The organism is Limosilactobacillus rudii, from assembly GCF_014145455.1.
Lineage (GTDB): Bacteria > Bacillota > Bacilli > Lactobacillales > Lactobacillaceae > Limosilactobacillus > Limosilactobacillus rudii.
The window spans coordinates 57,672-173,014 of the sequence record NZ_JACIVB010000017.1; the positions used below are offsets into that span (position 1 = coordinate 57,672).

Consider the following 115,343-nt stretch of genomic DNA (forward strand, 5'->3'; position numbering starts at 1 on the left):
AACTGCGCGCCACGACAGATCCCCAACACCGGCTTATGTTGCTTCTCTGCTTCTTTTAATAACAACATATCAAAGTAGTCACGATCCGGCCATATTTCGCCAATCTTAGGTAATGATTCTTCATTATATAATCGCGGATCAACATCATGACCGCCTGATAAAATCAACCCGTCAACATTAGCAATCTGGGCAATTGTCACGTCAGGTTGTTCATTAAATGGAATAATATACGGGATACCACCATTTTGAATTACCGAATCAACATAATCTTCGTTTACATAACTTCGGTAGTACCCAGGAAAGGGTCCTTGTTGGTCAATAATCCGAGAGCCAGATATTCCAATAATTGGTTTTCCCATTTGATTTATTCACCTCTTAAATTTTACGTAAGTTCTATCATAACATTTACAAAAGATAAGTAAATATAATTTGTAATTTTCTTCAGATATTTTACGTTGATTTACGAGACACCAGCTCATATGGTATACTCACTTAAACAAATGTTCGATTAGGTGATAGGAGAAATATAATGCGTAACGTAATCTTAAATCCGACCAAGCAAATCGCACAGAAAATCAATAGGACGATCGAGCAACATTATCAACCCGGTATCAAACAAGCCCTCTTTGTTTTTACAACTAACATTGGTGACCACCCGATCTATAAGATGAGCTTAGATACCTTTCCCGCTATTGGCTCAAGTATCTCTACCATGATGGTTAGCGAGATTCCTACCCAAGATATCACTAAGCAACAATATGTCCTTATGTTATTTGAAATCTACAAGCGCTGGCCACGATTACCGTTCGTCCTCCGCGGCTATACGCCAAAGCAAGTCCGCTGGTTTCGGCAAAAATTCGGGAAGCGTGTTTTTAACGAGCACACAACCGTTAATTGGTGGAAAGATATAATATAGAAAGCAATTCCCTATTTTATTAGCCAACGAAAATAAGCGACCCACACCGACTTAACCGCCGATATGGGTCGCTTGTTTAAACGTGCTTAATTTTAGTTATGTTCAATCGTCACATCTTCATGACCATCATATTCTTCAACAGCCACGTGAACCGTCTCGTTCATTGCTGTTGGGATGTTTTTACCTACAAAGTCAGGGCGAATTGGCAACTCGCGATGACCACGATCAACCAAAACAGCAAGTGAAATGCGCTTAGGACGGCCAAGGTCCATCAATGCATCCAATGCTGCTCGAACAGTACGTCCCGTAAAGAGTACATCATCCACTAAAATAACATGCTTATCAGTAATATCAATATTTAATTGATCAGTCTTTACTGTAGGTTCCTGGTGATTATCCGGTGCATGACGATCATCACGATAAAGAGAGATGTCAAGCGCTGCTACCGGAACTTCTACATCTTCTAGTTGATTAAGCCGCTTTGCTAAGCGTTTTGCTAAATACACACCTCGTGTCTTAATTCCAACAAATACTAAGTTATCGACACCTTTATTTTGTTCGATAATCTCATAAGTAATCCGGGTCAATGCGCGTTGCATACTTGAACCGTCTAAGATCTCATGAGCCATCATGTCACTTCCTTAATCTAAAATAATAAAATCCTCCGCTCGCTATAAGGAAGGATCCAGAGATTTGACTGAGTCTTCACATTCACCAAAAACCGATGTTTACGGGAATTGTCGTTATAATTATTACTATTTTAAGGGTCTATCGTGTCCCTGTCAATTGACCTTAGTTACTAAATTCGTTCAACCATTTCTGTACCTGCTGACTAACACTGCTCCAAATCGCGCTAAAGTCCCCCTGATCTTTCAGTCTATTGACAATTTGCGTCCCCTTATCAGGATTTTGCCGAACTTCATTAACCGTATTATCAACTTGCGTTAAATCTTGTTTAACACTATTATCTTGCACTTGCTTTTGCAATTGCTGATTTTGATTTTCAATCTTATCAAGTCGGTTTTGCAAAGCTTGCTGGTCATGATCTTGTTGATATTGCTGCGTTGCCCCTTTTAATTGGGCCACCTGGTTAGCCAGTCGTTGATTGTCTTTTGTTAGCTTGTTAATACTACTAGAATTATTGCTAATTTGACTACTTTGTTGGTTATCAGTGGCGGCTTGATTAGCCATTCGCTGGTCATGGGCTCTCACACCCCACCATATACCAATAATAATGATTACTGCAATAATCAGCCATAGCCACCATTTACTATGCTTTGTTGAACCAGCAGGAGCATCTTTCCTTTCTTGTTCGCGCTGAGGCTGGACATTTAACATGATACTTATCTGGGTGCTCTGACCAGTGCGGTCCATCACACTAAGCATTACTGGGTATTCCCCTACTTGGTCAACGTCTACCTGCGTTAAGTTCATCACGACCTTATCCGTTAAATTCTGACCTTGATCATCGGTTGCATGAACACCTAAACGCTCCAACAAAACCGTCTGATCAATTGGCTGATTAAGCGGCCATATTAATGAATGCTGTTCGACAGTAAGTATTGGCTGACCCATAACTTTTCCTCCGTAACTACTAGTTTTATTTTAGTATAACGCAAAAGAGACCATGAAAATTGCTTTTCACCGTCTCTTAATTTATTATTTATTTTCCAATTTCCATGGGTCTTTGACAATAATTGTTTGAATCCGGTCAGCACCAACTGATACCGTTGCTAACGGTGATTCTGACAATTCACTTACCCGCTTTAAGTAATTTTGGGCATTGATTGGTAAATCTTCAAACCGCTTTGCACCAGTAATATCCTCGTCCCAGCCAGGAAGTTCTTCATATACTGGTTCGCACCGTTCAAGTTCCTTTAAACTTGCTGGATAATAATCAATCTGCTTGCCATCTAGCTTGTATGACGTACAAATCTTAACCGTCTTCAAGCCAGTCAATACATCAAGCAAGTTGAGACTAAGGCAACTAATTCCTGATACCCGTCGTGCATGACGCATTGCCACACTATCAAACCAGCCTACCCGCCGTGGTCGACCCGTTACCGTCCCGTATTCATGACCGGTTTCACGGATTTGGTCACCAATCTCATCAGTTAACTCTGTTGGGAACGGACCAGCACCAACACGAGTAGAATATGCTTTACAAATTCCAACAACCGTTTCAATCTTGTTAGGACCAACACCGACACCAGTACATACCCCACCAGCAATTGGGTTTGATGCCGTAACGTATGGATAGGTTCCTTGGTCGACATCCAGCATTACCCCTTGGGCACCTTCAAAAAGAACCTTTTTACCTTGGTCAAGGGCATCGTTAACAATTTGGGCCGTATCAGTAACATACTGTTTTAATTCTTGACCATATTCGTAATAACTCTCAAAAATGTCATCAAACTTAATTGGATCAACATGGTAAAGTTTGGTAAATAGCTCATTTTTCTCTGCCAAGTTCCGTTCGAGCTTTACCTTAAATGTGTCTTTTTCAAGCAAGTCACACATCCGAATACCAACCCGTGATACCTTATCCATGTAAGTTGGACCAATTCCATTTTTAGTGGTACCAACCTTGTGATCACCCTTCGCTTCTTCTTGACACTTATCAAGTAAGATGTGGTATGGGAAAGTAATGTGCGACCGACTTGAGATCCGTAGTCCAGAAATATCAATCCCGTTTTCTTGAAGGTAATGCAATTCTTTTAATAAGGCAGGCGGGTTAATAACAACACCATTACCAATTACCGCTAACTTATCCTTGGCAAAAATTCCTGATGGAACAAGGCGTAAAGCAAACTTCTTACCATCAAAGGCAATGGTATGACCAGCATTATTCCCACCTTGCGAACGAACAACAACGTCCGCTTCTTGGCTCAGGTAATCGGTCATCTTTCCCTTTCCTTCATCGCCCCATTGACTACCAACAATCACAACTGATGACATTTATTTTCACCTCATGTTTATTTTCTAAAATTAACGTTTTTACTTCGTTATTTTACCGAATTCGATTTCAATCGTCAATGTTTTTTCGAACTATTTTCTGAAACGCTTTGAAAAATGTACGCGATTTTGTTGACGCTCATATTATTTCAGTGCATAATAATTAACGGTAAATTTGATAAAAGGAGCAGTTTCAATGCAAACATTCGACTATGATGATATTCAACTAGTCCCTAATAAATGCGTAATCAAAAGTAGAAAAGAGGCCGATACCAGCATTAAATTTGGCCCGAACACATTCAAAATTCCAGTGGTCCCCGCCAACATGGAGAGCGTTATTGATGAAAAATTAGCCATCTGGTTAGCGCAAAACGGCTACTACTATGTAATGCACCGGTTTAAGCCACAAACACGAGCCGCATTCATCAAACAGATGCACGAACTTGGGTTATTTGCTTCTATTTCAGTTGGAATTAAGGATAGCGAGTATAAGTTCATTGATCAGCTAAAATCCGAACAATTGATTCCTGAATACATTACAATCGATGTAGCTCATGGTCATTCGGACTTTGTTATCAAAATGATTGAATATATCAAGGATAAGCTACCTAGTACTTTTGTCACAGCGGGTAATGTTGCAACTCCCGAAGCCGTTCGTGACCTAGAAAATGCTGGTGCGGATGCTACTAAAGTCGGCGTAGGTCCGGGTAAAGCATGTATCACTAAGTTAAAAACCGGTTTTGGAACTGGCGGTTGGCAACTTTCAGCGATCCGCTGGTGCGCCAAAGCTGCCCGAAAGCCAATCATTGCAGACGGTGGTATTCGGCACAATGGCGATATTGCCAAGTCTGTCCGTTTCGGCGCGTCAATGGTAATGATTGGCTCAATGCTTGCTGGTCACCTTGAATCCCCAGGACACGTAATTACGATTGATGGCAAACGCTACAAGCAATACTGGGGATCTGCATCAGAAGTTCAAAAGGGTGCTTACCGGAATGTCGAGGGTAAGCAAATGCTGGTACCATTCCGCGGCTCAATTAAAGACACGCTCATTGAAATGCAAGAAGACCTGCAATCATCTATTTCTTATGCTGGTGGACGCGACTTGGAAGCAATCCGTAAGGTTGATTATATGATCGTCAAAGACTCAATTATGAATGGCGACTATTAACCACTAAAGGCACCATATTATTGATATAAAAATGAATAGTACGGTACGCAAACAGGCATCTAAAGTCAGTAAACTCTAGATGCCTGTTTTTATTATGCTTGTGGTGACGTGATATCGGGAGGATATAGGCTAGTTTATCCTCCTAGCTACTGTTACGTCGCCACTTATATTCTTATTTACTTAGTTCTGCCTGCTTTTGTACAGCAGCTTGACCAAGAATATTCACATAGTTGAACGGACGATCAAAGTGTGGTTGGAAAAGCATATCAACAAATGCTAAGTAGTCAATCGTATGTTTATCTTGAATACACAATGAGACAATATTAGCGGATTGTGAGACATCATGCTTACTCATAAATTGACCACCAAGAATTTGACGAGTTTTTTTATCCCATACCAATGTCATTAGAACTGGGGTAGTCGTTGGCATAAACTCTGGACGATAATTATCCTCGACTGTTACAGATGCAGCATCAAATCCAGCTTCTTTAGCATTTTCGAGAGTTAATCCTGATGAAACCATCGTTGTTCCATACAAGTTAAGGCCAGAACTAGATTGTGTTCCCATATCCTTCATTGTATTGCCAAAGACATTGACTCCCACAATCGTTCCTTGGCGAATAGCATTGGTGGCAAGCGGAATATAGGCGTCTTTACCGGTTGGGTTATAGTGGACCGCCGTTGAATCACCTGCTGCATAAATATCCGGATCAGATGATTGCATGTATTCATTGGTAATGATTGCTCCATTATCATGCATCTTGACCTTTCCTTTTAAGAGGTCAGTGTTTGGACGGAAGCCAACACATAAAATCGCAATATCTGCCTCATAGCTTCCCTTATTAGTCTCAACAGTCACACCATTTTCATGATTCTTGAACCCGGTTACCCGTTGATCGAATGCGAAATGCGCACCATGTTCAACGAACTGTTGCTGAATTCGGTCAGTGTATTCCTTGTCAAAGTACTTGTGTAACATTCGTGGTGAACCATCAATTAAAGTTACATCTTTATTTTGGCGGGTGTAAGCTTCAACTAATTCAACACCAATGTAACCCCCACCAATTACTACGATTCGTTGCGCATCTTTTGCAACATTGAATAGTTCTTTAGCGTGGTGGTAGTTCTTACACAAATAAACATGCGGGCCATCTACACCCTCAATTGGTGGAATTACCGGCCATGAACCAGTTGTATCGACTAATTTATCATAGTGGTCCGTCTTTGTTTCACCGGTCACTAGGTCTGTAACAGTCACCGTCTTTGTCTGCGGGTCAATTTCTGTTACATTGTGCTGCATTTTAACATTAGCACCCATTTCAGCTAACTGCTTTGGACTCGAGTAGAACATTGCATCAGGATCACCAACATCCCCACTCAAATATACAGCAATCCCACATGATAAGAATGAAACATTATCATTCCGCTCATAAATCGTCACTTCTGCCTCTGGATGATTCTGTAAGATCTGGGTGGCCGTAATCGTCCCTGCATGTGTACAACCAACAATAATAACCTTCATCTTTTCCGCACCTCAAATCATGTTCTAATTTTCACAATTTATTATACATGGAATATTACTTTTATCAATATATAAAATCGGAATATAATTTATCAAGGTAAAATCAACTATCGCCTTTATTACAATTTTTAAATGTTAAATTCTATTAACACCAAGCTTTAAATAAATAGTTTGGAATAGCGGTAGATAAATAATCAATCAAAATTTTATCTAAAAAATTTTATTAATTATTGTAAAATTACTCATAACTCATAAAAAGGAGTCTTAATATGGAATCAACTTTTCAATTGCGGCGATCGATCATTGGCGCAATGCTTCTTGCACTTACAATTGTCCTAGGACGGTTCTTTCTTTTTCCAATTCCTTGGACTCATGGCAACGTCAATTTATGTGACGCGGGAGTGTTTATTGCTGCGATGCTTCTTGGTCCGGGAGCAGGAACTATTGTTGGCGGATTTGGCGGGATGTTTCTCGATCTTATTTCAGGCTTCCCGCAAGATGCCCTATTTTCTTTTGCAGCCCATGGTTTAGAAGGATTTATTAGCGGTTGGATATATAAGAAATATGGTGACACTGTTTGGGAGAAGTGGGTAGCGATTTTAACTGGAACAATCATTATGATTGCCGTTTACTTCATCTGCAATACTGTCATGTACCATGTAATTACTGGTTTCTTGAGTTTAGGTTCAAACTTTATTCAAGGAATGATTGGCGGCCTCGTTGCCCTAGTGATTATAAGACAACTCAAAAAACATAATTTAAGATAAACAAGAAGCTTCCACCATCGACTTAAAAGTCAACGACGGAAGCTTTTTACGGTTCAATCCCACTAGTTGTCGGAAGGATAATAATATAATTTAAGATTCTATTAGCATAACTCTGCTTACCGGCAAAATCTTTAATTGCGGCATTTAATTCACCCAAATTATCGGTAATAATCCCATCAGCGCGATTATAAATCATCTGCTTCATAATGCTATCATCATTGACGGTCCACGCATAAACTGGCTCGTGTTTCCAATGCGCCTGGTTTATAAAGTCTTGGTTTAACGTTGAGTATTCCATTGAGTAGCCATCCGCGGCCCCCTGGGGATTACCAAAATTATATGGCTGAATATAAAGGACCTTTAAGCGGGGATTGATTTTCTTTAGCCCAGTTACAACGCTATAATCAAGCGAATGCACTTGGTCATGATCCTTTATTATCCGTTTACCATAGCGACGGTTAAAGTTTTGCAACATTTCCTTAGAATCATGTGGGGTTGTTTTTATTTCGATCAATAGCTTTTGGTGATGCTTCTCTGCTGCCGCAAGATACTGGTCAAAACTAGCGATTTTAGCATGATGACCATTTTCGCAGACCGTTAATTTAGTTAATTGCTTTAGTGTTAGCTCATGTGGGGCTTTATTTATACCAGCAAGCTCTGTAAGATTTTCATCATGCATTACTACAAACTGATGGTCCTTCGTTTCGTGTAGGTCCATTTCAACATAGTCCGGTTTTAACTTAGTCGTTTTTTCCATTGCTGGGATCGTATTTTGTACACCATTTTCTTCCGCAACTCCTCGGTGAGAAATTGTTATCGGCCGCTGAACCCCATTTCCCATTAGATATAATGTATTGTTTACAATCGTTGCAAACCCAATAGCAATAAAAATTAAGGAAAACAAGGTAATTAGCTCCCGTGACGGGTGTATTTGCTGTCCTAACGACGAGTCAGTTGTTATTAATGGTTCTACCACAATCAATAAAATGATCGTTCCAGCCCATATTGCTAAAAACTCGCTTCCCATTTGTAACAACGACAAATTAATAACTGCTGTAATTAACGGAAATTTCCCGGGTAATAAATCTAACCCCAATTGCAAAAGATAGATAGCAATATAGAACACTCCCGTTACAATCCCCACTAACACTGTCGTCAAAATAAGCCGAATAAGTAACGATAACCACTTATAGTTTTTCGTCAATCGCCAGCTCTTCTTCATTGCTGGTAACAATTTTTCTTGTCGGTACGCCATTAATGGCATTGTCAGAATCAGTCGGAGTCCTAATACTGTGATCACAACGTAAAATAACACTAAGGCACTTACTAACCATCCATTTCGCGTTAGATAGTCCACAATAAATTGGGGAATTTGAATCTTCGCTAATAATGGCGTCCGAAAAATCACATCAGCAAAAGGGATTACCAGCAAGAAGTACCCGAATAATAGTACTAGTGAACCGAAGCTCAACAGGTGCCGTGTTTGCCACGTTCGCTGAAACAAATGGTGCCAGGTAAACTTAACCGTTCTAATCTCTTGCAGGCCGGTTAATATTAGCATAAATTCCCCGTAAATCAGCATTAACAAGCACAATAACTCTAATAGCAAACTAAAAACTACTACCGGGTGGTGCGTCAAAATGAGAACAACATTTTGATACGAAACAAACGGTATTTCTCCTGCTTGCAAAACAAAAGTAGTAATCCAGCGAAAAAAGGGAATTATTAAAAATTGATTGACCAGGTCTAATCCACCGAAAAGGATTAGGTACTCTAGCCAATTTTGCCTAAACTGTCGTGAGTATTGTCGTAAAGTAAGAACAATTGCTTTCATTTCAAGGCTCCTCAAATAAGTACTTATCAAAAGTATAACGTATCATAATAAAAAAAAGGAACCACAAAAGTCTTGCTCTTGTGCTTCCATTTTCCTTAAAAATCAACATTATCAGGATCAGCACATTGGCCACCTAGATTAGATAACAAGCTGATCTTCTTCATATCTTCATCTGCTAACTCAAAATCAAAAATATCTTGGTTTGCTAACATCCGATCCTTGTGAACCGATTTAGGTAATGGCAAAACACCCTGTTGGATAATCCACCGTAGGCATATTTGTGCGGGCGTCTTTTGATATTTATCGGCAATTTGAATAATCGTTGGGTTAGTCATTACCTTCGCTCCTTGCCCACCTAACGGAGCCCATGCTTCAACCAAAATATTATGAGCTTGCAAGTACTTTACTTCTTCCGTATGCGGCCAGCCGGGGTGAACCTCAATTTGGTCAACAGCAGGTGCTACTTTGGCAGTCTTCATTAATTCGACAATGTGATGAGGCATAAAATTACTTACCCCAATTGCCCTAATCTTACCATCATGATATAAGTCTTCCATTGCTCGCCATGTTTCCGCGTTGATTTTGGCAGCATCATCACCAAATTGCTTTCGGTTTGCTGGCCAGTGAATTAGGTAAAGATCAAGGTAATCCATTTGTAGCCGGTCAAGTGTGGCTTGAAAGGCCTTTTTAGTTTCATCATAGCCCCGATTAGTATTCCACAACTTGCTGGTAACAAAAAGATCTTGCCGGTCAATTCCAGAATCCTTAATTCCTTTACCAACTGCTTCCTCATTTTCGTAAACTGCTGCTGTATCGATATGCCGGTAACCAACTTCAATGGCATCCTTAACTGCTTTTTCAGCTACATCTGCTGGTGTCCTAAAAGTTCCATACCCAACGCACGGAATTTTTACACCGTTATTCAAATTCATTGTTGAGTTAATATTAGTTAATTCAAGCATTATATCCCTTCTTTCCCTCTTAATTATAACGCTTGATATTAAGTGTTTTCTCAATATTCTTAAACTTGCAGGCAATCAGACTAAGACAAAGAAAGATTTCCCTAAATAACACATAATAAATTGATAACCGTCAATTTACTATGCGCTATTCTTTTTTATAATCATGACATAAGGAGGTTCGACTAGTGATTAAAATTCAACAGTTTTTTTCGCAAAATAAAAGGGCAATTGTCCTCTTGACTACATTTCTCTTGCTAACTGCAGAGTTCTTCCACTTTGTTATGCCAATTCCGCTAGGCTACCAACTAATCATGGCAGCCGTAGGAATTATTGGGATCATTCCAATCTTGCTAACCGCAATTTCTTCACTCCAAATTAAGGCCATTTCGATTGATGTTTTGGTTACTATTGCAGTTATCGGGGCATTTATCATTGGTGAATTTAATGAAGCTGCCATTGTTACCTGGCTGTTTATGCTCGGTGAAGTTCTGGAAGAAATCACCCTAAGTAAAACACGGTCAGCTGTAAATGATTTAGCAAAGATTGCCCCACAAACTGCGCTAATAATTAATGAGAATAATGAAGTAACTGAAGAAGATGTCGATATGGTCGATCCCGGTGACCATATCTTGGTTAGGACCGGTAGTCAGGTTCCGGTAGACGGAAAAATTTTAACAGGCCGCGCAATCTTAAATGAGGCCACAATTACCGGTGAATCAAAGCTAGTTACTAAAACAGCTGGTGCGAAAGTCTTTGCCGGAACACTGCTTGAAAATGGAACAATTACGGTTGAAACCACGGCGGCTGGTGAAGAAACGACATTCGGGCGAATCGTTGAATTAGTCGAAGAAGCCCAGGATTCACAGACAAAGACCCAGCGCTTTATTGATAAATTTGCGCAGTACTATACACCAGCAATCTTAGTCATTGCAATTCTGGTCGGCCTAATTAGTCAAAACTTTAGATTAGCTATTACCGTTATGGTTCTTGGGTGTCCCGGCGCCCTAGTAATTGGCGTTCCCGCATCAACAGTTGCCGGAATTGGTAATGGCGCCCAACAAGGAATTTTATTTAAAGGATCCGACGTTATGGACCGGATGCGTCATGTTGACACAATCGCTTTTGATAAGACGGGAACCCTAACTGTCGGCCAACCAGCAGTAACAACGATTAGCGTCCTACAAGGAGATCGGCAAGAGATTATCAACGCTGCCGTTGCAATTGAAAAGCAATCAAGCCATCCCCTCGCGAAGGCAATCGCTAAGCTCAAAACAACTGTTGCCATGACACCCCATGAGATAGAAACGGTTAAAGGCAAGGGTGTTTGCGCAACAATAGGTAATCACCGGTACCTGATTGGTAATTTTGCCATGGTTCAAAATATCAACCTTCACTTACCACAATTGAAGGCCACGATAGAAAAATTGTCACGGCAGGGAAATTCTGTTGTTATTATTGCAAGCGATGACGGTTTGCAAATAGCGGTCATGGGCATTAAAGATCAGCTTCGTCCTAATGCTAAAGCTGTATTAACCCAACTGAAGTCACTTGGAATTAGCCAACTAGTAATGTTAACAGGAGATAATGAAGTAACTGCCAAAGAAATTGCAACTGACTTGCCATTAACCAAAGTAGTAGCAGGAATGTTACCAGGAGATAAGGCCCAGTTTATTAAAGAACAGCAAGAGCAAGGACGAAAAATTGCCTTTGTTGGTGACGGAATTAATGATAGTCCAGCCCTTTCGCAAGCTGATGTCGCAATCGCAATGGGGTCGGGAACAGATGTCGCAATGGACGTGTCAGACCTTGTCCTCGTTAAATCTAATCTCAAGAGTTTAGTCGCTGGATTTAAGCTTGCTAGAGCAACGATGAACAACATGAAGGAAAATATTATTATTTCACTTTTAACAGTTCTACTGCTTTTTGGCGGATTATTTGCCGGATATATCGAAATGGCTTCTGGAATGTTAATTCACGAATTAAGCATCCTATTAGTAATCCTGAATGCGATGCGATTAATCACTTTCTCAAGAAAAGTTGATCGTCATCAATTTAATTCACCCGAAGTGCCAGTAGAATAGAATCGAAAAGGCGGTGTTATAGATGGAAAAAGTAATGATGAAGTTGGGCGGTTTAACTTGCCCGTCATGTCTAACTAAAATTCAAAAAAGTGTTGAAAGTGCAGCCGGAACAAATGATGTTAAAGTTCTGTTTAATGCTGGAAAGGTCAAGTTTACCCTTGATGACCAGTTATCATCGGTTGACAACATCAAGGACGGAATTGAAAAAATCGGTTATGAAGTTAAGGCGGTTAAAACAAAGGAGATTAATAATGGATAGTCAAGAGTTATATGCCCAAGAACTTAAGCAAAGTGATATTGACCACCATACGCCTACTGCTGGTGCAATGACAGGTCATATTATTTCAAATCTTTTAATTCATACTCTCAAAATTTCACAGGCAAAACTTTTTGCAAAAGGGAATGCATCTCTATTTCTAGACCAATACGCACCAGTTTGGTTAAAATACGAGATAAACGAGTTTAGTGAATTAAATCGCCTGCTTACTAACAACGGGGAGGCAATTCCAACAACAACTGATCAGTTTAAGGAATTTGCAATGCTTGAAGAAGATGGTGCCAGTAAATATGAGCGTGGTGAAGATCAGCTTTTCGCCCTTATTAAGGATTTTGATACCCAAATTCTCTTTATTACTAAGGCAATCTCGCTAGCACAAAATGAGGGTCTACTCGAGCTTGCAGCCAACCTGACTACCCTTCTTAGCTGGATTAAGGAACAAATCGCAATCACTCAACGTTTCTTAGGGCACGACATTCGCGAAGGGCTGTATAATGAAGAAGATGACGACGACTTCTAGGAGGATCTGCTGATGGCTGAAGAATTATGCGTTCAATTAGTTCCATTATTTCAAAAATTAGATTTAGAAAAGCAACAACAAGTTGAACAATTAGTCCATCACCAGCATACCAAGATGCACGAATTAATCATTACTCCAGATAGTCAGAACCAATTAGTAATTATTGCCCATGGCTCTGTAAAAATGTATAGTCTGGATTCAAATGGTAACGAAAAAGTGGTCCGGGCACTAAGTAGTGGTGACTTTGTTGGCGAAACGTGGCTTTTAGGAATCAATAACCAAAATTACTTTATCGAAGCAGTTGAGGATAGTGATATCTGTATCATCAACCAAGCAGATTTCCTCGCACTTCTCAAAAATAGCCCGGAGATTACAGCCACTTTGCTTAAGGAACAGGCTGAACGAATCACTTCATTGCGAAAGCAAACCCAGCTCTTAAGCATTGTTAATATCAGTACACGAATTACTACTTACCTATCTCAATTACAGCAATCCCAGGGAAAAGCATCGATTGAATTACCATTTGCCTTAAAGGATGTTGCATCATATCTTGGTACAACCCCTGAAACATTAACACGAAAACTGAAATTATTAGAGAAGCAAGGGAAAATAGAATACCATCTCAGAAAAATTAAAATAAAAGATAAGTTATAACAAAAGAGTTCCAGCCGATACTGGAACTCTTTTGTTGTCTATACCTTCTGCTTGCTTTCCTTTAAAGTCACTAAAAACGCTAACTTTCCATCTGTATACTTTACCGCAATCTTACCATTAAACATCTTTACGATATACTGGGCCATCGACAAGCCAATTCCAAAGCCTGCTTTTTTCCCTTTTGTATGTGACTCATCAGCCCGGTAAAAACGATTGAAAAAGCGGTTATAATCTACATCTTTTCCCTCCGCATAACTATTAGCAACTTTAATAGTCACATTCTTACTGTGACTGGCCCGACCAACAGTAAAATCTACTTCACCATTAGGGTCACAATATTTATTTGCATTATCAAGGAGGATATTGAGTAATTCCTGTAGGTAATTTTCATCCCCGTTAACAAATAATTCCTTTTCAATTTGAACATTAAATTGTTTATCATCAGTTTTTACAACGCTCTTAAAACTCGTTGCTACCCTAGTTGCTACCTGACTAATATCAACCGGGACTAAGGTTAGTGTCGGTTGTTCCTGCATTCTCGCCAGCGATACTAGATTATTAATTAGCTTTGTCAACCGGCTAACTTGTTGTTTTGTACTTGTGGTCCATTCATTTTCCCCATTTAGGATTTCTTGCATTTCAGTATTAGCAGCGATTACGGTTAGTGGCGTCTTTAACTCATGACTGGCGTTAGTAATAAACTCTTTTTGTCGTTGTTCTGCTTGAATAATAGGTCGAATTGCCCGGCGTGAATATAGTACCAACACAATTGTGTATAACACTAATGTAACCAACCCGAGCATCAATCCTGTGTTCATTACTTCTCTTGATCTTGTCATTAAAATTGATTCGTCAAGAATGACAATCGTTTTTTCACCCTGGGACTTTTGCCATTGGTAAGCATAGGTAACCCCATGATAGTAAACCCTGCCATTATCTTCTTTATGCCGCAATATTCGGCGCGTTATTGCACGGGCATCTTGCGAAGTTACTGTTGTAATATGATCATCTTGAATTTCGTTAACTCTCCCCTGATTATCTGTTACAACAGTAAAGTAGCGATATTGGTGCAGACTTTCACGGGTAAATTGTTGGGGCTGATAATTTCCTACCTGAATGTTTCGCTGGGGGATCTGACCATCATTTTTCACTAAAATAGTCAATACGTTTTTAACTTCCTGGTGTGTTCGGTAAGTAGTCAGGGCACTAATACTTCCAATAATTGTTAAAATAACAAAAATCAATGCAGTCGTAGACAAAGCAATAAATTTATAACGAAACCGTTGAATCATTTCTACTCCTCCTAGTGAGCAATCATAAATGGTCCCTCTTTTTCACCTGTAATTACAACTTTTGATTGGATTGCATGTAATTTTTGACGTAGGTAGCAAATATTAATCCACAAATCCTCTTGGTCGGCCTGCTCTTCTTCATCCCACACATGGTTTAAAAGTTCATTTACAGGAAGCTCCTTATTAGCATTCAAAATAAAATACTGTAACAATCGGCTTTCCTTATTCGTCAAGCTAATTGAATTATGGCTTTGCAACGACTGATCATTACCATCAAGCGTCAGGTCACCAAATTCAATAATATCGGTCCCATAATCGTCATTACGGCGCTGCCGGGATCGTAACCGTGCTAATAATTCTTTGAGTGAAAACGGCTTAGTCAAGTAATCATCCGCGCCGGCATCTAGTCCAGTCACGCGGTCATCTTCTTCACCCATTGCCGTTAGCATCATAATGTATGTACGATTACCGGTTGCACGAATTTCTTTAAGTGCTTCCAGTCCCGTTTTTACTGGCATCATAATATCCATGATAATAACGTCATAAGCATTCTTTTGGGCAGCAGCAACGGCTTCTTGCCCGTTATTTACAACCTCAACTTGATAGCCGCTTGCTGTCATCGCTGTTGATAATACGTGGGCTAGTTGTTGTTCATCTTCAGCAATTAGGATCTTCATCAGCCTACTCCTCCTTATCTGCGGAATTGATCAACTGGCGAATTGTTTGCATCTGAACGTCACAAGATGCCAATTGATCAGCACAGCGTTTTAATTCACGCCCAATCCGCTCTGCATCAGTAATATTGTGTTTATATTTCATTTCATGTTCAAGACTTGCCCACGAATCCATTGCAATCGTTCGTAGTTGGATTTCAACATAAAAGCTTCCGGGTTTATTACCGTCAACATCACGATACGGTACAGTTTCATTGATAATTATATGATAGCTACGGTAACCATTAGGCTTCGCATTTGTTATATAATCCTTTTCCTTAATAATCTGACACCAATCAGCCTGTCGTAATTGGACTAAGCAACGTTCAATATCATCAATAAAGTTACATACAATCCGAATACCAACTGCATCACGGCATTTACGTAATGCTGATTCAGTCGTGACTGGATAACCCTTCCGCGTACATTTTTCTGCCATACTTTCCGGTGTCTTTACCCGTGCAATTAAATGTTCGTATAACTTAGGCTGGTTATTATCGACTACTTGTTGGTTTAGTCGCTTAATTCGTTCAGTTGTCAGCGATAGAATTTCTGGCAAAATCTGATCATATGGACCATAGATTGTCATCGCGTTTTCCTCCTTTAATTTGAATATTATAACAGGCGATCGTTCTTTAGAAAATGTGCCTTTATTCTTTCTTAAATTCCCTTATTCAGTTCGTAATAAACTAACGTCATTATTTACCTGCTTTTTTTGGATGGTGGTTTTGTAGAATTTTTGAATAAGCTCGCTTTCTGTAACTACCTTAACATGAAGCTGACCGCCTTCATGATCGGCATACTTAATAGTAACCGTTTGATTGCTATTTGCGCAAAAAAAGATCATCGGCGACGTTGATTTGTCCGTTGCTACTAGATAACTATAATTCTCAACACCATTGGGGACCGTATCGGCCGGCTTTACAATACCATAAACCAAGTTATCACTCCCTATTTCATACCAAAAAAGCCCGCCTAGATATTTCTAAGCGAGCCTTTCACTAGTTAATTACAAAACTAGAATTTATTAATTCATTTGCGCTTTAATAGCAGCCAAGGATACGTCACCAGTCTTATCAAACTTAACATCAGCATCCTTTAGATCAGCACCAAAGCCAATTGACAATTCACCAGCACGGTTAATTGATTCAATTCCGGCTTGGGCATCTTCAAGTCCAGCTACTTGGTCTGCTGGCAAGTCTAACAACTTAGCAGCTGCCAAGTAAATTTCTGGGTCTGGCTTACCGTGACTAAGGTCAGCAGGGTTAACGATCCCTTCAAAGTAGTCTGTTAATTGTAAGTACTTTAGAACCTTAGGCGCATTCTTGGAAGCCGATGCTAAAACAATGTGGTAGCCATTGTCTTTTAATTCATCCAAGAAGTCCTTCATCCCTGGCAAGATATCAGCAGGAGTCAATGTTTCAACGAGCTTAATGTAGTTGTCATTTTTCTCCGTTGCCAATGCAACCTTTTCTTCTTGAGTGTAGTCATTTTCATGACCGCCAGCCTTTAAGATCAGCTCCAATGAGTCCATCCGACTAACACCTTTTAAAGCGTCAGCTAATTCAGAGGTCCATTCAGTACCAACCTTATCAGCTAATTGGTGCCATGCTTGACCGTGAAAACGAGCCGTATCAGCAATAACACCATCAAGGTCAAATGCAAAACCCTTCAAATCTTCAAACTTCATCTCAAATGCCTCCAGTAATTACTTTAATTCAAGCTTCTTACCGTCAAGATCGATGGTAATTGGGTCACCAGATACTAAGTCGATCTTAGTACCGTGCTTATCAACCTTAACCTTCAAAATCCGACCACGGAACATTTGACGGAATTGGTATGAATCCCACTTCTTAGGAAGGAATGGTGCATAGTGTAATTCATCATTACGTACACGCATACCAGCAAATCCTTGAACAATATCAAGCCAACTACCAGTCATTGAAGTGATGTGTAATCCATCAGAAGTATCATTGTTGTAGTTATCAAGATCAAGACGTGCTGAACGTTCATATAATTCAACGGCCTTGTCTTCGTAACCAATATCAGCAGCGATAATTGAGTAAACTGAAGCAGAAAGACTTGATTCGTGAACAGTAAATTGTTCATAGAAGTCAAAGTTGTTCTTCTTTTGTTCCTTAGTAAAGTCATCGATGAAGTCCCAGAGACCTTGGATAACGTCACCTTGCTTTACGTATGGCGAACGTAAGATCCGATCCCATGACCAGTGTTGGTTAATTGGCAATTGATCACTTGGAATATCAGCAACTGGCTTAAGATCCTTGTCCATAAAGCCATCGTTTTCTGGGAAGATGTCACGATCCTTGTCGTATGGTAAGTACATGTTATCAACAATTGACTTCCATTGACGCTTTTCATCTTCAGAAACATTAAGCTTCTTAGCAACATCACTGTCTACTTCGTCTAAGATTTCTAGGGTGTACTTAAGTGTCCAACGACAAAGCAAGTTAGTGTACCAGTCGTTGTTTACGTTGTTATCGTATTCGTCAGGACCAGTTACTGCATGAAGCATGTACTTGTTCTTACGTTGTGAGTAATGAACCCGGTCAGCCCAGAAACGAGAAATTTCAGTAAGCACTTCTGCACCTTCATTAAGAACATATGACTTGTCGCCAGTGTACTTAGTGTAAAGGTAAATAGCAAAGGCAATGTCCCCGTTACGGTGAATTTCTTCAAAAGTAATTTCCCATTCGTTGTGACATTCAATACCATTGAAAGTAACCATTGGGAATAATGCACCCTTCAAGTGTTGTTCCTTAGCGTTAACAAAGGCACCATCTAGTTGCTTGTAACGGTACATTAATAAGTTACGGGCAACTTCTGGGTTGGCAACACCAAGGTAGACAGGAATACAGTAAGCTTCAGTATCCCAGTAAGTAGCACCACCGTACTTTTCACCAGTGAATCCCTTAGGACTGATGTTAAGACGGTAATCGTTACCGTAGTAAGTTGAGAATAATTGGAAGAGGTTGAACCGGATACCTTGTTGTGCTCCTTCATCACCTTCAATTTCAACATCAGACTTAACCCAACGGTCAGCCCATTCGTTAATGTGGGGATCAAGTAAGTCATCAAAGCTTTGAATATCAAGTTTTGCACTTAATTCGTCAAGGTTCTTTTCAATTTCTTCTTGGGTATCGTAATCGCGAGAAGTCATTACGATACTCCGCTTTTCAAAGTTTACTTCCTTACCAGCAGCAACTGTTCCGGCAAAAGTATTGTAAGCATGCTTTTCGTCCGTACCGTCACTAACATGGTCAAGGTTAGTCTTAGAAGTCGTCTTCATACCAACAATAAATTGTGGCGTACCGAAGTCGTTCTTCTTTGTCATAGAAGTCAATTCGGCATGTTCGCCATTAGCAGACTTACCTAAAACATTCCAGAATTGTTCGTCGTAGTTAGCGTCCTCGTTGTAAACATCCGCATCAATCATGCTGGTAATTTCAACCTTAGCATCATCGTTACCACGGTTCTTAATGTGAAGGCGTTGACCAACTAATTCCTTTTGGGTAGCACTTACGAAACGTTCAAAGTTAAAGTACATTTCAGTGCCACCAATTTCCACAGTAAATTCACGTTCGAGAACTCCACGCTTCATGTCAAGATCAAGCTTGAAGTCTTTAGGAGTTTGCTTAGCTAAATCTAGTTGTTCACCATTAACCTTAATGATTAACTTCATGAAGTTAACAGCATTGATCATCTTACCAAAGTACTTTGGATAACCAATCTTCCACCAACCAACACGAGTCTTGTCAGGGAACCAAACACCACCAAGGTATACACCTTCCATGTGGTCACCACTGTAACCTTCTTCAAAGAAGCCACGCATACCAAGGTTTTCGTTTGCTAAACTAGTCATTGATTCTTGCAAACGCTTATCTTGTGGGTCCCACTTGCGAGTGGCTACATGCCAAGGGGCAATATCAAATGTACGTTTCATGAGATTGTCAATTCCTTTCTTTAATACAGGTAAGTTGCGACCTACCAATATTCACAACTTACGTTACCTAAATTTTAAATAATTACAATCGTAGTAGTCAAATTATTCGGCGTATGTTTCCTTAATTGTACCAACTGAAAGGGCACCAAGAACTAACACAATACCAGCAACGATAAACATGTTAACTTGAGAGTGACCAAAGAGTGGGAACAATCCGAAACTAAGCACTGATGCAACGATTTGTGGCAAACAGATTGATCCGTTGAAAAGACCAAGGTAAGTACCCATGTGCTTACCAGACAATGCATTAGTAACAATTGTCAATGGGTAAGTGTTCATACCAGCCCAAGCAATTCCGACAAGAATGTATGAAACAATTAATGTCCATTGATCGTGAATAAAGAAGATTGAAATAAAGCCAATTGCACCAAGAAGTAAACTACCGGCGTAACCAAGCTTGTGGTACTTGTTAGGAACCTTAGCTAAGACGTATGACCAAACAACGGCAGCGATTGATTGAACAGCGGCTAACACACCGTACCAGTTACCAGCGTCTTGGTAACCTGCTGAAGTAGCATTAGTTGTGTTCCAAACGTTTTGGGCAATAGCACCGGCTGAATATGTCCAGAGGTATTGGAATGCGAACCAGCAGAAGAATTGGACAAGGGTAACCGTCCAGAATGCCTTTGGTGCGTGCTTTAAGAGTGTGAACCAGTTTCCACCCTCTTTATTATCTTCTTCAGAAATCCCATGATACTTGGCATATGTTGCAGGATCATATTCGTGAACCCGGAAAACAGTAAACAAACTAGTAATAACTAGTAAGGCAGCACCAACATAGAAAGCAACCTTAACTGAATCAGGAACAACACCCTTAGGAGCAATGTTCTTAACCCCAAACCAAGTGAAGAGGAATGGGAAGATGGCAGCTAAAACGGCACCAGTGTTTGATAAGAAACTTTGAATACCGTATGCGTAACTCTTCTGATCATCATTAACCATATCACCGACCATCATCTTAAATGGCTGCATAGCAACATTTGATGATAAATCAAGGAAGGCAACAGTAATCGCACCAAACCATAAGGCTGCAAGTGAACCATACCCAAAACCAAAACTACCAGAGTTTGGTAAAAGCAACATAACAATAACAGCAACAATCATTCCTAATAGAAGATATGGTAACCGGCGACCACCAAGTTTTGGTGCCCAAGTACGATCTGAGTAGTAACCAACGATTGGTTGAACAACTAACCCCATTAATGGCGGAAGGATGAAGAACCATCCTAAATTGTTAGGGTCGGCCCCAATAGTTTGGAAGATCCGACTCATTTGAGAACTCTGTAGAGTAAATGCTGTCTGAACACCAAGGAATCCAAAGTTGATCATCCAGATTGTACTCTTTGAAAGAGTAGGTAATCCAGCCCCAGCGGACTTTTCTTGACTCATTGCTAACAACTCCTTAACTTCTAAAAATACTTATAAGTATTGTAAGCGCTTAATACTATTTTGCAATATTAATAATATCAAATAAAAAAATATTGTGCAACCGTTTGCGCAATATTTTTTATAAACGTTTTCTTTTTTATAATATAAAGCAATGCTTAACTATTGATTCTACTTCGTTAGCTTAAATTTAAAAAGTAAGCCTGATCATACATTTTTGATTAGCACTGCTTCACCCATTCCGCCGCCAACACATAAGGAAGCAACTCCTAGATCATGATTATCATGTTTCATCTCATCGATCATCGTCACAATAATACGAGCTCCTGAACAGCCCACTGGATGACCTAACGCAAGCGCCCCACCCCATGGATTTAATGTTTCCGGATCAATATGAAGCAAATCCTGACATACAAGCGCCTGGGTCGCAAAAGCTTCATTGATTTCATAAGTTGCAACATCATCAACCGCTAACTGCTGATCTGTCAAAAGTTTTTTTATTGCATAGTAAGGTCCAAGGCCCATCAATGCAGGATCAAGGCCAACAATAGATGAAGCACACCATTCTGCTAACGGGGTTAATCCAAGGCGATCAACCGCACTCGCTGATGCAAGGACAAGGGCAGCCCCACCATCATTAATTCCTGAGGCGTTTCCAGCGGTAACACTTCCATCAGCTTTGAAAGACGGTTTAAGTTTACTCAAGGCCTCCAGCGATGTGTCTGGCCGTGGTGCTTCATCTGTATCAACTGTAATCGTTGCTCGTTTCTTTTTTACTTCTATCGGAACAATTTCTGGTTCAAAATAACCAGCTGTTTGTGCCTTTACCGCTCGCCGATGACTAATGAGGGCAAACTCATCTTGTTGTTGCCGTGTTATATGATACTTGTCATTAATATTTTCAGCAGTAATTCCCATCGGATAATTACCATAAACATCATTTAGTGCATCGCTTTGCATCGCATCAAGGAGAGTACCATTACCAAAACGATAACCGTTTCGCGCTTTAGGAAGGACATAAGGAGCTTGTGACATACTCTCCATTCCTCCGGCAACAATTACTTCCGCTTGGCCAGCCCGAATCAAACTCGCTGCTAGATCTACACTTGACATTCCTGAGGCACAAACATCATTAATTGTAATTGCTGGAACTTTTTCGCCTAATCCAGCAGCCATCGATGCCTGTCGGGCGGGATTTTGCCCCGTTCCTGCTTGAATGACATTTCCCATCAATACTTGGTCAATATCGTCTCCGGTTAACGCAGCCTTTTCAACAGCGGCTTTAATTGCAATTGCTCCTAATTCTACTGCTGATTTTGATGCTAACTGCCCATTAAACTTACCAATTGGTGTCCGCTGAGCAGCGACAATATAAACCTTCTCCATTAACGATTCCCTCCATTACAAAATAGGAGAGGACCCGGATATTTGCTTCCCTGGTCCTACCTAAAAATTAACCATTAATTTTAAAATCAACAATCCGATATCTTTCTTGCGGGTGAAAAAGTAATTCAACCGCTTGCTGACCTAATTTTCGTGGTTGCAGGTCAACTTTATCTTCCTGATTAATTAGCATCCCCATCAAGCGACTATTATTAAAACAAATCGTGGGTAAATTAAATTTTTGGAGTTGCCTTACTAATCGTACCAGCAACAGATCATCAGCACAAACAATCGAATCTACTTGAGGATGCTGGGTAATAAACTCTGTAATCGTTGTCCCATCAACCATAAACCGCCAAGTCAGCGGCGTAACGTGACGATTGGCCATGCTCTGTTGGTAACCATGATTTCGATCTTGCTCATAAACCCAACTACTAGCCGACTGTAGAAATGCTGGACATTCTACATGATGATGCTCCATTAAGTAATCAGTCGCGGCTTTCCCGGCAGCAACATTATCATTATCAACAAACCGGTCTTGGTGATGGTCAGGATGCCCGATAACAACAAAGTTTAAACCTTGTTCCCGCAAATAGTTCGTAACCGGGTCATCTTTTTCAGTATAAAACACCAAAAAATTATGAACCTTCGACTGCTCAACCATTGACTTAACGCTTTGAAGCAAATCGGCCGCAGTTGGCGCGATGGCTACAACCATTTCGTAATGAATTGGTTTTAAAGCGACACTGATTCCCCGCATCAAATCGATATGAAACGGGTTGGCCGGTGCAGTATCCTGTGTTACAGGAAAGACGATCCCGACCATGTTTGATTCCCCACGAGTAAGATTTTGCGCATTATAGTTTGGTTGATAGCCCAACTGTTCTGCAATTTTTTCTATTCGTTGACGTGTTTTATCACTAATTCGCGGATTATGATTCAGCGCCCGCGAGGCAGTTGAAACCGAAACCCCCGCTTGCTGTGCAATATCCTTAATGGTTGCCAACTAATCACCTTCTTTTGTAAATAACACAAACTCACCTAATTCTAACAGGTAGAGACCCATTTGGACAACCGGAACCCCTTCCATTATATTAAGAGCCTCTTTATATAGCTCAAGCTGACCGCGATAACGGTCTTTTATTCGTGCTAAGTCAAATTCTTGGTAATTAGTATTAATATGGTCAGTCTTATAATCGACAAGGATGATGCCCTTGTCTGTCTTTAGATAACCATCGATAATTCCGTGAATCAATATTCGTTCATCGTCACTAGCGTTTACTCCTTTGAATAACTCATGACCATTCATAATCATTGAAAATGGAACTTCACGATGATAGGCGGTTGGATGTTTTATTATCTCTTTTCCCACTGAAGTACGATAAAAGCCTACGATTCCCTGCCGGTTTATCTGTCCTGCGACTTGAGGATTAATCAATCTTTCAGCAACTAACTGTTGAATTTTGCTATCAACCTGTTGAATATCGGGCATTCCCTCCTCCAATGATAATTTTTGGAAAACAAGGTGGGTTGCCGTTCCAATATCCGTTGGCGCTGGCTGACTATTATCCTGCTGAATAAATGGCGGTACATCAAACTTGTTATTTAAGTACATCCCCTGCGTCTTAATCTTGCGCTGCTGGTCATAATCCCACCGCGCCATATCACGCGTGTCGGGATCTTCAAAGACCCGCTTAACGTCTGTAACAGACTGGTAAGCTGTCGTCTGGGTTGCCACAATATTGGGATAACGATAGCGGATAATCTTAGCAATTTTCTCACGAGATGCATCATCAACCGGAATATTATTGGTTGCAACTGTGTCTTCACTGGCATCCTGACCAATTGTAGCTAATCCATCGGTTACTTTCGTGAACGTATATGTCTTAGCAATAAAGTCCGGAATTGTATTTAGGATCGTCGTTTTGGAACCTGCAAGGGCACTCTCCTCTAAGGTGACATCACCGGCACTTAGTTGCTTTGCGTTAAATTCGGGGTAACGAGCTAATGCCAACCCAATCCAATCCATAAAAGAATTTGCACTAATTCGTGGTTGGGGGCCTATTAATAGGTGGTTACTCTGAAATGCCTTTTGCCACCGTTGCCACGATCCCGTGAGACTTTGCGTGCGCATTTCTTCGTTAAATGACCCCGTAATTACCAAACGTTGCTCAGCACGTGTAAGCGCAACATAAAGTACCCGCAGATCTTCAGCACGCTCACCTCGTTGAACTTCTTCAATTACCGCTTGCCGTTGGGGAGTATCATACACTACCCGCTCTTTATCCATATAACGGATACCAACACCAGCCATCGCATCAACAACGGCATTTTCACGTGCGGCACCCTTATTAAATCCATGGGTCGCATCGATTAGAAAAACAACCGGGAACTGTAATCCCTTGCTACCATGAATCGTCATAACATTAACCGTATTAGCAGTTAATTGTGTTGGCGCTACCCCTAAGTCTTTATCATGTTCCTGCATTTTTTCAATAAACCGAATGAATTGATATAACCCCTTAAAGCTGCTCTGTTCATATGTGTGAGCTCGTTGGTATAACGCGTGCAGATTCGCTTGCCGCTGGTGTCCCCCTGGCATTGCACCCACATAATCCAGATAGCCGGTTTGATCATAAATTTGCCAAATTAAATCAACAAGGGTCTGCTGTTGAGCAGTCTGCCGAAATGTCTTTAGCATCTCCAAAAAATGGGTTATTTTTTCATAAAGTTGTGTAGCTTGTTCTGCAGTAAAAAGCGACTGGTGATGGAGTGTCTTTTGGTCATAATTACGGACAAACGACTGCAGGGCAGTATAGTAATCAGCCGACCGATTTTGTAACCTAATAAATGCCAATTCTTGGTTGGTTAAGCCTACTATTGGCGACCTTAAAACTGCCGCTAATGGAATATCCTGTTGGGGATTATCAATCAGTTTAAGGATTGCCATCATTACCCGGACTTCAGTTGCCTGGAAATAACTCTCAACGTCATGAACAGTTAGCGGAATGTTAAGTTTGTTAAACTCCTCCATCAGAGTGTTATTGATCGCCTTTGTTCGTTCAAGTAATACAATATCTCCATACTGAATTGGATGCATCTGACCATCATCAGGATGAAAAATCATTTCTTGACCTTCAACCATTTGCTTAATCCGCATCCCAATCATCCGAAATTCGCCGGCAAGCTTATCATCTTCATGATCCACGTCCTGCTTATCATTACTTGTTGCATTGGCATCATATAATAACACTTCTGTCGGTTTTGCATGATTATCCTTGTTATCCTCATAGTATGTTGCAGCATACTTTAAGTGCGCATCTTCATCATAATCGATCTCCCCGACCTCTTTATCCATTAACTGTTCAAATAAGGTGTTAGTAAAACTTGTCACGTTGGTCATCGAACGGAAATTTTCACCTAGAACAATTGCCTCGCCATTTTCGCCATTACGATAATCCTGATATTTCCCGAGAAATAATGTTGGGTCTGCTTCACGGAAACGATAGATTGACTGCTTCACATCACCAACCATAAATAGATTTTTACGATCAGGCGATGTTAACTTCATCAAGATACTTTCCTGCAGGCGGTTTGTATCTTGATATTCGTCAATCATAATTTCTTGGTAGTGCTTCTGCAGGTCTTGCACGAGCGCCTGCCAATTTGGCTGGTCAGCAGGGGGCGTTAAAATTGCATAGGCATAGTGTTCAAGGTCACTAAACTCTAAAACATGTCGATTTATTTTTGTCTGTTGGTATTGTTGACAAAATTTAATCGTGACTACACTCAACTCTTTTAATAGTTCTTGAGCATGGGTTGAAATTGTGCGGAATTGTTTTTCTGAATAAGTAAAGAAGTGTTCGACTAATTGGTCAAATTGTTTTTTGATTCCCGTTCGTGTCTTGCCGATGGACTTATACGTTTCTTCTGCTAAATCATCATCCTTGGGCTTGCCACTTAGCCGGGCAAATTTAGCATTCACAAATAAATCCCTAACCATATCCCATGTTGGCGGTTGAAGTAAATCTAAAATATCCTGCATCATTTGGCGATCTTTTTGTAATGAGGTAACCGTTTTTTCATCTAAACCACTGGCATCAGCTTTTTCTATTAATTCAACAAAGGCATCTCGCAATCTAGTAACATTAGTTAATACTTTTTCTTTAACTGCTTCTGTATCCTTAACTATTCCCAATGAGTCACTTACAGTTTGTTCCCATTGCTTTTTCAAACCGTTTCGCTGTTTTTGAATATTCTTAAATACGTCGATCCGCGGGTCATCCGCTGCTGGCCGTCCACGAAAACTGCCAAACTTTTGCTGCGCCATTATTTGACAAACATTTTCCATTTTTATTCCCGACAAAGCTGATGATAACTGACTAATTACTTCTTGGTCGGTTTTAAGAATTTCTTCTGTTTTATCCAATCCATTATCTGCTGCCCGCATCGCCAGTTCACGGTAATCTTGAACAAATTGCTGTAGTTTTTCTATCACTAGTGGTTTTAATTGGTCCTGATAAAATGCTGACTGTAAAATTTCACCATCACCAAGGTCATAATTATCAGGTAACTTTTGTAACCACCCTTCAGGATCAGGTTGCGCATTTGCAATGTCATATAGCCGTAAAACCAGGTCATCCAGCCCCTGGTCATCACGATCATTGGAGAAATTGAGAACCAGCTCACCAAACGAAGCTCTTCCTGCTACTTTCTCTGTTGATGTTCTATATAATTGCTCGCTAACTTCATGCCAAACATCTTCTTGTAATAATAATCGTTCCGTATCGTCAGTTAGAAGACGGAATTGCGGATCAAGGTCAATTAGATAATAGTACCGTTTTATTAATTTTAAGCAGAAAGCATGAATTGTACTAATATCAGCAGCTGCTAGTCGATTTATTTGGCTTCCCATTCGATCGCGCAATGCTTTTGGCTTAGTCGAGTCTTGCACTATTTTTTGCAAAGCTGTCCTAATCTTGTCGCGCATATTTTTTGCCGCCGCGTCTGTAAAAGTTACAAGAAGCATGCGATCGATACTCTGACCTTCTTTAATCAGTTCGATCGTGCGGTTAACCAATACCGCAGTCTTACCTGAACCTGCCGAAGCTGACACAAGAATATTCGTATTGCGATCACTAATTGCTTTGTGTTGCGCAGGTGTTGGTTTAAATCCTGCCATTAATCTTCGTCCTCCTCACCTTCTCGGCTTACGTTTTCAAATGCCTCTTTCGCTAAATTAGGATTAAGGTCTCGGTAATTTTGTTGGTCTAACATATTATCAAACTGAAATACATCCAAAAAGTCACTAAAATCAAGCCCCGTTCGCCGACTAGTCCCATTAAGCAAGCGATACGGATTCAACTTTAGCTCTCCGCTTAATATTTGATTACCAGCGTTAATTACAAGGCTTTTATTCATTTCTTGTAACCACTCCAATTGCTGCGGTGTTACTAATAGTGCTTCTTTATTTGCCTTAATTTTGCCATTTTTAAATTCTTTAAGCGGATATAAGAATGCCTGCTTATCAAGACTCTTATCTAGTTCGCGGAGTAATTTAGGATCATTAAGCAGAATTCCCTTATATTGGTGTTCTTTTAGCTTTAGGTTGTCCAATGAGTCCTTTTTTAGCTGGGCAGCTTTGACCGTTGGGTTATTTAAGCGAAGATATAGCGCACCAGCCAGTTGCGGATTATTTGTACCAAATTCTCCTAAGTTTGCTTGAAGGCCATTTAGATAGGTCAACAGTTGCAGTGAAATCCCATAATAGGCAGATGTAAGGTCAAAGAGGTGGTTACTAGACTTGTAGTCCACAACTGTTAAGAAGTCTTGATTATCCCGTTTAAAGTTATCAATACGGTCGATACGTCCCCGAAGATAGATATGGTGGCGATCTTTTAATGGATAGTCAAGTGATCCCAAATCATTAGGTTGCCGACTCCCAATCCGCCCAAATTGCACTTCTGTCTTTAGCGGTTGAGAACCTGTATATTCAGCTTGACGACAAAGCGTGATCAGCATTGTTTTTACAATTGACGTCAACTGTTGATATTGAAATTGTGCTTGTGCTGATGAATTAATTAACCGTAGGAGCATCGGTTGATTTTCTTGCGCTGTAACTAATGCATGATCGATTAGTTGGTCGCGTTGAAGCTGGTTGTTTGCTTTTGCTAAGGCCGCAAAAGAGAGACCTGTCTTTCGAACTGCTGTAACAAAGCTTTCCATTGCTTTATGGAAAAATGTTCCAATCCGATCAGTTGACAATGTCAGTTCATCACGCTTCTGTAGGCGTAATCCATATTTAAGGAAATACTCGTACTGATTAATATAGAAGTCTTGAAGCTGGGAAATAGAAGCATACAAGACACGTCCCTCATTTTTATCAGGAGCAGTTCGTAAGTAGAGGGCCTGGGCTAATTTATTTCCCAGGGAATCAACTTTATTTTGATAATGGAAGCCTGCTGCGACCAATGCTAACCGCTGTCCTAACGCTATTCCTTCTGCCTGCAATCGTAAATCAGGGCTTGCTTGCCACTGTTTTGCTGTCTTAACCAATATCTCAACTACATCTTGCCAGCCGATCGGCAGTACTGGTTGACGGTCAATTCCTACACCCTGATCGTCACGAACTTGGCGACCTACCTCAACTAACCGGTTTATCGTTGCAAACGGCGCACTAACAAACGCACTCGCATGTTCCTGCCCTTCCTTGCTTGTGACAAGTGGATACTCGTGACATGGTTGAGCAAAATAATGTGCCATATCTCGCATATATGGAGAGAGCCCTAATTCTTTATCATCACTGTCAGTACGTGGGGCGGAAAAGATTAATCGCTCTTTGGCATTCATAAAGCCGGTGTAATGAACAAAAGGCTCATCAATTAATTGGTCAATTGCTGTCCCTGGCAAGTACTGAAAATCCTGGTCAAGATAGGCACTCAGAATATCCTTATCCTGATCTGTCAGCAAACTCTCGCTTTCCTGCATTTCGGGCATCACATCATCCGTTGCCCCAATCATAAAGACTATTTTGCGACTTTGACTCTGGACAATCCCCGTTTCTGAAATAACAACCTGGTCAAGTGTTGCTGGAATTTGCGAGTATTGTGCAGCAGCGAATCCAGCCTGTAATAATTCGCTAAACATTAACGCACTATTATTATCGTCACGAATTTCTTGTTGACCAAGAATTTCAACGTATTCTTGAAGGATTTGACAGAACGTTGTCCAGACCTGCTGTGGCTGGCGAGCTAAGTCAAGGTTACGGTTACTTTGATACTGTTGCCAAGCATATAAACGCTCTGTAACGCCACTCTCTGACAAAAACTGATAGAGTGTAGTAGCAAGGTCTTTACCTGTTTGTGCTTGCTTAAGCTGCTCGAAAAACGGCATTATTTTTCGTGCTACATAGTTTTTAACCAATGCCAATTGATCATTTAATTTTTTCAGGCGGGACTGCGCGTACTTAGGATTATCGAGTTCGGTTCCTGGTGCCTGCCATAATTGCTTAATCTTTTCTTGATCGCTTGTGATCCACGCATTTTTGCCTTCAATTGCTTGTTTTAGACACCAGTTTTCAGTTGTAAAAACAGCCGCTTGAAACTGATTGATACTCATTAAATCACCAGTACTACTACGCGGAACAAGTAACCACGTCTTTAGGAGCTGGATAATATCTGCCGTCCGGTAGCCACGTTGCGGAATTTCAATCAAGGTTGTTAAAAGAGTCACTAAAGGATGATTATCCATCTGTCGTTCATGATCGTTAAAGATTGGAATCTTATGTGCTGCAAATACAGAATCAATCATTGTCTGATAACCAGCAAGATGCCGACTTAAAATCAAGAAATCGCGGTAACGATACTTTCCACTAGCTACTAATTGATGAATCTGCGTTGCAATATTGTTTAGCTCTGTCATCCGATTTGTCGTCAACATAAATTGCAAGTCTTGTGGATGAATAAGTTCTTGTTGATCATTTGGACTAATTGGCTCACGGGCATAACGCTTAAAGTAAGTATCTACTTGCTGAAGAGTAGGACTTACACGTGGATTGGTGGCAAATGTAACATTATTAAGAACCTTTACATCTTGCGGATGCGCCTGGGCAAACTTCCATAAGCGATGAAATTGCATTGCTGATGAATAAAAGAGGTCATTTTTCGGCGGAAGCTCACTTGGACTAGGGTGATTTTGATCTGGATAACCACGATCCAATGTCAGGGAAATCGTAGTCGAAGCAGCATTAGTAATCAATGCATCAACCACCTGCTGTTCATTTGCCGTAAATTTAGCAAAACGGTCAATAAAAAAATGCATCTTTGTCGTTGCTGGAGACTTTCGCAGATAGGCGACTAATTGCTGATATAGTTCGCTATTGCCTAAGAAACGATCTTTTAACCGGTCTTCATAGACATGATATATTATTTCTACATCATGCATTTTAGCAAGCCATGCTTGATTTACCGCCGGATCGCTTGCTGATTTCACCCGGGAAATAATCGCGGTTAGGTCATCAGCTGTGATGTTGGCGCTCTTTAATTCTTCTAGTTGAGCGGTCATTTTTTGAATAAATCCGGGCTGTCTAACCTCGCTCGCATATAAGCGTAAATCATTTACCTGTTCTTGAACCACCTGTGACGTCAGCATCGCCATCCCAATTTTGGAAATCCGCGGTGTCTGAAATGCAGCTGTATCGCGTAATAGGTACCACGCCAGACGACTAAATGACAAAACCTGAACACGTGAGGACGCAAAACGATCCGTTCCAGTTAATCCTTGCCGTTTACGGAGACCTGCCAAAACATTAATTTCAGTTTCAAACTTAATGTGGTTAGGAACTAAATAATAAAAAGTATCCTCAAGCGGCGCCGTCTTTATCTGGTCTGCTAATTGGTCGACTAATACCTGTTCATGATCCATCGCTGCTGTTCCCAAGACAAAACCCAGTGTTCCCATATGCTTAAACCCTTTCTATCCGTAATAATTGCTTTTATTATTCTATCATAAAACGAACGTATATTCTCCTTTAAAATAATAAATGGATTCCGGCGTTTTTTATCCGCAATCCACTATAAAATCGGTGACAGCAAACGAGATGCTGTCTGTTTAAACCGTAGCCACCAAGATTGATCAGCAAACATTTGCGGCGTTATCACCCGCGAATTTCTAATATCATTTACAAATATCTTTTCTAGATCATCGACCGTGGTCTGGCTATATATAAAAGCATTAATTTCGAAATTTAACTTAAAACTACGAAAATCAAGGTTAGCTGACCCCACAGAAGCCATCCGTCCATCGATCATCATTGTCTTTGAATGAAGAAATCCTTTTTCGTAGTAATAAATAGTAACGCCGTGATTAGCAAGATCCCGAGCATAGTATTGCGTTGCCCGATAAACAAACGCGTGATCAGGCATGGATGGGATCATAATTCGGACATCTATGCCTGAATGGGCTGCTACCCGCAAAGCGTCGAGAATACTATCGTCAGGAATCAGGTAAGGTGTTTGAATCCAAATATGATCTTGCGCTGCGTTAATTAAGCGTAAATATCCCATTTTTATCTTTTCTAATGGCGCTTCTGGACCACTTGAAACGGTTTGTAACGCTACGTTACCCCGTACCCTGACTGGCTGAAAATACGGATGGTAGTGAAAAATTTTATCAGCTTGCTTTTTCATCGATGCATTCCAATCGCCAATAAAGCGTCGTTGTAAACTATACACTCCGCCACCTACAATGCGAAGGTGGGTATCACGCCACGGTCCAAATTTAGGCAACCGTCCAAGATACTGATCCCCGATATTAAAGCCACCAACATAACCAATTTCACCATCAATTACTACTATTTTTCGGTGATCACGATAGTTTATTCGAAAGTCAAAAAAATTACTTCGTGCCATTAAGAATGGCGCTGCATATCCGCCTACTTCACGTAAATGATCATAGAAACTAGGACGAACGCCCATTGACCCCCATGAATCATACAGCACCCGGACTTCGACTCCTTCTGCAGCTTTTTGTTCTAATAATGTCCGTAATTCATTGCCAATTTTGTCATTATAAATCGTATAAAATTCAATATGGATACTTCTTTTGGCTGCCGCAATATCATTGAACATTTTTTTGAATAAAGCGTTACCTTCTGTAAAAATATCCACATTATTGTGACGGGTTAAGAATGAATCATCAATACTCTGGAAGAGCATAATTGTTCGCCGATAAACCTGAACTGTTTGGTCCTTAGGTTTAGGCATATTAATAAATTGTAGCTTTTGTTCTTCGAGCGCCTGCTTTAACTTAAGACGTGTCTGTGACTTAATCAGTTCTAATCGCTTATGGGGCAATTTACGACCAAAAAAAGCATATAAAATAAAACCAAACACCGGAATTAAAGTTAAAACCAAAAGCCAAGCCCACGTTGCAGCTATATCCCGTTTCTCACGAAAAACCGTAAAAATAGCGGCAATTTCATTAACGAAGATAACCAGTAGCAAAATCCATCGAATAATCGTCCATGTTAATGCCATTGCTTACCCTCCCTTAAATTACTGATTTTCATTCTAACGCAATTAAGCTTTTTCTGAAATACCATTATTACTAATTTCTCTTATGGCTGAACTACAAGGATTGCTTTACAATAGAGTTATTACTTAAAGGAGGCTAATTAGAAATGGCCGAAGTATACTTACGCCGATCACAGACACAAGATTTAGATGCAATTATGAAGATTATCGACAACGCAAAAGCACTACTTAAAAAGAACGGTAGTCCCCAATGGCAAAATGGCTATCCTAATCGGGAAACATTCGCCAAGGATATTGCAACCCAAACTAACTGGGTGCTAATAAACGATGGGCAAATTTACGCAACTGCTACTCTTCAACTAACTCCTGAGCCGACTTACCGTGTGATTACCCATGGTCAATGGAATCAGCCAAATGCCCCATATGCTACTATTCATCGTGTTGCAATCAGTATTGAGCATCAAGGACAAGGATTAAGTAAAATACTATTTTCTAATTTATTAACTGTTGGCCAAATGCAAGGAATTAAAAATTTCCGCATTGATACACACCGGAGCAATAAAGCCATGCAACACATTGCTGAAAGTTTTAATTTTCGTAAACGGGGGATTATTCAAGTTAATGAAAAAAATGATCCCGAACGGATTGCGTATGAACTAAACTTAGGTAGCCACCATCAATTTACTCATATTAACAATGATTTTATGCAACCATTAATTGATAACCTATAAAAAAAGAGATTGGAAAATTTCCAATCTCTTTTTTTATATCATTTAATCGATTCGGATTAGTTGTGGCGCTTCTTTGAGCTGTAAGTAATACCAATAGTACCAAGCAATGCAGTGGCAGCTAAAGCAACAATTGACATAGAAGATTGATTTACCTTTTGTGATGATTCATTCTTCTTTGTAGGTGATTGTTTCTTTGCAACAGTTACATCAGCCTTTGTAGCTGACTTCTTACTGTCATCCGCCTTAGTGGCTTTGTTAGCGGTGGCAGTAGCAGCAACAGCAGATGTCTGATTTACTACTGGTGCTTGTTGTAAGGTGTTAGTTGCAACACTATTGTTGCCAGCTACCCGGTTCATTGCTGCGGTTGCAACAACTGGAGCAGCAGTAACTGGTGTTTGAGTTGCCGTTTGAACAATTGATGGTGTTGAAACGGTTTGAACATGACCAGTTGTAGCAGCTTGTGGACGACTAGCAACTGGGAATGTAACAGCAGTGGCATTGTTAGTAGTAGTTTGTTTTTGAGTTGGAAGTACTACTGTATTATTGCCAAGTTGAACTTTATTAGCATTCTTAGCAGCATCGCGCTTTTGAATTGCAGCTAATTGAACATTAAATTGATTTTCAAGTTTAGCATATGCGGCCTTATTAGCAGCCTTCAATTCAGCAAGAACTTCGTCACCATGAGCAACAACGGCTTGATGTTGAGCTTGTAATTGTTGAATTTGTGGTTCAACACTTGGTACTAATTCAGCAATCTTAGCATTAAGTTTAGTATTTTCACTTGTCTTAATGTCTGCAATTTTAGCATCACGATTAGCAGCAAACTTTTGAGCAGCTACTTGGTCAGCCTTAACTAAGTTTTGGTAAGCTTCATCTAATTGTGCTTTGTAAGCTTGAAGATCAACTAAATTGTTACTCTTAAGGGCAGCATCTCGAACACTGGCAGCCTTAGCAACAGCATTGTTATAGTTTGCCTTTACTTGTGCCTTAGCATCATTATATTGTTGAGTAAGCTTATTTAAGCTAGCTTGATGATCATTAGCTAATGCTGTAAGAGCTTGTTGGGCTTGAGCTTTTGCATTAGTTACATTTTGCCGTGCAGTGGCAGTAGCCTTTTGAACATCAGCAGCTGTTGGCGTTACCGTGTTGTGGGTCTTTTCAGTTGTTGTGTAGTGTTGAGCGCTCTTAATTGCGTTAGTTTGTGCATCAACTGTTGAGTTTCCCCAAACATTGCGGCTTTGAAGATCCTTAGTCCAGTTAACATTGTGGGCAATGTTGAAGCCAGCGTGGTCAAATGTTACGGCGTACGAAGGATTTGTCTGATCAGCAATACCTGAAGTTTCCTTAGTAACCATTGCATTAGTTAACTTTTGGAAGCCAATACCAACAAGGTGTGCGTCAGCCCGAAGAAGGTTCTTAGCATGTCCACCGATATGGGTAGGGTTTACTAATTCACCATAGTACATACCCTGCATTGAGTTATAAAGGTTAACAGCATAGTTAAGAAGAGTTGGGTTAGCAGCTTGCATAGTAGTAAGGTTTTCATTAGTAATATTGTAAATTTCCTTACCCGCAAATTTATTTGTTATACTATTTTCGATGTTCTTAGTGGCATTGCCAATGTAAGCACCATAAGTAGCATTATTAGGCATTCCGCTATCAGTGATAGTGTGGCTATTGTTATCAACATTGTACTTAGCCCGACTAGCAGCCACTTGGTCGGCAATACTATCAGAAATATTAGTATTTACCAAGTCAGTCGGTGCAACGTTAGCAAAGCCATTTTGGTTATTAACCGCATTGTAAAATTCACGATAGTTATTAAATACATTATTACGGAAACCATTTTCCCATGAAAGTGCTAATGCTCGTAATACCTGAATCTGTGCAGCGGATAATCCACTTGCAGAAACTTTTTCAGAATGATCATTCTTAGCATCATAGTTTAATAATCCCGGTTGAAAATCTAATGGTAGTTCATTAATACTATGTGGTGTAGAATCTTCTGCTTTATTATTAATTACTGAAGCGTCAGGATATTCGCCATAGTAAGTGTTAGCAAATTCTTTATGCGTATAAGCTGAAACTGGAATAGTAGTGTTGTAATAACCTGGCACCTCTAATCTAATTCCAGCCTTTTGAACATAGTCATCAACTTTAATGTCAGATTGTGATTTGGCAACCCGACCTTCCTTAGCTACTTCTTGGGTTCCTTCTACTACATATGGCTTTTTAGCATTGGCCGTAGCAGTAGCAAGAGCAGTCTCAGCAACCTTTATATTAGATGCATTAGTTGCTTGTTGTGCATTAACCTTACCTTGGTAAGCGTCATTTTCCTTAGCAACAGCTGCATTATAATCCTTAGTAGCGTTTTGGTTTTGAGCATTTTGAGTATTAGCAGCATCGCTCAATGACTTTTGATATTGTGCTTGAATATTAGCGACTACTTGTTGCTTAGCAGCGGCTTGACTAACAGCTTGTGCATACTGTTGATCATTAGCTGCGCGTTGAGTGGCTTCATTTTGTTGTTGTGCGTCAATCTGTTGTTGATATTCAGCATTGGCAGCTGAAGTTTGTGCTTCAATTGAAGCAGCTGTAGAAGCTTGTGCCTGTGCAATTGCACCTGCTTGTTGTTGTTCTAAGGCAGCATGACTAGCATTTAATTGTTCAATCTTTGCGTTGACTTGTGCAAGGTCAGCAGCATTGGACTGCTCATTAGCCGTAGCTTGTTGAGCTTCTTTACTATCATTAGCTGATTGCAATTGTGCAAGTTGCTCATCAGCGGTTGCCCGAACTTGATTGTAAGTAACTTGGTTATTACTTACTTGTGCATTATTTTGGTTGTTATCGGCGTGTGCATTAGTCGTTGAAGTGGTGGTAACGACACCTGCTGTTAAAATTGCCCCCGCAATCAAAGCAGTTGAACGCCAATTATTTGTATTCGAATTTCTCATTTTAATAAACCCCCGTTTATGAAAAAATATTCAAAAGAACATAAATTATTCATGCAAGGTTTATTGCTTAATGACTTAACAACTCTTACTATATCAAGGTTTGCGGCGATTACAAGTGCTTCAAATTTCTGAATGATTGTTTTCACATTTTAACTATTCACCCGTTAAGTTATATATTTTATCAGCGAAATATTCGTTCACTAATCACCTGAACAAAAGTATTATTATACTTAAAAAGTTATTATATCAGCGTTTATTGCCTGAACAAGTGATTAGTCAATTTGGAATATTATACAATGATTTTTTTATTTCCTCATGTACCTTGAACAACCTAAAAAACTTAAAAAAATTTAAAACCGTTCTCGTGATAATTATAGGTGGTTAAATAGACAATCTAAGAGTCTAATTTAGGCTTATTTTAGCCCACTTTCATCGTCGACATTTATCAATCATTGTCTTTTAGAAGGACAAATATTTACTTTTGAAATTGCTATTTCAATTTACTAAAACAGTTTTCTGTGGGTATTATTTAACGCTTGGTAAGTTCCGTAATCGTTGATATCAATAGCTTTCATCTCTATCATCTAAATAAGAACCATTTTAATCTAGTCGATTTTCACCACTAAAAAGATGTACTGATAAGTCAAGTGCCATAAAGCGCGATTTTTCAGCCTTATTTTGCCTATTTTTCGTCCCTTTTTAGACATTTTTCCTTTAAATTAGCCAACCTTATTTTATGCATTTATCGCACTTTATTCATTAATGCCATTTACATTTAGTCATTATCCACTCACACTATGGGTAATGACTAATATAAGGAAGGACCTTCAAATGAAAATAGTTTCTATAAGGCTTTATAAAATTAGCTTACCGCTACGATTTTTTTTTACTACCAGTACCGGACAATTAACTACTAAGGACTTCATCCTCCTTTCCCTAACAGATGAGGATGGGCATACCGGATACGGAGAATGTTCTGCGTTTCCAACTCCCTTTTACACTGAAGAGTTTAGAGATAGCGCCTTTTTACTTCTAAAAGACCAACTACTCCCCGCACTACTCAATCAGTCAATCAAATCTCCTCAGCAGTTACAGGACCTTTTCCGCCCGATTAGAAGGAATAACATGGCAAAAGCCGCGGTTGATACTGCTATTTGGGACCTCTTTGCTAAACAAAATCACCAATCACTCGCAAAAGCAATTGGTGGAAATAAAAGCCTTGTTACGGCGGGGATAAGTATCGGTATCCAGCCCTCGCCTAATAAGCTGGTTGAAAAAGTCCGAAACTATCTTCAGGCTGGTTACCAACGAATTAAGGTTAAAATAAAACCTGGTGCCGATTACCAATACTTAAAAGCAGTTCGGAATGAATTCCCTGATATCATGTTAATGGCCGATGCTAACTCAGCTTATCGTTTAGCAGATACTGACAAGCTAAAGCAATTGGATGAACTACACCTCCTAATGATTGAACAACCTCTTGAAGCGGACGATTTACTGCACCATGCCCAGCTTCAACAACAACTAGCTACGCCGCTTTGCTTAGACGAAAGTATTAATAGTCTTGCCGATGCCCAGGCAATGTACCAGCTAGGGAGCGGAAAAATAATCAACATCAAAGTAAGTAAAGTAGGCGGTCTAACAACTGCTAATAAGATTCAAGAATTTGCTCAAACCCATCAACTAAATTGTTGGTGTGGCGGAATGCTTGGCTCAGGAGTAGCTCGAGCAGCTGATATTGCGGTAGCTACTCTACCCGGATTTACTCTTCCTAATGATATTTCTGCCTCGCAACGATATTTTAATCACGATATTATTAAACCTGAAATCGACCTAACCAACGGTAAAATTAAAGTTCCAACGGCTCCTGGTATTGGCTACGACCTAAATTGGGATATTATTCGGCGTTATACAACAGAAAAAGTTACCCTTTAAAATACAAAACGCAAGAACTAACCCATCTGAGTTAATTCTTGCGTTTTTACTTTCCCAAAGGAAGATTACTTTTCATCTTTCTTTTCTTCGTCAGATTTAGTATCTTCTTCCTTCTTATCGTCTGTCTTTTCGTCCTTAGGTGTGTATTCCTTGCTGTCGTCTTTAGCAGCATCCTTAGCATCGACGATTACTAACTTACCATCTTGCATTTCAGCAACCAAGTGCTTTACATCAAGGTGATCAAGGTAGTAGTCGGTTACCTTATCACGAATTTCTCGTTCAATAACCCGACGGAGCGGACGAGCACCCATTGATTCATCGTAACCTTCATCAATCAGATATTGCTTAGCAGCGTCAGTGACTTTAACATCCATGCCCTTCTTAGCTAACGTCCGGTTAACTTCAGCTAACATTAAGTCAACAATCTTCTTCAAGTCTTCCTTAGTTAAGCTGTGGAATTCAACAATGGCGTTAAACCGGTTCAAGAATTCAGGACGGAAGTAATTAGTCAACTTCTTGATTAAGTCTTCTTCGTCTTCATTTTTACCCATCTTAACCGGTGCATCATTGGAGTATCCAGCATTGGAAGTTGCGATGATTACGGTGTTCTTAAAGTCAATTGTGTTACCTTGACCATCAGTTAACCGACCATCATCAAGCACTTGTAGCAAGAGCGTAATGACTTGTGGGTTAGCCTTTTCAATTTCATCTAAGAGAATGATGGAGTAAGGGTGACGACGAACCTTTTCAGTCAAGGTATTACCATTATCTTCATAACCGACATACCCAGCAGTGGCACCGATCATCTTAGATACAGCAGTCCGATCTGAATATTCAGACATATCTAACCGAATAATGTCATTCTTGCTACCAAACATGTCAAGAGCCAATTGCTTAGCAAGTTCAGTCTTACCAACACCAGTAGGACCAACAAAGAGGAAACTACCAATTGGTGAGTCGCCTTCATCAAATCCTGCCCGGTTACGACGAATAGCACGAGCAACTGCTTCAACAGCTTCATCTTGGCCAATAACCTTGCCTTCTAGCCGCTTGTCCATGTCCTTAAGCCGTTCAACATCACTTGCACCGATCTTAGAAACCGGAATACCAGTCATTTGTTCAACTGCCTTAGCAACATCTTCTGGAGTAGCAGTAACCTTATCAGATTCAGAATTTTCACTCAATTGCTTCTTCAAATCAGCAATCTTTTCCTTGGCTTCTTGAGCTGCCTTGTAATCTTCTTTCTTAGCAGCAGCTTTTTGCTTCTTTTCTTCTGCTTCAATGTCTTTTTCAATTGCCTTAGCATCACGAGCTGGATGTTTAGCAGCTAGATGAGCAGCAGTCATATCAATTAAATCAATTGCCTTATCAGGTAATGCTCGTTGTGGCATGTATTGAACAGAGTAGTCTACAGCTGCTTGAAGAACGTCATCTGGTAATTTTACATTGTGGTGACGTTCATACAAGTCACGAATTCCCTTCAAAATAGCGACCGTGTCAGCCTTACTTGGGGCATTAACCGTAACTGGATTGAACCGCCGATCAAGGGCTGCATCCTTCATAATCGTATTACGGTATTCGTCTTGAGTAGTTGCACCGATAACTGTGATTTCGCCTCGAGATAATGCTGGCTTAATAATGTCAGACATTCCCTTAGAACCACTAGAATCACCAGTTGATCCAGCACCAATAATTTGATGAATTTCATCGAAGAAGAGGATAATATTTCCTGCTTTCTTAACTTCATCAATTAATTTTTGCATGTTTTCTTCAAAACTACCACGGTATTGAGTACCTGCTTCAAGGCCAGAAATATCAATACTAATAATTTCCTTATCCTTAATTGCAGCTGGTACGTCACCAGAAACAATTGCTTGTGCTAGTCCTTCTACAACAGCAGTCTTACCAACACCAGCATCACCGACTAATACGGGGTTGTTCTTAGTACGCCGACTAAGAATTTCAGCAGTTTCTTGAATTTCTTTATTACGACCAATAACGGGGTCCAGTTCGTGTTGCCGAGCTTCTTCGGTTAAATTACGACCTAACTTGTGTAAAATACTGTCTTTACCTTCGCTTGGTTGAGGTCCTGGACCTTGTTGAGGATTTGCACCGCCAGGCAATTGACCGGTCTTACGATATTCAGCAAATTCTTCTGGTGTTACTTCACGACCATTGATTAGGTAACGCCGATTATCAGAATTGAAACCATTCATTCCACCCATTAATTGGTTGAAAATGTCGTTCATGTCATTGTCAAATGGATTCATTGGGTTTTGAGCCATATGCAATCCCTCCTCATTAGTTAATATACATTTCTAAAAAATAAATCGCAGTCTAAATAATCTTGAAAGTCAGAAGTTAACGCATCCAACCTTCTGTGGCTACAGCAATGCCACAACCTCATTCGAGATAGTTCTCTTCTAGTTCTTTTAGAACCTCCCACATGCTCTTATCCTGGGCTTGCGCCAAAGCATCAAGATCACGTAGGTTAAGCGAGGTCGAACTAGACTGTGGCTTGTTAAACGATTTGTGTAAAGTCGTGTAGCCGTAACCGGAACGTTTGGAAACCTGATAGATCGTCAAGTGGTTAACTTCCAAATAATGTTTGATGTCGATCCGCATTGCCACCCACTTCCTTTACGTTTATAATTATATCACATTTGTGAAATAGTACAATAAAAATGCCGGTAAAAAATAAAAAAATTTGTATAATATAAATACAAAATCGATTAAACTGTGATTAAACAATAAGTGATTATAACTCGTTGATATATCTACATTTGTAGTCGAATTATGAATTTTCTCAAATAAAGTGTTGACAAAAATTAAAAATAGATTAGAATTATTAATAATCAGTTAATCAAAGGAGGACATAATGATGATCACTGTAACACTACACTTACATCAAGCGTATGCCTTCTGGTTTAGCGACAAGCTCGTCCGCTGACCAGCAGTGATTTCGTCATTGTGACGTTTCCGGATGCACCCCAAACATCCGGAATCCTCTTTTATACTCATTCCAATCTGATCGAGGAACTTCGGATGCTAGTAAGTATTCGGAGTTCCTTTTTTAGTTAAGTCTACCTATTATAAGGAGGAAAAAACTATGCCAACAACTAAGCCTGAATTATTAACTAACCTCAATAGCAATTTTGCCAAACTCACCCCTGGGGGAATCCGCGAATTTGACTACAAGGCTAGCAAGATTTCTGGAATCATTAAATTAACCCTTGGTGAACCTGATTTTAATGTTCCTGCTGCGATGAAAGAAGCCGCAATCAAAAGCATTAACGACAACGATTCCCACTACGCTCCAGGAACCGGAACGCCAGCCCTGCGCCAAGCAATCAGTCATTTTATGCGTGATCGTTACAGTCTTGACTATGACCCTAATAGCGAAATTGCCGTAACCGTTGGTGCAACTGAAGGAATCTATGCCTCACTTTCAGCAATTATTAATCCTGGTGATGAGATTTTAATTACCACCCCAACTTTTCCACTATATATGGCAGTGACTAAGATTTTAGGCGGAGTCCCAGTTGAAATTGACACTAGTACTGATAATTTTGTCCTCACCCCTGCAAAACTCCAAGAAGCACTTGCGAACCATCCGCACGCAAAGGGAATTATCTTAAACTACCCATCCAACCCTACTGGCGTAACCTACACTGAATCACAGATTAAATCCCTAGCTGAAGCAATCAAAGCAACAAACCTGATTGTAATTGCTGATGAAATCTACTCTGAACTGGTATACGATGGTCAACACACATCAATCGCTAACTTCATCCCCGAACAAACCCTCATCCTCAACGGCGCATCAAAATCACATGCAATGACCGGTTACCGAATCGGCTTTATCGCTGGTCCCCAAGAACTAATGAAATCAGTTAGCGCAATTCACGCCATGATGGTCACTGCCGCATCAGATCCGGCCATGGCCGCTGCGGTTGCCGCCTTTGATACTGCCGAGGGAAAAACGGCTACTCTTAAGATGAAGAAAGCATATAAACAACGTCGTGACTTTATAGTTGATGCTTTGAAGCACCTAGGTTTTGATATTACTACCCCTAATGGTGCCTTCTACGTATTCGCTAAAATTCCAGCTAAGTTTGGCAAAGATGATATTAAGTTTGCAACCGACCTTGCTAATCAGGGAAAAGTAGCCGTAATTCCTGGCTCTTTCTTTGGTGCTGGTGGACAAGGATATGTTCGAGTTAGTTACGCCACAAGTATGGATAACTTAAAAGCAGCGGTTAAATTGATTGCTGATTTTGTAAAGGAGGATAACTAAGATGACTAAAATTCTAATGACCAGCGTTCGTGATGACGAGCAAGCAGCGATTAAGGACTACGCTAAACAACATAATATTGATATTATTACTACTCCCAAGTTAATCGACGATGCCATTGACCTAACTAATGATGTTGATGGGCTCGTCATTCAACAGCGGAGCAAACTTCCTGATGATATTTACGAAAAGCTCCACGCTAACGGGCTAAAACAAATTGCTACGCGGACAGCTGGCTTTGATATGGTCGATATTAAAAAGGCCAATGCAAATGGATTAACAGTGACGAATGTTCCTGCTTATTCCCCGCGGAGTGTTGCTGAGTTCGCATTAATGCAAATTTTTCGTCTATTACGGAAAACCTACCGTTTCGATCAACAAGTAGCTAATAATGATTACCGATGGTTCAGTGACGAACAGTCAATGGAAATTCACACGGCCACAATTGGCATCATTGGCGTTGGCCGAATTGGCGGAACCCTTGCTAAACTCCTCCATGCTCTTGGTGCAACTGTTTTAGGTTACGACACAAACCCACGAACTGATTTTGATGGGATTGTGCAATTTGTCCCTAAAGATGAACTATTAAAACGTGCAGATGTCGTAAGCCTACACGTAGACTTAAATCCCACTTCTAAAGGGCTAATTACCGCTAACGATTTTGCCTTAATGAAACCGTCTGCCGGATTAGTCAACGCGAGCCGGGGCCCCGTTGTAAATACGCAAGACCTTATTAATGCGTTGAAGAATGGCGAAATTGCCGCGGCTGCTCTTGATACTTTTGAAGGCGAAGAAACAGTCGCTGCCGCGGATCGTCGAGAAAAGGGACTCGACGACCAACCACTTGTAAAAGAGTTACATGCCATGGACAATGTTATCCTTACTCCTCATATCGCCTTCTTTACAAACCTCGCTGTCCAAAACATGGTCGATTTTGCCCTTGATGATACTCTTGCTATTCTCAACGGTAAATCCTCAGCACATGAAATTAAATTATAAAAATAATACCTGTCGTTTCTGAAATATTATGCAATCATTGCATTTTTTCAGTGTATTGTCGGGTATGTTTATAGGCAATTAGGTTGAACTATCACAAGGGAAACCGTAAACTATGGTTAATTAGATGAGGAGGGACTATCAATGACGAAATATAAAGTAACTGCGACTAAAACAACGACCGGAATGCAGGTGTCAGCCGGGACACGCGGCTTTGAGATTACCTTTGATGAGCCAGGAAGTACTAATACGGGAATGAATCCGGTTGAAATTCTCTTAACTTCATTTGGGGCCTGTCAAGCAATTACCGCCCATGCATTAGCTAATAAGCGTCACTTTGACTTACAAGCCTTCTGGGTAACAATCGAAGGTGACCTCGACCGCGAAAATGTCGCCGATGGTAAAAACGTTCGCAAGTTCACTGAAATCCACTATCAACCCCATCTCCGTAGCAGCGAATCCGACGAAGACATCAAAAAGTTCCTCACAGATGTAGCTGAGAAATGTCCTGTTGAAAATACCCTCACATACGGAACAAAATTTGTTCAAGATGGTTTTGTAAAAGTTGATTAATAAAAAGCGCCTCGGATTTTCTTTCTGAGACGTTTTTTTGCATGCATTGCATTACGAATAATGCAGAAAAGCTAACGAATTCTGCAACTTGCCCCATCATCTGCCCATTCACGTATTATTAAAGATAAATATGAGTGAATACGAGGGGTATTGATATGAAAATTCATTTTAATCGTAATTTTTTGCATAATGGCGAGTTCTACATCGACCTATTTCTAGCATTCTTGTGTAGTTTACCGTTCGCCGATTCGTTTCCAAACTACATCAACCTTTTCCTCTGGGTCTTTATCCTATACTTTCTCATTTCGGCGCTTACCATTATGTTTAAATTTGAATAATCAAAAAGCCTAGATCATTTTTTCGTGACTTAGGCTTTTTAAATATTCCATAATTGATAATATTCTTGATGATTGGCTAGCAAATCCTGATGGTTCCCACTTTCTGTAATCCGGCCATTGTTCATTACTACAATATTATTTACCCTCTTAGCAATCGACAAGCGATGAGCGATGAAAATAATTGTTTTATCTTGAACTTGTAAGAGATTATCAACAATTCCCTTTTCCGTGATTGGATCAAGGTTGCTTGTCGACTCATCAAAAATTAACACGTGAGCAGGCGATAATAAGGTCCTCGCAATCGCTAACCGTTGTTTTTGTCCACCCGATAGAGCAGTTGCTCCTTCATCTAGTTTTGTTTCATAACGCAATGGCATTTTTTGAATATCATCATATATTAAAGCTTTCTTACATGCATTATTAATTTCTTCTTCTGAAACCGATTGGTCAATTCCCATTACTAAATTTTCTCGAATTGTTCCCGAGAAAAGTTGTGGAGATTGCGGAAGATAGTGGACATACTGACGAATACTTGAAAGACTAAGCTCATTCAATGGCTGATAATTAAAATTTATTTCTCCTTGAGTTGGCGCATAAAATCGTACTAATAATTTAGCGAGCGTTGACTTTCCGGAACCACTTAAGCCAACGATTGCCAACTTAGAATTATTTTTGATTGTTAAATTAATACTCTGCAAGATTGGCTTACTATATTCATACGAATAATCAACATTCTTTATTACAATATCTCCTATAAAATTCTTGTTCTTAGAAGTGCCGACCTCTTCCATATCCACCTGTAAGACCTCATTTAGACGATTATTAGCAACTTTTGCTTCCTGTAATTTTACCTGCAAACTAATAATGCTCTGCAATGGACTGAGAAAAAAAGCTAACAAAGCATTGAAAGCCATTAACACTCCTAAACTTAGTTCACTATGAATTACCAAACTAGCCCCTTGATATAACACAATTGTAACTAAACCATATTGTAGCCATAGTTTAATAGCGTCCTGAAAAGATCTTGTTTTTACATAAGATAAATTCTTATTAAGGAAATCATGAAACTGTTTCTCAACATTTCTGTATCTTTTTTTCTCAAGCTGGAGTACTTTCAGCGTTTCAATTCCCTTTAAATCTTCAATAATTAAGGAGTTCAGCAATGCATTACTCTCCATCTGTTCTTGGTCTAACTTAGCAAAACGTTTGTTAAAAAGATAAATGACAATAATATAAATTGGAATAACAAATAAAGTGGTCAAAAATAAGCGTGAACTGTAAAAATAAAGAACAGCTCCTGTAATCACCATTACTCCAACATCGAGAAACATTGAAATAACCGTACTTGATAAGGCATCAATTATTTTATTAATGTCGCTAAATCGTGATGTAATTTCACCAGTCTTCCGCGTTGAGAAGAAATGCATTGGTAACTTATAGACATGCTGAATGTACCGAAGACTGATTTTCGATGATAATTGCTGATCAAGCTTAGTCAAAAAGAAATCGCGTAAATAATTAAATACAGAATTAAACAGGTAAATAATTACTAAACTCACTGCCAAAATACCTAACCCACTAGTATCTTTTGTAGGGATGAAGCGATCAACTATTACCTGTAAGTAATACGAACCTAAAATACTAATAAGTGTAATCACCGTTGCTGCGGAAACAACACCTAAAATATACTTTTTATAGTTAGCAAGATCCCGAAACATACTTAATAGCCCTGCTAGCGGTTCTTTTTTAGGTGTATAGTTTGACGCTGGTGTGAATAATAGGCAAATGCCAGACCATATTTGGTCAAACTCTTTACGAGACATCTTCTTCACTTTCGCTACCGGGTCAGAATCGGCTACATATATGTATTCTTTATCTGCTTTAAAAACAACACAGTAATGAAGTAAATCTTCTTTAACAACATGGGCAATTAATGGATACTTAACTTCTTCATCATCAAAAAGCTCAAGGTCAGCTTGAATTGCAGTTACATCTAAACCTAGCTTTTTAGCAGCCTTTACCAACCCTAATGCTGTTGTTCCCTGCTTCGTTGTTCGCGCCAAGTCACGAAGTTTAGCAAGCGGATATACAGAACCATAATTTCGTAAAATCATTGCTAGCGATGCTACTCCACAATCAGTTTCATCAACTTGCGCAACATAATATGAATAATTCACTATTCTCACCTTACTTTCCCATAAAAGAAACAAAGTCCAAAATATCAAAAATTCTGGGCTTTGGTTAAATATCTATAAATCTATTGTTTCTTAAACATAATTCGTAATGCAGCAAATATACCAATGGCCGTACAAGCAATACAGATTACTTCTTCATAGATATTACTTGCTTTGGGAATCGCAATAATCCAAAATATCGTTACTATCGTGTAAATATAAAAATCACCATTCTTGTAGAACGCTTGATTAAATCCCCTATCACTTTCAGGTACTCTAAACATAACCCACAAAACTGCAATAATAGCACCAATAAGAAATGCTGAACAAAAGATCATTTCAAAAATATTTTCTGCTTCTAATACTGGCTTAATCCACAGCACAATAAAAAGAAAGTAAAAATAAAAATTGAAATCCTTATAGAATTGTTTATTGACCTTCATTTCAGTAGCCTCCTATATAGTTAGTATATCTGTAAAATACTACCTTGATTCAATTTGCATTAATCGTATTGTTTTTTGCAGAATTCGTAATCGCTAACATAAAAAGTGACAAATTACCTTATAAGTTAAACGAATATTGCAAATTTAAAAATAGCGCTTACATTCTTTTATAATAAATACCAAGGAGGAGAAAAACAAGGAGATATTTAAAATGGTTAAATCACTAAACGAAAAAACATTAGCTAAAACTATCGGCGGTTATGGTAACTTTGCATTTGATGCTATTCAGGCAGTTGCAGTTAAAGGAAGTACATGGCATCATCGTCGTGACATCCAAAACGGATATTATGCATCTTCTTTCCATGAATAAAAGAAGATGACATAAAATGATACCATTCAAAAAAGCCAGAGTCCTTTAGCGGCTCTGGCTTTTAGTCATTCATCAATAAAATAATATTATGATTTTTCGCTTTTAAGAAAATCACTCAACATTTTCACCCTTCGAAAACTCACGGTTACTTTTAGTTCATGGTCATCATCAAAATAAATCATGCGCTTTTTTCTATTAAATTCTTGGATTGCGTGTGGATTTATTAAGGTACCCTGATTTACACGCAACAATCGATCATCTGCTATTTTTCCTAATTCACCATGATATTCAATTCGGATGTTTTTACCAACTATTCGTAAACGGCGGTTCTCATTTTTAACCGATTCAATATAATACAAGTCTTCAAAATTAACCTGTCGCTTTACCCCGCGCATTGGCTCATAAGTAAATTTTTCTTGTTGCTGCTGTTCACTATTTGAATAAAGTTTATAGCGTGCATAAGCCTCATCAATATCTTGCCTTAGTCGGTCAGTAACTGATGAAATATCCTTGCCTTTAGAGATATAATCAAACGGCTCAATTCGTCTTGAAACAGTATACGGTAAATATTCTGGATAAGCTGTCACAAAAATAATTGCAGCAAATTCAGCTTTCTTCCGAATTGCTTCTGCAACATCCATTCCCGTAACCTTACCATCTAGTTCAATATCTAAGATTGCTAGATAATCTTCTTTGCCAACCTTTTCAATTACCTCTTGCGGATCAGCAGTCTGCAACCAGACTTTCATATCATAGCTATGGGGCGTCTCATTAATCATTCGTCGCTGAGTTACTAACTTCTCAATATAGTCAGATTGATAATTATTATTCTCTAAAATAATTACTTTTAACATTTTATTCTCACTTTCCTTGAATAAAACAAGTCATAATAATTACCTTTTCTTTAATTTCTGCAGAAAACGAATAACGATCATCATCATCTACAAGTTGCGTAATATTAGATAAACCGATACCTTGGTGATTCTCCTTTTCTGAGTGTTCAAACTTCATCGCTTTATTAAGATCAACTGATTTTTCAAGTGAATTAGCAATAACAAGCTCGTAATTCTCATCATCATGCTTTATCAAGGCAAATTGAATATACGGCTTTTTTTGTTTAGCGGTAGCTTCTATTGCATTATCTAATAGGATACCGATAATCCGCGCTGTTTTTATTTCAGATCCCGGCAAACTATCTATTTCCGTATTTACTTCAATTGCAAGCGGAATTTCATTTTCAACTATCTTATAAGCTTTTTCTTTGATCAGATTACGTAATCCTGAAATATTTAACCTGCTTAATGAATTATCAATTCCTTCATAATTCTTACTATCAATATTAGTTTGTAAAAACGTCGATAACAACTGATTTGCCTTTTCATCATCGTGATCACGAATATAACCCTGAATACTAAGCAATACGTTTTTTATATCATGCCGTTCACGACGAACTTCCTCATATTGAGCATTAACTTTTTGGGCAACTGTAATCTGATTTCGATAGGTGTCTATTAACTGCTGTTGACGTTGGTTTTGTTCATTACTGCGAACAAAACCAATAAATCCTGTTCCACCAACAAAAATAATTATGAAATACACTACTAATAGTAACGAAGCATACTCATTAGCTATACCGTCTTTTTCTGCAAAAGAAGTTAAGCAAATATAAAGAAAAAAAAGGATAGCTGTTATCCTCCATAAGCGAATTGGGCGCGGAAAATTAACTATAAACCATGTTAATCTCGGTCTAATTAATTTTATAACAATTACTCCAAATATAATTGTAACTAATAAATCATTAAATGGAATTAACCATCCTAAAATAAATATATTTGTCTTTCCTTGCAAAAATAAAACATAAGTATAATGATTGACCAAGTCAAATAGCGAAGACATTATAATACTAGTAATCATGGCAAGAATATTATTTATAATTATATTAGTTTTATCTTTCACTCTATCAAACAACCATAATATTATTACTAAAAGCAATGGGTATAAGGACCCTACAGTCAGAGGAATAGATACAATTACAAAAGCTGTTAATCCAATTACTAGTATTTTCTTGAGAGATAATAAGTACAGCAGAAGATAGTAAATTATTAACGTTTCAAATATCTGCAAAAACTCAGAGATAAATGATTGGGCTATACCTAAAGTGATCATTATCTAAAATGTCTTTTTAAAACTGAAAACCAACTTCTATAAAAGTTAAGAGCACGTCCTCCACCATTAATCTTTGCTAGCTTTTCTTCTGAAATCTTTTTATATTTTTTTAGCATAATAAAATCACTTCTCCTTTTTTATCTAATTAAAATTCCACTTACATTCGCAACAATCAACATCCCTATAAATACCACTAAATTCAATGGTCCAGCGTGCAAAATACAATACAGTAAAATTAATCCAATATAAAATAGATTAATAATTACCAAATTTTTCTTCGTTTCTAAGTTCATTAAAATACCCCTATTTTACAAACCCCTGAGATAAAGCAAAAGAAAGAATAATTGTTATTACAAAACAAATTACCGCAATTAATATTGCGCGTTCAGCACTTGGACGCATGAATAAATTCTCCTTTAGTAGATAATTACAGGTTCATTTTTCTGTAAATCATGGAATGCTTCTCCAGCAACGTCTGGATGCATGTTGATACATCCATGTGATCCGCCACCTTTAGCCATATATGCATGCTTCGACCAGTCATGTCGCCAGCTTGCATCGTGAAAACCACACCCACTATCGGTAAACGGTGACCAGTACTGTACCTTGCTGGCATATTTTGAGCCATCATCATTTAACCCTCGAAGAACAGACGGTGTCTGTTGATACATGATATACCAAACACCCTTAGGCGTTTCATTGTCTTTATTATTTGTTCCACTAACAATGTCAGTACTAAGAACACATTTACCATCTTTATAAAACCATGCATGTTGATCAGCTATCGAAACTTCAGCATATGTATCACCAATCCCGTTATTAGACGTGATATCATATCCTGTTCCATGCTGGTTGTAGCCTTTACCGTATATGTCACTTTTTGCATTTACCGTCTTCTTATTATCAACCAGTGCATTAGCAAGGGTTTTGCCAGCTTGCTTTTTACTAATCTTCCATCCATATGAGCCTGCATCTGTTGTCTTAATCACCGACCCATCATGGGTTTTAAACTCAAAGGATTTACCAAGAGTTGCCTGCTTATTATTGATTTCATCAACCTTAGAATCAGCTGCAGATGTATCAAAATGATATTTGCCATTTTGGTACGTTGCACGACTAATAATATCAGCACATGAATACGTATATTTTTTGTTTTGAACTTGATAAATTACCTTTTTAGTAGCTAACTTATCTAAATTTTTCTTTTCATTTTGTACCGTCTTACTATTAGCAGATAGCGGAGACTTATACTCTGGAGTTAATTTAACCGTCCCGTTGACAATATCTTTATCTAACTCACTATCCAGGCCATCCAAGCTGTACTGAGTACCACCAACTGCCGGTTTTATATCCACTTTGCCATTCTCATATACGGCATAAGCATCAACTGGCGCTTTGCGTCCATTATTCAAATCAGTTACTTTTTGAGCAACTGCTTGTTTTGCTAATGGTAACTGATTACTATCAAAGTTATGTGGCTTAATCAAAATATTTCTCTTCTTATTTGATGGGAAAAACGTATATTGATCATGTAACGCAGTCGCTACTTTCTGACTATCCGCACCACTAAATCTAGCAATCGGTTTTTCTGAAGAATAAACTAAATCGTCATTTACGTAAACTTTAGTCGTTTGTGGATTCCTTTGTAGCTTAGCCAATGCTTGCTTAGCAGTTAATCCACCAACCGCAACTTCATTAATTCGAGTATTTTTATTAAAATGATTTTGCTGATGAATTGTCATGAATAATATTACTAGCACTAATAAACCACACATAATCATTATCAGTTGCTTAATAGTCAATTCCTTCATAAATTAGTACTCCAACTTGATTATTTAAACATCGAAACACCCTACGCACTACGTATTATAGCAGTAGGGGTTTCGATATTAAACTAGTGATAACATTATTTTATTATTTATAGAACGCGACGCGCAAAATTACTTAGTAACACGATAATTGTTAGTGCCATTCACCTTTGCGTAGTGGATAGTTTGACCGTTATAGGTTACCGAATTATTACCTTCCTTAGCATTCTTATAGAATTCTTCAGCCGTGGTATTACTATCAATCATCCCCGCCTTTTGAGCAGCACGGTAACTAAAGTTCATCCCATCAGCTACAGTTACAGCCTGTTGCGCATTCGTTGTCCGACTAGCGTTACTGTGACGAACTGCCCGCTGATTATTCGCTCTTACCGTAGCGGTCCGTGTATTTTGGCGATGACTTGGCTGAATATTATTATTTGTAACCTGACTATTATTTGCCGTTACCTGTTGAGCAGGCGCGTTATTATTTTGTGTTGGTGTATTTTCACTTACGTTGGCGTTTGTATCAGCAGTACTACTCTCATCTGCAACAGAACTATCATCAGTTGTTGCTGATTCATCAGATGAACTGTCCTTTTTTACATCTCGATGGTGCTTTTTTGCCGAACTGCTAACCGTTTCTGTCTTAACCGGTTTATCCTCAGCTACTTTCTTTGCAGACGATGACGGCCGCATTAGCATGTAGCCACCGCATACAAGAATAATTACAACGAGTAGTGAAATAATAGTTACTTTTCCCTTGTTTTTCATATTTGATCCCTTCACTTCTGTCTTCTGCTTTATATCTATCTTTTTAGTATACAAATATTTACTAAAGATGGTTCATTATGCATTATTCGTAGCGTTTTTTGCAGAATTCGTTAATAAACCGCTCATATTTTACTAAAAAGTAAAGAAATAGTAAAGAAGCGTTTTCATCATAAAAATTGAGCGTATAATGACGATGATTAAATTTTTGGAGGGGTTTAACATGAGAAAAGTTAAACTATTTAGCACTGCACTTGCCGTTATTGCCGGCTTATCACTCGCCGAAGCAAACGCTAATGCGGCCCAAAGAAGTAACAATAATACTAATGATGTTAATGAAGTCGGTTCACTAATTTACGCTAATGCTTACGGACAAGATTACGTTAATGACGCGCATAATATCAGCGTTTTCAAAGATAGTAATGGTCGTTATGGAATTGGTCAAGGAACTGCTGACAGCACAGCATTCTTTAAGATTAACAATGACGGTACTGTTACTATCTGGCAAATTAAAGGTGACCAGAATACCCCAACATACAAGCAAGGCTATACAAAGAAGACTGTTTCAATCGCTAGTCTGCAAAAATCTGAAAATCAAACAAGCGCTCAAAAATCAACAATCAATCACGCTGTTTCCGCAATCAAGAGTAACCCATCTGCAACCCCAACCAATGGCAACAATAATGGAACAACTCGTAACCGGCAGCAATTATTACAAGACGGTCAAGTAATTGACGATCTCGGTCTAAAACTATATAACCGCTACTATGGCACTGCCTACCAAAACCCAAACCTAGATGTCTTCAAGGATAGTAATGGACGAATGGGTATTGGTCGTGGGGGCTTCAATAACACCATCTACTACAAGATTAATAGCGACGGCAAGACAATGACCGTTTGGCGTCCTGTCTCCAACGCTAACACCCCCGCTGCCAAACAACAGTACACTACTTCCACTGTTTCATTGAGCTCTCTTGGCTTCAATCCAGATGGTCAAGCTAGTTCGAATTCCCAATCAAGTAACAGTAGTACACAAAGCCAGGCTAGTGCTAGCTCCACTTCAGCAACAAGCCAATCAACTCAGACTAGTTCAGCCAACAAGACATCAACAGCTGATCCGGCAATTACAAGTGCCCGTCCTACTGCCAATGAAGCACAACAAGTCGTTAAAAAAGCCAGTCAAAAGATCACCGTTCCTTCATCTCAAGGTAAGCAAACTCTTTCTTACTACAAGATTGCTGCATTAGTTTATGCCAAGGCGTACGGTGCCGACCGTCTCGGTAGCGACCAAGGATTACAATTAACAATGAACAAGAATCACTCTCGTTTTATCCTTGGTGAGGGAACTACCGATAGCACCCTCCTCTTCCGGGTAAATCAAGGAAAGAAGACTGTTACAGTATGGACACTGAATGACAGCGACCGAACAACTAATAAGAATACTTACGAAATTAGTTCATTAATCAACGAGTTCTATGCTACCAGTAGCCAACAAAATTTGATTAATACTACTGCCCAATCGTTAAAGAAATAAGGGATAAGAAATAGCGAGGCCGAGAAAAAACAAAATGTTTTTTCTCGGCCTCAACCTATTACTAATAGTATCCAAACTTATAGAGCCTGGTTAATTCCCAGCTTATTTATTATTTATCTTAAAATATCGATTAAATTTTTATTTGCTGCCTGGCGAGCAGGCAAAATTCCAAAAATTAATCCAACTGCTGCCGATGTCCCAAATGCTAATAAGAACGCGTTCAGTGAAACATGAGCATGGATATGAATTCCGCTGCCACCACCAATTGCATTCGATAACAGCGGTGCTAGTAAGTGCGCAAGGCCTGCACCGCCAAGGAAGCCTAGTAATCCACCCGTTAGCGTTAAAATTACCGCTTCAACGAGGAACTGCATCATGATGTTAAAGGGTGTTGCTCCCACTGCCAGTCGAATTCCAATTTCTTGCGTTCGTTCTGAAACCGAAATATACATCATATTCATTACCCCGATACCAGCAATGAATAACGAGATTGCCGCGATAAAACTAATGAAAGTCGTGATAATACTCATTTGTGATGAGAATTGTTTTAAGGCTTTTTCCATATCAAGATACTGATAAGTTCCTTGTGTCGCTGCCGGACTATTTTTCTTTAGGTACTTAGCAACTTTACGTGAAATCGCACTAGCATTAGCGCCCTGACTAAACGTCAATTTCAGCGTATCGCCCTCTTTTACACTATTTTCTTGGTAATATAGGGCCTTAGGTAAAAGCAGATTTACCCCGTATGAATTTTGATCACCATCAGCGGTAAACTGAGCCTGCGTTTTGTACACTCCCGTAACTTTATAGGTGACATTATTGACTGTTACTGTTGTCCCAAGAGCGTTTTGAGCAGTTCCATATTGCTTTTTTGCCATCGACTCACTCATTAACGCATTTGCTTGCCCCGTTGCAAGGTCTTGCTTAGTAAAGTTTTTTCCAGCAATTAACTTAATTGCATGTGTTGGCTTTTTTAGTAAACTCAAGCTTACCTTAGTCGTTGTATCACCAACATCTGCCTGCGTTGACAAATTATCAGTCTCTTGTTCAATTTCAACTTTCTTTACTTCACCGCCGAACTGGGTATTGATATCATCAACCTGCTCTTGAGTGAACCCATAGACCGCTGAATTAATGTTATCTGGATCATAGGCGATTTCAGTTGTTTGCTGACCTTGCTTAGCGTTATTACCAAACTTATCATACATTGTCTTGGTAATTCCATCCCCAATACCAAGGATCGCAATTACGGCCGCAATCCCAATCATGATACCGATAATCGTAAGGAAACTTCGCTTTTTATTTGCCTTTAATGATTGAATGGCCGACTTAAATAATTCAATCAGTTGCATGCAGTTCACCATCCTTACTATCACTTACTACCCGTCCATCGATAATTTTAATGACTCGCTCACATTGTTCAGCTACGTGAGGATCGTGGGTAACCATGATAATTGTCGTCCCCTCTTGCTTATTAAGATGCTTAAAGAGGTTCATAATTTCCTGACTTGTTTCTGTATCTAAAGCACCGGTTGGCTCATCCGCAATTAAAAATTTGGGATGTGTTGATATTGCCCGGGCAATAGATACTCGTTGTTGTTGCCCACCAGACATATTCTTAGGGAGTTGGTTCTCATAGCCTGCTAAACCAACCTGCTTAAGAACTTCAGATACTCGACTACTAATTTCTTTGCGTCGCTTTCCTGCGTATAGCAACGGCAAGGCAACATTATCTGCAACGGTTGATTCGCGGAGAAGTTTAAAATTTTGGAAGACAAAACCAACATTCCTGTTTCGCAAAGTTGAAAATTGCTTACGAGTATAGTCATGAATTGGCTGATCTTGATAAAAATATGTTCCTTCAAAATCATCATCAAGAAAACCAATGATATTGATAAGTGTCGACTTTCCAGATCCAGACTCACCAATAATTGCGACTAACTCGCCCTGGTCAATTTCAATATTAATATCGTGAAGAACGTGAAATCGATGATTACCCTGCTGGTAGTACTTATTGATATTTTTTAGTGTGATCATATTAATCAACCTTCGCGTTATCTTTAAGTTTACTATTAGGGTTCGTTACAATTCGGTCACCTGCATCGACACCATCTGTCACAATATATGAACTATTAAACGCGTGACCGCTAACCTCTGTCTCTCGTACTCGATCATTCGCTCCGACAACAAAAACTTTGCCATGGCGAACAGCAGACTTCGGAATCTGGACACCATCCTGTTTGACTGATGCCTTTGCTGTTTGCCCTGCCATGAACTTGTTGGCGTTTACATTAGCAGTAACCTCATATTTGGTATTATTTCCAGTACTCTTAGTTGGAATTGTTGCGAGGTAGCTCACCTGGGTATTTGCTTGACGGTTCGTTGCTAATGCTTTTACCGTTAAGTTGGTACTTTGATGTAATTTACTGTAATCATATTCCGATACCTGCCCCACAAATTGAAGAGTATCAGAATATAAAGTCACTACCGGTTCGCTTTGTTTTGATTGATCAACAGTTACGTATCCCGAAAAGGGCGCAGTTAAGGTCTGATTTACCTTCCCTGAGGCAGTATTAAGCCGCTGCTGAGTTGAATTAACACTAGCTTGAGCATCAGCATATGCATTTTGTGCCTCATTCAATTGATTTTGTAAATCAGCATAACCCTCATCACCGCGGTTCATCCCATTTAACTGTTGACGGAGATTATTCACCGTTTGCTGCTGCGTATTCATTGTTCGTTGGCTTTTACCAAGATCAGCTTGTAATTCAGCGACACTATCCTGCGTATTATCATTATGCATCGTTAAAATTGCTTCCCCTTGGGTTACGTGATCCCCATTCTTAACGTTTAAGCCCTGTAATTTGCCTGATGGTAGTGTCAATGTCTGTGTTTGAACCGGCTCAATCTTCCCGGTCAAATTGAAGTCCGCCTGGGACGTCACTTTCATAATGTTATACTTGGTTTTCGCTGCATCTTTTTCTTTATTAGCGTGTTGAATCGCCGTAATAATAAAAATGATCACAAGTAGCGCGCCGATTCCTACTCCCCATCGGCGCTTTTTTGTCGCAAATAATCGTCGTATTCGTGATTGATGACGGTTGTTTCTCTTTGGAGGCATAATTTTTCTCCTTCAATAGTAATTTTCTAGTTAGTTACTTATGCAGCTAAGTATATAAGTAGTAAAATATAATTGCAAGAATAAATTTATTCATTATTTTTAGGCAATTTATTACCAAGCAGATTAATGATCCCAAAAGCACACAACGCCAAGGATACCCACCACAAATCTTTGTGGAATGCTAGTAAGATGATTCCCACTAATATTATGAAGCTTCCTTCAATATACCAATACTTTTCCTTAAGATTACTTAAGAAGTAAGTTATCCCAACTACAAAAAACATCCACCCCATACTATTCTCACTGCTTAACCAACTGCCAATCGCTATGATAACAAATAAAAAGCCCAAAATATTATTTCCCTTGTTATTCAATCTTTCACCCCCCTAAGAAATATTAAATTTTTCTAATTATATCAAATATTCCTTTTATCGCAATATTGCCTGGTGCATACTCTCTAAGAATTTATTCTCCATTTCCCGGGAAATAAAAAATGCCACCCCGCTTTTGGAGTGACATTTCTGTTTAATCTTAGTGACGTGCTTCGTAAATCAAATGCTTATTCATAAACTCTTCAATTCCGTAACCACTTAATTCGCGACCGTAACCAGAATTCTTAACACCACCAAATGGCAGTTCTGGAAGTGAAGCCCAACCATCATTGATCCAGCTCATCCCTGTTTCAATCTGTGAAGCAACTCGTTCCGCATGATCATAATTCTTACTAAAGACGGTGTTTCCTAATCCGTAACTAGAATTATTAGCCAACGCAATTGCTTCTTCTTCATCCTTAACCTTGTAAACCGAGGCTACTGGACCAAACATTTCAGTATCAAAGATTGGATTATCTGGAGTAATATCTGTCAAAATTGTTGGCATAAAGAATTGTCCGGCAAGGTCAACCGGCTTATTACCGTAGTAGACTTTAGCACCATTCTTGACTGCTAAATCAACCTGTCCTTGTAATTTATCCTTAGCCTTCTTTGATGATAACGGAGCCAAAGTAGTTGACGGGTCTAACGGATCACCCATCTTAACCTTTGAAAAGGCATCCTTCATCATTTCAAGGAAACGGTCATAGTCTTTTTCTAATACGATGAACCGCTTGGAAGAGGTACATACTTGTCCCGCATTGTATAGCCGCGCAGCTGGAGCCACTTTTTCAACTAGGTCCCAATCTGCATCGTCCAAAATGATAAAGGCATCGTTACCGCCTAGTTCCATCGTGTTCTTCTTAAGGTTTGCACCAGCTTCTTTAGCAACAGTCGCACCACCACGTTCTGAACCTGTCAAGCAAACGCCAGCAACCCGTTTATCAGCAATCGCCTTATTTACTTGGTCATATGTCAAGAAGAGGTTTGTCAAACTCCCTTCCGGTGCACCTGCTTCCTTAACTGCATCTGCAAATGCTTGGGCTGAAGCCGGACAATTAGAGGCGTCCTTCAAGATCATTGGGTTTCCAACAATAAAGTTAGGAATAAATACCCGGGCAATCTGGTAAAACGGAAAGTTCCACGGTTCAACCGCAACTAATGTTCCAAGCGATTGCTTAATTACTTTTGCGCGACCGCTTGTTGTTGCAATAATATCTGGTGCCAAAAATTCATCGGCATGGGCAACATAGTAATCACAGAATGAAGCACATAAATCAACTTCTCCTTCTGCTTCACTAATCAGCTTTCCCATGTCCTTAGTCATAATAGTAGCGTATTCCTTTCGGTGTTCACGCAAAATGCGACCAAGGTTTAATATAATTTCTTTTCGTTCTTCTAAGTTATTATCCTTACGCCAATCCAGGTATCGTTGGTGCGCGTTTGCTAACGTTTGCTCCAATTCTTCATCTGTCGTGTTTTCAAAAGTCTTCTCCACTTCATTTGTATATGGGTTAATTGTTTGGTATGCCATGATTTTTCCTCCTTAACTAAGCGCTTACATTTTATAACTAAATAGTAGACCAATTCAAGGTATTTGCCTTAATATTTCTCAAACACAATTCATTGAATAGTTCATTACATAACAATCAGTTATCAATAAAATAAATAATCGTCTTAAAAATAAAGTTATTAAAGCAATTGTCTATTGCTCATAATTTTCAGCTATACCAACTAGTGAATTTAAATTTTTGTCAAAAAGTCTTTTGGTTAGCGTCTCATACTGAAATAAGTTAGGATTAACTTAGATACATGTAGAAAGGACGTTTTTCAATGGCAATTAAAATTTATGCGTTTGGTGGCGGTCAAATGGTCGAAGCAATGCTGCGAGCCGCCTTAAAGAAGGGAATTATAAAAGCTGAAAGCACAGGGGTTACTGATATCTCAGCTAATCGCGTCAATTATTTGACTGAGACTTACCATCTTCAAGCAAGTCAGCAGCCTGATTGGTCCGCAGTCGCAACGGCAGATATTGTAATTCTTGGCGTCCGCCCACAGGATAACTGGCAAGGAATCATGAAAGAGCTAGTTGCCCACCGTTATCAAAAGGATGTTCTTTCAATCGTTGCTGGAGTAACTGTTAATCAACTCTCTTCATCTGATGACCTTTTCGCAATTACCCGGATCATCCCTAATACCCTAACCGATGTAGCAATGGGATACAGTGGCGTAGTTAAAAACGACCGTGCAAACCAAACCGTTATTGAAGAATTTCTCAATAGTTTTGGAAAGGTTGACTACATTGATGAATCCTTACTAGATGTATTCACTGGATATGGAGTGGCTGGGCCAAACTATATCTATAACTTTTTAATTAGCTTTACCAATGCCGGAGTTCTTGCTGGAATGCCACGACAACAAGCAAACAAATTAGCGCTAGAAAATTTAAAAGCCGCTGCTGCTTTTGTCGAACAGAGCGGTAAACATCCAGCAGAGCTTCTCGACATTAATAACTCAGCAGGTGGCGTAGGAATTACTGCCCAGCACGAATTAGACAAGAGTTCATTTTCTGCTGGAATTGAAAACGCCGTACTTGCTGCTGTCAAACGAACAAAGGAACTCGGCAAAGAGAATACAGGTGATTAATAATGGTAGAAACATTAAACTGGGATCACACAATGGTTGATGTAACTAATCTCGATGATGCAATCAAGTACTTTAATTCTAAAGGACTTGCTTTTACTCCCGGCGGTAACCATGAGTACTGGGGAACAAAGAATGCTTTAGATTATTATGGTCTTAATTACATTGAACTTCTAACTGTTGCTAACAATGAAAAAGCAAAGGCATTCCCTTATCAAAATAATTCTGCGATTCATAATGCGGTTGAAGACTACTTCGACGGTATTCAGCGTATAACGACAATTGCCATTCGTACGACTAATATCGAAGAAACTCACCGCCGACTAATTGAACTTGGACTTGATGTTGGTGACATTACTGAAGGTAAACGAATTGATCCTGAGGGCAAACTAATTCAATGGAAAATCTTCTATATTAACGATGAGTTAGCTAATCACCTACCAGCACCATTCTTTATCCAATGGTCCCAAGATGATGATAAGCGACGTGAAGACCTGAAGAAACAAGGATTAATCAAATTTCATCCAGCCGGTGACTTATTTGTTAAACAAGCAATCTTTAATGTTACCGATCCTGAGGAAGCAGCTAAACAGTGGTCGGCACTCTTACAAGCAGAAGTAGTAAGAGAAGGCGATAAATTTACAATTAATATCGGTAACAAACAGCTCATTTTTACCACTGGGGTTGAAAACCGATTATTTAAACTTATCTTTCACGGCGCAAAGCAACCTGAAAAACTCCAACTTGGACAAATTAGGTTTGATCTACTTGATAAGAAATAGCACAATATAACCTGGGAAATAATATAAGACTAAAAAAACGCGTAAAATCGGTTAAAAAGCTGATTTTGCGCGTTTCCTCTCTCATTTATTGATATTACCTAAAATCTTCAATAATTAATTAGCAATTACTGTTAAAATACTACCAATTACAATTAGGATAATTCCAACTACTGTATATATCATTTCTCGCTTGGTCTTGGTTTCATGCAAAAGTAGGATACCACCAAATGTTGAAATAATAACATTCATTTGACCAAAAATTGAAGCAGTCACTACTCCAAGAGCTTTACCAACAAAAACATAGGCAAAGTTACCAATCCCCCATGAAAGTCCTCCTAAAATATTTAAGTATTGTTCTTTTTGCTTAAATGCTTTAGCGTTACCCGAACAAATAGTATAAATTACTGAACCAAGTAAAATTCCTAATACTTCTGGTAGGAAAATACCCTGACTACTTTCATGAGCAACCTGTGGCATTTTAGGAAAAATCGAATAAGCACAGTAACCAATTGTTGTTACTAATAAAAATAATACCCACTTAGTCGAAACCTTTTTATCCGATGTTCCGTCCGAAATCGAGGTTAAAACAGCCCCAATAATTACAACTACACACGCTGTCAACCCAATACTTAATGCTCTGGCTCCTTGCCATTCATCAAAGAAAAAGATGCCGACAAACGACGTCATAACTAACACAAATGCTGAAGAAAGGGGCATCGTATTTGAAACTCCCATATGTTTAAACGAGATGAACTGACCAACCTGTCCAATTGTCCATAAACAACCGATCGCTAGCGAGAACCAAAAAGCAGTTACACTGACGGTTGGTTTTGTTATCAAATATGCAATAATTCCCACAATTGAAGCTCCAGCACCGATTCCAAACATTTGATTAACTGGTGAACCACCAATTTTACCAGTAATTAATGGCATCGCACCCCAACCAATTGCTGGAATTAAAGCAAGTAAATATATCATTTTCTCTTTTCCTCTTATTCTCTCTTAGAATAATTTTTATTATAGTTTCAAAAGAATACGCTTGCAAGTAACTTTGTGAAAAAAATTCAAAATATTAAGAATTAAAAGTAGACAAAAAAAGAGGGGGACAGAATTAGCTTGGCTAGTTCATAGTCCCACCTCCGTAAGGTTGGCTGGCAGTTTAATACGTAAAACAGTAAAGAGACTGAGCTGATTTCCAGCCTCTTTGTGTTTATTTAATTATTAGTAGATGCCATCGTAAGCCTTTTGATAAAGCTTTACAATATCTTCAACAGTACCCTTACGTGGGTTAGAGAAGGCATTACCATCCTTGAGGGCATTCTTAGCCATCATTTCAAAGTCTTCTGGCTTAGCACCGATTTCCTTGATTGATGATGGAATACCAACAAGCCGGCACATTTCACGCATACCGTCAATTGACTTTTGTGCTGCTTCGTAAAGAGTAAGGCCAGTAGTGTCAAAGCCCATTACCTTAGCCAATTCAGCAAACCGTTCTGGACATGCGATTAAGTTATATTCTTCAACAGTGGTCAAGAGCAAGGCACAGCAAACACCGTGAGGAGCATCATATTGACCACCAAGTTGGTGAGCCATTGCGTGAACATAGCCAAGGTTAGCGTTGTTGAAGGCCATTCCGGCAAGCATTTCAGCTTCTACCATCTTAGTCCGTGCTTCAATGTTGTGACCATTAGCAACTACTTCTGGTAAAGCAGTTTGGATTAATTGAATAGCTTCCTTACATTGACTATCCGTGATTGGGTTGTGGTCAACTGAAACATATGGTTCAATTGCTTGAACAAAAGCATCACAACCAGTAGCAGCAGTAATATCTTGTGGAATATCAAGCATTAACATTGGATCGTTGAATGATACCAATGGAATGTTCCGCCATGAAACAACAACGAACTTCAAGTGAGTTTCTTCATTAGTGATAACTGCGTGACGAGTCAATTCTGAACCAGTACCAGCTGTAGTATTAACAGCCATAAGTGGTGGAAGAGGATTGTCCAAGGTTTCAATTCCGGCAAGTTTGGAAATATCATCACCATTAGTCAAGATAATACCGATACCCTTACCACAGTCATGGGCTGAACCCCCACCGACAGTGATAATTGAGTCACAGTTTTCATCTTCGTACATCTTCTTACCGGCCTTAACATTACGGATCTTTGGGTTAGGTTCTACACCAGTAAATACGGCGTAATCTACCCCTGCTTTTTCTAATGAAGCAAGAGTTTGCTTAACCGGGCCATTATCAATCTTTGATAAGCCTTCAGTCGTAACAATTAATGGCTTGTGCATATTGAGCATCTTTGCACGATCACCAATCTTGGCAATAACACCAGGGCCAAAGAAGTTAACACTTGGCATTAAAAAATCAAATTGTCTATTCATTAAAATACCCTCCTCATGGCATTTGAATACGTTACCATTATCATGCAAGCGTTTGACTTTTGCAATAGGAACATTTTGATTTTTTGTTAATTTTCACCTAATTTTAAGCGAAAATATTGCGCGATTGACCGCAATTTTACGTTCTTTGTCATAAATTTCACAAATTGGAACAATATTATCTTTTTGTTTCACAAGAAATTGCTAATTCGCTCACAAACTATTTAAGAGCTTCATCAAATGCAATTCGTAACAGAATCGCTTGTGGGTTATAGGTATTCAAAATTCGGTCAGCAGTGGCGGTTGAATCAGCTGGCATCATATTAATTTGCATGTTAACTGATAGCGGTCGCATTTTTAATCCAGTAATAACCAGCTTCATTGCAATTTGTGCTTGAGACCCGCCATGTCCGCCAAAGGTTACCATACTAACAGGTTTGCCCTGCCATTCCTTTCCTAGGTAGTCAATCGCATTCTTAAGCACAGCTGGATAACCCCAATTATATTGCGGAAAAACAAAGATAAAGCCATCATAGCTTTGAATTAGCTTACTCCATTTCCGTGTTTTTTCGTGAAGATACATTCCTAAATAAGGAATATTTGGTTCATCCATCATTGGTAAATCAATCTTCTTTAAATCGATGATATCAAATTGAACTCGCGCACTTTCTTTAAGCTGCATTTTTAACCAACTAGCTACTTGGCTACTCCGCCGATTAGGACGAACACTTCCAACAATAATTCCAACTTTTTTCATTTGAAAGACCTCCTATAATATCTTCATTTTAATCGTTTTATCGACAAAATAAAAAACATATGAAGGACTTTACTATAAGTTAATTTGTACTACTTATGGTAAGGCAAACCATTAATAATCGTAAATGCACGGTATATTTGTTCGCTCAAAACTAAGCGCATCAGCTGATGAGGGAGGGTGAACCGACCAAAGGAAATTTGTGTATCTGCCCGTTTAAGAACTGCTGGACTCAACCCCAATGAGCCACCAATGACAAAAGTAATATCACTATGACCATACGTCGTTAGTTTATTAATTTCTTTAGCAAATTCTTCTGAAGTTCGTTCCTTACCTTTAATCGCTAAAGCATACACATATTCCCGATCTTTGATTTTATCAAGAATTCGCGCTCCCTCTTTTGCCATTACTTCATCCATCTCAGCTTGGCTTAACGATTCTGGCGCTTTTTCATCTGGTACTTCAACAATTTCAAACTTACAATAGCGGCCTAAGCGCTTCGCATATTCAGCAATTCCAGCTTTAAAATACTTTTCTTTTAACTTACCAACACCGATTATTTTTATATTCAAGATATCCACTACCTTCCACAGTTTATCCACAGAGTTATCCACAGGTATTTTTAAATTGTTTAACGTTTACCGAATGTTCGGCAACTTTTTTGTTAAAAAAGCGTTTTCTGAATTTTTACTTATCCACAGTTATCTACAGGAACAATCGTTCATTATCATTTTTGAAAGTCATTGGCGCACAAGGGGTTCCGAGCATATATCCATCAAGAATTCCACTTATCCACACTACGGTTCTTCACCTGTGGATAACTTTTGAACAATGGTTAACGTTATTATATCAACTTTTATAAAATTATCTTAAATTCAGCAAAAGTTTTCCACCGACTTATCCACAGGGGATTTCACAGTATTATTTTAACGTATTTCTAACTAATTACAACACGATCTGTGGTAACAATGCAACATTATGTTACCTGACGAATGTTACTGCCTTTAGCCTTTCGAATATTCGTAAATTTTGTATCCTAAAAAAAATCCGCGCTTACTTGCACGGATTTTTATATCAAGCATATTGGTGGGCAATCTTTCCACACACCGCTGCTACAATTGCCGCTAAAATATCATCAATAAACGTATTAACATGAACATTATCATGGTCAAACTTTGCGATAATCCCACTTTTAACACGATCAAAATAGCCAAAATTGGTCGTTCCAATCGTCCCATAGATATTAGCAATCTGCAAGGCAAGTGTTTCATCAACCCCAAACACTCCTGCATCATTTTTAATAATACTTGCTAACGGCTCTGCAACTTTATCTTCCTCCGTCAATCGATCAAGTTCCAGCGCTACCATTGCACTATTTAATAACTCCCGTTTATGCATTGTATCAATTAGATACTTCTGACATGCCGCTAACGTTAAGTCTGGTTCAAATTTCTTTTGTGTTTCATATACGATCTTAGATAGTTCATCTAATGCAACCCCGCGTTCTTCTAAACGGTGCACAACAAACTCGTATGCCTTTGTATCTGGATACTTAAATCGTGGATTGTTCATTTGGCCCACCATCCTTCTAAACTTATAGTTAATATTATAACGCTCTTTTAATAAAGAAACAGAAGTAGAGAGACCCACTTGGCTTTCCACTTCTGCTCTATTAGTTATCATCTTGTTGCGAATCAGTAGTTGTCGTATCAGCGCTCTTTGTTAAGTGAAGCGTAGCAGTATGTTGCTGTCCATCACGATAATAAGTTATCTTAGCAGTTTCACCAACCTTGTACTTATACAAGGCTGCCTTTAACGAACCAGCGTCAGTAATCTTAGCATCACCAAGTTTAGTGATCACATCATACTTCTTTAATCCTGCCGTGTCTGCAACTGATCCACTATTAACGTCCATTATTACCACACCTTTATTTACGCTAGTAGGTAATTTTAAGACAGATTGCTGTTGGTCAGACGTTACATTACTGAGATCAACCATGCTAATACCAAGCGATGGCCGACTAATCTTACCGTTCTTAATTAATTGGTTAATGATCGTTACTACTTCATTACTTGGGATAGCAAAACCGATTCCTTCGACCGAAGACCCTTGTGTATCAGATGCAAGTTTCATCGAGTTGATACCAATCACCTGACCAGCCATATTAATCAGCGGACCACCCGAGTTACCAGAATTAATTGCGGCATCTGTCTGAATAACTGATGTCAATGTACCATCAGTACCAGCCTTTAATGTCCTGTTTTTGGCGGAAATAATCCCCTTAGTAACAGTATTTGCATATTCACTACCCATTGGCGAACCAATTGCTAAAACATCTTGTCCTGGAACGATTGAGTTTGAGTTACCAAATGAAGCAACAGTTTTTACGTTTCCCGCATTAATCTTCAATACTGCTAAATCTGTCGCTGCATCCGCTCCAACAAGGTCAGCATTGACTTTCTTACCATTGCTGAGAATTACCTGTAAAGCATTCGATCCTTTTACCACATGGTTATTAGTAACAACGTATGCTGAGTTGCCACTCTTTTTATAGATAACACCTGAACCTTCACTAGCGGTTTCTAATTTATTATCGCTTGAGGAGTCGCTATTACTATTAGCACTGTTATTACCGTAGCCAAAAATACCTAAAGTACCGTTTGATTGTTGTACTTTTTGCTTATTAATAACACTAACAACCGCACCCTGAACTGATTTATAAGCTTGCGATGCTTCACCATTCAAGTCAGCCTTGTTTTTATTAACCTTAGTTCCGCCAGATTTATTAGAACCGCTTGGCACCTTCGTACTTGTCACTTCTTCGTGGTGCTGCACCATATTGTTAATTCCTAGTGCTATTCCACCACCAATTAGGCCAGCAAATAGCCCAACGATAACTACACCTAGCCATAAACGGTCTTTTAACCCTTCTTTTATCTTTTTCATCAATCAACCCTCCGCTAAGTCAAAGAATTATTACTTTCAAATTACAATTTAAATATGAAAAATCATTGAATAAAGTCGATAAAAAACATGATATCTCAATCTTTTTATTATAACGTCATTAATTTACTTGGCGTTTCCGGTTCAGCATCACGTAACTCAAAGTCATGATTTACCCCAAAATCATGCTGCTCCATCATACTTGCAACCGTTAAATGGGCCAATGATCGCATATTATTATGTTGGCTACGATGTCCTAGAAAGATTTCTTTTGTCCGACGCCCAATGACCCCCATCAAGGCATCTGCTCCTTCTTCATTGGAAAGGTGACCTTCATCCCCTAGAATTCGTTGCTTGAGTGGCCATGAATAAGGCCCCATCCGTAGCATCTCAGTATCATGGTTACATTCCATCAAATATGCATCAGCATCCCGAATAGTTCCTTCTACGCGATCTGAAACATATCCGGTATCAGTTAAAACACAAAATGTCTTGTTATTATGATGAACCTGATAAAACTGTGGCTGAGCGGCGTCGTGTGAGACTGCAAAACTCTCAACCTCCATGTCTCCCAAATCTTTCACTGTATTTGGCGCGATAATATGCTTTTGCTCCAGCGGAATTTTACCAACTTTATTAGCCATTGCCTGCCACGTACCTTCATTGGCATATACGTCCATTCCATACCGCCGTGCAAGGACACCAACACCATGAGTATGATCACTATGCTCATGCGTAACAAAAATTGCATCAACATCCTTTAATGATCGATCAATCTTTTGCATTAAATTTTCAATTCGTTTTCCGCTTAAACCTGCATCAATCAATATGCGATGATTCCGCGTTTCCAAATAGGTTACATTTCCCGTACTACCGCTCGCAAGTATACTGTAACGCAGTGGATCATTCTCTGTCACTTAACGTACCTCCTTGATTATTTATTATTTAATGAGTTGGTATTTACACTATCTGGTGTTTCTTTCATTACCGTACTATTAAAGGCATTAACTTCTAGTTGTTGAATTGCTCCTGAATTTTTCGTCTTAATTTCAACAACCCATGTTGGAACATACACCGCCTTATCATCGGTAGTTGTATTCAATAACTTAGCATAACTTAAACTAGCCCAACGAATACGTGAATTATTAGGAATTTGATTATGCTTATACAACCATGTTACCGCCCGCTGCTGACTAATTGTATTAGACCGTTGCCGTAATATTTCAACATCCTGTAAATAAGTTTGCGTGTACCCAGTTAGCTCATGGTCGGAATTTACATGAAAACGTATTTGCCCATCATTTGAAATTAATGGTTTTCCTTCTAACATTTGCGTATACACAATATTATTCTTATCAGATAATTCCCGATTATATCGATAGTTATCGCCAAGAGCGACCATCTTTTTGTTTTTCAGCAACCTATTTACTCGGTGCAACGGGTTATCCTTAGAAAGCTTGATTGGCTTATCGAAATCACTTGTCAGTGTACCTGATGAAAAATGGGCGTTTTGATTATGCAGTCTTCCTGATTCTTGTTCTAGTACTCCACCATCCGTTGAGCGTTTTCCAGCAACATAGTAACCAGTTTGTTGCTTATTGGAAAGATCACCATAACTAATAGAGTCGTTATGCATTTCTTTTAGCACAGTTGATTGACGGTTCGGCTGGCCATTTGAGACAGTAAAACGTGTCTCAAGGATCAATGAACTTCCAACAAAGATATCAAAAAGTAAGAAGGCAAGAATAAAGATCCATTGAATACGTTTAAAATTCATTCTCTACCCCTCCTTACTTATTTAATTCAGTATATTCAACCCATCGGCCATGGTATTTAATAAAGTATGTCGGTATCAACTTAACAACATGGCTGCTATTACTACTATTTTTCCAAATATAACCCACACGCAAATCTTTAATGTCACGCATCCGATTTGTCGCATGGAGCTGATTGATAACATCCGTACTTGATGGTAGTTTTACCATTTGGTGGTTAATCGGCAACGGTACTTGTAAACTGTAAAGACTCATCCAGTACTGCTCGTTACCATTATTTTTTGATTCTAGGGTTACTTCCCCATAACCATTGCTGTTAAAGATTGGAAAACTATTTACATAGGCACGATAATTCAGTTGTCGTCCATGATTACTTACCTCATCATAGCGAAGGTTATCTAACGGAATACCAATTGCTGTTAGCTTATTGTAAAAATGAGGGAAAATCTGACTTGTCGATTCTCGATCGTCTTTGCTTAAGTAATTTTCATACTTCATTGTTCCGTTTTGACGATTAAAAATTAGGCGCCGATTAGTCCCGTCGGTATAGGTAGTTTCATTCCCATTTCGATTTGCGGTTATTGTCGTATGCTGATTAGTACTCATTAAACTAGCACTTAACGTATCAATATTTTGCGCCGTAACTTGATAACCTAATTCCGGCAGCTCAAATGACCGTGGGTACATCATTACTGCAACCCCGTTAATAATTTTATGGTCAACTGGAATCTTCTCCATTGACGTTAATAATCGACGGATATTACCAAAATTTCCTTTTTCCACTCGTACACGATAAACACTGTAATGGTGGTCACCAAGCAAATAGATTTCGTGTTGCCCATTTAGCGGGATAACAATGTGGTTAATTTGATTAACCCGATCCGTGTCAATTGACTGGGAAAAAGTTTCATCAAAGACCGCACTTGGGATCTCATCTGGATATGTCAACATTAATGAATTTCGTCGGCGTAAGTAACTCAAATAAACATCACTATTATTTTGCTTTACAATATTTGTCCGCCCAAGCTTCCAATGTTGTAATTCCTTTTTTACACTCAAAATTAAATTTGCTTTCGGACTATGCAATTGATTTTGGTTACCATTCTTAGTCGTTTCAATTGCTTTTGTTGGCAGGTATACATCACCCATTGACTGTGGCGTATATTGTTGTGATTGGTTGCTATTATAATTTTCGTGTCGTGCTCCTTCATAAGGAAAGGGATTCGTCCAAAAAATCCACGAAATGAACAAACTAATAATTACGACAATCGTTAAGGCGATTGATTGCCAATTACTTTTCAGTTTCCTCATCATCCCATTCTTCCTCCTCATAAGGTACATATGGCAAGGAAATATAGAAAGTCGATCCCTTGCCTTCTACACTATCAACCCAGATTTGTCCGCCAAGCATATTAACAACCTCTTTAGATATCGCTAATCCAAGGCCTGTTCCTCCCTGTTTCCTGCTCCGCGCCTTATCAACACGGAAAAAGCGGTCAAAGATCCGACCGAGGTCTTTGCGCGGAATACCAAGGCCCTGGTCAGAAATACTAAGAATAACGTGATTATGGGTTTCAAGCAGACGTGTAGTAATAACGCCCCCATCTGGCGAATACTTAATCGCATTATTCATAATATTATCGATCACTTGGGTAAACTTATCAGTATCAATTTCTACCCATAAGTCTTTCTTAGTAAAGTACCGCTCAATCGTATATTTCTTCTTTTTAGGATCTTCCTCTTTTTTGATAATCATATCAAAGCGATCCAAAATGTAATTAAATAACTCATTAATATTTACATATTCGAGATTAAGCTTGGTTGTTCCAGCATCCATCCGTGATAGACTCAACAGATCATTAATCATTCGGATCATCCGGTCAGTTTCATCTTGAACAACCTTCAAGAATTTAGGAGCAATTTCCTTATCCTGCCAAGCACCATCACTTAACGCATCTACATAACTCCTAACACTGGTTAGCGGTGTCCGTAATTCATGTGACACGTTTGAAACAAATTGTTTACGTTCCCGTTCCTCTTTTTGCTGGCTAGTTACGTCATGCAGAACACAAACTAGTCCACTAACAAAACCTGACTCACGCTGAATTGGCGAAAAATAAGCATTTAATATTAAATTATTGCCTGAATTAGACATATCAATTATCAGTTCACGCTGCTCACCATTAACTAATTGACGAACCGTATAGTCATGGCGAATATCCAACACGTCGATGATTGATTTACCAATTAAATCATCTTCGTTTTCAACTCCCAGCAATTGAAGCGCCATGTTATTTACAATCGTAACGTTTCCCCGGCGATCAGTCGCTAAGACCCCATCAGACATATGTGAGAGGACGCTATCAAGTCGCCGCCGTTCAGAATCACTTGACTCTTGAGCTTCCTCAACCCGCACTGATAGGTTATTAACGGCCCCTGCTAATTGCCCTAACTCATCATTTCCCAATACCTTTACTTGACCAGAATAATCTCCGCGAGCAATTCGTAAGGTCTGTTTACGCATTTCTTCAATTGGTCGCGTTATTTCCTGGGAAATAATTATTGCAAGGACCAAGCTAATTACAATTGTGATCATTGCTGCTGATAAATAAACAAGTGTAATATTGTTGATATTTGAGTATACACTTTCCAAACTAGCACGTAGGTATACTGCTCCAACAACGTTATTATTACTATTATCAACTAGTGGAATAACATTTATATAATAACGTGTATGGTTCGAGTTATCATACAGGTTTTCCGTATGCGAACGATTATTCAATAAAGTCGCTTTAATTGCTTGGTCTGTTGTCTTTTGACCAATAGCACCTCGATTATCGGCATTGCTTGTTCCACGAACTACACTTTTACTATCAACAACACGAATTTCCGAAATGTTATTGTTATTTACCTCTGAAAGGATTTGGTTAATCTGTTTATTGGCCTTCTTAGTATTAGAACGTGCTAATTGTTCAGCCAATGAATTATCAACGTAGGATGGTAATTCGATCGTTTGTTTAAACGTATTAAGGTTTTGATGCTCCAATTGACGCACAAAAACCGCCCCTACGCATTCTAGTGTTAACATCAAAATTAACACGAATACCAAGGCGATTTTAAACCGAATCGATTGATAAAATTTTAATTTGCTGTTCACAATGGTTCAGCCTCTAATTCTGATCAGGATTTGCCAAGTAATAACCAACACCACGACGCGTAATTAACCATTGTGGGTGGCTTGGGTTATCTTCAATTTTTTCACGAAGCCGGCGGACAGTAACGTCAACGGTCCGTACATCACCAAAGTAATCATAGCCCCAGACCGTTTGGAGGAGATGTTCACGATTAATAACTTGCCCAATATGCTGCGCAAGGTAGTGCAGCAATTCAAATTCACGGTGGGTTAAATTAATATTCTCTCCCCGTTTTGTTACCGTGTATGCTTCTGGGTGGATTGTAAGGTCTCCAATCTGAATATCTGAATTATTATCTTCTTCTGCTGGTGCTTTAAGGGTTGCCTGTCGCCGCAAGTTAGCTTTAACCCGCGCAACTAATTCCCGGTTAGAGAATGGTTTGGTAACATAATCATCAGCACCCAATTCTAATCCTAAAACCTTATCTAATTCGGAGTCCTTCGCAGTTACCATAATAATCGGCATTGTGTGTTTTGCCCGCACACGCTTTGCCACTTCAAGGCCATCAATCTTAGGTAACATCAAATCAAGGATGATCAAGTCAGGCTTTTCTGCTTCGACTTGTTCCAATGCCGCTTCGCCATCATAAGCTACAACAACTTCATAACCCTCTTTTTCAAGGTTAAATTTTATGATATCAGAAATTGGCTTCTCATCATCAACAACTAAAATTTTCTTTGCCATATCAATGATCCCCTCCAATTGGGTTGATTGATTAATACTTTACTTCTGCTTTATATAAGTGCTTCTATTATAGCACAAAGGAAAAAAACTTAACGAATTTTCAAAAAAGTATTTGACATCTTAAAATTAACGGGTTAGAATAAACTAGTATTCTGTTAAAGGATATGGGCAGTTAGCTCAGCTGGCAGAGCAACGGACTCTTAATCCGTGGGTCCAGGGTTCGATCCCCTGACTGCCCATCAGAGGTTTACAGAGATTGAGTTTATCTCAATCTCTGTTTTTGTACAATCTAATTTTTGCGAAGTACCCCCCTCCCCTAAAAAAGTCATTAATGGCTTAACTAGTTAAAATATACGGTAAAAAAATGATCAAGATCGGCTATTAAAGTCGATTTTGATCATTTTTTAGCTTCTAGAGATTGCCTCGCAATTACTTCAAGGTAAACCATAAACTTCCCTAATAATCAGCTTAAGCGAACGTTAAAATCTATTTAAACTGATCATGGACATACTGAGCATACAGTGGCGTTGTCTGAAGTAATTCCTCGTGTGTTCCAGCACCAGAGATTGTTCCATTTTCAATAAAGTAAATTTTATCTGCATCCACGATTGTACTTAAGCGGTGTGCGATTACCAGTGTTGTCCGTCCCTGCATCAAATCACCCAATGCTTTTTGTACCATTGCTTCAGATTCAGCATCTAAACTTGCGGTTGCCTCATCAAGCATTAATATTTTAGGATCACGAAGGAAAGCTCGTGCAATTGCTATTCGTTGTCGTTGCCCCCCAGAGAGCTTAATTCCACGTTCACCGATTTCAGTTTCTAATTTGTCTGCCATTTTATTTACAAAAACATCCGCATATGCCATCTTCAGTGCTTGCCATAGCTCATCATCATCCACAGTACGGTGCAATCCATATGTAAGATTATCTCGAATTGTTCCTGGCATTACTGCTGCATCTTGACTCACAAGGCCAATTTGTTCTCGCCATCTTGCTAAGTCTAATTTTTCTATATTTTCATCGCCAATAAGGATCTTTCCGGCAGTCGGTTGGTAAAACCGTTCAATTAATGAAAAAATTGTTGATTTCCCACCACCTGAAGGACCAGCAAAGGCAACAACTGCATTCGGCTTAGTCGCAAAATTAATATCTTTCAAGATTGGTTTTCCAGCCTCATAAGCAAAGTCAACGTTCTCAAATCTCAACGGTTCTGTTTCAATATCTTTTTCAATCTTATCTTCGGCAAATTCTTCAGGTTCAGATAGCATTTGTTGAATTCGTTCAGTTGCACCACTAGTTTTGGCCATATTAGTAAAAAGTTGACTGATTACAATAACTGGACCAAAAATTTGGAATAGGTACATTAAAAATGAGACCAATGCTCCCATCGTTATTTGACCATTCATTACGCGAATTGCGCCATAACCAAGGACAATTAGGAACATTAACATCATTAACATATTCGTAATTGGTTGTGTTACCGAATTAATCAATGCTTCTTTAGTTCCAATTCCATATAAGTTATCAATCCGCTGATTTCCTTTTGTTAATTCATGTTCTTCACCATTTGAAGATTTCACTAAACGAACTTCACCTAATACGTCAATTGAATCACTAGCAAACTTAGCTAATTCATCTTGGCGTACCCGTCCAATTTTTCGTGATTGGTTCATCACCGGCATCATTACTAACATTATTAATGGAACAGCAATAAACATTAATAGCGTCATTCGCCAATCCATTGCCATCATTATTACTAACGCCCCTACAAACTGTAAAATTGAGGTCATTGCATTTGGAAATGTTGATGCAAGTAACTCCTTAACTTGAGAGGTATCGTTTACTAAACGTGAACTGATTTCTCCTGTTTTGACATTGTCAAAATATTTAACAGGCATTTTAAGCAACTTTTGCCATAACCGTTTACGAAGTTTTGCAACAACATTCTCACCAAAAATCCCAAGCAAAACCCCTGAAAACGCACTCGTAATTAATCCAGCAATAAAAATAATAACTGTCAAAACAGCTAATGTCGGACTAATATGCCGAAAATCATTAATTAGTTTCTGGGCTAATTGGGGTACAAATAAATTAGCTCCTGTTGAAATAAATCCTAAAAGAATCCCTATAATCAGTTTTGCATATTGCGGATGAAGCTGATTAATCAGGCCAAAGAATTCACGAAAGTTAAACTTATTCCTTCTCAAATCATAAGCCTCCTAACAATTAAGTATCTAACTATTTAACGGTTTATATTAAAACACATAGGTACCTAACTGTCAACAATCTAACTTATTTTGGTAAATCATTGTTGAGGCTTGTCATACTTGCAATTACTGAATCTATTTTTGATTCATCGAGTTGCTCAATAAATTTTTGACATGTTTCATCAAAAACTTTCTTAATCTGCTTAGCTTTTTCAATTCCTTCTTTAGTAAGGAAAATTCGCTTAATTCGTGCTGATTCATTGTCATTCTTTCGGATAATATAGCCATCACGTTCAAGATTTTTAAGCATGTTAGTAATACTTGCATTTCGAATATGGAAATGATCGCCTAGTTCTCGCTGAATGAGGCCCGGATGCTCTTTGATATATAGCAATGTTCTTGCTTGTTGTGGTGTTAGTGCCAATTTTGGCGTAAGAGTATTAAAAAAATGCTGCATATTAATCATATATGTCCGCAATAACCTATTCATTCGTTCAAATTTATCTTTTTTCGATGCCATAATATTACTCCTAGTTTGTTATTTATTAAATAATTATAACAGTTAGGCGTCTAAGTAAATATCAATTTAAAAATTAATAAATAAATTTCAAAAAAACACTTGCGAAATTCTAGAGAAGTTGATATTATTACTTATGTTGTCAAAGACATGGGCAGTTAGCTCAGCTGGCAGAGCAACGGACTCTTAATCCGTGGGTCCAGGGTTCGATCCCCTGACTGCCCATTATTATTAAAGTCACCGATTTATTATCGGTGGCTTTTTTATTTATTAAGCTAGTTACTACCTAAAATTAATTTATTATACGATTACAACTAATCTTACATGCGCTATAATATAAACGTTTTGAAGAGATCAACGATTTTATGATTTCTTGATCATAAAGAAGGAATTTACAATGAAAACACAAAAACAACATCATTTTCCATTTGAATCCTTGCCACCAGATGAACAGAAAAAATTTTATGAAGTATATGAACAAATGAAGCAGGTTCAACGAGATGAGCCTAATCGACTTCGTGAACACCTTGAGGCTTTCAATGATGCTATCTTAGCAATTGTTGCTACAATTATCGTTTTGGAAATTAAACCACCAATTGGTGAAGTTAATTACGCAGGATTTCTTAGCAATCTATTGATTTTCTTGATTTCATTCGCAATTATTGCTGACTTTTGGTATAATCTCCACCTTTTGTTCTCTTTCTTTGTTATTAAACCTGATAGTCTGATAGTAATTTTGGATTTATGCTTGCTCGCTGACTTAGCCTTAATGCCAACAATGACGAAGTGGATTATGTCTGAGGCTTCAGGATTTGCAGTCATGAATTATGGAATTATTTACCTAATCGCATGCATTATCAGAACACTAATGCAATATTTAGGATTTAAAAATATGGGGAAGGAATCAAAACTGCTACAAAGTGTTACGGTTCGGCACTCAATGGCTCAATTTATCGGAATAGTTATTCTTAATGCTGTCCTTATTGCCTTTGCATTCTACTATCCTAAAGTTGTAATGATTCTGTATCTTGCAACACCAATTATCTCAGGAATAATGATGAATTTTCAGCAGCATAAACACAACCTTGATGAGAATAACTAAAACTTATTAAGATAATTTAGACTCTACAATTTTAAGTACTGGTGAAATTTTTACATAAATACTTATTTGACGAAGAGCCGAAATTCTTATATAAATGCCAAAATTTGTCTTTTTGACACTTTAAAAGATAAAGTAGACATTTAAAACCTGTTTTCTTACATTTTAAGATAAATAATCTCCTTTAATTAATTCCATTGTATTATTGACTAATTTATCAAAAAGCTTGATACCGCAACGTTGCAACAAAGCATTGCTAGACTTTATTCCACTATTCTCGTATCCTTATACCAAAAATATGATGAGTGAATCAATATGTCCTTTGGTAAACAAATTTTAGCTCAACGTAAAAAACTCGGCTTCACCCAACAAAACGTTGCCGATAAATTACATATTACGCGGCAAACACTTTCTAAATGGGAGAACGATAAAAGTTATCCTGATCTAAAACTACTTCTTGCCCTTAGCGATTTATATCACGTTCCTGTCGATTCATTGCTTAGGGAAAATGAAGACTTGACTAACTATCTAAATCGTAATAAGGCATCACAGTCGTTTAATATTATCCGTGGTTTATTCTGGCTACTTATGGGCTTTTATTTTGATACTTCCATTAACTATTGGTCTAATATCTTAATCCCCATTATTATCCTTGTCATAATGGAATACCTTGCCTTTAAAGAATCATTTTTTCTGGGAAATCACTGGACTAAACAAAAGACCTATACCATTTGGGGATACTTATGGACCACTGTAATGATTGCCGAAATAATTTATTTCATTATCAATAAACAACTTAACATACTGATTCTTTGTTCTACCTTAGCAGTCTATTATTTTTCTCACCAATACGTTTATAAACTGCGTAACTAAAAAAGACGTCGATCCGGCGTCCTTTTTTATTATTATTCATCATCTTCTGCTAATAATTCTTTGCGTGCCTGTCTTAACCCCATTTCCTGTTCCGGTGAAACTTCTGGATATGCCAATGGCAAACTATTAATCTTTTTCGTCAAAATATCTGAAACAATCAATCGGGAGTACCACTTATCATCTGCTGGAATAACGTACCATGGATTTTTCTTAGTAGCTGTTGCATTAATCGCCTTTTCATATGCTTTTTGGTAATCATCCCAATATTGTCGTTCACGAATATCAGCTGCTGAAAATTTCCAGTTTTTTTCAGGAATATCAATTCGCGCTAAGAATCGATTTCGTTGCTCTGCTTTTGAAACATGAAGGAAAAATTTAACAATCATATAGCCATTTCGTGTCAAATAGCTTTCATATTGGCGAATATCCTCATACCGACTATCAAAGAAACGAGCATCTACGTCTTTTAATGATTCCACTCCCGGCAAATTAGCATTAACGATTAGTTCAGGATGGACCCGTGAAACAAGAACATCCTCATAATAAGAACGATTAAAGACGCCAATGTCACCACGCATCGGCAACTCGCGGGTTATTCGCCAAAGGTAGTCATGACGTAATTCACGACCGGTTGGTTGCTTAAAATTAGCGACCTTGAAACCGACTGGATTAACACCAGCAAAGATATGTGAAATCATACTATCTTTTCCTGCTGCATCCATTGCTTGAAAGACCACTAAAACACCATAGTGGCGCCGTGCATACATCATCTTTTGCGCATTCTTTATTGACTTAACATTCTTCTTAATTTTCTTTTTAATCTTCTTTAACTCGTCAGCAGAATCTTTAACTTTCGTTGGCGCTTTTTTTATATCAAAATCCTTACCAGTATAACGGTATTGGTCAGTCTTCATTGATTTTCACCTCATTGCTTTCAATTCATTCTCATTTACATCATAGCAAATGACTTATAATTTGGTTAATTAAAAAGCCCCTAACTACAAATGTTAAGAACTTTTCAACTATTATTTAGGCTCCGCTTTTCTTCATCACTCAATAATATCCCTTGTACTCAGTTGATATTTACTATGCTTCAACCGACCAATCTTATGTTCACGCCCATCATTAACAATAAATTCATCTACTGCGCCACACTCATCACAGACTACAACGATCTGGTACCGTTGCGAATCATCGTTATTCGTATCCATCCAATTACGTTCGGCAATCAATAATGGTTTTTGGTGGCAACGATAGCAAGGGATTGCTAATTTACGACCTTCACGAAAAGGATCTCCAGTTTTGCCAACCATTCCCCACCGATCTTCACCATGAACATTATCATAATTATTGTAAAACATTATCTCACTTCTCTAATATTCGACTGTTTTTGCCCGTTTTACTTTAACAACTAATAATACAATTATCTCCATTATGAAAATAGAAACGGCACAAATGACAAATAAAATATGATAAGACGTTGCTTCAATCATCAAGCCCCCGAATAATGGGCCAATTGCTTTACCGATTGATGAGAATGCATTCAAAATTCCTTGGTATTTTCCCTTAACTGCCACTGGCGATAAACTATTGACAATTGCCGGCATTGTTGGCAGTGCTGTCGCTTCACCAATCGTCAAAACAACCATTGCGGCAACAAACCAACTATACGAGTGAGCATATAATAAGAGAACGAATGAAAAACCGATTGTAAATATTCCAATAAATACTTGTGCATATGGACGATTAATCCACCGGTTGAGCCACGTTAATCCCAACTGGAAAATAACAATCAAAATCCCATTTAACGTCCAAAGTAAACTATACTTCGTCATTGATATTCCCTGGTCAGTCATAAATACTGATAAATTACTTGCCCATTGTTCGTACATTGTCCAAATTACAACTAACGCAATAAAAAATATCCAGTTAATCCATAAATTAGCTTGGGGGAGCTTGATGCTAGTTGTTTGCTCATTATTAGTTTCAGTTTGGGTGGTTGACTGGTGACTATCCTTAAAGAAGAAAAGGACAACGAGTAAAAACATCGTGTACAAAATAGTCGTGATTAAAAACATTGGTGATACGTTACCATGCGCATACTGGTACAGTGGACCGACAATCGTTGTCCCAATCACCATCCCTAAGTTATTGGCAAAATAAAGCATATTAAATACGTACCGTCCATCACGACCAGACCGCGTTGCGAAGGAATTCACCATCGTAATTATCCAACCATTGAAAAAGCCGATTGCGGTCAATAAAATCCCATAAATAGGCCATCCATTAAATAAGATCATGATCGCCATTACAATAGTCGCTAGCAATGTTCCGCCAATCATTAACTTACGAGGATTAGCTCGATCAAACAGCAACCCGCTTACATAACTACCAATAACATTTGCTCCTGAATAAAAAAGCAATACGATTCCAGAAACAGTTAACGATTCATGTAACTGATCATGGATATAAATTGTTGTTAATGGCCATACAAAACTGTTCCCAATACTTCCTAGGAACATTCCTAATAACAACCATTTTAACTCTACTCCTTGACGGTTCATTGTTTACGCCTCCTCAATTACTATCATACCGTTTATTCTTTATAAAAACCTTTTTAGTGTCTTAAGCGCACTAAAAGGGCTACCCCAGTTTTCTGCTGAAATGCCCTCTTAGACTTATCATTTTTAATTATTATCCTCTGGAAGATAAGAAATCGAAGTGAACTTATTATAGGATTTTGCAAATAATAACTTAACCGTCCCGCGCGGACCACTACGATTCTTTTCGATGATGACTTCAACTTCACTTGCATTAGAGCCATCGTCATCTTGATTATTTCCCTGGTTATTATTATCATCGTCAGAATCTTCATCATGTTCGTAATAGTCATCACGATAAAGGAAACTAACAATATCCGCATCCTGTTCAATTGATCCTGATTCACGAATATCAGATAATACTGGACGTTTATCTTGCCGTTGCTCAACTCCCCGCGATAATTGCGAAAGAGCAATCACTGGCACTTCTAACTCTTTAGCTAGTTTTTTTAACTGTCGAGAAATTTCAGAAACTTCTTGCTGGCGGTTATCAGGGTTGCTCCCTTCGATCAATTGAAGATAATCAATAACAATTAATCCTAAGTTTCCCTTTTCCTTAGCTAGCCGCCGACAACGTGCCCGTATTTCGGCAACTTTAATTCCCGGCGTATCATCAATATAAATACTTGCATTACTCAACGCCCCGGTTGCAATAAACAAGCTTTCCCATTCATCTGGATTGAGTTGACCAGTTCGCAAATGATTAGCATTAATGTTTCCTTCAGCGCATAACATCCGGTTTGCAAGTGATTCTGCGCCCATTTCAAGACTAAAAATTGCGACAGTATTATCCGTTCGAGTTGCCACATTTTGAGCAATATTAAGGACAAATGCCGTTTTTCCAACAGCTGGTCGCGCTGCAATAATTACCAATTCGTCTTTATGCAGCCCGGTTGTCATTTCATCCAATTGCGCATAACCTGTCGATAGCCCGGTAATTTCTGATCCCTGCTTAGCAAGATCGCTAACATGATTAATTGACTGTTGAAGCACGTCTCCAATACTTTGAAAACCTGTTTGCCGACTATTTTCAGAAACTGACATAATTTCCTGTTCAGCACGGTCAAGTTGGTCTTCAACTTTGTCATTACCAGCATAACTATCATTGATAATTTTGGTTGCTGTATTAATTAAGCGTCGAGAAATTGCCTTATCATGAACAATCTTAGAATAATAAACAACATTAGCTGCTGTCGGCACTGCTGTTGCAAGTTCACCAATATAAGCAACTCCACCAACATTTTCCGTTTGATTATCCTGATCCAGAATATTTTTCATTGTCAGTGGGTCAATCGGCTGATCCTCATCATTTAACTGGATCATTTTTTCAAAGATAATCTGATGAGCCTTCCGATAAAAATCTTGTGGCTCTAAATATTCCATTGCATCAGCCAACGCGTTTTTACTCAAAAAAGCAGCTCCAAGAACTGCTTTTTCTGCTTCAATATCGCGTGGTTCTTCTTGCATTGGTGCATTATCCATAGCGATACCGCTCCTTAAATATCTTGATTCGCATTACTTCTCTGCAATGTGAACACGAATTTGTGCCTCAACTTCTGGGTGAAGCTTAATTGGCACATTGACATAACCTAGCGCCTTAATTGGGGCAGCTAGCTCAATCTTTCGCTTATCGATCTTCAGGTCAAATTGTTTTTGTAAAGCAGTTGCAATTTGCTTAGTAGAGATAGAACCAAACATCCGACCGTCAGTACCAGCCTTCCCGCTTAATTCTACAACAGTATTATCATTTTCAAGAATTTTTTTCATCCGCTTGGCATTAGCAAGTTCTTCCGCAGCATGCTTTTCTTCAGCCCGCTGTTGTCCTTTTAATTGACTCATTGCCGCTTTAGTAGCTTGTTTTGCAAGTCCACGCTTAATTAAGTAGTTTTGTGCATATCCATCTGGCACTTCTTTTACTTGACCACGTTGTCCACGGCCTCGAACATCTTGCGTAAAAATAACTTTCATTATGATCACTCCTCTGTTTCATTTTGCTCGTTGTCAGGCTTAGTCAGAATATCAACTAACTCTTGCTTAACTTCAGCAATCGTCTTGCCGCTAATTTGTGTAGCTGCATTTGCTAGGTGACCACCGCCACCCATCTTCTCCATAATCACTTGCACATTAACATTACCCATCGAACGTGCAGAAATACATACTTTTCCATCCGCTCGTTTAAAGATTACAAACGAAGCCTCAATTCCGCTCATTTGGAGTAACATATCAGCAGCTTGGGCAGCAGTGACAGGATCATAAACCTGTTCCTGCTCACCTGTACATAATGCTATTTTATCATTTATTTCAGCTCTTGAAATCAAATGATTACGTTGCATAAATGTTTCTGGATTTTCTTTCATGAACGATTGGATCATCAACCCATCAGCACCTGCCGAACGCAAGTAGCTAGCTGCATCAAACGTTCGTGTCCCTGCACTCTTTGTAAATGACTTTGTATCAACTTGAATTCCTGTAAGCATTGCTGTTGCTTCAAGCTTATTTAAGCCCTTACCTTCACGTGGCTGGTATTCAAACATCTCAGTAATTAATTCACAGGTTGACGAAGCATAAGGTTCAATATAAACAAGTAATGGATTCTCTGGAAAATCTTCACCCCGACGATGGTGATCAATGATAACTAATCTATTTTGCATTTTATCATATAACTCAGGCGCGATGGTAATGCCGCGCTTAGCATGATCTACCATGACCAATAGACTATTACTTGTTGCTTTTTCTATTGCTTCAGCTGGGGAGATAATATGGTCTTTAATCGTTTGGTAATTATCAATTTCGTGCATCAACCGCTGAATATCAGAATGTGGATGCTCATCATCAATCACAATCCAGCACTCCCGTTCATTCATTTCAGCAATACGCCTAATCCCTAAACAGGCACCAATCGAATCCATATCTGGATTAGTATGACCCATTACAAATAATTGATCTGACTGGGCCATTAGTTCTTGGAGAGCTTGACTAATCATTCGCGCACGTACCCGTGTTCGTTTCTCCATTGGGTTAGTCTTTCCGCCATAGAAGCGTGCTTCTTGATCCTGGGCACGAACGACAACTTGATCTCCTCCCCGTCCTAAAGCAAGGTCAAGATTATTTTGAGCCGTATCAGCCAGCTTTATCAAATCATTTTCGCCATAAGCAATTCCCACACTAAGCGTAACTGGTGAATTTTGCTTTGACGTATTTTGTCTAATTACATCCAGAATTTTAAATTTTTGCTTTTCTAATTCTGCTAATGAAACCTGGTGGCCGATAATTAAGTAGTTATCATCATCAATAATCTTCATTAAAAGATGATTAGCTACTGCCCAGTCACTTATCTCCGACGTAACATAATTGTGCAGGTTAGATACATCAGAATCACTCATTCCCTGTATCAATTCATCATAATTATCAAGATAAATATTACCAATAAAAATTTGCTCATCCTTGTACCGAGCGCTAATTTGTTCATATTTTGTAATATCCAATAAGTATATTACTTGACCTTGATACTGAACTAAAAATTCAAATTGACGTCCTTGCCAAGTTACTACCTGCGCTTTTTTATCATCCGCATGCTTTTTAACCAATTCTGCTAAATCAGCATCAACATCTGCAATCGGCTTACCAACAACAATTTCCAGGTTAAAATAACGTGCCATGAATGGATTAATCCATTCAATCTCACGGTGCTTATTTAACATGATCATCCCTATTGGCATCTCTAACAAGGCTTCTTGTTGCCCTTGCTGAACCTTGTATGTTAATTCATTCAAGTATTCATGAGCATCAACTACTAATTTTCTAAGTCGTTGTAAACTAACAGCTCCACCAACAACCGCAATTAATAATACTATGATCCCTATAATCCAGTTGTCCATAAACCCTAAAATAAGTCCAATAACTGTTAGAATTACTATGTAGCAGACATTCCAGCGGACTGCCGGGTGTCCAAAATAAGACGCCCAGTTCTCACGACTGAAAAATTTTTGCATATTAGTCCTCCCAAAATAGCTCTACTTTGTCTATTAATCGGATAAATCTATCATATCACATCAATTACTTAGTCCATAGATTATATCATTTAATGTAGTAGTTTAAACCGGAAAACACCATAGTACTTAATTATTCTGCATATAATAGTTAGAATTATCAAAAAACAAGTAAATTTAATATTGTCATTTAAAATAATAAAGAGACTGATCAAACTTCAGCCTCTTTATTACAGTTATTCTTGCGGAAAATTAATCTTCTGCAACGAATGGCAAAAGACCCATAATCCGTGCACGCTTGATAGCGATAGTTAACTTACGTTGATTCTTAGCACTAGTACCAGTTACCCGACGTGGTAAAATCTTACCCCGTTCAGAAATGAACCGACGTAATAAATCAGTGTCTTTGTAATCGATGTATTCGATGTGGTTTGCGGCGATAAAGTCGACTTTACGACGACGACGACCGCCCCGACGTTGTTGTGCCATGAAATTACCCTCCTATTCTGAGTAAAAATTTTTAGAATGGTAACTCGTCATCAGCTAAATCAATGGATTGACCACCATCATCACTGCTTCCAGGGAACTGGTTGCCAGCGCTTTGACCATTGTCGAAACCATTATCAGCACTTGGTGACGGATTACTTTGAGGAGCGTTATTTCCAGGTTGTGGTTGGTTATTATATTGCGGAGTCGGAGCGCCAAATGGTTGTTGGTTACCATTAAATGGCTGTTGACCACCTTGTTGGTTCATCCCACCATTTTGACGAGGCTCTAATAACGCAAAATTATCAACAACAACTTCGGTAACATATACACGATTACCTTGTTGGTTTTCGTAGTTTCGGGTTTGAATCCGTCCTTCAATTCCAACAAGCGAACCCTTATGTGTAAAGTTACTAAAGTTTTCAGCGGACTTACGCCAAATAACGCAATTAATAAAATCAGCATCACGATCACCATTTTGGTTTCGGAATTGCCGATCAACAGCTAATGTAAATGAAACAACTGCTGTCCCGCTGGTTGTGTACCGCAACTCGGGATCTCTTGTTAAACGCCCAGTTAAGACTGCACGATTAAGCATAGATCTTTCTCCTCTCTTGATTTAATGACAATTAATTAAGCATCAAGCTTAACAATCATGTGACGTAGGATATCATCACTGAACTTAGCTAAACGATCAAATTCGTTTAAAGCTTGGTCAGTATCAGTAGTCAAGTTTACCACGTGGTAAGTACCTTCAGTGTACTTAGCGATTGGGTAAGCAAAACGACGAGTTGACCAATCCTTTGAGTCAGCGATAGTTGCACCATTGTCCGCTAAGATCTTGTCGAATCGGTCTACCAATTCGCTCTTTGCAGATTCTTCGATATCAGGACGAATGATGTAAGTAATTTCATATTTGCGTGTTTCCATGAATGTTACACCTCCTTATGGACTCTGGCTCTTCTCTCCATTTGAGAAGAACAAGGAAAGTAGACGTCTGTACGTATACTCACAGACATAAAATATAGCATAGATTTCTATTTAAAACAAGGAACATCTAACAAGAAATCCTAAATATTGCGGTCACTATTAATATATATACGCAAAATATCTACTTTCGCACTTTTTATTTTTAATTTTCTGTTGGTTGAGTTTGAGTATCGATAGCATCTAAGGCTTCAATATTGGAATCATCAGCTTCACTACTGTCATCTTCTTTGTCAACTTTTGCAATTGTAGCCACACGAGCACCATTATCCATCTTAATTAGGTGAACTCCAACTGCTGACCGACCAGTTTGCGATACAGTCTCAATTCCAAAACGGATAATGACTCCCTGGTCAGTAACTAACATAATGTCCTCATTACCATCAACCGTGGTTAAACCAACAAGCGGTCCATTCTTAGCCGTCACATTAACCGTCTTTACTCCAAGGCCACCACGACCCTTAATTGGATACTCCTTAGCAGCGGTTTGCTTTCCAAATCCATTTTCACTAATTACAAGTACATTACTATCAGGATTAAGCGGTGCCGCACCAATTACGTAGTCTTCACCACGCAAGCGAATACCACGAACTCCGGCTGCACTACGACCCATGGATCGAACAACAGATGATTTAAAACTAAGTGCGTAACCGTTATGTGTCCCAATAATCATCGGTTGATCCTCACTGATAACTTCAACATCAATCAATTCATCATTTTCGTGAAGATTAATTGCCTTTAAACCGTTACTTCGAATATTCTTAAATTCGGTAACAGCAGTTCGTTTAACGGTCCCCTGCTTAGTAGTAAAGAACAAGTACTTATCATCATCATTTGTTTCATGGGAAACATTAATAACCGCACTAATCTTTTCTTTATTGTTGATTCCAAGAAGGTTGATAATCGGAATTCCTTGCGCTGTTCGGCCATATTCAGGGACTTCATACCCTTTCATTGAATATACCTTACCCGAATTTGTAAAGAAGAGCAGCATGTCATGGGTCGAACTTGAAATTAATTGTTCAATAAAATCATCTTTATGAACACCCATTCCTTTAACACCACGGCCTCCACGATGCTGTGATTTAAATTCATCAACAGGCAATCGTTTAATGTAACCATTATGTGTTAAGGCAACAATAATATCTTCTTCTTCGATTAGGTCTTCATCTTCAATATTAGTAATATCACCAACTTGAAGTTCTGTTCGACGATCGTCACCAAACCGCTTCTGAATTTCCATCAGCTCATCATAAATAATCTGGTTGATTCTCTCACGGTGAGCAAGAATATCCTTGTAATCAGCAATTGCTGCCATCAGTTTCTGATATTCATCCTCAATTTTTTCACGTTCCAGTCCAGTTAACCGAACAAGTCGCATATCAAGGATTGCTTGTGCTTGGCGATCAGATAACCCATATTTGCCCATTAATTCATTTTTAGCTACTTCACTTGTTTGTGAACTACGAATGATGTTAATGATCGCATCAATATGATCTAATGCGATTCTTAATCCTTCGACAATATGTGCCCGATTCTGAGCTTTCTTTAAGTCAAACTCTGTCCGCCGACGAACAACTGATTCTTGATGTTCAAGGTAGTATTCCAAAATCTGCTTGAGACTTAGAATCTTTGGGGCACCATTGACAATTGCTAGCATATTAAAATTAAAGGTGGTCTGCATCAACGTCATTTTATACAAATTATTTAAAATAACCTCTGCACTAGCATCACGACGAACGTCAATGACAATCCGCATTCCATCACGGTCAGTTTCATCGTTTACATCAGTAATTCCATCAATATCCTTGTTACGTGCCAGTTCCGCAATTCGCTCAATTAATTTGGCCTTATTTACCATGTACGGAATCTCATGAACAATAATCCGTTGCTTACCGTTCTTTTGTTCTTCAATATCAACCTTAGCCCGAACAATAATTGTTCCTCGACCAGACTCATAAGCTTTACGAATACCAGATTTCCCCATAACTACGCCACCAGTTGGAAAATCTGGTCCTGGAATTGCCTTCATCAATTCTTCAGTAGTAACATCCGGATTATCCATTAACATATGAATCCCGTTGATTACTTCACCAAGGTTATGGGTTGGAATGTTAGTTGCCATCCCAACGGCAATTCCCGAAGCACCATTCACTAATAAATTCGGGAAACGTGCAGGCAATACATCGGGTTCTTTCTCTGTTCCATCATAGTTATCATGAAAATCAACGGTATCTTTATTAATATCGCGTAGCATTTCAACCGCAATCTTACTCATCTTAGCCTCAGTATAACGCATGGCAGCAGCGCCATCCCCATCAACTGAACCAAAGTTACCGTGACCATCAACTAACATATAACGATAGCTAAAATCTTGAGCCATTCGTACAAGCCCTTCATAAATCGAAGAATCACCATGAGGGTGGAATTTCCCCATTACATCCCCAACAATTCTGGCTGACTTTTTATATGGTTTATCAGGTGTAACCCCTAATTCATTCATTCCATATAAAATCCGTCGTTGTACTGGCTTCAATCCATCACGAACATCAGGAAGCGCCCGTGAAACAATAACACTCATTGCATAATCTAAGAATGAGTTTTTCATTTGGCTCGTCAGATTTACATCCGTGATTCGATTTGGCATATCATGTTCAGCCAATGTCGTTCCTCCTTTTTTGTATCAACAGCAAGTATTACTCAACTATAGGTCAAGGTTTTCAACAAATTTAGCATTTTCTTCGATAAAGTCTCGACGTGGACCAACTTTAGTTCCCATTAACATTGGAAAAATCTGGTCTGCCTGTTCTGCGTCGTCTAATTTTACCCGGAGCAAATGACGATTTTCAGGATCCATCGTTGTTTCCCATAATTGTTCAGCATCCATTTCACCAAGTCCCTTGTACCGTTGAATAACTGGCTTAGGGCTTGGCTGTAGTGAACTTACTACTTGTTCCAATTCTTCATCGGAATCAATATACTTAACAAATTTTCCTTGCCGTACTTGATATAGCGGTGGCTGGGCAATATAAACATAACCGTGCGTAATCATTGGCTTCATGAAGCGGTAGAACAACGTAAGAAGCAATGTCCGAATGTGCGCACCATCTACATCAGCATCGGTCATAATAATCAACTTGTGGTAATTTGCTTTCGTAATGTCAAAGTCATCGCCAAAACCGGTCCCTAGCGCCGTAAATAATGAACGAATCTCATCGTTGGCAAGTACACGGTCAAGAGTAGCTTTTTCCACGTTTAAGATTTTTCCTCGAATAGGTAAAATTGCCTGAGTTAATCGTGATCGTCCCTGTTTAGCAGAACCACCAGCCGAGTCTCCCTCGACAATAAATAATTCTGAAATTTCTGGATCTTTACTGGTATTATCAGCAAGCTTACCAGGTAAATTACTAATCTCAAGACCGCTCTTCTTCCGTGTAACTTCACGTGCCCGCTTAGCTGCTACCCGTGCTTTGGAAGCAAGCTGCCCCTTTTCAATAATTTGTCGCGCTTCATCAGGATGCTCTAATAAGAAACGATTGAATGTAGCTGCAAAGACATGATCTGTTGCTGTCCGTGCATCCGAATTTCCTAATTTTGTCTTAGTCTGACCCTCAAATTGTGGATCAGGGTGCTTAATTGAAACAACAGCAGTTAGTCCTTCACGAACATCATCCCCGGATAAAGTCTCATTAACTTTAAGAACACCTGCTTTATGACCATAATCATTGATTACCCGCGTTAATGCCATCTTAAATCCGGTTTCATGCGTTCCACCTTCATAAGTGTGAATGTTGTTAGTAAATGTCAGCAAGTTACTACGGTAAGAATCGGTATACTGCATCGATACTTCGACCGTAATATCATTTTCCTTACCCTCAACATAAATTGGCGGGTCAAAAAGAACATCTTGTTTTTCATTAAGATATTCAACATAGTGTCGAATACCACCTTCATAATGAAATTCCTTTTGTTCATGGTTTTTGTCTCGCAGATCTTCAATTGTAATCTTAAGACCCTTATTTAAGAATGCTAATTCACGCAAACGGTCAGTTAACGTTTTAATGTTATACGTTGTTGTTTCGCGGAAGATTTCCGGATCCGGCTTAAAATGAACGGTGGTCCCATGCTCTGACTCAGCTAAGCCTTCCTCAATAACCTTCATTCCAGTTTTAACATGACCATGGTCAAAATCCATGTAATACTTTTTACCTTGACGAGCAACTTTTACATCCAATTCGGTCGATAAGGCGTTTACTACCGAGGCTCCCACACCGTGAAGACCTCCTGAAACTTTATATCCGCCACCGCCAAATTTACCACCAGCATGTAGGACAGTAAATACTGTTTCTAACGCCGGTTTACCGGTTTCCTTTTGAGTATCAACAGGAATTCCTCGTCCATTATCCTTTACAGTAATACTATTGTCAGGATTAACAATAACGTTGATTTCGTCACAAAAGCCTGCTAATGCTTCATCAATCCCATTATCAACAATTTCCCAAACCAGGTGGTGAAGTCCTTGCGCGGATGTAGATCCGATGTACATTCCTGGACGTTTTCTAACCGCATCTAATCCCTTTAAAACTTGAATTTGACTAGCATCATATTCGCTAGCCAATTCAGCTTTGTTTTCTTTTTGTTGTTCGTTGCTCACTTTACTTCCTCCTTCAAAGTGCCGTGCTCAATTGCAAAAATCGTGGGTTCATTAATTAACTGTCGCGCAACATCGCTTAAACTAGTCGTTGTTAAAAATGTCTGAACTTTATTTTGAATTGCTGTTAATAAGTGTGTCTGGCGAATTGTATCAAGTTCGGATAACACGTCATCTAATAGCAAAAGCGGATATTCACCTGTTTGTTCTTTCATTAAGTCTATTTCGGCTAGCTTAACTGATAAGGCTGTTGTTCGCTGCTGTCCTTGTGACCCAAACGCTTGGACATTCTTATTGTTTACCAAAAAGCGAATGTCATCTCGGTGTGGTCCGTAAATCGTTGTTCCTTGTTCAATTTCACGACTTTCATTATCTTGATATAGCTTAAAAAGATCTTGATACGCTTGTTCAACAGTCGTCTCATCACTAATTTTTAATTGATTTACATACTCTAATTGTAATTTTTCTTGATTTAGAGAAATCTCTTGATGCAAATCAGCCGCCCATTTTTCGAGATGCTTTAAGAAATGTTGACGAGCCACAATCACTTCCGCACCAAAAGCCGCAAGCTGATCTGACAATACGCCTAAAAGTACACGATCAGTTTGTTGTTTGTATTTTAATTGCTTTAAATATTTATTTCGTTGACGCAATAAAGTTCGATATTGTCCGGCATTATAGAGGTATTTACTACTCATCTGACTAAATTCACGATCCATAAAATGTCGTCGTAATGCAGGCGATCCCTTTACCAACGTGAGGTCTTCTGGAGCAAATAAAATTGCATTTAGTTGACCAACATATTGCGATAAACGCGCCTGTTCAAGATGATTTACCTTTGCCTTTTTGCCCTTACTGGTAAGCTGTAATTCCAGCGGTACTTTTCCGATACTTTTTTGAACGGTTCCACTAACTAGCGCTGATTTTTCTTGCCAATTAATAAGATCCCGATCATTACTTGTCCGATGACTCTTAGTAAGAGAAAGAACATAAATTGCTTCTAGCATATTAGTCTTTCCCTGTGCATTATGACCAATTAAAACGTTCACTCCAGGATTGAAGTGAACGGTTAGATCCTGATAATTTCGAAAGTGGTGTAAATGCAACTCCGTCAGAATCATACTTATCCCTACTTACTTTTAATAACAAATAATTGGTGATCTGGGACTAAAATCTTGTCTTCAGGATATAATTTACGTCCACGGCGATCATCTGGTTCATCATTTACTAATACTGTATTTTCTTTTAGGAACCATTTGGCTGCCCCACCAGTAGGAATGATTCCTTCTTCCTTAAGCAACTGTCCTAATGTAATAAAAGGACTGTCAATCAATATTGACTTTTCTTCCAATTTTTTCACCTACTTCAATTTATATTATACCACATAATTTGAGCTAAATTTGCGTTATTAGCCGTTCTAAGCGCATTAACTTTATTTAACCATTTTTTTCAAAACCAAGTTAAATTTGCTCTATGGTCAAAAATTTGAACATGAGCAGAAATTACCCGTTAATTTTATTCCCTGACTAACTAGGAAAGCGGCTAGAAGAAAATTAATTTTCTTCTAGCCGCTTTCTAATTCTTAGATAGTGCGGAAAATAATCAAGAACTAATTTGATTAGAATGTTCGCACTGGAGTAATTAAGTGAACAAAATTCTCTTGATCTTCTGTTGGAACTAAGGTAAATGGACGTAATGGCGATGTAAATGAGATTTTAATTGTCGCTTGGCCAAATGACCGTAGTGCATCCTTCATATAGTTAGGATTGAAGGAAATTTCCAAATCATTTCCTTCAAGTGCAGTAGTTGCTACTTCTTCTTCAACAGTTCCAATATCCGGAGAGTCACCACTAATGCGGACAAGATTTTCTGATGGTTTGAGACTCAATTTAACAACATCATTACGGCTTTCATGTGAAAGTAATGACGCACGCTCAATTGATGCTAAAAAGCTTCCAGCCTCAAGTTCAACCGTTGTATCAGCGGTATCAGGAATTAACTGGCTAGTTTCTGGATAGTTTCCTTCAAGTAATCGTGAGTAAAAGTGAGTATTGCCGAAGATAAACAGTACTTGGTTTTCAGTTACCTGCATTTGCACATCTTCATGAACGTCACTAATCATTCCCGATAGTTCTTCCATACTCTTACCCGGAATAATGACGTCAAAATCAAAGTTATTATCAATATTTTCTAAGGCAACTTTCCGTTGTGCCAATCGATGGCTGTCAGTTGCCACAGCCGTTAAAGTTCCATTTTTTAAAGTAAAGTGAATACCCGCAAGAATTGGACGGCTCTCCTGCTTAGAAACTGCAATTACTGTTTGCCGAATTACTTCTTTTAGCATGTCATTTGGTAGGGTAACTGTTTTATCGGTTTCAACTTCTGGTAAGTGGGGGAAGTTTTCTGCATCTTGACCGTTAATTTGGAATTTAGCAGATCCAGATGTGATGTCAGCCTGAAATCCGCTTGTAACTGCAATAGTTACTTTCTTGTCTGGGAGTTTTTTTACAATATCACTGAAAAAACGTGCTGGTAATACTATTGATCCTGTTTCTTCAATGGTTAGATCATTGTCGGCATTATTTGCATCAATAACGCTTTCGATTGTGATGTCAGAATTACTCCCAGTTAACACAATGTTGTCGTTATTTACGACCATTTTTAGTCCAGTCAGGATTGGAATAGTTGTTTTAGATGATATTGCTCGAAGCACGTTGCTTAATTGACTAATAAATGCAGTTCGGTTGATTGTGAAATTCATAATGTTCAGTCCTTTTTGAATGAGTATATAAATATATTTAATAGTTTAAAATATAGTCGTAGTAGTAGGGCTTGTTAATATTGTGGATAAGTTTAAAAAGCTTATGTTTATCAAGTTATCCACCTGTTGATAACTTGTGGATAACTTTGAGGATAATTGTACTACTTGTCCACAACTTATGAGCGAAGTTTAGCTTTTAACTTAGTAATATCGTTTTGTAAGTCGGTATCTTTTTTTAGTTCTGCTTCAATTTTATCGATGGCATGTAAAACTGTAGTGTGATCTTTACCGCCAAATTCATTTCCAATCTTTGGAAGTGAAGAATCGGTAAGCTCGCGTGATAGGTACATTGCAATCTGTCGTGGCATGACAATTTGCTTGACTCGTTTCTTACCAAGAATGTCGCTCTGGGTGATGTTATAGAAAGCAGCAACCTGTTTTTGAATTGTTGCGATTGTAATTTCTGTGTTGGCAGCACGATGAAGGCCTTTTAATGCCTGTGAAGCGAGACTCGGTGTAATACGTTCTCCGCTAAGATTTGCGAAAGCTTGAACTTTAGTGAGTGCACCTTCGAGTTCCCGAATATTGGTATCGATTTGACCGGCAATGTAATTAAGCGTGTCATTACCAATATCGATGTGATCTTCTTCAACCTTGCTACGTAAAATTGCAATCCGTGTTTCAAGATCAGGAGGGGTTATCTCAACGGTAAGTCCCCAGCGGAAACGTGAAACAAGACGATCTTGTAGTTCAGGGATCTCATTTGGAATTCGATCAGAAGTCATAACAATTTGTTTTTTGCGGTCATGGAGAGCATTAAAAGTATTGAAAAATTCAAGTTGAGTTCCCTCTTTATTAGCAAGAAACTGAATATCATCAATTAGTAATAAGTCCAAATTTCGATACTCTTCACGTAGTTGTTCAGTTGTATTATTTCGAATAGCGTTAATGTAATCATTAGTAAAGTCTTCACTAGTTACGTACTTGACGCGGGCGTTTGGGTTAACTTGCAACATATGGTTACCGATAGCTTCCATTAGGTGTGTCTTTCCTAAACCAACACCCCCATAGATAAATAGTGGGTTGTAAAGACTACCAGGGCTTTCAGCAACAGCAAATGCAGCAGCATGTGCCATTTTATTTCCTTCTCCAACAACGAATGTTCCAAAATTATAATGTGGATTTAATGGAGTATCCATCTCAAAAGAAGGAGTCACGTCTTTTGGATTTTTAGTATTTGTGTAGGTAAATTCTCCCTCTAAAATGTAACGAGGCTCAATAGAGCGGCCTAATTCACGTTGAGCAAAATCTTTAAGCTGCGTATTTAAATTTTTACGCCAAAAATCGCGGTGCACCGGTGTGGGCACCTCAATTTCTAGTTGATTTTGAGAGAGAGAAATTGCTTTTGCCGGAGCAATCAAAGTGTCAAAGGTAACCGGAGTGGTATCCTGACGAAATGAATTTTGGATCGCTTCCCACAGAGAATCGAGCTCAGTCAAAATAATTCCCCCTAAAGTATTAAATTACAAACGGTATTTTATCATTACATGAAGAAGTTTTCCACAGCCAAGTGGATAATAATAAAAAAGTTTGCACAACGCTGTGTGTAAATTAGTCAGTCACTTGTGCAAAAGAACTAAAGTAATATTGAAATATTAGTTATCCACAAAATAGTGTTAATATAAGATGCATATATATCAAGGATAAGGAGAGTTTTCAACAGGATAGAACCTGCTTGTGGATAACTTTATCAACAAGTGTGGAATTGGGGATAAGCATTGAATAACCTTGTTGATAACTTGTCCACAAATAATTAATTTACACAACGCTGTGGATTATTTTGAGGGTTATGTTAATAACTAAAAAAATTTAAATAAAAATTCATCGTTTAATAATTTCGTTAAATGTGGTATACTACCAAAGTATGTTTGAAGAGATCGTCTTTTAGACTCTAGAAACCAAACCATTGAAATAATAGGAGGTGCAATTGTATGAAGCGCACGTTTCAACCAAAGAAGCGTCACCGTGCACGTGTCCATGGCTTCCGTAAGCGCATGAGCACCAGTAACGGCCGTAAGGTATTAGCACGTCGGCGTCAAAAGGGCAGAAAAGTATTATCTGCATAACCACGGCCACTTTTATAGTGGCTTTTTTTATTGTGTGGGGCAGGGCAGTCAGCTTGGCGAGCCATTGGAATCGTTAAAGTTGTCGTACGCCCAGCCCCTATTTTTATATCTACTTAAAATAAGGCTGGGGATTATATATGAGAAAATCATATCGTGTCAAAAAGGAAAGTGAGTTTCAACGGGTTTTTGAAACCCATAATTCCGTAGCCAACCATAAATTTGTCGTATATCAAATGGAAAAACCAGGACAAAAGCATTTTCGTGTAGGTATTTCTGTTGGTAAGAAAATAGGAAATGCTGTTCATCGTAATTGGGTAAAGCGTCGAATTCGTCAAACGCTATTAGAGGTAAAGCCACAGTTACGTACGGATGTTGATTTCTTGGTAATTGCACGTCCAGCGGCAGATGGGTTATCAATGGCAGAAACAAAGAAAAACCTAGTGCATGTATTACAACGAGCACATTTGTTAGATGAAAAAAGTGAGGATTAGGGTTTGAATAAGAAAACAAAGAAATTCCTAAGCTTAGGAGCAATCATGAGCTTAACACTATTTTTGGCTGCTTGCTCTAATAAGCCGATTACTAGTCACAGTACTGGAATTTGGGACCACTATATTATCTATAACTGTTCGCAATTTATCATTTGGCTTTCTAAACATTTTGGCGGTTATGGGATGGGGATCATTATCTTTACGATCATCGTCCGAATTATCTTATTGCCATTAATGTTTTACCAGACAAAGTCAATGATGAAGACTCAAGAGATTGCCCCCCAATTAAAGGCAATTCAAAAGAAGTATTCATCACGTGATCGGGAATCAATGCAGAAGATGCAAATGGAGACCCAGAAGTTGTATAAAGAGGCGGGAGTCAATCCGTGGGCCTCAATGCTTCCATTACTAGTTCAGTTACCAGTTATGTGGGCACTTTATCAAGCCATTTGGCGGACGACTGCTTTGCGTAATGGTACTTTCTTATGGCTACAGTTAGGTCACCCAGATCCATATTACATAATGCCAATTTTAGCGGCATTATTTACGTTTATTAGTTCATGGTTGTCAATGGCTTCAATGCCAGAAAAAAATTCAATGACAACTACGATGACATGGTTTATGCCGATTATGGTGTTCTTCATGGCATTAGGATTCTCATCAGCGATTACCCTTTACTGGGTAGTTACAAATGCATTCCAGGTAGTGCAGACGTTGATTATTCAGAATCCATTTAAGATTCGTCGTGAGCGGGAAGAGAAGCAACGAGCTGAAAAGGCAAAGCGTCGTAAAATTGAAAAGGCAAAACGTCGTGCTTACCAAAGTCGGCGAAAATAAAGATTAGGGCTACGACAAATGTAATGTTGCGAGCCCTTTTATTAATTCTAGGGAGATGCAGTAATGACAATTTTTGTCGGAAAAACAATAGAAGAAGCAAAGCAAAAGGCAATTGACCAGTTAAAACCAACAGCTAATCAAGAACTAGAAATTAAAATTCTGCAACAACCACGGCGCGGATTTCTCGGTATTGGGCGGCGACAAGCAAAAATGGCGATTACCATCAAAGAGAAGGTTTTGCAAAAGAAAATAGAAACGCCTGTATCGATAGAGCCTAAAAAGAAAGTCAAGGTTAAGAAGTCGCGGCCGATAAAAGATGCGGAAGATGGAGAATTAGATCCGGCAGAAATACGGCGTCGTCAGCAGGCTAACCTTAAAAAAGTACAAAAAACGAGCCACCAACTTGAGAATTATTTAATCAATATTTTTAAAGAATTAGGAATAACAGTAAAGCCTAAATTAACTGATTTACAAGTGCATGAACTTCATATAGACTTAGTAACCGATGAATCTGGGCGGGTAATTGGTAAACATGGTCGCCGGATTAATGCAGTTGAACAACTGAGTAATGCTTTTATGGATTATCATGGTGCGCCTAAGGTAAGTGTATTTCTAAATACGTCTAATTATCGGCAACGTCGTCAAGAAACGGTTCATCGGCTAGCGGAAAAGGCAGTGACTGAGGTAATTGCGAGTGGCAAGGCGGTCTTTTTAGACCCAATGCCGGCTCGTGAACGGAAACAAATTCATCAAGAATTAGAGGCAAATGATCGGGTTAAAACGTATTCGCATGGTCGAGAGCCATACCGTAGTATCGTGGTTGCACCGAAAAATTAACTTAATTTATTGACAATCGGGAGTAATCCTCTTAAAATATGAGCGGTTATAAATTTAATACTCGTTAAAGTAGTGAAAGTGCTTTGACCATGTAGGTAACATTTGCTGTTACTTGGCATGGACTAGGCGCTTTTTTTGTTAGAAAGGAGAAAAAGCAATGGCGAATAGTGAAAATGATACGATTGCAGCAATTTCGACCCCGGTTGGCGAAGGCGGTATCTCAATCATTCGGATTAGTGGGGATGATGCGATTGAAGTTGCTCAACGAATCTATAAGGGTAAGGATCTATCTAAAGTTGCTAGCCACACGATCAACTATGGCCATGTGATTGATCCTGACACAAATCAGGAAGTCGATGAAGTGATGGTTTCAGTAATGCGGGCACCACGAACATATACCCGTGAAGATGTGATTGAAATTAACTGTCACGGGGGACTTTTAGCGACTAATAAAATTTTACAATTAGTATTGAGCTTCGGCGCGCGAATGGCAGAACCAGGTGAATTTACAAAACGAGCATTCCTTAATGGCCGGCTTGACCTTTCGCAATCAGAAGCAGTTATGGATTTAATTCGGGCAAAGACTGATAAATCAATGAAAGTGGCTCTTAACCAGCTTGATGGTGACTTATCACGGTTAATTCGTCATTTGCGGAAGGATATTTTAGATGTATTAGCACAAGTCGAGGTTAATATTGATTATCCAGAATATGATGCGGTCGAAGAAATGACGACTAAGCTCTTGAAAGAGAAAGCTGAGGATATCCAGCAGCGAATTCAGGCGTTGTTGAATACTGCTAAACAAGGGAAAGTTCTTCGCGATGGTTTGGCAACAGCGATTATTGGTCGTCCTAATGTTGGTAAATCAAGCTTACTCAATTCATTACTCCATGAAGATAAGGCAATCGTTACTAACGTTGCAGGAACAACCCGTGATGTGATTGAAGAATACGTAAATGTTAATGGAGTTCCGCTAAAGCTAATTGATACGGCTGGGATTCGTGACACGAGCGATCAGGTTGAAAAGATTGGGGTAGAACGAAGTCGAAAGGCCCTTGAAGCAGCCGACCTTATCTTGTTATTAATTGACAGTTCAGCAGCTTTAACTGATGAAGACCGCCAATTACTTGAAGCAACTAAGGATAAGCAGCGAATTATTATTTTAAATAAGACTGATTTACCATTGGCGGTTGACCTTGATGAGTTAAAGTCACTGGCAGGTAAGAGCACAGTGATTGAAACTTCAATTGTTAATCACGAGGGAATGGACCAACTCGGCAAGCAAATTAGTCATATGTTCTTTAATGAAGGAATTGAGAGCAGCCAAAATAATGTGATGGTCACTAATGCCCGTCACATTGGCTTGCTTCACCAGGCAAACGATGCGTTAAGCGATGTATTAAAGGGAATCAATGATGGAATGCCTGTCGACCTAGTTCAAATTGATATGACCCGGTGCTGGGAATTATTAGGTGAAATTACTGGTGACAGTTACCAAGATGAGTTATTAGATCAATTATTTAGTCAATTCTGTTTAGGAAAGTAGGGAAAATTAATGAAGAGTTCAGAAGCATTGCAGACATCGGATGCTGTTCAATATGATGCCGGCTCATATGATGTAATCGTTGTTGGTGCTGGACATGCCGGTAGCGAGGCTGCCCTTGCTGCTGCGCGGATGGGAAATAAGACGTTACTCGTAACAATTAGTCTTGAGATGGTTGCTTTTATGCCATGTAACCCATCTGTTGGGGGGCCTGCTAAGGGAATCGTTGTTAGGGAAATTGATGCTCTTGGTGGTGAAATGGGCCATAACATTGATAAGACCTACATTCAAATGCGGATGCTAAATACAGGTAAAGGTCCTGCTGTACGGGCATTACGAGCACAAGCAGATAAACATGCTTACCACCGAGCAATGAAGCAAACAATTGAAGAAGAACCCAATTTGACCTTGCGCCAGGCGACTGTTGATCAATTAATTGTTGAAGATGGGGTTTGTAAGGGAGTAGTTACCAATACTGGTGCCCGTTATCATGCAAAGACAGTTGTGTTAACAGTGGGAACGGCTGCACGGGGTAAAATCATCATTGGTGAATTACAATATGAATCAGGACCAAATAATTCCAAGTCAGCAGTAAAACTATCCGAAAACTTAGAAGAACTAGGCTTTGACCTTGAGCGGTTTAAGACGGGGACTCCTCCACGGGTAAATGGGAACACGATTAACTACGAGGAAACAGAGGAACAGCCAGGGGATGAGGAACCACACCACTTTAGTTTTGATACCCCTGACAGTGCCTACATTCCGATTAGCGAACAATTGTCATGCTGGTTAACCTATACAAACGAAGGGACCCATGATATTATTCGTGAAAATCTTAAGCGGGCGCCAATGTTTTCTGGTGTAATCAAGGGTGTTGGGCCACGTTATTGTCCATCAATTGAGGATAAGATTGTTCGATTTGCGGATAAGCCGCGCCATCAAGTCTTTCTTGAACCAGAAGGCCGTGATACTGATGAATACTACCTTGATGGAATTTCAACATCAATGCCAGAAGAGATCCAACAAAAGATTGTTCACTCAATTAAAGGACTTGAAAAGGCAGAATTAATGCGGCCAGGATATGCGATTGAATATGATGTTGTTGCACCATATCAATTGCACCCGACACTCGAAACTAAGATTATCAAGAACTTATATACTGCGGGACAAACAAATGGTTCTTCAGGGTACGAAGAAGCTGCTGGTCAAGGCTTGATTGCGGGAATTAATGCAGGATTACGGGCACTAGGCAAGGAGCCATTTGTTCTTAAGCGGTCAGATGCTTATATTGGTGTAATGATTGATGACCTAGTAACAAAGGGAACCAAAGAACCTTACCGCCTCCTTACTAGTCGGGCAGAGTACCGGTTGATTTTACGTCACGATAATGCAGATTTCCGGTTGATGGAAATGGGCCACAAGATTGGCCTGGTTAGTGACGAACGCCTTGCAAAAATGGAAGATAAAAAGGCCCAGGTTGCTGCTGAAATTCAGCGTTTAAATGACATTAAGCTTAAGCCAAGCGATGAAAAGGTAAATGACTTTATTGAAGCCCATGGTGACAATCGCTTGAAGGATGGAATTGCTGCAGCTGATCTTTTAAAGCGACCATACTTTGACTATCAAACACTTGCGGAATTTATCCCTGCGCCAGAACACGAGATAGACCGGCATGTAATTGAACAAGTTGAGATTCAGTTGAAGTATGCTGGTTACATTAAGAAAGAAGAAGTAAAGGTTGAACGGATGAAGCGGATGGAAGCTAAGCGGATTCCAGACGATATTGATTATGACGATATTGATGGCTTAGCAACAGAAGGACGGCAAAAGCTTGAGAAGATTCGTCCCGAAACACTAGCGCAAGCTTCCCGGATTAGTGGTGTAAACCCTGCTGACATTGCAATTTTGAGTGTTTATGTCCGTCAAGGAAAGTTTTCAAAGTCAGATAAATAATTTCCTGGGAAATAAAATTTTTAATTTAACATTCTAGTAATAGCAAAAAAAGGACAAAAATGTCTCTATTGGACAATAAAGTGCGTACTTCTCAAAAAAGATGATCTGCTTTATAGTGAATTCATCGATTGAAAGGAGTGCTCATAGATGACTAATAGATATGAATTTATGAAGCCTTATAAATTTGCCAATGGATTGAAATTGCAAAATAAAATTGTAATGGCTCCGGTAACGCTGCAATCAAGCTTTTTTGACGGTGCTGTTTCTGATGATGAAGTTAAGTTTTATCGTATGCGATCAGGAGTAGGAATGATTATTGTTGAAGTGGCTAACATTAATGAGGCTGGGAAGGGATTTGAAGGAGAACTATCAGTTGCTGATGATCGATTTATTCCTGGACTTGGCAAGATAGCTAATGCAATTCACAGCAAAGGGTCCAAGGCGGTCTTACAGATTTTTGACGCGGGAAGAAAAACATCTCGTAAGATCCTTCGTGGAGTACAACCACGAAGCGCAAGTGCGGTTGCACCACATCGTGATTTGAAAAATGTACCACGGGAGTTAACTGATACTGAAATTGAACAAGTAATAGCCGATTTTGGTGCAGCAACTTTGCGGGCAATAAGGGCAGGCTTTGATGGTGTCGAAATTCATGGTGCTAATACTTACTTGATTCAACAATTTTTCTCGCCACATAGTAACCATCGTAGAGATCGGTGGGGTGGTAATGTTTACCAACGAATGAACTTTGCTAAGGCAGTAATCGCAGAAGTGCGACGAGTTGCCAACGAGAATGCGCCAAGCAGTTTCTTAGTTGGTTATCGATTCTCTCCTGAAGAATTATCAAAACCAGGAATTACAATAGCAGATACGTTAAAATTAGTGGATGTATTAAGCGATGAGCCTATTGATTATTTGCATAGTTCAATGGGCAATCGTAAGCGAACGTCCTTGGTAGATAAGAGTAATCTTGAAACGCTTAATTCAAGGATTTTAAAAACTATAAATAATCGAAAACCATTAATTGAAGTAGGTAATATATTGTCGCCACAAGATGCTGATGAAGCTTTGCATGAAGGTGCGAGTTTGGTAGCAATGGGTCGAGAGCTAATCCGCGAACCTAATTGGATTGCAAAAGTTAAAACTCACGATGAAAAGAGTATTCGTTATACACTATCTCCCGTGGATATGGATCTATTAGGCCTGCCTGGTGGGTTGCAACAGGAACTAAGGACAGGTTTCTTGAATGCCATGAATTTTACTGATCAAGAAACTAGCGATTTTCTAGATAAGTTTGGTCAGATGGAAGGATTTGGCGGCTGAGTTAATTAATACCGGAAAAAGACTTAAATGGGGAATGCTTATGCGAAAAATATATCATTTAGCAGTTGAAGCAACATTAGATGTTATTGGTGGAAAATGGAAACCAGTAATTTTATGTCATTTAGGTGGTCAAACTTTACGGACCAGTGAGTTGTGTAGGTTGATGCCAGAAGTTTCACAGCGTGTGTTAACAAGGCAATTGCGCGAATTAGAGCAAGACGGTATCGTTAATCGGAAGGTATATAATCAAGTTCCGCCTAGAGTAGAATATTCCTTAACTGATGAAGGTAAGAGTTTAAGAAATATTTTATTAGCAATGTCTGATTGGGGTGAAAAGAGAATTCAGCGGGAGCAGCAAAATGGACATGAAGTTGAGATCCTAGATCATAATCAGGCAGGCTTTTTACAAATGAAATAACCTTATTTAATAGAGTAGGAAGTTAAATCGTAGAGATTTTGCACCTGCTCTATTTTTATAAACTTCACTATTTGAAATTTATGAGCGTTTAATTGCGCTTAAAAGTTAAAATTATTATTGTATCGACATGAGGTTTAAACAATGAGTGTGAAATTATCTAAAACTTTAATTAAAGCTAAGCAAGTTGAAGATTATATAAAAAGTAATCCAGGTGTCAGGTTAAAAGAGATTTGTCAAAAAGTATCGTTACCACAAGCAACGTGTTTTCGTTTATTAGCAACACTTGTTTATCTAGGAAAAGCAGCAGTAGTTGATCATCGCTACTACTGGCGCTCAATCGATCGGATTGGTATCCAAGCTGGTTGGCAAATTACAGCGTTAGCAACTAAGTTTATAGGCGAAAAAGATTTCCCAGTTTATATTGGGGTCGAAAATTATGGCCAGATTATTATTGTACAAGTAGTTCCGCGGATTAATCATCCTGAGGACTTAGAAATGTTAGCTGAAACTTTACCAGTAAATTTAAGTGCAATGGGATTATGTTGGACAGCATTTCAATCGCCAGCAGAACAAACTCGTATGCTCAAATCAGTGGCTTATAATGGCGGAACAAAGTTTACCCTTCGAGACCAATTGGACTTAAAGCAAGCGATTAATATAATTCACCAGCAAGGTTATGCATTGGATGATGAGGAGAAAGAACTTGGTACGAGGTGTTTGGCTGTCCCAATTCTCCAAAATGAACAAGCAGTAGCCGTTTTAGGAATTTCTGCTCAACGTGACCTCCTTAAGCGTCGCCAAATTAAAGCGTTAAAGAATCAGTTGACGAAGCTAAGTGACGTTATTAGTCATATCATTTAATTTATGGAGGAAGTTTTATGAAAACTGTTGTAATTACTGGTGCCGCAACTGGAATGGGACTAAGAATGAGTGAACTGTTCTATCAGAAAGGATGGAATATTGTAATGGCAGGGCGGAATAAGGATAAGGGAGAACGAGAGGCAAGTAAAATCAGACAGAAAGATGTAAAAAACAAAATCATCTTTATCTCAACAGATGTTACTGATGCTTTTTCTATTCAAAATTTGGTAAAAGAGACGTATCATCATTTTGATCACGCCGATGCAATTATCAATAATGCTGGTATTTTTGTTCAAGGTCGTGTTGATAAGCTATCGGAGAACGTATGGAATAAAGTAATTGCTGTTGACCTTAATGCTGTCTTTTTAATGACAAAGTATTTTGTACCAAAAATGATGGAAAGAAAAAATGGGTCAATTTTGAATATAGCATCAGTTTCTGGCCTTCTTGGTGATTATTCATCTGCACCATATAATGCAGCAAAAGGGGCAGTGGTTAATCTAGTACGATCAATGGCATTGGATTATGGGAAATATGGTATTCGTGTAAATAATATATGTCCAGGTGCAACTGAAACAGCGATGTTTAAACAAAATCCAATAAGCGTCCAGCAAGAATACCGAAAGACAAGTCCGCTTGGCTATATTGCTAGACCAATAGATATTGCTCAGGCAGCTTATTTTTTGAGTAATGATGAAACTGCACATGCGATTACAGGAATTAATTTACCAGTAACAGCAGGATTTGGCATCTTTAGCGGGCAACCGAGACAGTAATTAAATATTTATTTAAGAGCAGCTAATAATACATTTTTAGTAACGGAATTATGGTATAATTTAGGTTCGAGTTTTAATAACGAATTAAAAATAACTGTTTTGTGATCCGTGAATCTAAGAGAAAGAAGAGGACATTTATAATGTGTGGGATTGTTGCATTTGTTGATAATGAAAAACCACAAATTAAAGATCAATTAATCAAAAAGATGAAAGATCGGATTATTCACCGGGGCCCAGATGCTGAAGGACAATATGTAGATGATGATGTTGCTCTTGGCTTCCGTCGGCTAAGCTTTATTGATGTAAAGTCAGGAAACCAGCCAATTTTTAATGAGGATAGCTCAAAGGCAATTGAATTTAACGGTGAAATTTACAATTTTGAAGAACTACGGGAAGAATTGATCAGCAAGGGGCATACCTTTAGTACTCATGCCGATACCGAGGTAATCTTGCACGGATATGAAGAATGGGGCAAGCAAGTAGTTAATAAGCTTCGTGGGATGTTTGCCTTCATCATTTGGGATTTTAAGACCAAGGAAATGTTTGGTGCTAGAGACCACTTCGGAATCAAGCCACTATACTACGCTAAGATGAATGGGACATTTTTTGTTGGCTCTGAAATCAAGGCTTTCCTTGACCATCCTAATTTTGAAAAAGAATTAAATAAGGAAGCCTTAAAGCCATACATGACTTTCCAGTACCCAGTTACCCAGGAGACTTTCTTTAAGGGCGTTTACCGTCTTCCTGAGGCACACTACTTTACTTACAAAGATGGCAAATTTGAAATGGAACAGTACTGGGACGAAGATTTTGCACCAGAAAATGAAAGTTTCGATGAAGCTGTTAATAAAATTGATGATGTAGTGAAAAACTCAGTTAAGGCACACACTTATGCAGATAATGGAATTAAGGTTGGTTCATTCCTATCTGCAGGGGTTGACTCAAGTCTAGTAACTGCTTTGATGCGGCCAAACAATACGTTCTCAATTGGTTTTGATAGTACTTACGACGAAACTAAACAGGCCCGTGAATTAGCTGCTAAGATGGACTTGAAAAATACTGATGAAAAGCTAACAAATGAGGAAGCATTTCACGCGTTCCCATTGATTCAATACTACTTAGATGAACCAGATTCAAACCCATCAGTAGTTCCGCTATACTTCCTAAACAAGTTAGCGAAGGACAATGGCTATAAAGCTCTTCTTTCTGGTGAAGGAGCCGATGAACTTTTTGCTGGATACATTGACTATGGTTTCAATACAAAAGTTAAGTTTATTCGTTGGGTTACTGACCAGTTAAAGAAGATGCCGCGTGAACGGCGCTACAAGTTTGCAGAATGGTTAAAGGGCAAGCATTTCCACGGTCAAGAGCACATGTACCGTAATCTGGCTCCAGCTCGTGATACTTTCATTGGTCAAGCTTATATCTTTAGTCCAGATGAAGCTGCTGACTATTTGAAACCGGAATTTAATTGTGGCCCAACAATTGCTGATATCCTCAACCCATTATTTGACAAGATGGAAGATAAAGATATCGATGAAGTTGCTAAAAAACAATACATTGACTTACATCGTTTCATGCCTGGTGATATTTGTCTAAAGGCAGATAAGATGAGTATGGCAAACTCAGTTGAGATCCGGGTACCATTGCTTGATAAAGAAGTAATGAAGGTTGCTGAAACAACGCCAACTAAGTACCTCTTTAACTACAAAGATACAAAGTGGGCATTCCGGATGGCGGCTAACCGTCACTTACCAGAAGAATGGGCTACTCGTCCTAAGATGGGCTTCCCAACACCGGTTCGTGCTTGGCTTCGTGAAAAGAAGTATTACCAAGAAGTACGGGACTTGTTTGAACAGGATTTTGTTAAAGAATTCTTTGATCAAGAAAAATTACTCAAGCTTGCTGACGATAACTTTGAAGGTAAGGTTGATGGTCGACGGAAGATTTGGACAATCTACACGTTCTTAACATGGTACAAGTTGTACTTTATTGATAACTTCCAACCTGACGAATCATCAATTGATAAAGCTAAGCAAGAAGCATAATTAAATAGCGAAAAGGAGGCTGGAGAGGAGCTTTAGACTCTTCAATGCCTCCTTTTTATTTGAATAGTATTTCTTAGTTTGTTTTTGGAATATAATATAAAACAGATTGAAATTAAGGAGAAATGTTTGCAAAATGGAATTGCATATTACACCGGCTTTAGCATTATTGCGCGAGCACCATTTACTGGACCATGTTAGTAATTTAACCGATTTTACTGCAACTAGCGTGTCGTACGATTCACGAAAGGTACAACCAGGAACGTTATTTTTTTGCAAAGGCAATTTTCAACCTCAATATTTAGCATCAGCTAGAGAAAATGGGGCAATTGCATATGTTGCAGAGAAAGAACATCCTGAAGGTGGAGATATTCCGGCAATTATTGTAAGGGATGAACAAAAAGCGATGGCATTACTTGGTGCCGCGTTTTATGGATATCCGCAAAATGATTTATTCATTATTGCAATTACCGGTACAAAGGGAAAAACAACAACTGCATACTTTGCAGACCACATCCTAGCTAAAAGTACTGATAAACATATTGCATTATTCTCAACACTTGATCGGGTCCTTGGTAACCAGCCAGGTGACAAATTTAAGTCTGATTTAACAACGCCAGAATCGCTGGACCTCTTTCATGATATGCGGGTGGCCGTTAATAATGGGATGACGCACCTAGTAATGGAAGTGTCGTCACAGGCGTATAAAAAGAACCGGATATACGGCTTAAAATACAATGTAGGAATTTTCCTTAATATTTCCCCAGACCATATCGGTCGTAATGAACATCCAACATTTGCTGATTATTTACATTGTAAAGAGCAGCTGCTAGTAAATTCAGAGATTTGTTTGATTAATGCAGAAACGGCTAATTTCACGGATGTCTATTACACAGCTAAAGCAACTACTCAACCGGAAAATATTTATTTATTTGCACGAAGAGGAGCAAAGGTGAAACTACCAGCAGGGGTTGAAGTAGACTTTGAATACCGAAATGATTTAGAAGATTTACACGAGAGTGAATTTGAACTAGCAGCATTAACTGATAGGGCAAAGAAACTACAATTGGATAATCGTTATACTACTAGTGTTCCTGGTGACTACAATGAAGGAAACGCGGTGGCCGCAATTATTGCAAGTGGTTTAGCAGGAGCGAAGACTGCAGACGCAGTAGCAACATTAGATCACGTACACATTCGCGGACGGATGGAAATGATAAATAGTCAGCACCATGGAACTATTTATGTTGATTATGCCCATAACTATGCTAGCCTTAAGCGTTTGTTAGCCTTTTTAAAGCGCCAAACAAATGCTGGTAAAGTAACAGTTGTCTTAGGTGCTACCGGTGACAAGGGGATTTCTCGTCGCTCTGGATTTGGAAAGGCTTTGACGGAAGAACAACCAGATGAAGTTATTTTGACAACTGATGATCCAGGATATGAGGATCCGATGAAAATTGCCCGGGAAATAGATTCATATATTGATCATGATAAGGTAAGCAATATTCAATTTGAAATGGATAGGGAAACAGCAATAAAAATGGCAATTGACGAAAGCCAAAATGATGATATTGTAGTCCTTGCAGGAAAAGGTGAGGATCCATATCAGAAAATTAAGGGTCAAGACACACCTTATCCAACTGATGTAAAAATTGCTCAAGACTATATTGATCAGCTTGAAAAATAAAGGAAAGAGGAGTGGAATTTAAAATGAGCGAGCAACCTTTTGTTCCATTGATTCTTGGAAGTGATTTTAATGCATATGGAATGGCACGTTCAATGTATGAAAAATACGGAATTAAATCACAACTATATGCACGGCAACCGTTAGCTCCTACCCGGTACTCAAAAATTGTCGAATTACATTATAATGAAAATTTGCAATCACCAGAAGTATTTACAAAGGTCCTAATTGAGGCAGCTGAAGAATTCGCTAAGCAAGGGAAAAAGACTGTATTGATTAGTTGTGGTGACGATTATACTGAATTAGTTGCGAAGAATCGGAAAGAATTATCTCAGCATATGTATTGTCCCTACGCCGATTATGACGAAGTAGCTACCTTGACTGATAAGGAAAAATTCTATAACGTCTGTGAAGAATATGGTCTCCCTTATCCTAAGACTGATATTCTAAAACCGGATCTTGATTATAAGCATTATAAGTCACCATTCGATTTCCCGATTGCGCTTAAAGCGGCCGATGCCGTCCAGTGGCACAAAGGAAACTTTGAAGGGTATGAAAAAGCATATATTATTAAGACTCCGGAACGGTTGGCAAAAGTTCTTGAAATTATTTATGAACACAGTCCTTATAAAGGTGATTTAGTATTACAGGAGTTCATCCCAGGTGATGATAGTAATATGCGAACAATTAATTGCTATGTTGATAAAGATCATAAAGTAAAGATGATGTGCCTTGGCCATCCGTTGCTTGAAGATTGTAATCCGGCGAATGTTGGTAACTATGTTGCAATTATGCCAGCCTATGACCAGCAGATTTATGATAATATCAAGAATTTTCTCGAGAGTGTTGAATTTACCGGTTTTGTTAACTTTGACTTAAAGTATGACCGACGTGATAAGCAATTTAAGGTGTTCGATCTTAATCCGCGACAAGGGCGAAGCAGTTTCTTTGTATCATTAAACGGTTATCAGCTTGCTACGTTCCCGGTTGAAGATTATGTATTTGATAATCTCAAGGATCAAGAGACAATTTATGGAAATAAAAACGAGGACCAGTATAAGCTATGGCTAGGCGTTTCAAAGAAGACATTCTTGCAATACGCTAAGGATAATGAGATTAAGCAACAGGCTGAAAAGCTTATTAAGGAAGGTCGCTATGGAACCACATTCCACTATGATAAGGATATGAACCTCATGCGGTGGATAATGGAACAACGGATTAACCACAATTACCAGAAGAACTTTGAAAAGTACTTTATTGAAAAGAAATAATTAGGATTTTATATTTGCTGGTGTAGGTAAATATGAAAATTGTGTTTTATTTATTATAAAAAACTTTCCAGCTTCCGCTACTAGTTGTATGATTAATACTAGTTAAGTAAAGAAATTGAGGAATTAAAATGAAATCATTTCGTGAAGCGATGAGTTGGATTGTTCCCATTATAATTGGGTTAATAATCGCATTAGTAATTAAACAGTTCTTTTTCCAGATTGTTCGAGTAGACGGGCCATCGATGCAGCCAAATTTACAAAATAATGAACGAGTATTTTGTTTAAAGACCGCTAAAATCCACCATGGAAGCGTAATTGTATTTGACGCTAATGGTGTTGATCCGCAGGTGTCAGTAAAGACCGACTACGTCAAGCGGGTTATTGGCCTTCCTGGTGATACTGTTAGTTCAAAGAATGGTAATATTTATGTTAATGGCAAGAAGATTAATCAGGATTACATTAGCAAGAGCCAGCGGACAACAGGTACTGGAGATTGGACCTTACGGAGTGTTTCGGTTCAGAATAGTTGGTTAAAACACAGTGGTGCGACGAAGGTACCAAAGGGTGAGTACTTTGTTCTTGGTGATCACCGGAGCGTTTCTAACGATGGGCGTTATTGGGGATTTGTTCCTAAGAGTAAAGTCGATGGTGTTGTAAAGGTTCCATCGTGGGCTGGTACAAAGACAACTCGTGAAAACGTCAATAAAGAATGGCAACACTTTTACGCTAAATAACAAAAAGGATAGTAGCAGAAACGAGAGATGCTACTATCCTTTTTAATATCCTAAATAGTATGGGGAATCCAGATTTTGAATTTGTTCGATGTATTGGGCGAAGAAAGGCAATGTATAGTCCACATATCCATATCCACTAGGGTAAACAAGGTGCCGTTCTATTGCTCGTCGTCGGTATTGGGAAACAAAAACTTTATTTTTATTCATAATTTTACTTATTTCTATTAATTTATGGTGACCATTTACAGCAATTAAGTATTGGCGGTCTAGCTCAGATAGGCCCACAAATATTTTTTGATAAGCATTTTCAAATAAAAGAGTTTGATAAAGTGGGGTAACCGTATCGATTAGAGTTGAATTAAAGGGCTGATTATTCATCTTTTCAAAGATCAAGAAACCGAGTAGCTGAAATGCATAGGAGTATCCAAGAGTCATTTTTGCTAACTTGCCAGCTTCTTCCAAAGAACAATTGAAGACTTGCATATAGTTAATAGAAATATCTGCAACACTAAGGGGAACCATGTTGATTTTTTCGGAGCGCAATAGGAATGTTAATTTCTCGTTATTTTGAATATCAAGAATTAAATCGGGTAAACCAGTCATAATTACCAAAATAGGATAACTTTTTCTTTTTAGTGCATTGAAAACCTGAGCAAAATCGCGGATGGGTTTTGAATTTGTTACTTCATCAATTGTTATCACTACATACTTGTGCTGTTTTTTTATGTGAATCATAAGGTGGTCTAACATTTGATCTACATTAGGAGCCTCTGTATCACGACTAATGCCAATCCCACCAAGTGAAATTGATTTGATACTATCGAAAATCTGAGTTGCCTTGGGTTTACTTAAGTCATATAGTTGACGAGCAAGACTAGTAAGTATTCCCTCCTTGTTTAATAAATCGATTGTGTAACAGTTAGGGTCATTTTGAAAGTTCCTACTGACACGGGTTAAAAAAGCTATTTTTCCTGAACCACGAACACCGGTAATAAAAAATGATCGAGCGAAGGGACTGTTTTGAATAAGAGTGGTTAATTTACTAACCTGTTGATCCTTATCTAAAAATAAAGCAGGAACATCGCCAAAAGTTGGGTTGAACGGATTATTTTTCATGTTATTCTCCTTTTAAACCTTTTTACCATAATTGAGATTTAATAAAAGTAATCGTTTTCTTGATATAATAGAATATAAGAAGGGCGGTAATAGTAATGGCAATGGGAACATACGAGCAAGTAATCAAGAAGTTAGATCAGTTGGAAATTAAATATGGAATGGTTGATCATCCCGCAGCCGAAACAACCGAAGAAGCGGATAAGTATATTGAAGGACGCGAGGGTGTACGGACGAAGACAATGTTTCTGAAAGGAAAAAAGAAGCATTTTTATCTTGTAATTTTAGATGATAAAAAACCAATGAACTTTAAGGAGTTTGAAGAACTGACGGGTGCTAAGCGAGTATCGATGGCGCGTCCTGATGATTTAAAGGAGCAATTAGGTTCGGTTGCTGGCGTCGTTTCGCCATTTGGCTTGATGAATAATGAAGCCCACAATGTTCAAGTTTACTTTGATAAAGAAATGTTGGATGAAGATCCAATCCTAACTTTTCACCCGAATGTAAATACGCATACAATTTTTATCAAGACGACTGATTTAATGAAGTTTATTAAGGAGCAGGGGTATGAACCAAAAATAATTGATTTAAAGTAATTGTTTACAATCAAAAAAGTGGATTGGGAATATTTAGATTATTCTCATCCACCTTTTTTAGTTAAAGATTATGCTTTTTCTTTGAGGCATAGCGAACCATGATTAAAACGAGTAGTACTGCAGCAGCAACTAATACCCAGTAGGCATTTCTAGTACCAATAGTAGTAGGAAGATCTGCTTTAGAATGACTTGCCTGTTGAGAAAAAGTGACAATTGCTGAAGTGATTGACGTCCCAACTGCGCCGGCAAATTGTTGAACTGTATCAAGGATCGCATTTCCTTGTGGTTGTGATTGTTTGTCAATGACGCTAAGAGTGTCGGTCATAGTATTTCCCATTGTCGTCCCTATAGCTCCCATCCTAGACTAAGAAACTGGATTAGGAAAAAGGCTAAAATGATGAGGCTGTCTATTGATAAGAAAAATTGCTATTATTATGAGAAGAAACTTAAGCCAGGGTGATTTAAAGAGTAGAAGGAAGAGATTATTATGCTTAACTACCAAGCATTGAAAAAGAAGTTTGTTGAATCAGTTGATCTGCAGGCTGCCCAGGGAATGAAAAAATACATGCGTAATCAATTTGAATTTTATGGTTATCGCACAAAGCCACGAAAGGATATTTATCACCAAGGATTATTAGCAGCTAAAAAAACAAAACAAATTGACTGGCAACTATTAAATCAATGTTGGGATGATCAGTATCGTGAGATGCAGTATTTTGTTTGTGATTATCTGATTGCAATGAAAAAGTTTCTTCGCTATGAAGATATTATACGGATTGAAAATTATGTTCGGTCAAAACAATGGTGGGATACAATTGATACGCTAGTAAAACCTATTAGCTACTTGGGACTGCAGGACTCTAGAGTTGATGAATTAATGTTAAAGTGGTCTCAAGATGGTAATTTCTGGGTTCGACGGGTAGCGATTGAATATCAGTTATTACGGAAAGATAAAATGAATACTGATCTATTATCGCAAATTATAAAAAACAATCTAAATAGTAAGGAATTCTTTATTAATAAAGCAATCGGCTGGGCACTGAGAGACTATTCAAAGACTAATCCGCAATGGGTGGCTGATTTTATTGCTGCAAATAAAAAACAGCTTGCTACTCTATCAATTCGTGAGGGTAGTAAGTATTTAAAGTGATTAGACGGGGATGAAAAATGTTAGCTTTTAATCAAAATCTATCAAATAGAAATTTAATAAAAGGGAACCAACGTCCTGAATTGATTAATGGAATCCAAAATGGCATAAAGAAATGAATTGGCGTAATTTCAAGGCTTACTATTTTACATTCATCCCTAAAGTAGCGACAATGGTTTTATAGGTGGAACTTTGATCGTGAAAGGACGGATTAGAATGATTTTGGATGAAACAATTACATTAAATAGCGGTGTCGCGATTCCTAAGTTTGCGTTAGGGACTTGGTTGGTTGATGATAATAAAGTTACCGAAGCTGTTCGTAACGCAATCAAGATCGGTTATCGGCACATTGATACAGCGCAAGCCTATGGCAATGAACGCGGCGTTGGTGAAGGTGTTCGGACTGCCGATATTGATCGTGATCAAATTTTTGTAACGTCTAAGATTGCGGCAGAGCATAAGGACTATGATGTAACAAAGAAGTCCATTGATGAAACACTCAGAAAAATGGGACTTAATTACATTGACATGATGATTATTCATAGCCCGCAACCATGGAAAGAAGTCAACCAATCTGATAACCGCTACCTTGAAGGAAACTTGGCTGCTTGGCGAGCAATGGAAGACGCCGTTAGTGAAGGGAAAATTCGCACAATTGGGGTTTCTAATTTTAATGAGTCTGACTTGGAAAATATTATTAAAAATAGTGAAACGGTCCCAGCTGTTGATCAGGTTTTAGCACACATTGGTCATACGCCATTTAACTTGCTTAGTTTTGCCCGAAACTATAACATAGCGATTGAAGCCTATTCACCAGTTGCTCATGGAGCTGCTTTGGATAATCCAGTAATTACGAAAATGGCACAAAAGTACAATGTTTCAGTTCCACAATTATGTATTCGCTATGATTGGCAGTTAGGCATGATTGTGTTGCCTAAGACTGCTAATCCGCAACATATGAAAGAGAATGCAGAAATTGATTTTGAAATTTCAGAAGAAGATATGGATGAATTGAGAAGAGTAAAGCCGTTAGATTATGGGGATGCAGATGTCTTCCCTGTTTATGGCGGTAAAATGTAGGATAGTTAATGAGTATAAGTAAAAAGCTACTTCACCGATTGATGAAATAGCTTTTTTAATTGAGCTTACTTGCCAATTTTGCTATTCTAACCATTAGAATGGAGGATTAGCTGTGGTAGAGACATTAACTAAGCGAGTTTCGTTAGTCGAATTATTTTATGACCTAGTATTTGTTTACATGGTCTCGCGAGCAACTGAATTATTGCACCACTTACATAATGGAGTATTAAATTCTTCAACAATTGTTATTTTCATTCTAGTAATTGTGGTCTTTATCAATTCTTGGATGGTCCAGATGGTTTTTACTAATCGTTATGGGAAGTCGTCATGGACTAATATCATGTTTTCGTTTGTTGATATGGCAATCGTACTTTATATGTCCAATGCATTTACGGCAACCTTTGACCGACGATTAGAAACCTTTTTTATTGCGGCTGGGTTATTATCATTAACGCTTTGTTTGCAATATTTAATTACCTTTTTTCAAGTAAAAACGGAAATTGACAAGAAAATAGCGGTAGCATTCACTGGAATTTTAGGCTTTCGGACAATTGTTCTTCTAATTGGTGGTCTATTTTATAATTCAATTGGTATTACGATTGCTTTGGTCGGAATTATTATTAGTTGGATTACACCAGCTTTTACTGGAAAATACACTAAGCATCATCCAATAATCTTTTCTCATCTTCTTGAACGGTTAACAGCCTTAATAATCGTGATGTTTGGTGAAACAATCGTGGGAATTGCTGATTACTTTACCCAAGAAAGTTTATCGTTATCGTCAATTTTTATTTTTATGATTGTCGTTGGTCTTTTCTTTACTTATATTGTTGAGTTTGACCATTTGATTGACGAACACCGTCAGCAAGAAACGGGTAACCTACTAATTTATTTGCATTATTTTATTATTTTTGGCCTAAGCTTGGTTACCGTTGCACTAAAATTTATTAATGAGCCAGCAGCTAAAATGCCGTTTGCGATTAGCGTGCTTTACTTTGGAATTGGCTTATTTTACATTGGTTTGGCGATTGCTAATTATTATAATTACCCACATTTACAGGTAAATTGGTTAATAAGAATTAGCTTTATTTTGACTGTTTTGTTAGGATATGGTATCTCACTAAACATTGGTCAATTCAATGCTATTACGGTGATTGCTGCAATAGTGATCATCGTTAATGCAGGTGTTTTAGTTCAATTTTTAAACCAGCGAATGAGTTTACCATCATAGGTTGCTCGATAGTCAAAATTAATTAAGCGTAGTAATCAGAATTGAGGAAGAATAATGTTTCAACAGATGAAATATTTTATTGCTGTTGTGGAGCACCATAATTTCACGCGAGCAGCGCTGGACTGTAATATTTCCCAGTCCGCGATCTCACAACAAATTAAAGAACTTGAAAATACTGTTGGTGTTAAGTTACTTAATCGACAGGGGCGAAGTTTTACCCTTACGCCAGCCGGTGAACATTTCTATCGGCGGGCATTAGAGATTACTAGGGAAACGACAGAATTAATCGATGAAACAGTTAAAATTGCTAACCAGCAACAACAGTTTACCCTTCGTTTAGGTTATTTAATTGATTTTGGTGCGAAGGAATTTTTAA

General features: G+C 38.7%; 101 protein-coding genes and 2 tRNA genes (2 of these 103 cut by a window edge). 39 read left to right on the forward strand and 64 right to left on the reverse strand.

The genetic code is table 11. From position 1 onward, the window contains the following. Positions 1–359: the beginning of a gamma-glutamyl-gamma-aminobutyrate hydrolase family protein gene (locus H5S39_RS00475; RefSeq protein ID WP_182595128.1), read on the reverse strand. It extends 373 nt beyond the left edge of the window; the window shows 359 of its 732 coding nt (coding positions 1–359); the start codon lies at positions 357–359; the stop codon falls past the left edge of the window. 170 nt (positions 360–529) lie between these two features. On the opposite strand from H5S39_RS00475, the gene H5S39_RS00480 reads away from it, so the two are divergent. Continuing rightward, positions 530–916: a hypothetical protein gene (locus H5S39_RS00480; protein WP_182595129.1), complete on the forward strand. Its 387-nt coding sequence runs from the start codon at positions 530–532 to the stop codon at positions 914–916. Positions 917–1,008: 92 nt separating this feature from the next. Here the strand turns inward: H5S39_RS00480 and pyrR are convergent, their stop codons facing one another. From pyrR to H5S39_RS00495, 3 genes are all read right to left on the reverse strand, one after another. Further along, on the reverse strand, positions 1,009–1,545 hold the full coding sequence (pyrR, locus tag H5S39_RS00485) for a bifunctional pyr operon transcriptional regulator/uracil phosphoribosyltransferase PyrR (protein ID WP_182595261.1): 537 nt from the start codon (positions 1,543–1,545) through the stop codon (positions 1,009–1,011). A 163-nt stretch (positions 1,546–1,708) separates the two neighbouring features. Next, entirely contained in the window at positions 1,709–2,491 is a 783-nt protein-coding gene (locus tag H5S39_RS00490) for a DUF5011/hyalin repeat domain-containing protein (RefSeq protein WP_182595130.1), read from the reverse strand. Positions 2,492–2,575: 84 nt separating this feature from the next. Beyond that, on the reverse strand, positions 2,576–3,874 hold the full coding sequence (locus H5S39_RS00495) for an adenylosuccinate synthase (protein ID WP_182595131.1): 1,299 nt from the start codon (positions 3,872–3,874) through the stop codon (positions 2,576–2,578). A 193-nt stretch (positions 3,875–4,067) separates the two neighbouring features. On the opposite strand from H5S39_RS00495, the gene H5S39_RS00500 reads away from it, so the two are divergent. Next, positions 4,068–5,042, forward strand: coding sequence for a GMP reductase (locus tag H5S39_RS00500; RefSeq protein WP_182595132.1), 975 nt, complete (start codon positions 4,068–4,070; stop codon positions 5,040–5,042). A gap of 172 nt (positions 5,043–5,214) precedes the next feature. On the opposite strand, the gene H5S39_RS00505 is transcribed toward H5S39_RS00500, so the two are convergent. After that, positions 5,215–6,564: an FAD-dependent oxidoreductase gene (locus H5S39_RS00505; RefSeq protein WP_182595133.1), complete on the reverse strand. Its 1,350-nt coding sequence runs from the start codon at positions 6,562–6,564 to the stop codon at positions 5,215–5,217. 269 nt (positions 6,565–6,833) lie between these two features. On the opposite strand from H5S39_RS00505, the gene H5S39_RS00510 reads away from it, so the two are divergent. Continuing rightward, the gene (locus tag H5S39_RS00510; protein WP_182595134.1) at positions 6,834–7,331 is read left to right on the forward strand and encodes an ECF transporter S component; all 498 of its coding nucleotides are present in this window, start codon (positions 6,834–6,836) and stop codon (positions 7,329–7,331) included. A 46-nt stretch (positions 7,332–7,377) separates the two neighbouring features. On the opposite strand, the gene H5S39_RS00515 is transcribed toward H5S39_RS00510, so the two are convergent. Together H5S39_RS00515 and H5S39_RS00520 are read right to left on the reverse strand one after the other, a co-directional pair. Then, complete coding sequence (locus H5S39_RS00515) at positions 7,378–9,165, reverse strand: glycerophosphodiester phosphodiesterase (protein ID WP_182595135.1); 1,788 nt, start codon at positions 9,163–9,165, stop codon at positions 7,378–7,380. 95 nt (positions 9,166–9,260) lie between these two features. After that, positions 9,261–10,127, reverse strand: a complete 867-nt coding sequence (locus tag H5S39_RS00520; RefSeq protein ID WP_182595136.1) for an aldo/keto reductase — start codon at positions 10,125–10,127, stop codon at positions 9,261–9,263. 185 nt (positions 10,128–10,312) lie between these two features. Here H5S39_RS00520 and H5S39_RS00525 point away from each other — a divergent pair, with 185 nt between their 5' ends. The 4 genes from H5S39_RS00525 to H5S39_RS00540 are packed head-to-tail and all read left to right on the forward strand — an operon-like array spanning position 10,313 to position 13,659. Further along, entirely contained in the window at positions 10,313–12,208 is a 1,896-nt protein-coding gene (locus tag H5S39_RS00525; protein WP_182595137.1) for a heavy metal translocating P-type ATPase, read from the forward strand. Between the two features lie 22 nt (positions 12,209–12,230). After that, positions 12,231–12,467 carry a heavy-metal-associated domain-containing protein gene (locus tag H5S39_RS00530; RefSeq protein WP_182595138.1) on the forward strand — a complete coding sequence of 79 codons (237 nt, stop codon included), beginning with the start codon at positions 12,231–12,233 and terminating at the stop codon, positions 12,465–12,467. Continuing rightward, positions 12,460–13,005 (forward strand): DNA-binding protein, encoded by a 546-nt coding sequence (locus H5S39_RS00535; RefSeq protein ID WP_182595139.1) that lies wholly within the window; start codon positions 12,460–12,462, stop codon positions 13,003–13,005. Before H5S39_RS00530 ends, H5S39_RS00535 begins: the two co-directional genes overlap by 8 nt. A 12-nt stretch (positions 13,006–13,017) precedes the next feature. After that, positions 13,018–13,659, forward strand: a complete 642-nt coding sequence (locus tag H5S39_RS00540; RefSeq protein ID WP_182595140.1) for a Crp/Fnr family transcriptional regulator — start codon at positions 13,018–13,020, stop codon at positions 13,657–13,659. Between the two features lie 38 nt (positions 13,660–13,697). Here H5S39_RS00540 and H5S39_RS00545 read toward each other — a convergent pair whose 3' ends face one another. The 12 genes from H5S39_RS00545 to cls form a co-directional block, all read right to left on the reverse strand. Continuing rightward, complete coding sequence (locus H5S39_RS00545) at positions 13,698–14,951, reverse strand: sensor histidine kinase (RefSeq protein WP_182595141.1); 1,254 nt, start codon at positions 14,949–14,951, stop codon at positions 13,698–13,700. 11 nt (positions 14,952–14,962) lie between these two features. Continuing rightward, positions 14,963–15,628 carry a response regulator transcription factor gene (locus tag H5S39_RS00550; protein WP_182595142.1) on the reverse strand — a complete coding sequence of 222 codons (666 nt, stop codon included), beginning with the start codon at positions 15,626–15,628 and terminating at the stop codon, positions 14,963–14,965. A gap of 4 nt (positions 15,629–15,632) precedes the next feature. After that, a complete protein-coding gene (locus tag H5S39_RS00555) occupies positions 15,633–16,253 on the reverse strand; it encodes a GTP pyrophosphokinase (RefSeq protein WP_182595143.1) in 621 nt (206 codons plus the stop codon). An 81-nt stretch (positions 16,254–16,334) separates the two neighbouring features. Next, positions 16,335–16,619, reverse strand: coding sequence for an Lreu_0056 family protein (locus H5S39_RS00560; RefSeq protein ID WP_375139105.1), 285 nt, complete (start codon positions 16,617–16,619; stop codon positions 16,335–16,337). Between the two features lie 72 nt (positions 16,620–16,691). Continuing rightward, positions 16,692–17,354, reverse strand: a complete 663-nt coding sequence (pgmB, locus tag H5S39_RS00565; RefSeq protein ID WP_182595145.1) for a beta-phosphoglucomutase — start codon at positions 17,352–17,354, stop codon at positions 16,692–16,694. A gap of 18 nt (positions 17,355–17,372) precedes the next feature. Continuing rightward, on the reverse strand, positions 17,373–19,625 hold the full coding sequence (locus tag H5S39_RS00570) for a glycoside hydrolase family 65 protein (protein WP_182595146.1): 2,253 nt from the start codon (positions 19,623–19,625) through the stop codon (positions 17,373–17,375). Positions 19,626–19,727: 102 nt separating this feature from the next. After that, positions 19,728–21,074, reverse strand: a complete 1,347-nt coding sequence (locus H5S39_RS00575; RefSeq protein WP_182595147.1) for an SLC45 family MFS transporter — start codon at positions 21,072–21,074, stop codon at positions 19,728–19,730. Positions 21,075–21,278: 204 nt separating this feature from the next. Beyond that, on the reverse strand, positions 21,279–22,457 hold the full coding sequence (locus H5S39_RS00580) for a thiolase family protein (protein ID WP_182595148.1): 1,179 nt from the start codon (positions 22,455–22,457) through the stop codon (positions 21,279–21,281). A gap of 67 nt (positions 22,458–22,524) precedes the next feature. Continuing rightward, on the reverse strand, positions 22,525–23,460 hold the full coding sequence (locus tag H5S39_RS00585; protein WP_182595149.1) for a LacI family DNA-binding transcriptional regulator: 936 nt from the start codon (positions 23,458–23,460) through the stop codon (positions 22,525–22,527). After that, positions 23,461–27,636, reverse strand: a complete 4,176-nt coding sequence (gene addA, locus H5S39_RS00590; protein WP_182595150.1) for a helicase-exonuclease AddAB subunit AddA — start codon at positions 27,634–27,636, stop codon at positions 23,461–23,463. After that, positions 27,636–31,412: a PD-(D/E)XK nuclease family protein gene (locus tag H5S39_RS00595; RefSeq protein ID WP_182595151.1), complete on the reverse strand. Its 3,777-nt coding sequence runs from the start codon at positions 31,410–31,412 to the stop codon at positions 27,636–27,638. Before H5S39_RS00595 ends, addA begins: the two co-directional genes overlap by 1 nt. 113 nt (positions 31,413–31,525) lie before the next feature. Beyond that, the gene (cls, locus tag H5S39_RS00600) at positions 31,526–32,989 is read right to left on the reverse strand and encodes a cardiolipin synthase (RefSeq protein WP_182595152.1); all 1,464 of its coding nucleotides are present in this window, start codon (positions 32,987–32,989) and stop codon (positions 31,526–31,528) included. Positions 32,990–33,132: 143 nt separating this feature from the next. On the opposite strand from cls, the gene H5S39_RS00605 reads away from it, so the two are divergent. Continuing rightward, positions 33,133–33,717: a GNAT family N-acetyltransferase gene (locus H5S39_RS00605; RefSeq protein ID WP_182595153.1), complete on the forward strand. Its 585-nt coding sequence runs from the start codon at positions 33,133–33,135 to the stop codon at positions 33,715–33,717. A 56-nt stretch (positions 33,718–33,773) separates the two neighbouring features. Here H5S39_RS00605 and H5S39_RS00610 read toward each other — a convergent pair whose 3' ends face one another. Continuing rightward, entirely contained in the window at positions 33,774–36,671 is a 2,898-nt protein-coding gene (locus H5S39_RS00610) for a hypothetical protein (protein WP_182595154.1), read from the reverse strand. 831 nt (positions 36,672–37,502) lie between these two features. Between H5S39_RS00610 and menC the strand changes: the two genes are divergently transcribed. Beyond that, positions 37,503–38,606, forward strand: a complete 1,104-nt coding sequence (gene menC, locus H5S39_RS00615) for an o-succinylbenzoate synthase (RefSeq protein WP_182595155.1) — start codon at positions 37,503–37,505, stop codon at positions 38,604–38,606. 65 nt (positions 38,607–38,671) lie between these two features. Here the strand turns inward: menC and H5S39_RS00620 are convergent, their stop codons facing one another. After that, positions 38,672–40,891 carry an ATP-dependent Clp protease ATP-binding subunit gene (locus H5S39_RS00620; protein WP_182595156.1) on the reverse strand — a complete coding sequence of 740 codons (2,220 nt, stop codon included), beginning with the start codon at positions 40,889–40,891 and terminating at the stop codon, positions 38,672–38,674. Between the two features lie 118 nt (positions 40,892–41,009). After that, complete coding sequence (locus H5S39_RS00625) at positions 41,010–41,231, reverse strand: transcriptional regulator (protein WP_153929802.1); 222 nt, start codon at positions 41,229–41,231, stop codon at positions 41,010–41,012. A 484-nt stretch (positions 41,232–41,715) separates the two neighbouring features. Between H5S39_RS00625 and H5S39_RS00630 the strand changes: the two genes are divergently transcribed. The 3 genes from H5S39_RS00630 to H5S39_RS00640 all read left to right on the forward strand — a co-directional run bounded on the left by H5S39_RS00630 (position 41,716) and on the right by H5S39_RS00640 (position 44,470). Then, positions 41,716–42,903 (forward strand): aminotransferase class I/II-fold pyridoxal phosphate-dependent enzyme, encoded by a 1,188-nt coding sequence (locus H5S39_RS00630; protein WP_182595157.1) that lies wholly within the window; start codon positions 41,716–41,718, stop codon positions 42,901–42,903. 1 nt (position 42,904) lies between these two features. Further along, positions 42,905–43,900 (forward strand): D-2-hydroxyacid dehydrogenase, encoded by a 996-nt coding sequence (locus H5S39_RS00635; RefSeq protein ID WP_182595158.1) that lies wholly within the window; start codon positions 42,905–42,907, stop codon positions 43,898–43,900. A 141-nt stretch (positions 43,901–44,041) separates the two neighbouring features. Then, positions 44,042–44,470, forward strand: coding sequence for an OsmC family protein (locus H5S39_RS00640; RefSeq protein ID WP_182595159.1), 429 nt, complete (start codon positions 44,042–44,044; stop codon positions 44,468–44,470). Positions 44,471–44,846: 376 nt separating this feature from the next. Here the strand turns inward: H5S39_RS00640 and H5S39_RS00645 are convergent, their stop codons facing one another. Together H5S39_RS00645 and H5S39_RS00650 are read right to left on the reverse strand one after the other, a co-directional pair. Next, entirely contained in the window at positions 44,847–46,985 is a 2,139-nt protein-coding gene (locus tag H5S39_RS00645) for a peptide cleavage/export ABC transporter (RefSeq protein WP_182595160.1), read from the reverse strand. Between the two features lie 80 nt (positions 46,986–47,065). Continuing rightward, on the reverse strand, positions 47,066–47,425 hold the full coding sequence (locus tag H5S39_RS00650; RefSeq protein WP_182595161.1) for a hypothetical protein: 360 nt from the start codon (positions 47,423–47,425) through the stop codon (positions 47,066–47,068). A 211-nt stretch (positions 47,426–47,636) separates the two neighbouring features. On the opposite strand from H5S39_RS00650, the gene H5S39_RS00655 reads away from it, so the two are divergent. After that, a complete protein-coding gene (locus tag H5S39_RS00655; protein ID WP_182595162.1) occupies positions 47,637–47,795 on the forward strand; it encodes a hypothetical protein in 159 nt (52 codons plus the stop codon). Between the two features lie 86 nt (positions 47,796–47,881). On the opposite strand, the gene H5S39_RS00660 is transcribed toward H5S39_RS00655, so the two are convergent. The 5 genes from H5S39_RS00660 to H5S39_RS00680 form a co-directional block, all read right to left on the reverse strand. Next, positions 47,882–48,649 carry a LytR/AlgR family response regulator transcription factor gene (locus H5S39_RS00660; protein WP_182595163.1) on the reverse strand — a complete coding sequence of 256 codons (768 nt, stop codon included), beginning with the start codon at positions 48,647–48,649 and terminating at the stop codon, positions 47,882–47,884. Positions 48,650–48,656: 7 nt separating this feature from the next. Further along, positions 48,657–49,751, reverse strand: coding sequence for a GHKL domain-containing protein (locus H5S39_RS00665; RefSeq protein ID WP_231832849.1), 1,095 nt, complete (start codon positions 49,749–49,751; stop codon positions 48,657–48,659). A 209-nt stretch (positions 49,752–49,960) separates the two neighbouring features. Next, a complete protein-coding gene (locus tag H5S39_RS11720) occupies positions 49,961–50,077 on the reverse strand; it encodes a bacteriocin (protein ID WP_182595165.1) in 117 nt (38 codons plus the stop codon). A 300-nt stretch (positions 50,078–50,377) separates the two neighbouring features. Further along, on the reverse strand, positions 50,378–51,772 hold the full coding sequence (locus H5S39_RS00675) for a L,D-transpeptidase family protein (RefSeq protein WP_182595166.1): 1,395 nt from the start codon (positions 51,770–51,772) through the stop codon (positions 50,378–50,380). A gap of 129 nt (positions 51,773–51,901) precedes the next feature. Further along, positions 51,902–52,540, reverse strand: a complete 639-nt coding sequence (locus tag H5S39_RS00680; protein WP_182595263.1) for a RodZ family helix-turn-helix domain-containing protein — start codon at positions 52,538–52,540, stop codon at positions 51,902–51,904. Positions 52,541–52,760: 220 nt separating this feature from the next. On the opposite strand from H5S39_RS00680, the gene H5S39_RS00685 reads away from it, so the two are divergent. Further along, a complete protein-coding gene (locus tag H5S39_RS00685; RefSeq protein ID WP_182595167.1) occupies positions 52,761–54,071 on the forward strand; it encodes an Lreu_0056 family protein in 1,311 nt (436 codons plus the stop codon). 113 nt (positions 54,072–54,184) lie between these two features. Here the strand turns inward: H5S39_RS00685 and H5S39_RS00690 are convergent, their stop codons facing one another. The 5 genes from H5S39_RS00690 to H5S39_RS00710 form a co-directional block, all read right to left on the reverse strand. Next, positions 54,185–55,423: an ABC transporter permease gene (locus tag H5S39_RS00690; protein ID WP_182595168.1), complete on the reverse strand. Its 1,239-nt coding sequence runs from the start codon at positions 55,421–55,423 to the stop codon at positions 54,185–54,187. Then, on the reverse strand, positions 55,410–56,108 hold the full coding sequence (locus H5S39_RS00695) for an ABC transporter ATP-binding protein (RefSeq protein ID WP_182595169.1): 699 nt from the start codon (positions 56,106–56,108) through the stop codon (positions 55,410–55,412). The genes H5S39_RS00690 and H5S39_RS00695 overlap by 14 nt, the downstream gene beginning before the upstream one ends. Before the next feature lies 1 nt (position 56,109). Beyond that, positions 56,110–57,192, reverse strand: a complete 1,083-nt coding sequence (locus H5S39_RS00700; RefSeq protein ID WP_182595170.1) for an efflux RND transporter periplasmic adaptor subunit — start codon at positions 57,190–57,192, stop codon at positions 56,110–56,112. Between the two features lie 86 nt (positions 57,193–57,278). Then, complete coding sequence (locus H5S39_RS00705; RefSeq protein ID WP_182595171.1) at positions 57,279–57,566, reverse strand: hypothetical protein; 288 nt, start codon at positions 57,564–57,566, stop codon at positions 57,279–57,281. 157 nt (positions 57,567–57,723) lie between these two features. After that, complete coding sequence (locus tag H5S39_RS00710; RefSeq protein ID WP_182595172.1) at positions 57,724–59,097, reverse strand: NAD-dependent succinate-semialdehyde dehydrogenase; 1,374 nt, start codon at positions 59,095–59,097, stop codon at positions 57,724–57,726. Between the two features lie 299 nt (positions 59,098–59,396). Here H5S39_RS00710 and H5S39_RS00715 point away from each other — a divergent pair, with 299 nt between their 5' ends. After that, the gene (locus tag H5S39_RS00715; protein ID WP_182595173.1) at positions 59,397–60,209 is read left to right on the forward strand and encodes a pyrroline-5-carboxylate reductase family protein; all 813 of its coding nucleotides are present in this window, start codon (positions 59,397–59,399) and stop codon (positions 60,207–60,209) included. 2 nt (positions 60,210–60,211) lie between these two features. Beyond that, positions 60,212–60,988, forward strand: a complete 777-nt coding sequence (locus H5S39_RS00720) for a VOC family protein (RefSeq protein WP_182595174.1) — start codon at positions 60,212–60,214, stop codon at positions 60,986–60,988. Positions 60,989–61,102: 114 nt separating this feature from the next. Here H5S39_RS00720 and H5S39_RS00725 read toward each other — a convergent pair whose 3' ends face one another. The 11 genes from H5S39_RS00725 to yycF form a co-directional block, all read right to left on the reverse strand. Beyond that, positions 61,103–61,966: a GRP family sugar transporter gene (locus tag H5S39_RS00725; RefSeq protein WP_003665279.1), complete on the reverse strand. Its 864-nt coding sequence runs from the start codon at positions 61,964–61,966 to the stop codon at positions 61,103–61,105. A 243-nt stretch (positions 61,967–62,209) separates the two neighbouring features. Next, positions 62,210–63,382, reverse strand: coding sequence for an iron-containing alcohol dehydrogenase (locus tag H5S39_RS00730; protein ID WP_182595175.1), 1,173 nt, complete (start codon positions 63,380–63,382; stop codon positions 62,210–62,212). A 217-nt stretch (positions 63,383–63,599) separates the two neighbouring features. Then, positions 63,600–64,136, reverse strand: coding sequence for an NADPH-dependent FMN reductase (locus tag H5S39_RS00735; RefSeq protein ID WP_182595176.1), 537 nt, complete (start codon positions 64,134–64,136; stop codon positions 63,600–63,602). A gap of 89 nt (positions 64,137–64,225) precedes the next feature. Beyond that, positions 64,226–64,705: a 23S rRNA (pseudouridine(1915)-N(3))-methyltransferase RlmH gene (gene rlmH, locus H5S39_RS00740; protein ID WP_182595177.1), complete on the reverse strand. Its 480-nt coding sequence runs from the start codon at positions 64,703–64,705 to the stop codon at positions 64,226–64,228. Positions 64,706–65,207: 502 nt separating this feature from the next. Beyond that, a complete protein-coding gene (locus H5S39_RS00745) occupies positions 65,208–65,705 on the reverse strand; it encodes a phosphatidylglycerophosphatase A family protein (RefSeq protein ID WP_375139104.1) in 498 nt (165 codons plus the stop codon). A gap of 100 nt (positions 65,706–65,805) precedes the next feature. Next, the gene (locus H5S39_RS00750) at positions 65,806–67,080 is read right to left on the reverse strand and encodes a S1C family serine protease (RefSeq protein ID WP_182595179.1); all 1,275 of its coding nucleotides are present in this window, start codon (positions 67,078–67,080) and stop codon (positions 65,806–65,808) included. A gap of 107 nt (positions 67,081–67,187) precedes the next feature. Beyond that, positions 67,188–67,994 carry an MBL fold metallo-hydrolase gene (locus H5S39_RS00755; RefSeq protein WP_182595180.1) on the reverse strand — a complete coding sequence of 269 codons (807 nt, stop codon included), beginning with the start codon at positions 67,992–67,994 and terminating at the stop codon, positions 67,188–67,190. 17 nt (positions 67,995–68,011) lie between these two features. Beyond that, complete coding sequence (locus H5S39_RS00760) at positions 68,012–68,854, reverse strand: two-component system regulatory protein YycI (protein WP_182595181.1); 843 nt, start codon at positions 68,852–68,854, stop codon at positions 68,012–68,014. A gap of 13 nt (positions 68,855–68,867) precedes the next feature. Beyond that, positions 68,868–70,166, reverse strand: coding sequence for a YycH family regulatory protein (locus tag H5S39_RS00765; RefSeq protein WP_182595182.1), 1,299 nt, complete (start codon positions 70,164–70,166; stop codon positions 68,868–68,870). Next, positions 70,144–72,009 carry a cell wall metabolism sensor histidine kinase WalK gene (gene walK, locus H5S39_RS00770; RefSeq protein ID WP_182595183.1) on the reverse strand — a complete coding sequence of 622 codons (1,866 nt, stop codon included), beginning with the start codon at positions 72,007–72,009 and terminating at the stop codon, positions 70,144–70,146. Before walK ends, H5S39_RS00765 begins: the two co-directional genes overlap by 23 nt. Positions 72,010–72,022: 13 nt before the next feature. Continuing rightward, entirely contained in the window at positions 72,023–72,730 is a 708-nt protein-coding gene (yycF, locus tag H5S39_RS00775; protein WP_182595184.1) for a response regulator YycF, read from the reverse strand. A 166-nt stretch (positions 72,731–72,896) separates the two neighbouring features. Here yycF and H5S39_RS00780 point away from each other — a divergent pair. Further along, positions 72,897–72,969: transfer RNA gene (locus H5S39_RS00780), tRNA-Lys, on the forward strand. A gap of 247 nt (positions 72,970–73,216) precedes the next feature. Here H5S39_RS00780 and H5S39_RS00785 read toward each other — a convergent pair. Together H5S39_RS00785 and H5S39_RS00790 are read right to left on the reverse strand one after the other, a co-directional pair. Beyond that, the gene (locus H5S39_RS00785; protein ID WP_182595185.1) at positions 73,217–74,938 is read right to left on the reverse strand and encodes an ABC transporter ATP-binding protein; all 1,722 of its coding nucleotides are present in this window, start codon (positions 74,936–74,938) and stop codon (positions 73,217–73,219) included. Positions 74,939–75,023: 85 nt separating this feature from the next. After that, the gene (locus H5S39_RS00790) at positions 75,024–75,458 is read right to left on the reverse strand and encodes a MarR family winged helix-turn-helix transcriptional regulator (RefSeq protein ID WP_182595186.1); all 435 of its coding nucleotides are present in this window, start codon (positions 75,456–75,458) and stop codon (positions 75,024–75,026) included. 149 nt (positions 75,459–75,607) lie between these two features. Between H5S39_RS00790 and H5S39_RS00795 the strand changes: the two genes are divergently transcribed. From H5S39_RS00795 to H5S39_RS00805, 3 genes are all read left to right on the forward strand, one after another. Then, positions 75,608–75,680 (forward strand) — tRNA-Lys (locus H5S39_RS00795). Positions 75,681–75,852: 172 nt separating this feature from the next. Next, entirely contained in the window at positions 75,853–76,557 is a 705-nt protein-coding gene (locus tag H5S39_RS00800; protein WP_182595187.1) for a TMEM175 family protein, read from the forward strand. 312 nt (positions 76,558–76,869) lie between these two features. Next, positions 76,870–77,427: a helix-turn-helix domain-containing protein gene (locus H5S39_RS00805; RefSeq protein ID WP_182595188.1), complete on the forward strand. Its 558-nt coding sequence runs from the start codon at positions 76,870–76,872 to the stop codon at positions 77,425–77,427. 32 nt (positions 77,428–77,459) lie between these two features. On the opposite strand, the gene H5S39_RS00810 is transcribed toward H5S39_RS00805, so the two are convergent. From H5S39_RS00810 to dnaA, 15 genes are all read right to left on the reverse strand, one after another. After that, entirely contained in the window at positions 77,460–78,341 is an 882-nt protein-coding gene (locus tag H5S39_RS00810; protein ID WP_182595189.1) for a PPK2 family polyphosphate kinase, read from the reverse strand. Positions 78,342–78,476: 135 nt separating this feature from the next. After that, entirely contained in the window at positions 78,477–78,788 is a 312-nt protein-coding gene (locus H5S39_RS00815) for a hypothetical protein (RefSeq protein WP_182595190.1), read from the reverse strand. 12 nt (positions 78,789–78,800) lie between these two features. Then, positions 78,801–79,991 carry an MDR family MFS transporter gene (locus H5S39_RS00820; RefSeq protein ID WP_182595191.1) on the reverse strand — a complete coding sequence of 397 codons (1,191 nt, stop codon included), beginning with the start codon at positions 79,989–79,991 and terminating at the stop codon, positions 78,801–78,803. Between the two features lie 123 nt (positions 79,992–80,114). Then, entirely contained in the window at positions 80,115–81,509 is a 1,395-nt protein-coding gene (gene dnaB, locus H5S39_RS00825) for a replicative DNA helicase (RefSeq protein ID WP_182595192.1), read from the reverse strand. 33 nt (positions 81,510–81,542) lie between these two features. Continuing rightward, positions 81,543–81,995 (reverse strand): 50S ribosomal protein L9, encoded by a 453-nt coding sequence (gene rplI, locus H5S39_RS00830; protein ID WP_182595193.1) that lies wholly within the window; start codon positions 81,993–81,995, stop codon positions 81,543–81,545. Positions 81,996–82,000: 5 nt separating this feature from the next. Continuing rightward, complete coding sequence (locus H5S39_RS00835; protein WP_182595194.1) at positions 82,001–84,019, reverse strand: DHH family phosphoesterase; 2,019 nt, start codon at positions 84,017–84,019, stop codon at positions 82,001–82,003. 249 nt (positions 84,020–84,268) lie between these two features. Then, positions 84,269–84,505, reverse strand: coding sequence for a 30S ribosomal protein S18 (rpsR, locus tag H5S39_RS00840; protein WP_003665240.1), 237 nt, complete (start codon positions 84,503–84,505; stop codon positions 84,269–84,271). A 31-nt stretch (positions 84,506–84,536) separates the two neighbouring features. Beyond that, positions 84,537–85,100 (reverse strand): single-stranded DNA-binding protein, encoded by a 564-nt coding sequence (gene ssb, locus H5S39_RS00845; RefSeq protein WP_182595195.1) that lies wholly within the window; start codon positions 85,098–85,100, stop codon positions 84,537–84,539. A gap of 35 nt (positions 85,101–85,135) precedes the next feature. Then, positions 85,136–85,432 carry a 30S ribosomal protein S6 gene (gene rpsF / locus H5S39_RS00850; RefSeq protein ID WP_076460279.1) on the reverse strand — a complete coding sequence of 99 codons (297 nt, stop codon included), beginning with the start codon at positions 85,430–85,432 and terminating at the stop codon, positions 85,136–85,138. Between the two features lie 202 nt (positions 85,433–85,634). Next, positions 85,635–88,151: a DNA gyrase subunit A gene (gyrA, locus tag H5S39_RS00855; protein WP_182595196.1), complete on the reverse strand. Its 2,517-nt coding sequence runs from the start codon at positions 88,149–88,151 to the stop codon at positions 85,635–85,637. 42 nt (positions 88,152–88,193) lie between these two features. Further along, positions 88,194–90,143, reverse strand: coding sequence for a DNA topoisomerase (ATP-hydrolyzing) subunit B (gene gyrB, locus H5S39_RS00860; protein ID WP_182595197.1), 1,950 nt, complete (start codon positions 90,141–90,143; stop codon positions 88,194–88,196). Beyond that, on the reverse strand, positions 90,140–91,261 hold the full coding sequence (gene recF / locus H5S39_RS00865; RefSeq protein WP_182595198.1) for a DNA replication/repair protein RecF: 1,122 nt from the start codon (positions 91,259–91,261) through the stop codon (positions 90,140–90,142). Before recF ends, gyrB begins: the two co-directional genes overlap by 4 nt. Before the next feature lie 8 nt (positions 91,262–91,269). Then, positions 91,270–91,491, reverse strand: coding sequence for a S4 domain-containing protein YaaA (gene yaaA / locus H5S39_RS00870; RefSeq protein ID WP_182595199.1), 222 nt, complete (start codon positions 91,489–91,491; stop codon positions 91,270–91,272). Positions 91,492–91,758: 267 nt separating this feature from the next. After that, entirely contained in the window at positions 91,759–92,901 is a 1,143-nt protein-coding gene (gene dnaN / locus H5S39_RS00875; RefSeq protein WP_182595200.1) for a DNA polymerase III subunit beta, read from the reverse strand. A gap of 176 nt (positions 92,902–93,077) precedes the next feature. After that, positions 93,078–94,400 carry a chromosomal replication initiator protein DnaA gene (gene dnaA, locus H5S39_RS00880; protein ID WP_182595201.1) on the reverse strand — a complete coding sequence of 441 codons (1,323 nt, stop codon included), beginning with the start codon at positions 94,398–94,400 and terminating at the stop codon, positions 93,078–93,080. Between the two features lie 492 nt (positions 94,401–94,892). Between dnaA and rpmH the strand changes: the two genes are divergently transcribed. From rpmH to lepB, 14 genes are all read left to right on the forward strand, one after another. Then, positions 94,893–95,027 carry a 50S ribosomal protein L34 gene (rpmH, locus tag H5S39_RS00885; RefSeq protein WP_003665227.1) on the forward strand — a complete coding sequence of 45 codons (135 nt, stop codon included), beginning with the start codon at positions 94,893–94,895 and terminating at the stop codon, positions 95,025–95,027. A 137-nt stretch (positions 95,028–95,164) separates the two neighbouring features. Continuing rightward, positions 95,165–95,518 carry a ribonuclease P protein component gene (rnpA, locus tag H5S39_RS00890; RefSeq protein ID WP_182595202.1) on the forward strand — a complete coding sequence of 118 codons (354 nt, stop codon included), beginning with the start codon at positions 95,165–95,167 and terminating at the stop codon, positions 95,516–95,518. A gap of 3 nt (positions 95,519–95,521) precedes the next feature. Then, a complete protein-coding gene (locus H5S39_RS00895) occupies positions 95,522–96,355 on the forward strand; it encodes a YidC/Oxa1 family membrane protein insertase (protein WP_182595203.1) in 834 nt (277 codons plus the stop codon). Positions 96,356–96,418: 63 nt separating this feature from the next. Beyond that, positions 96,419–97,192: an RNA-binding cell elongation regulator Jag/EloR gene (gene jag, locus H5S39_RS00900; protein WP_182595204.1), complete on the forward strand. Its 774-nt coding sequence runs from the start codon at positions 96,419–96,421 to the stop codon at positions 97,190–97,192. A gap of 157 nt (positions 97,193–97,349) precedes the next feature. After that, complete coding sequence (gene mnmE, locus H5S39_RS00905; RefSeq protein ID WP_182595205.1) at positions 97,350–98,738, forward strand: tRNA uridine-5-carboxymethylaminomethyl(34) synthesis GTPase MnmE; 1,389 nt, start codon at positions 97,350–97,352, stop codon at positions 98,736–98,738. A 9-nt stretch (positions 98,739–98,747) separates the two neighbouring features. After that, entirely contained in the window at positions 98,748–100,688 is a 1,941-nt protein-coding gene (gene mnmG, locus H5S39_RS00910) for a tRNA uridine-5-carboxymethylaminomethyl(34) synthesis enzyme MnmG (protein WP_182595206.1), read from the forward strand. Between the two features lie 147 nt (positions 100,689–100,835). Continuing rightward, positions 100,836–102,011, forward strand: coding sequence for an NADH-dependent flavin oxidoreductase (locus tag H5S39_RS00915; protein ID WP_182595207.1), 1,176 nt, complete (start codon positions 100,836–100,838; stop codon positions 102,009–102,011). A gap of 40 nt (positions 102,012–102,051) precedes the next feature. Further along, positions 102,052–102,429, forward strand: coding sequence for a winged helix-turn-helix transcriptional regulator (locus H5S39_RS00920; protein WP_182595208.1), 378 nt, complete (start codon positions 102,052–102,054; stop codon positions 102,427–102,429). Positions 102,430–102,570: 141 nt separating this feature from the next. Continuing rightward, complete coding sequence (locus H5S39_RS00925) at positions 102,571–103,290, forward strand: IclR family transcriptional regulator (RefSeq protein WP_182595209.1); 720 nt, start codon at positions 102,571–102,573, stop codon at positions 103,288–103,290. Positions 103,291–103,307: 17 nt separating this feature from the next. Then, positions 103,308–104,066, forward strand: coding sequence for an SDR family NAD(P)-dependent oxidoreductase (locus H5S39_RS00930; protein ID WP_182595210.1), 759 nt, complete (start codon positions 103,308–103,310; stop codon positions 104,064–104,066). Positions 104,067–104,206: 140 nt separating this feature from the next. Further along, positions 104,207–106,114: an asparagine synthase (glutamine-hydrolyzing) gene (asnB, locus tag H5S39_RS00935; RefSeq protein ID WP_182595211.1), complete on the forward strand. Its 1,908-nt coding sequence runs from the start codon at positions 104,207–104,209 to the stop codon at positions 106,112–106,114. Positions 106,115–106,247: 133 nt separating this feature from the next. Next, positions 106,248–107,798 carry a UDP-N-acetylmuramoyl-L-alanyl-D-glutamate--2,6-diaminopimelate ligase gene (locus tag H5S39_RS00940; RefSeq protein WP_182595212.1) on the forward strand — a complete coding sequence of 517 codons (1,551 nt, stop codon included), beginning with the start codon at positions 106,248–106,250 and terminating at the stop codon, positions 107,796–107,798. Positions 107,799–107,821: 23 nt separating this feature from the next. Continuing rightward, positions 107,822–109,066: a carboxylate--amine ligase gene (locus H5S39_RS00945; protein WP_182595213.1), complete on the forward strand. Its 1,245-nt coding sequence runs from the start codon at positions 107,822–107,824 to the stop codon at positions 109,064–109,066. 128 nt (positions 109,067–109,194) lie between these two features. Then, positions 109,195–109,800 carry a signal peptidase I gene (gene lepB, locus H5S39_RS00950; RefSeq protein ID WP_182595214.1) on the forward strand — a complete coding sequence of 202 codons (606 nt, stop codon included), beginning with the start codon at positions 109,195–109,197 and terminating at the stop codon, positions 109,798–109,800. Between the two features lie 42 nt (positions 109,801–109,842). Here lepB and H5S39_RS00955 read toward each other — a convergent pair whose 3' ends face one another. Continuing rightward, a complete protein-coding gene (locus H5S39_RS00955) occupies positions 109,843–110,916 on the reverse strand; it encodes an ATP-binding protein (protein ID WP_182595215.1) in 1,074 nt (357 codons plus the stop codon). Positions 110,917–111,011: 95 nt separating this feature from the next. On the opposite strand from H5S39_RS00955, the gene H5S39_RS00960 reads away from it, so the two are divergent. After that, a complete protein-coding gene (locus H5S39_RS00960; RefSeq protein WP_182595216.1) occupies positions 111,012–111,509 on the forward strand; it encodes a prolyl-tRNA synthetase associated domain-containing protein in 498 nt (165 codons plus the stop codon). Positions 111,510–111,570: 61 nt separating this feature from the next. Here the strand turns inward: H5S39_RS00960 and H5S39_RS00965 are convergent, their stop codons facing one another. Beyond that, positions 111,571–111,846, reverse strand: a complete 276-nt coding sequence (locus H5S39_RS00965; RefSeq protein WP_182595217.1) for a permease — start codon at positions 111,844–111,846, stop codon at positions 111,571–111,573. Between the two features lie 150 nt (positions 111,847–111,996). Between H5S39_RS00965 and H5S39_RS00970 the strand changes: the two genes are divergently transcribed. The 4 genes from H5S39_RS00970 to H5S39_RS00985 form a co-directional block, all read left to right on the forward strand. Beyond that, positions 111,997–112,659, forward strand: coding sequence for a DNA alkylation repair protein (locus H5S39_RS00970; protein ID WP_182595218.1), 663 nt, complete (start codon positions 111,997–111,999; stop codon positions 112,657–112,659). A gap of 213 nt (positions 112,660–112,872) precedes the next feature. Beyond that, a complete protein-coding gene (locus H5S39_RS00975; protein WP_182595219.1) occupies positions 112,873–113,736 on the forward strand; it encodes an aldo/keto reductase in 864 nt (287 codons plus the stop codon). Positions 113,737–113,848: 112 nt separating this feature from the next. Further along, the gene (locus tag H5S39_RS00980; protein ID WP_182595220.1) at positions 113,849–114,967 is read left to right on the forward strand and encodes a low temperature requirement protein A; all 1,119 of its coding nucleotides are present in this window, start codon (positions 113,849–113,851) and stop codon (positions 114,965–114,967) included. A 54-nt stretch (positions 114,968–115,021) separates the two neighbouring features. Continuing rightward, positions 115,022–115,343, forward strand: partial view of a LysR family transcriptional regulator gene (locus H5S39_RS00985; protein ID WP_182595221.1) — the 5' portion only. 560 nt of this gene lie beyond the right edge of the window; the window shows 322 of its 882 coding nt (coding positions 1–322); the start codon lies at positions 115,022–115,024; its stop codon lies off the right edge, out of view.

Excerpts from the sequence above, each read along its gene's own strand:
- H5S39_RS00480 (WP_182595129.1), top strand. The coding sequence starts at position 530 with ATGCGTAACGTAATCTTAAATCCGACCAAGCAAATCGCACAGAAAATC.
- pyrR (WP_182595261.1), bottom strand. The coding sequence starts at position 1,545 with ATGGCTCATGAGATCTTAGACGGTTCAAGTATGCAACGCGCATTGACC.
- H5S39_RS00490 (WP_182595130.1), bottom strand. The coding sequence starts at position 2,491 with ATGGGTCAGCCAATACTTACTGTCGAACAGCATTCATTAATATGGCCG.
- H5S39_RS00495 (WP_182595131.1), bottom strand. The coding sequence starts at position 3,874 with ATGTCATCAGTTGTGATTGTTGGTAGTCAATGGGGCGATGAAGGAAAG.
- H5S39_RS00500 (WP_182595132.1), top strand. The coding sequence starts at position 4,068 with ATGCAAACATTCGACTATGATGATATTCAACTAGTCCCTAATAAATGC.
- H5S39_RS00505 (WP_182595133.1), bottom strand. The coding sequence starts at position 6,564 with ATGAAGGTTATTATTGTTGGTTGTACACATGCAGGGACGATTACGGCC.
- H5S39_RS00510 (WP_182595134.1), top strand. The coding sequence starts at position 6,834 with ATGGAATCAACTTTTCAATTGCGGCGATCGATCATTGGCGCAATGCTT.
- H5S39_RS00515 (WP_182595135.1), bottom strand. The coding sequence starts at position 9,165 with ATGAAAGCAATTGTTCTTACTTTACGACAATACTCACGACAGTTTAGG.
- H5S39_RS00520 (WP_182595136.1), bottom strand. The coding sequence starts at position 10,127 with ATGCTTGAATTAACTAATATTAACTCAACAATGAATTTGAATAACGGT.
- H5S39_RS00530 (WP_182595138.1), top strand. The coding sequence starts at position 12,231 with ATGGAAAAAGTAATGATGAAGTTGGGCGGTTTAACTTGCCCGTCATGT.
- H5S39_RS00535 (WP_182595139.1), top strand. The coding sequence starts at position 12,460 with ATGGATAGTCAAGAGTTATATGCCCAAGAACTTAAGCAAAGTGATATT.
- H5S39_RS00540 (WP_182595140.1), top strand. The coding sequence starts at position 13,018 with ATGGCTGAAGAATTATGCGTTCAATTAGTTCCATTATTTCAAAAATTA.
- H5S39_RS00545 (WP_182595141.1), bottom strand. The coding sequence starts at position 14,951 with ATGATTCAACGGTTTCGTTATAAATTTATTGCTTTGTCTACGACTGCA.
- H5S39_RS00550 (WP_182595142.1), bottom strand. The coding sequence starts at position 15,628 with ATGAAGATCCTAATTGCTGAAGATGAACAACAACTAGCCCACGTATTA.
- H5S39_RS00555 (WP_182595143.1), bottom strand. The coding sequence starts at position 16,253 with ATGACAATCTATGGTCCATATGATCAGATTTTGCCAGAAATTCTATCG.
- pgmB (WP_182595145.1), bottom strand. The coding sequence starts at position 17,354 with ATGAAGTTTGAAGATTTGAAGGGTTTTGCATTTGACCTTGATGGTGTT.
- H5S39_RS00570 (WP_182595146.1), bottom strand. The coding sequence starts at position 19,625 with ATGAAACGTACATTTGATATTGCCCCTTGGCATGTAGCCACTCGCAAG.
- H5S39_RS00575 (WP_182595147.1), bottom strand. The coding sequence starts at position 21,074 with ATGAGTCAAGAAAAGTCCGCTGGGGCTGGATTACCTACTCTTTCAAAG.
- H5S39_RS00580 (WP_182595148.1), bottom strand. The coding sequence starts at position 22,457 with ATGGAGAAGGTTTATATTGTCGCTGCTCAGCGGACACCAATTGGTAAG.
- addA (WP_182595150.1), bottom strand. The coding sequence starts at position 27,636 with ATGGCAGGATTTAAACCAACACCTGCGCAACACAAAGCAATTAGTGAT.
- H5S39_RS00595 (WP_182595151.1), bottom strand. The coding sequence starts at position 31,412 with ATGGGAACACTGGGTTTTGTCTTGGGAACAGCAGCGATGGATCATGAA.
- cls (WP_182595152.1), bottom strand. The coding sequence starts at position 32,989 with ATGGCATTAACATGGACGATTATTCGATGGATTTTGCTACTGGTTATC.
- H5S39_RS00605 (WP_182595153.1), top strand. The coding sequence starts at position 33,133 with ATGGCCGAAGTATACTTACGCCGATCACAGACACAAGATTTAGATGCA.
- H5S39_RS00610 (WP_182595154.1), bottom strand. The coding sequence starts at position 36,671 with ATGAGAAATTCGAATACAAATAATTGGCGTTCAACTGCTTTGATTGCG.
- menC (WP_182595155.1), top strand. The coding sequence starts at position 37,503 with ATGAAAATAGTTTCTATAAGGCTTTATAAAATTAGCTTACCGCTACGA.
- H5S39_RS00620 (WP_182595156.1), bottom strand. The coding sequence starts at position 40,891 with ATGGCTCAAAACCCAATGAATCCATTTGACAATGACATGAACGACATT.
- H5S39_RS00625 (WP_153929802.1), bottom strand. The coding sequence starts at position 41,231 with ATGCGGATCGACATCAAACATTATTTGGAAGTTAACCACTTGACGATC.
- H5S39_RS00630 (WP_182595157.1), top strand. The coding sequence starts at position 41,716 with ATGCCAACAACTAAGCCTGAATTATTAACTAACCTCAATAGCAATTTT.
- H5S39_RS00635 (WP_182595158.1), top strand. The coding sequence starts at position 42,905 with ATGACTAAAATTCTAATGACCAGCGTTCGTGATGACGAGCAAGCAGCG.
- H5S39_RS00640 (WP_182595159.1), top strand. The coding sequence starts at position 44,042 with ATGACGAAATATAAAGTAACTGCGACTAAAACAACGACCGGAATGCAG.
- H5S39_RS00650 (WP_182595161.1), bottom strand. The coding sequence starts at position 47,425 with ATGAAGGTCAATAAACAATTCTATAAGGATTTCAATTTTTATTTTTAC.
- H5S39_RS00655 (WP_182595162.1), top strand. The coding sequence starts at position 47,637 with ATGGTTAAATCACTAAACGAAAAAACATTAGCTAAAACTATCGGCGGT.
- H5S39_RS00660 (WP_182595163.1), bottom strand. The coding sequence starts at position 48,649 with ATGTTAAAAGTAATTATTTTAGAGAATAATAATTATCAATCTGACTAT.
- H5S39_RS11720 (WP_182595165.1), bottom strand. The coding sequence starts at position 50,077 with ATGCTAAAAAAATATAAAAAGATTTCAGAAGAAAAGCTAGCAAAGATT.
- H5S39_RS00675 (WP_182595166.1), bottom strand. The coding sequence starts at position 51,772 with ATGAAGGAATTGACTATTAAGCAACTGATAATGATTATGTGTGGTTTA.
- H5S39_RS00680 (WP_182595263.1), bottom strand. The coding sequence starts at position 52,540 with ATGAAAAACAAGGGAAAAGTAACTATTATTTCACTACTCGTTGTAATT.
- H5S39_RS00685 (WP_182595167.1), top strand. The coding sequence starts at position 52,761 with ATGAGAAAAGTTAAACTATTTAGCACTGCACTTGCCGTTATTGCCGGC.
- H5S39_RS00690 (WP_182595168.1), bottom strand. The coding sequence starts at position 55,423 with ATGCAACTGATTGAATTATTTAAGTCGGCCATTCAATCATTAAAGGCA.
- H5S39_RS00695 (WP_182595169.1), bottom strand. The coding sequence starts at position 56,108 with ATGATCACACTAAAAAATATCAATAAGTACTACCAGCAGGGTAATCAT.
- H5S39_RS00700 (WP_182595170.1), bottom strand. The coding sequence starts at position 57,192 with ATGCCTCCAAAGAGAAACAACCGTCATCAATCACGAATACGACGATTA.
- H5S39_RS00710 (WP_182595172.1), bottom strand. The coding sequence starts at position 59,097 with ATGGCATACCAAACAATTAACCCATATACAAATGAAGTGGAGAAGACT.
- H5S39_RS00715 (WP_182595173.1), top strand. The coding sequence starts at position 59,397 with ATGGCAATTAAAATTTATGCGTTTGGTGGCGGTCAAATGGTCGAAGCA.
- H5S39_RS00720 (WP_182595174.1), top strand. The coding sequence starts at position 60,212 with ATGGTAGAAACATTAAACTGGGATCACACAATGGTTGATGTAACTAAT.
- H5S39_RS00725 (WP_003665279.1), bottom strand. The coding sequence starts at position 61,966 with ATGATATATTTACTTGCTTTAATTCCAGCAATTGGTTGGGGTGCGATG.
- H5S39_RS00730 (WP_182595175.1), bottom strand. The coding sequence starts at position 63,382 with ATGAATAGACAATTTGATTTTTTAATGCCAAGTGTTAACTTCTTTGGC.
- H5S39_RS00735 (WP_182595176.1), bottom strand. The coding sequence starts at position 64,136 with ATGAAAAAAGTTGGAATTATTGTTGGAAGTGTTCGTCCTAATCGGCGG.
- H5S39_RS00745 (WP_375139104.1), bottom strand. The coding sequence starts at position 65,705 with ATGAACAATCCACGATTTAAGTATCCAGATACAAAGGCATACGAGTTT.
- H5S39_RS00750 (WP_182595179.1), bottom strand. The coding sequence starts at position 67,080 with ATGAAAAAGATAAAAGAAGGGTTAAAAGACCGTTTATGGCTAGGTGTA.
- H5S39_RS00760 (WP_182595181.1), bottom strand. The coding sequence starts at position 68,854 with ATGAATTTTAAACGTATTCAATGGATCTTTATTCTTGCCTTCTTACTT.
- H5S39_RS00765 (WP_182595182.1), bottom strand. The coding sequence starts at position 70,166 with ATGATGAGGAAACTGAAAAGTAATTGGCAATCAATCGCCTTAACGATT.
- yycF (WP_182595184.1), bottom strand. The coding sequence starts at position 72,730 with ATGGCAAAGAAAATTTTAGTTGTTGATGATGAGAAGCCAATTTCTGAT.
- H5S39_RS00790 (WP_182595186.1), bottom strand. The coding sequence starts at position 75,458 with ATGGCATCGAAAAAAGATAAATTTGAACGAATGAATAGGTTATTGCGG.
- H5S39_RS00800 (WP_182595187.1), top strand. The coding sequence starts at position 75,853 with ATGAAAACACAAAAACAACATCATTTTCCATTTGAATCCTTGCCACCA.
- H5S39_RS00805 (WP_182595188.1), top strand. The coding sequence starts at position 76,870 with ATGTCCTTTGGTAAACAAATTTTAGCTCAACGTAAAAAACTCGGCTTC.
- H5S39_RS00810 (WP_182595189.1), bottom strand. The coding sequence starts at position 78,341 with ATGAAGACTGACCAATACCGTTATACTGGTAAGGATTTTGATATAAAA.
- H5S39_RS00815 (WP_182595190.1), bottom strand. The coding sequence starts at position 78,788 with ATGTTTTACAATAATTATGATAATGTTCATGGTGAAGATCGGTGGGGA.
- H5S39_RS00820 (WP_182595191.1), bottom strand. The coding sequence starts at position 79,991 with ATGAACCGTCAAGGAGTAGAGTTAAAATGGTTGTTATTAGGAATGTTC.
- dnaB (WP_182595192.1), bottom strand. The coding sequence starts at position 81,509 with ATGGATAATGCACCAATGCAAGAAGAACCACGCGATATTGAAGCAGAA.
- rplI (WP_182595193.1), bottom strand. The coding sequence starts at position 81,995 with ATGAAAGTTATTTTTACGCAAGATGTTCGAGGCCGTGGACAACGTGGT.
- H5S39_RS00835 (WP_182595194.1), bottom strand. The coding sequence starts at position 84,019 with ATGCAAAAATTTTTCAGTCGTGAGAACTGGGCGTCTTATTTTGGACAC.
- rpsR (WP_003665240.1), bottom strand. The coding sequence starts at position 84,505 with ATGGCACAACAACGTCGGGGCGGTCGTCGTCGTCGTAAAGTCGACTTT.
- ssb (WP_182595195.1), bottom strand. The coding sequence starts at position 85,100 with ATGCTTAATCGTGCAGTCTTAACTGGGCGTTTAACAAGAGATCCCGAG.
- rpsF (WP_076460279.1), bottom strand. The coding sequence starts at position 85,432 with ATGGAAACACGCAAATATGAAATTACTTACATCATTCGTCCTGATATC.
- recF (WP_182595198.1), bottom strand. The coding sequence starts at position 91,261 with ATGATTCTGACGGAGTTGCATTTACACCACTTTCGAAATTATCAGGAT.
- dnaN (WP_182595200.1), bottom strand. The coding sequence starts at position 92,901 with ATGAATTTCACAATCAACCGAACTGCATTTATTAGTCAATTAAGCAAC.
- rpmH (WP_003665227.1), top strand. The coding sequence starts at position 94,893 with ATGAAGCGCACGTTTCAACCAAAGAAGCGTCACCGTGCACGTGTCCAT.
- rnpA (WP_182595202.1), top strand. The coding sequence starts at position 95,165 with ATGAGAAAATCATATCGTGTCAAAAAGGAAAGTGAGTTTCAACGGGTT.
- jag (WP_182595204.1), top strand. The coding sequence starts at position 96,419 with ATGACAATTTTTGTCGGAAAAACAATAGAAGAAGCAAAGCAAAAGGCA.
- mnmE (WP_182595205.1), top strand. The coding sequence starts at position 97,350 with ATGGCGAATAGTGAAAATGATACGATTGCAGCAATTTCGACCCCGGTT.
- mnmG (WP_182595206.1), top strand. The coding sequence starts at position 98,748 with ATGAAGAGTTCAGAAGCATTGCAGACATCGGATGCTGTTCAATATGAT.
- H5S39_RS00915 (WP_182595207.1), top strand. The coding sequence starts at position 100,836 with ATGACTAATAGATATGAATTTATGAAGCCTTATAAATTTGCCAATGGA.
- H5S39_RS00920 (WP_182595208.1), top strand. The coding sequence starts at position 102,052 with ATGCGAAAAATATATCATTTAGCAGTTGAAGCAACATTAGATGTTATT.
- H5S39_RS00925 (WP_182595209.1), top strand. The coding sequence starts at position 102,571 with ATGAGTGTGAAATTATCTAAAACTTTAATTAAAGCTAAGCAAGTTGAA.
- H5S39_RS00930 (WP_182595210.1), top strand. The coding sequence starts at position 103,308 with ATGAAAACTGTTGTAATTACTGGTGCCGCAACTGGAATGGGACTAAGA.
- asnB (WP_182595211.1), top strand. The coding sequence starts at position 104,207 with ATGTGTGGGATTGTTGCATTTGTTGATAATGAAAAACCACAAATTAAA.
- H5S39_RS00940 (WP_182595212.1), top strand. The coding sequence starts at position 106,248 with ATGGAATTGCATATTACACCGGCTTTAGCATTATTGCGCGAGCACCAT.
- H5S39_RS00945 (WP_182595213.1), top strand. The coding sequence starts at position 107,822 with ATGAGCGAGCAACCTTTTGTTCCATTGATTCTTGGAAGTGATTTTAAT.
- lepB (WP_182595214.1), top strand. The coding sequence starts at position 109,195 with ATGAAATCATTTCGTGAAGCGATGAGTTGGATTGTTCCCATTATAATT.
- H5S39_RS00955 (WP_182595215.1), bottom strand. The coding sequence starts at position 110,916 with ATGAAAAATAATCCGTTCAACCCAACTTTTGGCGATGTTCCTGCTTTA.
- H5S39_RS00960 (WP_182595216.1), top strand. The coding sequence starts at position 111,012 with ATGGCAATGGGAACATACGAGCAAGTAATCAAGAAGTTAGATCAGTTG.
- H5S39_RS00965 (WP_182595217.1), bottom strand. The coding sequence starts at position 111,846 with ATGGGAAATACTATGACCGACACTCTTAGCGTCATTGACAAACAATCA.
- H5S39_RS00970 (WP_182595218.1), top strand. The coding sequence starts at position 111,997 with ATGCTTAACTACCAAGCATTGAAAAAGAAGTTTGTTGAATCAGTTGAT.
- H5S39_RS00975 (WP_182595219.1), top strand. The coding sequence starts at position 112,873 with ATGATTTTGGATGAAACAATTACATTAAATAGCGGTGTCGCGATTCCT.